The sequence below is a fragment of the Catenovulum agarivorans YM01 genome (assembly GCF_000281085.1).
GTDB lineage: Bacteria > Pseudomonadota > Gammaproteobacteria > Enterobacterales > Alteromonadaceae > Catenovulum > Catenovulum agarivorans.
The window spans coordinates 1-90,432 of record NZ_JH767532.1; the positions used below are offsets into that span (position 1 = coordinate 1).

At 39.6% G+C, this 90,432-nt stretch carries 84 protein-coding genes, 7 tRNA genes and 1 riboswitch; of the genes, 84 read left to right on the plus strand and 7 right to left on the minus strand.

Features of this window, described 5'->3' with window-relative positions:
- The first annotated feature begins 183 nt into the window (after positions 1-183).
- From WSC_RS0114810 to uvrY, 14 genes are all read left to right on the plus strand, one after another.
- Positions 184-663, plus strand: a complete 480-nt coding sequence (locus WSC_RS0114810) for a VC2046/SO_2500 family protein (RefSeq protein ID WP_016956728.1) — start codon at positions 184-186, stop codon at positions 661-663.
- A 63-nt stretch (positions 664-726) separates the two neighbouring features.
- Complete coding sequence (flhA, locus tag WSC_RS0114815) at positions 727-2,880, plus strand: flagellar biosynthesis protein FlhA (RefSeq protein ID WP_016956729.1); 2,154 nt, start codon at positions 727-729, stop codon at positions 2,878-2,880.
- A gap of 66 nt (positions 2,881-2,946) precedes the next feature.
- Positions 2,947-4,350 carry a flagellar biosynthesis GTPase FlhF gene (gene flhF / locus WSC_RS0114820; RefSeq protein WP_016956730.1) on the plus strand — a complete coding sequence of 468 codons (1,404 nt, stop codon included), beginning with the start codon at positions 2,947-2,949 and terminating at the stop codon, positions 4,348-4,350.
- A gap of 15 nt (positions 4,351-4,365) precedes the next feature.
- Positions 4,366-5,220, plus strand: coding sequence for a MinD/ParA family protein (locus tag WSC_RS0114825; RefSeq protein WP_016956731.1), 855 nt, complete (start codon positions 4,366-4,368; stop codon positions 5,218-5,220).
- Between the two features lie 6 nt (positions 5,221-5,226).
- The gene (locus WSC_RS0114830; RefSeq protein ID WP_016956732.1) at positions 5,227-5,949 is read left to right on the plus strand and encodes an RNA polymerase sigma factor FliA; all 723 of its coding nucleotides are present in this window, start codon (positions 5,227-5,229) and stop codon (positions 5,947-5,949) included.
- Positions 5,950-5,987: 38 nt separating this feature from the next.
- Positions 5,988-6,371 carry a chemotaxis response regulator CheY gene (gene cheY / locus WSC_RS0114835; protein ID WP_026016871.1) on the plus strand — a complete coding sequence of 128 codons (384 nt, stop codon included), beginning with the start codon at positions 5,988-5,990 and terminating at the stop codon, positions 6,369-6,371.
- Between the two features lie 19 nt (positions 6,372-6,390).
- On the plus strand, positions 6,391-7,122 hold the full coding sequence (locus WSC_RS0114840) for a protein phosphatase CheZ (protein WP_016956734.1): 732 nt from the start codon (positions 6,391-6,393) through the stop codon (positions 7,120-7,122).
- Between the two features lie 16 nt (positions 7,123-7,138).
- On the plus strand, positions 7,139-9,409 hold the full coding sequence (locus WSC_RS0114845; protein ID WP_016956735.1) for a chemotaxis protein CheA: 2,271 nt from the start codon (positions 7,139-7,141) through the stop codon (positions 9,407-9,409).
- A 40-nt stretch (positions 9,410-9,449) separates the two neighbouring features.
- Positions 9,450-10,604 carry a protein-glutamate methylesterase/protein-glutamine glutaminase gene (locus WSC_RS0114850; RefSeq protein WP_016956736.1) on the plus strand — a complete coding sequence of 385 codons (1,155 nt, stop codon included), beginning with the start codon at positions 9,450-9,452 and terminating at the stop codon, positions 10,602-10,604.
- Between the two features lie 13 nt (positions 10,605-10,617).
- Positions 10,618-11,391 (plus strand): ParA family protein, encoded by a 774-nt coding sequence (locus WSC_RS0114855; protein WP_016956737.1) that lies wholly within the window; start codon positions 10,618-10,620, stop codon positions 11,389-11,391.
- A gap of 4 nt (positions 11,392-11,395) precedes the next feature.
- A complete protein-coding gene (locus WSC_RS0114860; RefSeq protein WP_026016872.1) occupies positions 11,396-12,169 on the plus strand; it encodes a chemotaxis protein CheW in 774 nt (257 codons plus the stop codon).
- 20 nt (positions 12,170-12,189) lie between these two features.
- On the plus strand, positions 12,190-12,681 hold the full coding sequence (locus WSC_RS0114865) for a chemotaxis protein CheW (protein ID WP_016956739.1): 492 nt from the start codon (positions 12,190-12,192) through the stop codon (positions 12,679-12,681).
- A 45-nt stretch (positions 12,682-12,726) separates the two neighbouring features.
- Complete coding sequence (locus WSC_RS0114870) at positions 12,727-13,098, plus strand: DUF2802 domain-containing protein (protein WP_157447311.1); 372 nt, start codon at positions 12,727-12,729, stop codon at positions 13,096-13,098.
- Positions 13,099-13,232: 134 nt separating this feature from the next.
- A complete protein-coding gene (gene uvrY, locus WSC_RS0114875; RefSeq protein WP_016956741.1) occupies positions 13,233-13,877 on the plus strand; it encodes a UvrY/SirA/GacA family response regulator transcription factor in 645 nt (214 codons plus the stop codon).
- A gap of 36 nt (positions 13,878-13,913) precedes the next feature.
- Here uvrY and WSC_RS0114880 read toward each other — a convergent pair whose 3' ends face one another.
- Positions 13,914-14,552, minus strand: coding sequence for a carbonic anhydrase (locus WSC_RS0114880; RefSeq protein ID WP_016956742.1), 639 nt, complete (start codon positions 14,550-14,552; stop codon positions 13,914-13,916).
- A gap of 326 nt (positions 14,553-14,878) precedes the next feature.
- Positions 14,879-16,549, minus strand: coding sequence for a SulP family inorganic anion transporter (locus WSC_RS0114885; protein WP_016956743.1), 1,671 nt, complete (start codon positions 16,547-16,549; stop codon positions 14,879-14,881).
- Positions 16,550-16,966: 417 nt separating this feature from the next.
- Between WSC_RS0114885 and WSC_RS0114890 the strand changes: the two genes are divergently transcribed.
- The 39 genes from WSC_RS0114890 to WSC_RS0115080 all read left to right on the plus strand — a co-directional run bounded on the left by WSC_RS0114890 (position 16,967) and on the right by WSC_RS0115080 (position 54,909).
- The gene (locus WSC_RS0114890; protein ID WP_016956744.1) at positions 16,967-17,791 is read left to right on the plus strand and encodes a flagellin N-terminal helical domain-containing protein; all 825 of its coding nucleotides are present in this window, start codon (positions 16,967-16,969) and stop codon (positions 17,789-17,791) included.
- A gap of 78 nt (positions 17,792-17,869) precedes the next feature.
- Positions 17,870-18,307, plus strand: a complete 438-nt coding sequence (locus tag WSC_RS24300) for a flagellar protein FlaG (protein ID WP_016956745.1) — start codon at positions 17,870-17,872, stop codon at positions 18,305-18,307.
- Positions 18,308-18,327: 20 nt separating this feature from the next.
- Positions 18,328-19,800, plus strand: coding sequence for a flagellar filament capping protein FliD (fliD, locus tag WSC_RS0114900; RefSeq protein WP_016956746.1), 1,473 nt, complete (start codon positions 18,328-18,330; stop codon positions 19,798-19,800).
- Between the two features lie 15 nt (positions 19,801-19,815).
- Positions 19,816-20,247 carry a flagellar export chaperone FliS gene (gene fliS / locus WSC_RS0114905; protein WP_016956747.1) on the plus strand — a complete coding sequence of 144 codons (432 nt, stop codon included), beginning with the start codon at positions 19,816-19,818 and terminating at the stop codon, positions 20,245-20,247.
- A gap of 2 nt (positions 20,248-20,249) precedes the next feature.
- Positions 20,250-20,621, plus strand: a complete 372-nt coding sequence (locus WSC_RS0114910; RefSeq protein WP_016956748.1) for a hypothetical protein — start codon at positions 20,250-20,252, stop codon at positions 20,619-20,621.
- Between the two features lie 16 nt (positions 20,622-20,637).
- Positions 20,638-21,633 (plus strand): UDP-N-acetylglucosamine 4,6-dehydratase (inverting), encoded by a 996-nt coding sequence (gene pseB, locus WSC_RS0114915; protein ID WP_016956749.1) that lies wholly within the window; start codon positions 20,638-20,640, stop codon positions 21,631-21,633.
- Entirely contained in the window at positions 21,630-22,805 is a 1,176-nt protein-coding gene (gene pseC, locus WSC_RS0114920) for a UDP-4-amino-4,6-dideoxy-N-acetyl-beta-L-altrosamine transaminase (RefSeq protein WP_016956750.1), read from the plus strand. The genes pseB and pseC overlap by 4 nt, the downstream gene beginning before the upstream one ends.
- A complete protein-coding gene (gene pseF / locus WSC_RS0114925; protein WP_016956751.1) occupies positions 22,787-23,494 on the plus strand; it encodes a pseudaminic acid cytidylyltransferase in 708 nt (235 codons plus the stop codon). Before pseC ends, pseF begins: the two co-directional genes overlap by 19 nt.
- A gap of 10 nt (positions 23,495-23,504) precedes the next feature.
- Positions 23,505-24,542, plus strand: a complete 1,038-nt coding sequence (locus WSC_RS23015) for a hypothetical protein (protein ID WP_016956752.1) — start codon at positions 23,505-23,507, stop codon at positions 24,540-24,542.
- Between the two features lie 19 nt (positions 24,543-24,561).
- Positions 24,562-25,638, plus strand: a complete 1,077-nt coding sequence (gene pseI, locus WSC_RS0114935) for a pseudaminic acid synthase (RefSeq protein WP_016956753.1) — start codon at positions 24,562-24,564, stop codon at positions 25,636-25,638.
- Positions 25,635-26,717, plus strand: coding sequence for a UDP-2,4-diacetamido-2,4,6-trideoxy-beta-L-altropyranose hydrolase (pseG, locus tag WSC_RS0114940; RefSeq protein ID WP_016956754.1), 1,083 nt, complete (start codon positions 25,635-25,637; stop codon positions 26,715-26,717). The genes pseI and pseG overlap by 4 nt, the downstream gene beginning before the upstream one ends.
- Positions 26,718-27,371: 654 nt before the next feature.
- A complete protein-coding gene (locus WSC_RS0114945) occupies positions 27,372-27,932 on the plus strand; it encodes a GNAT family N-acetyltransferase (protein WP_016956755.1) in 561 nt (186 codons plus the stop codon).
- Between the two features lie 8 nt (positions 27,933-27,940).
- Complete coding sequence (locus WSC_RS0114950; protein ID WP_016956756.1) at positions 27,941-28,174, plus strand: acyl carrier protein; 234 nt, start codon at positions 27,941-27,943, stop codon at positions 28,172-28,174.
- Positions 28,175-28,379: 205 nt separating this feature from the next.
- Positions 28,380-29,135 (plus strand): SDR family NAD(P)-dependent oxidoreductase, encoded by a 756-nt coding sequence (locus WSC_RS0114955; RefSeq protein ID WP_016956757.1) that lies wholly within the window; start codon positions 28,380-28,382, stop codon positions 29,133-29,135.
- A 30-nt stretch (positions 29,136-29,165) separates the two neighbouring features.
- Positions 29,166-30,701 carry an AMP-binding protein gene (locus WSC_RS0114960; RefSeq protein WP_016956758.1) on the plus strand — a complete coding sequence of 512 codons (1,536 nt, stop codon included), beginning with the start codon at positions 29,166-29,168 and terminating at the stop codon, positions 30,699-30,701.
- Entirely contained in the window at positions 30,691-31,785 is a 1,095-nt protein-coding gene (locus WSC_RS0114965) for a LuxE/PaaK family acyltransferase (RefSeq protein WP_016956759.1), read from the plus strand. Before WSC_RS0114960 ends, WSC_RS0114965 begins: the two co-directional genes overlap by 11 nt.
- The gene (locus WSC_RS0114970; protein ID WP_016956760.1) at positions 31,769-32,971 is read left to right on the plus strand and encodes an acyl-CoA reductase; all 1,203 of its coding nucleotides are present in this window, start codon (positions 31,769-31,771) and stop codon (positions 32,969-32,971) included. Before WSC_RS0114965 ends, WSC_RS0114970 begins: the two co-directional genes overlap by 17 nt.
- Before the next feature lie 17 nt (positions 32,972-32,988).
- Entirely contained in the window at positions 32,989-36,576 is a 3,588-nt protein-coding gene (locus tag WSC_RS0114975; protein WP_016956761.1) for a motility associated factor glycosyltransferase family protein, read from the plus strand.
- Positions 36,577-36,585: 9 nt separating this feature from the next.
- Positions 36,586-38,493, plus strand: a complete 1,908-nt coding sequence (locus WSC_RS0114980) for a sulfatase-like hydrolase/transferase (RefSeq protein WP_016956762.1) — start codon at positions 36,586-36,588, stop codon at positions 38,491-38,493.
- 1 nt (position 38,494) lies between these two features.
- Complete coding sequence (locus WSC_RS0114985; RefSeq protein ID WP_157447312.1) at positions 38,495-39,634, plus strand: glycosyltransferase family 8 protein; 1,140 nt, start codon at positions 38,495-38,497, stop codon at positions 39,632-39,634.
- A gap of 3 nt (positions 39,635-39,637) precedes the next feature.
- Positions 39,638-41,077: a methyltransferase domain-containing protein gene (locus tag WSC_RS0114990; RefSeq protein WP_016956764.1), complete on the plus strand. Its 1,440-nt coding sequence runs from the start codon at positions 39,638-39,640 to the stop codon at positions 41,075-41,077.
- 3 nt (positions 41,078-41,080) lie between these two features.
- Positions 41,081-42,211: a glycosyltransferase gene (locus WSC_RS0114995; protein ID WP_082196196.1), complete on the plus strand. Its 1,131-nt coding sequence runs from the start codon at positions 41,081-41,083 to the stop codon at positions 42,209-42,211.
- 10 nt (positions 42,212-42,221) lie between these two features.
- Positions 42,222-43,013, plus strand: coding sequence for a sulfotransferase (locus WSC_RS0115000; RefSeq protein WP_016956766.1), 792 nt, complete (start codon positions 42,222-42,224; stop codon positions 43,011-43,013).
- On the plus strand, positions 43,010-44,209 hold the full coding sequence (locus WSC_RS0115005; RefSeq protein WP_016956767.1) for a UDP-N-acetylglucosamine 4,6-dehydratase: 1,200 nt from the start codon (positions 43,010-43,012) through the stop codon (positions 44,207-44,209). The genes WSC_RS0115000 and WSC_RS0115005 overlap by 4 nt, the downstream gene beginning before the upstream one ends.
- A gap of 3 nt (positions 44,210-44,212) precedes the next feature.
- A complete protein-coding gene (locus WSC_RS0115010; RefSeq protein ID WP_016956768.1) occupies positions 44,213-45,364 on the plus strand; it encodes a LegC family aminotransferase in 1,152 nt (383 codons plus the stop codon).
- A complete protein-coding gene (locus WSC_RS0115015; RefSeq protein ID WP_016956769.1) occupies positions 45,361-45,945 on the plus strand; it encodes an acetyltransferase in 585 nt (194 codons plus the stop codon). Before WSC_RS0115010 ends, WSC_RS0115015 begins: the two co-directional genes overlap by 4 nt.
- Before the next feature lie 2 nt (positions 45,946-45,947).
- Positions 45,948-47,063: a nucleotidyltransferase family protein gene (locus WSC_RS0115020; RefSeq protein WP_016956770.1), complete on the plus strand. Its 1,116-nt coding sequence runs from the start codon at positions 45,948-45,950 to the stop codon at positions 47,061-47,063.
- Between the two features lie 46 nt (positions 47,064-47,109).
- On the plus strand, positions 47,110-48,270 hold the full coding sequence (locus tag WSC_RS0115025; protein WP_016956771.1) for a glycosyltransferase family protein: 1,161 nt from the start codon (positions 47,110-47,112) through the stop codon (positions 48,268-48,270).
- 62 nt (positions 48,271-48,332) lie between these two features.
- On the plus strand, positions 48,333-49,649 hold the full coding sequence (locus WSC_RS0115030) for a nucleotide sugar dehydrogenase (RefSeq protein ID WP_016956772.1): 1,317 nt from the start codon (positions 48,333-48,335) through the stop codon (positions 49,647-49,649).
- Positions 49,650-49,651: 2 nt separating this feature from the next.
- Positions 49,652-50,455, plus strand: coding sequence for a hypothetical protein (locus WSC_RS0115035; protein WP_040394777.1), 804 nt, complete (start codon positions 49,652-49,654; stop codon positions 50,453-50,455).
- A gap of 92 nt (positions 50,456-50,547) precedes the next feature.
- Positions 50,548-51,354 carry a flagellin N-terminal helical domain-containing protein gene (locus tag WSC_RS0115040; RefSeq protein WP_016956774.1) on the plus strand — a complete coding sequence of 269 codons (807 nt, stop codon included), beginning with the start codon at positions 50,548-50,550 and terminating at the stop codon, positions 51,352-51,354.
- Between the two features lie 341 nt (positions 51,355-51,695).
- The gene (gene uvrC / locus WSC_RS0115045) at positions 51,696-53,534 is read left to right on the plus strand and encodes an excinuclease ABC subunit UvrC (RefSeq protein ID WP_420170090.1); all 1,839 of its coding nucleotides are present in this window, start codon (positions 51,696-51,698) and stop codon (positions 53,532-53,534) included.
- 79 nt (positions 53,535-53,613) lie between these two features.
- Entirely contained in the window at positions 53,614-54,162 is a 549-nt protein-coding gene (gene pgsA / locus WSC_RS0115050) for a CDP-diacylglycerol--glycerol-3-phosphate 3-phosphatidyltransferase (RefSeq protein ID WP_016956776.1), read from the plus strand.
- Between the two features lie 137 nt (positions 54,163-54,299).
- Positions 54,300-54,375, plus strand: a tRNA-Gly gene (locus WSC_RS0115055).
- A 7-nt stretch (positions 54,376-54,382) separates the two neighbouring features.
- Positions 54,383-54,456, plus strand: a tRNA-Cys gene (locus tag WSC_RS0115060).
- 30 nt (positions 54,457-54,486) lie between these two features.
- Positions 54,487-54,573: transfer RNA gene (locus WSC_RS0115065), tRNA-Leu, on the plus strand.
- 25 nt (positions 54,574-54,598) lie between these two features.
- Positions 54,599-54,674 (plus strand) — tRNA-Gly (locus tag WSC_RS0115070).
- A 30-nt stretch (positions 54,675-54,704) separates the two neighbouring features.
- Positions 54,705-54,780, plus strand: a tRNA-Gly gene (locus WSC_RS0115075).
- A 42-nt stretch (positions 54,781-54,822) separates the two neighbouring features.
- Positions 54,823-54,909, plus strand: a tRNA-Leu gene (locus WSC_RS0115080).
- A gap of 367 nt (positions 54,910-55,276) precedes the next feature.
- Here WSC_RS0115080 and WSC_RS0115085 read toward each other — a convergent pair.
- Entirely contained in the window at positions 55,277-55,486 is a 210-nt protein-coding gene (locus tag WSC_RS0115085; protein ID WP_016956777.1) for a bacterioferritin-associated ferredoxin, read from the minus strand.
- A 206-nt stretch (positions 55,487-55,692) separates the two neighbouring features.
- Here WSC_RS0115085 and WSC_RS0115090 point away from each other — a divergent pair, with 206 nt between their 5' ends.
- Complete coding sequence (locus tag WSC_RS0115090; protein WP_016956778.1) at positions 55,693-56,298, plus strand: peroxiredoxin; 606 nt, start codon at positions 55,693-55,695, stop codon at positions 56,296-56,298.
- Between the two features lie 521 nt (positions 56,299-56,819).
- On the opposite strand, the gene rnt is transcribed toward WSC_RS0115090, so the two are convergent.
- On the minus strand, positions 56,820-57,461 hold the full coding sequence (gene rnt / locus WSC_RS0115095) for a ribonuclease T (RefSeq protein WP_016956779.1): 642 nt from the start codon (positions 57,459-57,461) through the stop codon (positions 56,820-56,822).
- A gap of 168 nt (positions 57,462-57,629) precedes the next feature.
- Between rnt and WSC_RS0115100 the strand changes: the two genes are divergently transcribed.
- The gene (locus tag WSC_RS0115100; protein ID WP_016956780.1) at positions 57,630-58,511 is read left to right on the plus strand and encodes a flagellar protein MotY; all 882 of its coding nucleotides are present in this window, start codon (positions 57,630-57,632) and stop codon (positions 58,509-58,511) included.
- Positions 58,512-58,570: 59 nt separating this feature from the next.
- Here WSC_RS0115100 and WSC_RS0115105 read toward each other — a convergent pair whose 3' ends face one another.
- Positions 58,571-59,014, minus strand: coding sequence for a DUF3010 family protein (locus WSC_RS0115105; protein ID WP_016956781.1), 444 nt, complete (start codon positions 59,012-59,014; stop codon positions 58,571-58,573).
- A gap of 217 nt (positions 59,015-59,231) precedes the next feature.
- Between WSC_RS0115105 and gshA the strand changes: the two genes are divergently transcribed.
- The 3 genes from gshA to WSC_RS0115120 all read left to right on the plus strand — a co-directional run bounded on the left by gshA (position 59,232) and on the right by WSC_RS0115120 (position 62,079).
- Positions 59,232-60,791 (plus strand): glutamate--cysteine ligase, encoded by a 1,560-nt coding sequence (gene gshA / locus WSC_RS0115110; protein WP_016956782.1) that lies wholly within the window; start codon positions 59,232-59,234, stop codon positions 60,789-60,791.
- 4 nt (positions 60,792-60,795) lie between these two features.
- Positions 60,796-61,416, plus strand: a complete 621-nt coding sequence (locus WSC_RS0115115; protein ID WP_040394798.1) for a transglycosylase SLT domain-containing protein — start codon at positions 60,796-60,798, stop codon at positions 61,414-61,416.
- 282 nt (positions 61,417-61,698) lie between these two features.
- Positions 61,699-62,079 carry a hypothetical protein gene (locus WSC_RS0115120; protein WP_016956784.1) on the plus strand — a complete coding sequence of 127 codons (381 nt, stop codon included), beginning with the start codon at positions 61,699-61,701 and terminating at the stop codon, positions 62,077-62,079.
- A gap of 16 nt (positions 62,080-62,095) precedes the next feature.
- On the opposite strand, the gene WSC_RS0115125 is transcribed toward WSC_RS0115120, so the two are convergent.
- Positions 62,096-63,739, minus strand: coding sequence for a response regulator (locus tag WSC_RS0115125; protein WP_016956785.1), 1,644 nt, complete (start codon positions 63,737-63,739; stop codon positions 62,096-62,098).
- 187 nt (positions 63,740-63,926) lie between these two features.
- A riboswitch (TPP riboswitch) is annotated at positions 63,927-64,025 on the plus strand.
- Between the two features lie 62 nt (positions 64,026-64,087).
- Here WSC_RS0115125 and thiC point away from each other — a divergent pair.
- From thiC to WSC_RS0115180, 11 genes are all read left to right on the plus strand, one after another.
- Entirely contained in the window at positions 64,088-66,013 is a 1,926-nt protein-coding gene (thiC, locus tag WSC_RS0115130) for a phosphomethylpyrimidine synthase ThiC (protein WP_026016876.1), read from the plus strand.
- 32 nt (positions 66,014-66,045) lie between these two features.
- Entirely contained in the window at positions 66,046-67,152 is a 1,107-nt protein-coding gene (thiO, locus tag WSC_RS23020; RefSeq protein ID WP_016956787.1) for a glycine oxidase ThiO, read from the plus strand.
- Positions 67,143-67,340, plus strand: coding sequence for a sulfur carrier protein ThiS (gene thiS, locus WSC_RS0115140; protein WP_016956788.1), 198 nt, complete (start codon positions 67,143-67,145; stop codon positions 67,338-67,340). The genes thiO and thiS overlap by 10 nt, the downstream gene beginning before the upstream one ends.
- A gap of 1 nt (position 67,341) precedes the next feature.
- Positions 67,342-68,145 carry a thiazole synthase gene (locus tag WSC_RS0115145; protein WP_016956789.1) on the plus strand — a complete coding sequence of 268 codons (804 nt, stop codon included), beginning with the start codon at positions 67,342-67,344 and terminating at the stop codon, positions 68,143-68,145.
- Positions 68,146-68,190: 45 nt separating this feature from the next.
- On the plus strand, positions 68,191-69,717 hold the full coding sequence (gene thiE, locus WSC_RS0115150; protein WP_016956790.1) for a thiamine phosphate synthase: 1,527 nt from the start codon (positions 68,191-68,193) through the stop codon (positions 69,715-69,717).
- A 93-nt stretch (positions 69,718-69,810) separates the two neighbouring features.
- Positions 69,811-70,581: a HesA/MoeB/ThiF family protein gene (locus tag WSC_RS0115155; protein WP_016956791.1), complete on the plus strand. Its 771-nt coding sequence runs from the start codon at positions 69,811-69,813 to the stop codon at positions 70,579-70,581.
- Between the two features lie 82 nt (positions 70,582-70,663).
- Complete coding sequence (locus tag WSC_RS0115160; RefSeq protein WP_016956792.1) at positions 70,664-71,509, plus strand: HDOD domain-containing protein; 846 nt, start codon at positions 70,664-70,666, stop codon at positions 71,507-71,509.
- A gap of 113 nt (positions 71,510-71,622) precedes the next feature.
- Positions 71,623-71,699, plus strand: a tRNA-Trp gene (locus WSC_RS0115165).
- A gap of 18 nt (positions 71,700-71,717) precedes the next feature.
- Positions 71,718-72,203, plus strand: a complete 486-nt coding sequence (locus tag WSC_RS0115170; RefSeq protein WP_016956793.1) for a hypothetical protein — start codon at positions 71,718-71,720, stop codon at positions 72,201-72,203.
- Positions 72,204-72,212: 9 nt separating this feature from the next.
- Positions 72,213-72,665 carry a ribosomal protein S18-alanine N-acetyltransferase gene (gene rimI / locus WSC_RS0115175; RefSeq protein WP_016956794.1) on the plus strand — a complete coding sequence of 151 codons (453 nt, stop codon included), beginning with the start codon at positions 72,213-72,215 and terminating at the stop codon, positions 72,663-72,665.
- Between the two features lie 100 nt (positions 72,666-72,765).
- Complete coding sequence (locus tag WSC_RS0115180) at positions 72,766-75,156, plus strand: PilZ domain-containing protein (RefSeq protein WP_016956795.1); 2,391 nt, start codon at positions 72,766-72,768, stop codon at positions 75,154-75,156.
- Positions 75,157-75,479: 323 nt separating this feature from the next.
- Here WSC_RS0115180 and WSC_RS0115185 read toward each other — a convergent pair whose 3' ends face one another.
- Entirely contained in the window at positions 75,480-76,487 is a 1,008-nt protein-coding gene (locus WSC_RS0115185) for a phospholipase A (protein WP_016956796.1), read from the minus strand.
- A 203-nt stretch (positions 76,488-76,690) separates the two neighbouring features.
- Here WSC_RS0115185 and prfC point away from each other — a divergent pair, with 203 nt between their 5' ends.
- The 15 genes from prfC to dnaX form a co-directional block, all read left to right on the plus strand.
- Positions 76,691-78,271 (plus strand): peptide chain release factor 3, encoded by a 1,581-nt coding sequence (gene prfC, locus WSC_RS0115190; protein ID WP_016956797.1) that lies wholly within the window; start codon positions 76,691-76,693, stop codon positions 78,269-78,271.
- Between the two features lie 9 nt (positions 78,272-78,280).
- On the plus strand, positions 78,281-80,020 hold the full coding sequence (gene argS / locus WSC_RS0115195) for an arginine--tRNA ligase (RefSeq protein ID WP_016956798.1): 1,740 nt from the start codon (positions 78,281-78,283) through the stop codon (positions 80,018-80,020).
- Positions 80,021-80,499: 479 nt separating this feature from the next.
- Entirely contained in the window at positions 80,500-81,261 is a 762-nt protein-coding gene (locus WSC_RS0115200; RefSeq protein WP_016956799.1) for a DUF3450 domain-containing protein, read from the plus strand.
- On the plus strand, positions 81,261-82,622 hold the full coding sequence (locus WSC_RS0115205; RefSeq protein ID WP_016956800.1) for a MotA/TolQ/ExbB proton channel family protein: 1,362 nt from the start codon (positions 81,261-81,263) through the stop codon (positions 82,620-82,622). The genes WSC_RS0115200 and WSC_RS0115205 overlap by 1 nt, the downstream gene beginning before the upstream one ends.
- Before the next feature lies 1 nt (position 82,623).
- Positions 82,624-83,148: a MotA/TolQ/ExbB proton channel family protein gene (locus tag WSC_RS0115210; RefSeq protein WP_016956801.1), complete on the plus strand. Its 525-nt coding sequence runs from the start codon at positions 82,624-82,626 to the stop codon at positions 83,146-83,148.
- 11 nt (positions 83,149-83,159) lie between these two features.
- The gene (locus WSC_RS0115215; protein WP_016956802.1) at positions 83,160-83,561 is read left to right on the plus strand and encodes an ExbD/TolR family protein; all 402 of its coding nucleotides are present in this window, start codon (positions 83,160-83,162) and stop codon (positions 83,559-83,561) included.
- A gap of 1 nt (position 83,562) precedes the next feature.
- Entirely contained in the window at positions 83,563-84,177 is a 615-nt protein-coding gene (locus WSC_RS0115220; RefSeq protein ID WP_026016878.1) for an energy transducer TonB, read from the plus strand.
- A gap of 65 nt (positions 84,178-84,242) precedes the next feature.
- Positions 84,243-85,517 (plus strand): tetratricopeptide repeat protein, encoded by a 1,275-nt coding sequence (locus WSC_RS0115225; RefSeq protein WP_016956804.1) that lies wholly within the window; start codon positions 84,243-84,245, stop codon positions 85,515-85,517.
- Positions 85,518-85,699: 182 nt separating this feature from the next.
- Entirely contained in the window at positions 85,700-86,197 is a 498-nt protein-coding gene (locus WSC_RS0115230; RefSeq protein ID WP_016956805.1) for an HvfA family oxazolone/thioamide-modified RiPP metallophore, read from the plus strand.
- Positions 86,184-87,047, plus strand: a complete 864-nt coding sequence (locus tag WSC_RS0115235; RefSeq protein ID WP_016956806.1) for an HvfB family MNIO-type RiPP peptide maturase — start codon at positions 86,184-86,186, stop codon at positions 87,045-87,047. The genes WSC_RS0115230 and WSC_RS0115235 overlap by 14 nt, the downstream gene beginning before the upstream one ends.
- Positions 87,034-87,777, plus strand: coding sequence for an HvfC family RiPP maturation protein (locus tag WSC_RS0115240; RefSeq protein WP_016956807.1), 744 nt, complete (start codon positions 87,034-87,036; stop codon positions 87,775-87,777). Before WSC_RS0115235 ends, WSC_RS0115240 begins: the two co-directional genes overlap by 14 nt.
- A gap of 61 nt (positions 87,778-87,838) precedes the next feature.
- Positions 87,839-87,964 (plus strand): hypothetical protein, encoded by a 126-nt coding sequence (locus tag WSC_RS25510; RefSeq protein WP_016956808.1) that lies wholly within the window; start codon positions 87,839-87,841, stop codon positions 87,962-87,964.
- Positions 87,965-88,115: 151 nt separating this feature from the next.
- A complete protein-coding gene (locus tag WSC_RS23025) occupies positions 88,116-88,484 on the plus strand; it encodes a response regulator (RefSeq protein WP_016956809.1) in 369 nt (122 codons plus the stop codon).
- 61 nt (positions 88,485-88,545) lie between these two features.
- Positions 88,546-89,094, plus strand: a complete 549-nt coding sequence (gene apt, locus WSC_RS0115255; RefSeq protein WP_016956810.1) for an adenine phosphoribosyltransferase — start codon at positions 88,546-88,548, stop codon at positions 89,092-89,094.
- 8 nt (positions 89,095-89,102) lie between these two features.
- The coding region (dnaX, locus tag WSC_RS25055; protein WP_016956811.1) for a DNA polymerase III subunit gamma/tau at positions 89,103-90,432 on the plus strand (1,330 nt) is incomplete at its 3' end.

A 90,432-nucleotide genomic window follows, 5' to 3' on the forward strand; every position in this document is an offset into this window, starting at 1 on the left:
GGCAGAGCCGTCAGATTTACAGTCTGATCCCTTTGGCCACTCGGGAACCCCTCCGGAAGACGCCGCGCATACTATCAAATTAAATTGTGCTGTAAAGCTTTTTTGTAAAAAAACTTAAGTTTTTTTTTCAAAGGCCGATGTAAAGAGTAACTTTTATTCATATTGATTAATTACTCAGCAAAAATGCAAATTATCAACGAAGGACATATTTCAAATTCGCTTAATCGCGCTTTGGAACAAAATCACCGCGGTGATTTTGCTTTGTTGTTAGCTATGCTGGATGAAAATGTTTGTGAAAACGCCCAATTTAAAATTGCTAAACAGCAACAACAAGCTTTTGAATCAGACGAAGCTTATTTAAAACAACAACTGGGTGTTGTTCATCAATATAAAGTGGCTGCAGACGATGCCGCTTTTGAATCAGCGCTTGACCAGAGTTATGCGTTAAATTTTGCAGGACTGGCAATGAATAAACTTGTTGCTTGTTTAAATCCGCCTGCGCTATCACAATTTAATGATAAAGCTAAAATCGACCAACATGTAATTGATAATTTATCATTACATGCGCGCAATCGTTTATTTGCATTACAGCAAGCAGCTGACGAACAGCAGCCAACTCAAACTGATCCCACTCTGTTATACGATATTCTTCAAGCGGTTTAAGCAGCCTGGCCTTATTTTTGCAGAGCTAGCCTCACTTATATGAGGGTGCTGGATTATTGACGTATGCAGTTAACGCAAACTTTGCAAAAATTTAATTTGAGTAAAGATAATTTCCAACAGATGACGGGCTTTGGTGTCGCATTTGTTGTTTTGGCCATACTTGCTATGGTTGTTTTACCTTTGCCGGCCATCCTATTAGACATTTTGTTTTCGTTTAATATCGCTTTGTCTATGGTGATATTGCTGGTGGTTATTTACACGTTAAAACCACTGGAATTTGGCGCTTTCCCGACGGTTATCTTAATTGCAACCGTTTTGCGTTTGGCATTAAACATTGCCTCTACCCGTATCGTTTTGCTTGAAGGCCACAATGGTGGTGATGCCGCCGGACAAGTTATCGCCTCTTTTGGTGAGGTGGTGATAGGTGGCAACTACGCAGTTGGTTTAGTTGTTTTTGCCATTTTAATGATTATTAACTTTAAAGTTGTGACTGCGGGTGCAGGTCGTATTTCTGAAGTAAGTGCTCGTTTTACCCTAGACAGTATGCCAGGTAAACAAATGGCGATAGATGCCGACTTAAACGCAGGTTTTATTAGCCAAGAAGAAGCGGTTGTACGCCGCAAAGAAATTACTGATGAAGCGGATTTTTATGGTTCTATGGACGGTGCGAGTAAATTCGTAAAAGGTGATGCGATAGCTGGTTTGTTGATCATGTTAATCAATATTGCCGGTGGTTTGATTATTGGCATGGTTCAGCACGATCTTAACTTTTCTGATGCAATTGAAATTTATACCTTATTAACTATAGGTGATGGTTTGGTTGCACAAATTCCATCACTTTTAATGTCGGTTGGCACTGCAATCATAGTTACGCGTCAAAATACTTCGGTCGATTTGGGCGATCAATTAACTGATCAGTTAGGTAACTCCAAAGCTTTATATATAGCCGCCGCTATTTTATTTGTTATGGGCATAGTGCCGGGTATGCCGCATATTGCATTTCTTGGTTTGGCTGCTGTAGTTGCGGGCGCGGCATATTGGCTGAATAAACAACGTAGTGAAGCACCTAAGTCAAAATCAGGTGCATTAATCAAAGGGCGCGATGGTAATAAAGCTGGTTCAGCCAATACTGGCAGCAAAGCACTTCCAGGAAATGCAGCACCTGCGGCAGAGCCTCAAGAAATCAGCTGGGATGATGTTCAACCTATGGATGTAATTGGTTTAGAAGTTGGCTATAGACTCATTCCTCTAGTGGATAAATCGCAAGGTGGTGAACTGCTTTCGCGCATTAAGGGTGTTAGGAAAAAAATGTCGCAAGAAATGGGCTTTTTGGTGCCTGCAGTACACATTCGCGACAACTTAGATTTATCACCAAATGTTTATCGAATTTCTCTAATGGGTGTAGTGATAGGCCAAGCTGAAATTTATCACGACAAAGAAATGGCGATCAATCCAGGGCAAGTATTTGGTAATCTTAAAGGGGTTAAAACAACAGATCCTGCATTTGGCCTAGAAGCTGTGTGGATTAACCCAGACCAACGCGAACAAGCTCAAACCCTAGGTTATACAGTAGTAGACGCTTCTACTGTAGTCGCGACTCACTTAAGTCAGTTGCTAACCAATAACGCATGGCAATTAATTGGCCATGAAGAAGCACAAAACTTAATGGATATGTTGGCGAAATCTTATCCTAAGTTGGTTGAAGGTTTAGTGCCTGACATCTTAAGTTTGTCGTGTGTCGTTAAAGTTATGCAAAATTTATTGTTTGAAGGTGTGGCAATTCGTGACATGCGCACCATAGTTCAAACCTTAGTTGAGTATGCACCTAAGAGCCAAGACCCCGATGTCTTAACGGCTGCGATAAGAATTTCGCTACGAAAATTAATTGTTCAAGAAATATCCAATGGCTTAGAAGAACTGCCTGTCATAACTTTGGCGCCAGAGTTGGAGCAAATATTGCATCAGTCTATGCAAGCAGGTGGAGCAGAAGGTGGTGGTATAGAACCAGGGCTTGCAGAGCGCATACAAAATGCCTTGCAAGAATCATCTCAACAACAAGAGATGAATGGTGAGCCATCAGTGTTATTAACCTCCGGCATACTAAGAAACGTGCTGGCTAGGTTTACCAAACACACTGTACCCGGATTACATGTGCTGTCGTATCAAGAGATACCGGATGATAAACAAATTCGTATCGTTCACTCGATAGGACAGTAACGTCAAATATTTGTCTGAGCATTGCTTTGTCCGTGCATAAAAATGTAGCGTGGCTGAGGAGGATTGATGAAAATTAAAAGGTTTGTAGCAAAAGATATTCGTTCGGCATTAAATCAAGTTAAAGCGACTTTAGGGCCAGATGCTGTCATTATGTCAAATACTAAAGTACCAGAAGGTATAGAGATAGTTGCAGCGATTGATGCTGAACCAGCACAGCAGGCTTCACAGCCAGTAGCCGCGGCACCAACTGCGCCTGTTCGTGAAGAAGCTGAAGAAATAAAAATGTCTGACAGCTTACAGTCTTTATTGCAACGTCAAAGCCAACCAGCACCTGCATATAGCCGTGAACAAAACAAACGTCAAGAAAGTGACATGCAAAAAAACTTACGTGCCAACAAACAACGTATGATGCGTTCACTTGCTGCTGCAGTTGACCAAGACGAAATGGAAGATGATTGGCGCAATTCGCCATTGTTGCAAGCTTCACAACCACAAACTCACGCAAAACCTGTGCAAGCACAAGCTCAACCTGAATCAAATAATGAAGAGCTAACATCGATTAAAGCTGAGATGGCTGAACTTAGAAGTTTATTACAACATCAAGTTTCTGGATTGATGTGGCAAGAAATGGCGCGTAGTGAACCGATTCGCGCTTATATTGTTGACCGTATGGTTAAAATGGGTATTTCAAGTGACGTTGCCGATCAAATCGCTAGCTTTTTACCAAGTGACATAGATCAAAATGAAGCTTGGGAACATGCATTAGACTTATTAACCAATCAAATTAATGTAACTAACAATGACATTATGCGTCGTGGTGGTGTAGTGGCATTATTAGGGCCAACTGGTGTGGGTAAAACAACCACAGTGGCTAAGTTAGCTGCGCATTTTGCGAAAAAACATGGTGCAGACTCAGTTGCTTTAGTAACAACCGATACCTATCGCATCGGCGCACATGAACAATTGCAAACTTATGCGAAGATTATTGGTTGTCCGTGTAAGGTCGTATCTCATTCAGAAGAATTGGCTGATACACTTCATCAGTTACGTAATCGTAAACTAGTATTAATTGACACAGCGGGCGTTGGTCAACGTGATTTACGTTTAGCTGAACAATTAGATAGCCTGATGAAATCAACTAATGTTAAGATTCGAAGTTATTTAGTATTACAGGCTACAGCACAGCGTCGTGTTTTAATGGAAGCTGTACAACAATTTAAACGAATTTCGTTATCAGGTTGTATTTTCACCAAATTAGATGAAAGCATGAGTTTGGGAGAAATTATTAGTGTTGCCATTCAAAATGCCCTGCCAATCGGGTATCTTACTGATGGTCAGCGCGTGCCAGAGGATATAAAAGCAGCAAGTGCACAGTATTTAACCGATAAGGCAGCCGGATTAATGGACGAAAGAGATTTTTCTCATCCATACTGGTTTACAGATGGCGCAAGACAGCCTATATATAAATAAGAATTTATGAAGATAATGAACCAGTTAGGTGATCAGGCCAATGGCCTTCGAAATATGAAGCAAAAAAGAGTAAAAGTAATTGCAGTCACAGGCGGCAAAGGTGGCGTTGGTAAAAGCAATGTATCGCTGAATATGGCTGTTGCAATGGCACAGCAAGGCAAGCGTGTACTCGTTTTTGATGCTGACTTAGGTTTAGCTAATGTTGACGTAATGTTGGGATTGCGTGTAGAGAAGAATTTATCTCATTTATTAGCGGGAGAATGTGGCTTAGATGACATATTGTTAACAGGTCCACATGGTATTCAAATTGTCCCCGCTACTTCTGGTACACGTAATATGGTTGAGCTAACGCCACAGGAGCACGCTGGCTTAATCCGAGCATTTAGTGAATTGCAAAAAGATTTTGATGTATTAATTGTTGATACCGCAGCAGGTATTTCTGACATGGTGCTGAGTTTTTCCCGTGCAGCACAAGATGTTATGGTTGTGGTATGTGATGAACCCACCTCAATTACAGATGCTTACGCATTAATGAAAGTATTGAATCGCGACTTTGGCGTATTTCGTTTCAAAATAGTTGCCAACATGGTTCGTTCAATGCGTGAAGGTCAAGAATTATTTGCTAAACTATCCAAAGTGACAGATAGATTTTTAGATGTAGCCATTGAATTGGTTGCAATAATCCCGTTTGACGAAAACATTAGAAAATCGGTCAGACGACAGAAAACAATCGTAGATGCGTTTCCGAAATCACCTGCCGCTATTGCGTTTAAAACCTTAGCCGCAAAAGCGGGACGTTGGCCCATACCAGATAATGCTACTGGGCATCTAGAATTTTTCATTGAACAATTGGTTGCACCAGGAGCTTAGTCTGTTGTGAATAAAGTGGCGGCTTACCAAACTGTAGATCAAAAACAGGCATTGGTGGAAATGCATGCTGGTTTAGTTAAACGCATTGCTCATCATATGATGGCTCGTTTACCCGCCAGCGTTCAGGTTGATGACCTGATTCAAGCTGGCATGATAGGTTTGCTTGAAGCTTCGAAAAATTTTGATGGTAGTAAAGGCGCAAGTTTTGAAACTTTCGCTGGTATTCGAATTCGAGGTGCAATGTTAGACGAGATCCGTCGTGGTGATTGGGCGCCTCGTTCTGTTCACAAAAATAGCCGCATGATTTCACAGGCTATTGCCGAAGTAGAAAAAGAAACTGGCCGGGATGCTAGAGACGCAGAAGTTGCTGAAAAACTTGATATTTCGTTAGATGAGTACCATCATATTTTAAATGATGTAAATTGTGGCAAAATAATTGGCATCGAAGATTTAGGCGTCACCGAAGACGTTATCGGCAGCCCTGACAGCAAAAATGCTGATGAGCCGTTTGAAGATATGGCTCATGGCGCTTTCCAAGGCGCCTTAGTCAAGGCAATTGAAACTTTACCTGAAAGGGAAGCTTTAGTTTTATCCTTGTACTATGATGAAGAATTAAACTTAAAAGAAATCGGTGCAGTGTTGGATGTAAGTGAGTCGCGCGTCAGTCAGATTCACAGCCAAGCTATGCACAGGTTAAAAGCCAGGCTAAAAAGCTGGCAACAGATATAAATTGATTTGCTACATAATAATCGCGAGCGGAGGAAGCTTTGGACAAGAATATGAAAGTGCTAGTTGTAGACGATTTCTCAACTATGCGACGCATTATTAAAAACTTACTGCGAGACCTAGGTTTTACGAATGTGTCAGAAGCAGATGACGGCGCTACCGCCTTGCCTATGTTGCAAAATGGTGATTTTGAATTTGTTGTAACAGATTGGAATATGCCAGGCATGCAAGGTATTGACTTACTAAGAGCCATTCGTGCTGATGCTAAGTTAAAACATATCCCTGTTTTAATGGTAACGGCCGAAGCGAAAAAAGAACAGATTATTGCAGCAGCTCAAGCTGGTGTGAATGGGTATATAGTTAAACCATTTACCGCAGCAACCTTAAAAGAGAAGCTCGATAAGATATTTGAACGTTTAGGTTAAGTGGTTTAGGAGAATTCTATTGTTGCCAAATGCTCCTAAAATCAGTTTGGAAGATGCTAGACGGTTAGTTGCAAGCCTTGAACAAGGTGATAACGACACCGCCAATCAAATTATTGACTCCGCTACGCAAGCAGCGTCTGTAGAGCTTTTTGAAGAAGTAGGCAAGCTGACGCGACAGTTACACAACTCAATTGGCGATTTTCAATTAGATGTGAGAATTGCCGACTTAGCGACAGAAGATATTCCGGATGCTAAAAACCGTTTAAGTTATGTGATGGAAATGACCGAAAAAGCAGCCAATAAAACTATGGATGCTGTTGAGGATTGTTTGCCTATTGCAGAAGGTTTAGACGATAACATTAAAGATATAATTCCAACTTGGGATAAATTAATGAACCGCCAAATTGAGCTGAGTGAATTTAAAACACTTTGCCACGATGTCGATAGTTTATTAAAGAAATCCCAAGGTGATGCCGAAAGCTTAAAGACGCGATTAAACGATGTATTAATGGCTCAAGACTTTCAAGATTTAACAGGCCAGGTCATTCGTCGAGTAATTGAATTAGTAAAAGAAGTAGAAGATAACTTAATTCATTTACTTACAGTATTTGGTGAACCACAACCAACCGAAAAAACAGACAAAGCCGTTAATGAAGGTCCTGAAGGGCCGATAATTGACGCGGAAGAAAGGGTGGATGCGGTTTCCAATCAAGATGAAGTAGATGATCTTTTGTCGAGTTTAGGTTTTTAATTAGGGGACAGGTTCCATGGGCTTTGATGTAGATGAAGATATATTGCAGGATTTTTTGGTCGAAGCGGCTGAAATTCTGGAACAGTTATCTGAGCAGCTGGTGGAGCTAGAGAATAATCCAGAAGATTCTGATTTATTAAATGCTATCTTCCGTGGCTTTCATACAGTTAAAGGTGGTGCTGGGTTTTTAGCCATGACAGCTTTAGTTGATGCTTGTCATGGTGCTGAGAACGTTTTTGATATTTTACGCAAAGGCCAGCGTGAAGTTACCCCAGAATTAATGGATGTTATTTTACAAGCGTTGGACACAATCAACGTGATGTTTGCACAGATTCAAAATAGAGAAACGCCAGAGCCTGCCGATCCTCAATTATTAGATACTTTGCACAAACTCAGCGAACCAGCGTCCGCGGATGACGCGACTTTTTCTGCACCAGCACCGACCTTAGACCAAGCTATTGGTGACGACTCGATTGAATTTTTTGACTCAGCTTTAGAAGAGCCCGAGACTGTGCAAACGTCGACAGGTGATTCTTCAGCGCCATTAGATGAAATAACCGACGATGAATTTGAGAAGTTGCTGGATCAATTACATGGTGCCAATAAAGGGCCAACAAGTACTGGCTCGCCAGCGCCTGCACCAGCACCTGCTGTCGCCGCAGTTTCAGCTTCATCTAGTGATGAAATAACTGATGATGAATTTGAAGCTCTGTTGGATGAATTACATGGTAAAGGCCAGTTTACTTCCAATGACGCTGCTCCAGCGCCGTCAACAGCACCATCACCTACAGTTTCAAGTTCAGGTGATGATATTTCAGATGACGAATTTGAAGCTTTATTAGATCAATTACATGGTAAACGGAAAGGACCTTCTGCTGAATCAGCTCCTGCGCCTGCTGCACCTGCACCTGCACCTAGCCCAGCAGCCAAAGCGCCTGCTCCGACTCCTGCTGCAAAAATGCCAGCTCCAAGCCCTGCACCTAAAGCCGCACCAGCTCCGAGCCCAGCAGCAGCTAAAGCGCCCGCTGCTAGCCCAGCTCCTGCAGCAAAAACTCCTGCACCAGCAGCTGCTGTAGCTGAAAAGAAAAAAGCGCCTGCCCCAGCGCCTGCAGCTGAAACAACAGTGCGGGTTGACACTAAACGTCTAGACCAAATTATGAATATGGTTGGTGAACTCGTATTAGTACGTAATCGTTTGGTTAGTTTAGGCATAAATGTAAACGACGAAGATATGTCCAAAGCAATTGCGAATTTGGATGTCGTCACTGGGGATTTGCAAGGTGCGGTAATGAAAACGCGCATGCAGCCAATCAAAAAAGTATTTGGTCGTTTTCCGCGTGTGGTACGTGACTTAGCTCGTTCATTAAACAAAGAAATAACTTTGTTGTTAGAAGGTGAAGAAACCGATTTAGATAAAAACTTGGTTGAAGCTTTGGCTGATCCATTGGTCCATTTAGTGCGCAACTCAGTTGATCACGGTATTGAAATGCCAGATGTTAGGGCCGCAAATGGTAAAGTTCGTTGTGGTACGGTTAAATTGTCCGCATCGCAAGAAGGGGATCATATTTTGTTAACCATCGCGGACGATGGTGCAGGTATGGATCCAGAAAAACTCAAAGAAAAAGCAGTCAAGAACGGTATTTTAGATGCGGATGCGGCAACTCGCATGTCAGATTCTGAGGCATACAATTTAATTTTCGCGCCAGGTTTTTCTACTAAAGAGCAGATCTCAGATATTTCTGGTCGTGGTGTGGGCATGGACGTTGTTAAAACGAAAATTACTCAGCTTAACGGCTCTGTTGTTATTAAATCTGAAAAAGGCGTAGGTACTCAATTAGATATTAAAGTGCCGTTAACCTTGGCTATTCTGCCAACCTTGATGGTGATAGTTTCAGGGCAAACTTTTGCATTGCCACTTGCTGGAGTCAGCGAAATTATCAATCTAGACTTGAAAAAAACCAATACGGTTGACGGTCAGTTAACTATGATAGTGCGTAAAAAAGCAATTCCGCTGTTTTATTTGCAAGATTGGTTAACCCGTAATGACAAAAAGCAGAAACGCGGCAATCGCAAAGTGGGTCACGTAGTTGTGGTTCAAGTTGGCGCGGGTAAACAGGTTGGTTTTGTTGTTGATTCTTTAATCGGCCAAGAGGAAGTGGTGATCAAGCCACTTGATGCATTGCTGCAAGGCACGCCGGGTATGGCAGGTGCTACCATTACTAGTGATGGTGGAATAGCACTTATTTTAGATGTGCCTGGCATGTTAAAAAAGTACGCTAAACGCTGATTTAGTTTAGTTAGCTCTGGATAAATTTAAGGCGGAGTTCATGCCGATTCGTGTTTTGGTAGTAGACGACTCAAGTTTTTTTAGAAGGCGAGTGTCGGAAATAATAGATCAAGATCCAGACTTGACTGTTGTGGATACTGCATTAAACGGTAAAGACGCTTTAGAAAAAACTATAAAGCTTAAACCTGACGTTATTACTATGGATGTTGAGATGCCTGTAATGGATGGTATCTCTTCGGTGCGTGAGATAATGAAAAAGTATCCCACGCCAATTTTAATGTTTTCGTCGTTGACGCATGATGGCGCACAAGCAACGCTTGATGCACTTGAAGCTGGCGCTTTAGATTTTTTACCGAAAAAATTTGAAGATATCGCGCGCAATAAAGACGAAGCTGTCAATTTGTTGCAGACTCGAATAAAGCAAATTTCTAAACGACGCATAAGTATGCGTATGGCTGCACTTAAGTCTGCTGGTACAAACAGATTTGCGACTCGAAGCCAGATAGCGTCTAGAGTAGAAAAGAAAGAGTCTATCGCCAGCGAGCAATCCAATCGAGCTCAATTAGAAGCAATTCAATCTAAGCGCAGAGCTGCTAGCCCAAGTAAAAATGCTGGTAATTATAAAGTTGTTGCGATCGGTACATCGACAGGTGGTCCTGTTGCGTTACAAACCATTTTAACTAAATTACCAAAAAGCTTTCCTACACCCATTTTGTTGATTCAACATATGCCTGCTGCATTTACTGCCGCATTTGCTGCAAGGTTAGATAGCATGTGTGAAATATCAGTTAAAGAAGCGCAGAATGGTGAAGTGTTGAAAGCTGGTTGTGCTTATTTAGCACCCGGCGGCAAACAAATGATAGTAGATGGCGTCGGCTCTGGGGCGAAGATTTTAATTAAGGAAGATAACTCAGATAGATTAACCTATAAACCGAGTGTTGATGTTACCTTTGCTTCTGTTGGTAAAGCTTATAAAGGCCAAGTTCTTGCACTGATTTTGACCGGTATGGGCGCAGATGGCAGAGATGGAGCTAAATTTTTGCAGCAGCAAGGAGCGACGATATGGGCGCAAGATGAAGATTCTTGTGTTGTGTATGGAATGCCACAAGCTGTTGCTAGTGCAGGAATTTCTTCAGAGTCTATTGCATTAAACCAAATGGCTGACAGAATAAAGAACGAATTTAGTTTGCAATGATTAAGGGTCACTTTTGATAGTTTGGACGATTGCCAATCAAAAAGGAGGCGTTGGCAAAACAACGACAACGGTCACGTTAGGTGGGATCCTTGCTGAACGTGGCAAGCGGGTATTATTAATAGATACTGATCCACATGCATCTTTGACCTATTATTTTGGTATTGATTCCGAAGAGTTAGACAACAGTGTTTTTGATTTGTTTGTTAAACGCAATTCAATGAACAAAGAGCAGCTGTTGCAAATGTTGTGTCCAACGTCTATTGCAAACATGGACATTTTACCTGCCACTATGGCACTTGCGACTTTAGACAGACGCATGGGTAATCAAGGGGGCATGGGACTGGTCCTTAAAAAAGCAATTAAACTTTTGCAAGACGAATATGACTACGCGCTAATTGATTGTCCACCAGTGTTAGGTGTACTCATGGTTAATGCGCTAGCTGCGTGTGAACGTATATTGGTGCCAGTGCAGACTGAATTTTTGGCATTAAAAGGTTTAGAAAGAATGATGAGAACCTTGTTTTTAATGGCAAAATCTCAAAAAAAGCATTATAAGTACACTATAGTACCAACTATGTTTGATAAGCGTACTCGAGCATCGTTAGAAGCTTACAAAGAATTGAAGAAAGTATACGGTGATGACGTTTGGTCCAGCGTAATACCGGTCGATACCAAATTTCGTGATGCTAGTTTAGAGCAGTTGGTACCTTCAATGTATGCGCCTAAATCACGAGGTGTATTCGCATACAACTCGTTATTAACATTTGTATCGGAGTTAGATGATTAGGGCCATGAGTAAAGGTGTATTTGCAAATGAAGAGGTGATGGAGGAGTATCTCAACGCTTTGTTAACCGAAGACGTTGATATTTCTGTAACACCTGCACCAAAAGCTCAAGAAAAAGTGGTAGCGAAAGAAATCGTTCGACCCTATGCACCTGCAGCAGAACGTGTAAAACCAGTTGAAGAACTGCTAAAACAAGTTGAAATACCTGTTGAGCCAATTGTTCCGCCTGCACCTGTTGTAGAAGAACCAAAAGTTATTGAACAAACAGTTGTCGTTGAAGAGTTGGAATTAACCCCTCCGCCACCAACAACACCTGAAAAATCGATTCCAGTCGAAGATTTTCAAGCGCTGTATTTTGAGGTTGCAGGTTTAGTGTTAGCTGTACCATTAACCGAGTTAGGTGGTATACATAACCTCGCTGACGTTTCACCTTTGTTTGGTAAACCTAAGTGGTTTAAAGGTTTGATGATCCACAGAGAACAAAAAATTAATGTAGTGGATAGTGCACTGTGGGTGATGCCAGAAAAATATAATGACGAGTTAGCGGATTCATTAGACTATAAATATTTAATTATGTTAGGTGACAGTAATTGGGGACTAGCCTGTGAAGGATTAGTTAATACAGTGACAATGGCACCTGAGGATATTAAGTGGCGCACTTCTGATAGCAAACGCCCTTGGTTAGCGGGTTTGGTCAAAGAGAAAATGTGTGCTTTACTGGATGTTAAACAGTTGATTCAATTATTAGAGCAAGGCTTAAATAGCCTTGATAAAAAATGACACTAGTCGGAGCTTAGAATATGAATAGTGCAAGCAGAAATACTGTGGCAGATGCGGCCGATAATGAGATATTGCAGTGGGTTACTTTTAAGTTAGACGATGAAACCTATGGTATCAATGTAATGCAAGTACAAGAAGTACTACGTTACTCTGAAATCGCTCCAGTTCCAGGCGCACCTGATTATGTTCTTGGGATCATTAACTTACGTGGTAATGTTGTCACTGTAATAGATACGCGCTCGCGTTTTGGATTAAATCCATCTGAAGTAACCGACAACTCCCGCATTGTGATTATTGAAGCAGAAAAACAAGTTATCGGCATCCTAGTGGATAGTGTTGCTGAAGTGGTTTATTTAAAATCATCTGAAATCGACAGTGCACCAAACGTTGGCACTGAAGAAAGTGCCAGATTCATCCAAGGTGTATCTAACCGAGGTAGCGAATTATTGATTCTTGTTGACTTAAATAAACTATTAAGTGACGAAGAGTGGGATGAACTTAGTACTTTCTAAGCGCATATGGAAATTATGATTTTATCGGGCTGCATTGGTGTTCTAATGCTGGCCCTTATGGTTGCTTTTTATTTAATAAAACAGCTCAAGCGTCAATTAGTTGATGCCAACGCTTCGTTATCTGAGCAACTGAGCCAATTTGAGCGAGATGTCAAAATAATTAAGCTTGAACTTGAAGAGGCGCGGCAATCAAGTGTTGGTGTAGGGAAAACAGTGAAAACTTTAGGCCAATACTTTGCGCAACTTGAACAAAAATTTAACGAAGTTGAGTTATTTGAGCCTGAATCTAAGTTGTATAGTCGCGCAGCTAAGTTGGCAGAGAAGGGCGCTTCGGTCGACGAAATTATGGCTGAATGCGAAATACCAAGAGCAGAAGCTGAGTTAGTCCTGTCATTGCGCAACAAAGTTACGCGATAAATCGCTAATCTGTTATCTAATTCTTTACTTTTGTTGACGTTTCTATAACAATCTTTTTAGTACCTAGGGTAAATTAGGTGAGATATGACTAGCTGGGAAGCTAACCTGAATACAATAATTAATCGGAGTCTGAGTTGATAAACATACTATTGGTCGACGACCATGAATTAGTACGTACAGGGATTAATCGGATTTTAAGCGAAGTCCGCGGTATTAAAGTTGTTGGCGAGGCACAGACTGGCGAAGAAGCGGTGCAGTTTTGCCGGAAAAATAATCCGGATATTGTGTTGATGGATATGAATATGCCCGGTATTGGAGGGATGGAAGCGACTAAAAAGATAGTGCGCTATTGTCCAGACACCAAAGTTATCTTTCTGACCATACACACTGAAAATCCGATTCCTGCTAAGGTCATGCAAATAGGCGCAGCTGGTTATTTAACAAAAAGTGCGGCACCAGATGAAATGATCAAAGCAATTCGTCTTGTCCAGTCTGGTCAAAGGTACATAGCACCTGATATTGCACAGCAAATTGCCTTGTCTCAATTTGGTGGGCAAGATGAAAACCCATTTGATGTATTATCAGAGCGTGAATTGCAAATCATGATGATGATTACCCGTGGTGAAAAGGTACAAGACATCTCAGAGCAACTCAATTTGAGTTCAAAAACAGTAAATAGCTATCGCTATCGAATGTTTGAAAAATTGAAAATTAGTGGTGATGTTGAATTAACCCATTTAGCGATTAAATATCGTATGTTAGATACTAACGATTTATAGAGGGTAATCTCATTACGAGACTATCCTCTTTGAGGGTTATTTATCTAAGAATTCTGGATAAGCCTGTTCTAACGACACAAATATATCGTCTAGCTCGTTGTAAACCTTCACCTTGCCATTTTTAATGTCGTACACCCAGCCGTGAATACTGACTGTTTTTTGTGCTAACTGCACTGCCACAGCAGGATGGGTTTTTAAATGTAGCATTTGCATTACTACATTTGCTTCTATCACGTCGTTCATGTGCGCTGGCTCCAATTTTCCATATTTAGCTTTGACGATTTCGCCAGCGGCACGGCAATGACCAAGCCAGTTTTTGACATGTGGTACGGCATCCAATCCTGCTGGATCAATTACACCTCTCATCGCGCCACAGTCGGTATGGCCGCATATAACAATATGTTTAACACCTAGTATGGTTACAGCAAACTCAATGGATGCTGTCATGCCACCAGTTGCATTGCTATGTGGAGGCACCACGTTGCCGGCATTGCGGCAGATAAATAGGTCACCAGGCTCGGCATTAGTTAATAGGTTTGGGTCAATGCGCGAGTCGGCGCAGGTGATAAATAGCACTTCAGGGCTTTGACCATTGGCTAACTCTTTAAACAAAGCTTTGCGCTCTGGGTAGCCATGTTGCTGGAACTTTTTTACACCACGAACTATCTCTTCCATTTTAACCTCATTTTATTGGCTCTGAGCTTTAGTGCCTGTTGTAGCATATATTAACCTCAGTTGCGCATAATCAAAATTGCCCAATATGTCTATTTTTCCATCTCTCTGCGTTATTTTTACTACTAATAACCAGCTATTAGATACATAAAAATGCCTTGATAGATGAAAAACTATCCGCATTGGATCGTAAAGATAAACGAGTTACTGTTAAAACGCATAAATTTACTTCAACTCTGCTTACGCGCAGCTGAGGTTATATTAATAATGTCTCTGCAGCCTTATTTGCAAATATAAAAAAAGCGCCGTGAAATGGCGCTTTTTAAAATTTAAGCTTGAAGGCTTGCTTCTGAGACATTGCCGTGTCGAAGCAGGTATTCATTGGCTCTAAGTAAAGCTTGTTCTCGAGAACGGACAAACATCTCTTCGGATAGCTGTCCGTCACTCATTCCGCATAGCTTGCTTTTGTTTGCTTCCAATTGATAAATCACACAAACTTGTTTGTTGGCGTCGAGCGATTCCAAAATCATATTTTCAATCGACAGTGATATCGTATCGTCAATTAATGACACATCACTTAAATCAATAATAATGGAGTCGTGATTCTCAATCGATGAACGTTCACGTGCAAGCGCTTTAGATACACCAAAAATCATAGGGCCACTTAAGTAAAAATATAATATTTTGCCTTTACCTTGATTAAGTAGTTCGCGCTCAGCTTTGTTTAACGGTAACTCATCATCCATATCAGAAATCGCTTTAATTTGTTGTGATTGGCTGCGACTCAATTTCTCAATAATAATGATATTCGCCACAAATAAACCAATACCAACGGCAACCATAAGATCAACTAGTACGGTTAGGGTTAACACAGAGTACATAATTAGCGTTGATTGCCACGATACTCTATGAGCACGTTTGATAAAGCTCCAGTCTAGTATATCGACACCCACTTTAACGGCTATACCGGCTAACACAGCTAATGGGATAACACTAATTAAAGATGCTGCACCAAAGATCGCAACCGCCAATACGACTACTCGCGTGACGCCAGACCATGCTGTGCGTGCACCCGCTTGAATGTTAACTACAGTGCCCATAGTTGCACCTGCGCCCGGTAAACCGCCGAATAAACCTGAAATTAGGTTACCTAAACCTTGACCTATAAGTTCTTTGTTTGACTTATGTTCAGTTCTGGTGAGGTTGTCGGCAATAACGGAAGTTAGCATTGAATCAATACAACCCAACATGCCTAACACGGCCGCTTCAACAACCATTCTTTGCCATTGGCTCGCGGTGAAAGTTGGTAAAACTAACTCGGGTAAACTAACTGAAACTTCACCTATGCGGCGGATGTCTGCGCCGTCAATAAAATAAATTGAAGCTAGGGTAATAAAGACTAAAGCAATTAATTGCGCTGGGATAATACGGGTAATTTTACTAGGGGTTAAAAATAGTAGCGCGAGTGTAGCTACAAATAGAGAAAATTCTGCAATGCTGATATTCGCGAAAATGTCTGGTAAATTGCCTAATGTACCTATCACACCGCCACTCGGTGATGATTGGCCGAGAGCTGGCGCCAACTGCATAATTATCAGAATACACCCTATACCTGACATAAAGCCAGAAACAACGCTGTAGGGCATTAAGGTAATATATTTACCGAGTTTGAGCGCGCCAAAGAGTATTTGAAATACGCCCGCCATCATTACAACGGTAAATGCCATGGCAACACCATTTTCGGGATCTGCCGCGATGAAAGAAGCTATGACAGCAGTCATAAGTACTGTCATTGGGCCTGTAGGCTCTGAAATTAGAGTGGGTGTTCCGCCAAAAATTGCAGCGAACAAACCAACAAGTAATGCACCATATAAACCTGCCTCTGGCCCTAAACCTGAAGCAACGCCAAATGTTAGTGCAAGTGGAAGCGACACTATTGCAGCAGTAATACCACCCAATATATCGCCGCGTATATTTTGCTTGTTGAACAGATTAAACATATAAAAGCGACCTCCTCTGCGAGCGCCATTCTATATAAATTGAGCTGAATGTAAATTCAATGGTTAATCATTCTTGCTGGTTTGAAGATGTGGCTATCGCAAAAAATATCCAAATAAACCTGACAATTTTCGATTTTACCGGATAAATAATTTAGTTTATTTGCAGGATATGATTTGATTTTTATTCCACTTCATTGATTTTTAAAAAGAAAATTAATTTAAAAAAAATAGAAAAAAAAGCTAAAGGATATTCAGAAAGTGCCGATAACTTTTAATGAGGGGAAATATAAATTTTGAAATGAGGTTGAGGGGCCGACTTTCAAAGCTTTAGAGGTGACTCGAAAGAGTTAAATTTTTGGCGAACTGACTTTGCACAGGTTTGAGGGAACCTAAAGCAGTTCTCAGGAGGTAACTACTATGGGTATGTTCGTAAATACTAATGTTTCATCGTTGAACGCACAGCGTCAATTGATGGACTCTTCAGATCGTTTAAATACTTCATTTGAACGTTTGTCTTCGGGTTTCCGTATTAACCGTGCCGCTGATGACGCTGCTGGTATGCAAATTGCGGCTCGTATGACCAGCCAAATTGAAGGTTTGAATCAAGCGGTACGTAACGCAAATGACGGTATTTCAGTAGTGCAAACTGCTGAAGGTGCAATGCAAGAAATTACGTCTTCTTTGCAACGTATTCGTCAATTAGCGGTTCAATCGCAAAACGGTATCAACAGCTCTGCTGACCGTACTGCGTTACAGAAAGAAGTTTCAGCTCTTAAAACTGAAATTAGCCGTATTGGTGCAAATACACAGTTCGCAGGTGTGGATTTGTTAACAGGTACTTATTCAGCTGCATTCTTAGTGGGTGCAAACGGTGGTCAAACTATTTCTGTAAACTTATCTCGTTCAGGTGGTTATGGTGCATCTGGTTTAAGTTTAGCGAGTTTGTCCGTTGCAACTACAGGCGATGCTTCTGCTGCGTTAACATCAATCGATGCAGCTATCTCTACAATCGGTGGAGCACGAGCGGACCTAGGTGCGTTGCAGAACCGTTTTCAATCTACTATCCGTAACTTAAGTAACGTTATTGAAAATGTATCGTCAGCACGTTCACAAATTCGTGATACTGACTTTGCGACAGAAACAGCTGAATTAACACGTAATCAAATTGTGCAACAAGCAAGTTTGTCAGTTTTAAGTCAAGCGAACCAACGTCCACAAAGTGCATTATCTTTATTAGGTTAATGTAAGTTTGTTTTAGTAAGGCTTTTAAACCCTTTGTTTATTAGCCTTGCCAATAAACTGAGTTAACGGAGGTGATTTATGGATGTGCAATTAGAAAAAAGTGGCAGTCTATTTGCTTACGCAAGTAATGATCTGAATTCAGGTCGTTATACTGCGGAAAATCGCCAAAATTCCGACGATTCGGTTGCATCAACTGCTAACGATCCTACAATAAAAGTAACAGAATCGACTAAAGTTGCTGAGACTGAAGCCGATAACCTTATTGAGGGTAGTGAAAGCATTTTAGATAATGCTGTTGCTGAAGTATCTGAATTTATTAACGCGCAGAATCGTCAGTTAAATTTTGATTATGATGATTCAAGCAATAGATCAGTTATAAAAGTAACAGATTCCGAATCGGGTGAAATTATTCGCCAAATACCATCGGAAGAAATGTTGAAGTTAGCACAACGTATTAGTGAACTGCGATCTGATGCAGGCGAAGCAATAGGGGTGCTGATTAACCGCGAAGTCTAATCTTTTTTTGTGAGGTAAGTATGTCAGTTTCATCAATTGGTGTTGGTTCAGGCCTAGATTTAAGTGGCCTTGTTCAGCAGCTATTAGAAGCTGAACGTAAACCAAAACAAGATAGATTTGATGCTCGTGAAGAGAACCTGGAAACAGTTATATCAGCTATTGGTACGCTCAAATCAAAAATGGATGAATTTAAGTCATCTGTTGATGATTTAAGAAGTAGCTATGAATTGCAAGGACGTAAAGCATTAGCCAGCCATCCAGATGTGTCAAGCGATAGCGACGCATCTGGTCCTTTCACCGCAGAAGCATCAAATAGCGCAACTGCCGGTTCTTATGCCATTACCATTGAGCAACTTGCGGCTGGTAGCCGGATTCAAACCGCTGATGGTCAATATACCAGCTCTTCTAGCACAGTCTCTTCAACTGCTGGCACTTTAACTTTCAAAATCGATTCGACGGGCGATAGTTTTACCATAAACGTAACTGCAGGCATGACCTTGTCTGGTTTGCGTAATGCGGTAAACAATGCGTCGGGCAATGATTTTGGCATAACCGCGAGCATTATTGATACAGGTACGGCTGCAGGGGCAAAACTGGTTTTTACTTCTGATACCACAGGTGATGGTAATGATCTAAGCATAGTGAATAATGGTGATATTGCTGATTTAGAGCAAATAGCGACAGTTGATTCAACTGAAACAACCACTTATGGTAATGTGAGTATTACCAGCGCACAAAATGCTAAAGCAAATATTGACGGTATAGACGTTGAGAGTGAATCAAATACTTTCGAAAATGTTATAGAAAACGTTAGCTTTGAAGCTCTGGAGTTAAGCAGCGTTGACAGTTTAGGCAATTTTGAAGCTTCGACTTTAGAAATAGGTTACGACAAAGACGGTTTAAAAAATAAAATTACCGATTTTGTTGATAACTACAACTCGCTTATTTCTGAAATACAAACACTGACTAAATACGGTAGCTCTGAACTAGAAGATGATGGCGCGCTTGCTGGTGACTATATGGCACGTAGCATTCAATCAGGTTTAGATTCCATTATTACCTCAAGTGTTAGCGCTTCTTCTTTGAGTACTCTTTTCCAAATAGGCATTTCATTTGATGATGACGGCAAATTGCAAATTTCCGAAACCGATGAATTTGGCTTAGGCAGTGGTCAAGAAATGCTCGATGATGCATTAGAAGACTACTATGATGAAATTGCAGCATTATTTGCCGATGACGATGACGGTATCGCCAACAAACTGTATGATTTTGTCTATGAATACACGACTTTTGGTGGTTTATTACGCACTCGTGAACAATCATTTAAAGACGAAAAAGAATTATTAAGTGATGACAGAGCACGTTTTGAGGTGCAAATGGCAGACTATGAGCAATTGCTCAGAAATAAGTATATTAATTTAGATTTAACCGTAGCTAAGTTACAGCGTACGGGTAGTGCATTAAGTGCGTCATTGTCGACGGCATTTTTCTAACAATAGGTGAGTATCATGTTTAAACGCGGTATTAATGCATACCAAAAAGGTAATATTAAACAGCAGATTGCACAGGCTGATCCACACCAAATAACATTAATGTTAATGCAAGGTGCTATTGATAAAATGGCTTATGCGAAAGGGTGTATGGAGCGCAAAGACTTTGAAGGTAAGTCAGTGCATTTATCTAAAGCTTCAGCCATCATAGTTAATTTACGCGATACATTAGATTTTGACGTTGAAAGTGAAGTAACGGATAACTTGTTTGCTTTGTATGATTTTATGGTTAACCGCCTAACTGATGCGCATGTGCAAAACAGCCAAAGCATTATTGATGAAGTAATTGGTTTGATGTTGCCTATTAAATCGGCTTGGGCTTCTATACCAGAAGAAGCAAAACAAGAAGCTTATGAGATGCAGCGTCAAAAACAACAAAGTGCTGTTTAAACATGAATGAAAAAAGCAAAGTTAGCATGGATGCTAAAGTCGCTACTGTGCCAACGCGTTTGTTAGAAACAGATTTAAACCACACCCATACACCTGAAGATCTTCTCTCCATTAACAAATTAATTATCGAACAATTATCTGCTGACAATGTTGACGATACAGAGCTTTTGTCTCTGATAGAACAAAGAGACGATTGTGTGCAAAGTACACTCGAACAGCTAGGTGCAGCGCCTGAACAGCAAAAAGAATTTGCTTTAGCTGAAACTGAGGTCAATAATAAGCTAATTCGTGTTTGTAATCAGCTAGTTAAACAAGCACAAAACGACTTAACCAAATTGGTAAAAGGGCGAAAGGCAATTCGGCAATACCGATAACTCGGAGATTTTTGTAGTGTTTAATGGTAAATCAATTTTAGTCACAGGCGGAACAGGTTCTTTCGGCCACTGTTTTATAAAACACGTGTTGGCAAACTACTCGCCTAAAAAACTAATTGTTTTTTCCAGAGATGAACTCAAACAGTACGAAATGCAGGAAACCTTTGATAGCCCTGCAATGCGTTATTTTATCGGTAACGTGCGTGATAAAGACAGGCTTATCACAGCAATGCGCGATGTTGATTATGTAGTGCACGCAGCAGCATTAAAACAAGTGCCTGCTGCTGAATACAATCCTATGGAGTGTATTAAAACCAATATCATGGGCGCACAAAATGTCATTGAAGCCGCTATTGAAGCAGGGGTTAATCGTGTTATTGCTTTATCAACAGATAAAGCGGCCAATCCAGTTAACTTATATGGCGCGACCAAACTAGCTTCAGATAAACTTTTTGTTGCAGCGAATAATATTTCAGGTGCTGATGGCACTCGTTTTGCCGTAGTGCGTTATGGCAATGTAGTTGGTTCTCGCGGTTCAGTTGTACCCTTTTTCAAAAAACGAGTGGCAGAAGGAAAATTGCCTTTACCGGTAACTCATACTGAAATGACACGCTTTTGGTTGCGGTTAGAGCAAGGTGTCGAGTTTGTGGTTAAAAACTTTCAGCGTATGCGCGGTGGTGAAATTTTTGTACCGAAAATACCTTCAGTTAATATTCTTGATTTAGTTGAAGCTATATCTGGCAGTCGGGAGTATGAAGTTATCGGTATACGCCCAGGTGAAAAACTGCATGAAGTTATGGTGCCAGAAGAAGTAGCCCATCAAACTTTAGAGTTTCACGATCATTATGTGATTATTCCAGCAATTAAGTTTTTTGAGCGTAATGTAGATTACTCAGAAAACAAACTTGGTGAAAAGGGTAAAGAGGTTAGCAGTAAATTTGAATACCATTCAGGCACCAATCCACATTTCCTTTCAGTGGATGAGCTAATTGAGCTGAACAAAGATTTATGATCCCATACGGCAAACATCATATAGATCAAACGGATATAGACGCAGTTGTCGATGTTCTGCAAAACCAGTATTTAACCCAAGGGCAACAAGTACCAGCTTTTGAAAAAGCACTCACTGAATACACAGGCGCAAACTATGCACTTGCTGTGAATAGTGCTACGTCAGCCTTACACCTAGCCTGTTTAGCATTAGGGGTAACAAAAGGCGATGTCGTTTGGACAACGCCAATAACTTTTGTTGCTACTGCTAACTGCATTCGTTTTTGCCAAGCTGATGTCGATTTTGTTGATATCAACCCAAGCAGCCGCAATATTTGCCCGCAAGCGCTAAAAGAAAAACTCCAACAAGCACAAGAGCTACATAAATTACCGAAAGCGCTTATTTTGGTTCATTTTGCTGGTTTTAGTTGCGATATGCAGGCAATTTATCAGTTATGTCAGCAATACAAGGTCAAAATTATTGAAGATGCTTGTCATGCTTTAGGTGGTTTATATTTGACTGACAAATCTAAAATAGGTCATTGCCAGTATGCTGACTTTGTTATTTTTAGTTTTCATCCGGTTAAATCAATCACTACAGCAGAAGGTGGTGCGTTATTAACCAATGATAAATACTTGCTCAAACAAGCAACTTTATTTGCTAAACATGGTGTAACCCGTGATGCTGATTTAATGCAAGGAGAGGTGGAAGGGCCGTGGTACTATCAACAACTCACCCTTGGCTACAACTACCGCATGAGCGACGTGCAAGCTGCATTGGGTATCAGTCAGTTAAACCGGCTTGATTCATTTATTCAACAAAGGCGTTTATTGGCGCAGCGATATTTTGATGCGCTTGCCCAATTAGAAATTCAATCACTGGTTAAGTTACCCAGCATAGAGCAAGTTAATTTTAGTGCTTGGCACTTATTCGCCATTGAGCTTAATGGGCAAAATAGATTAGAAGTTTATAACACTTTGCTCGCGCGCAAAATTCAGGCAAATGTCCATTATTCAGCGGTACATTTGCAACCTTATTATCAGCAGCTTGGCTTTAAATCGGGTGATTTTCCAAACGCAGAAGCCTATGCAAAAAACACCTTAACTTTGCCTTTGTATCAAACTATGACAATTGCTGAGCAAGACTATGTAATTGAGCAGCTCAAGGATGTGTTATGTCACAATCCGCAATAGCTATAATTCCAGCACGCGGTGGCAGCAAACGTATACCTAAAAAAAACATCAAACTGTTTGAAGGTAAACCTTTAATCTCCTACAGCATTACCGCAGCCAAACAGTCTGGTTTATTCGATAAAATAATCGTTTCAACCGATAGTGAAGAAATAGCTGAAGTAGCCCAAGCATATGGAGCGGAAATTCCTTTTATTCGCCCAAAAGAATTGGCGGATGATTTCACAGGTACAACACCTGTGGTGAATCACGCGATTAACTACATGCGTGAGCAAGGACATAACTATCAATATGCTTGCTGTATTTATGCAACCGCGCCGTTACTCACGGCGGAATACTTGTTCGCAGGTTTTAACGAGTTGCAAAAGCAGCCCGAAAAATCTTTTGCGTTTTCAGTTTGCACCTTTCCGTTTCCAGTACAAAGAGCGTTACAAGCACATAGTGAAGATGCCACAGGGGTTGAGCCCATGTATAAAGAACATATCGGCAAACGTTCACAAGATTTAGTTGAAGCATTTCACGATGCTGGGCAATTTTATTGGGGACGTAGCCAAGATTTCCTAGATAAAAAAGGCATGTTTGCTAAACACAGCATTCCAATTTTTATGCCTAGATCACGTGTACAAGATATTGATACTTCAGAAGATTGGCAAACTGCCGAATTAATGTATAGAGCAATAAATTTTAAATAGCAGGTAAATTATGACATCAGCACAACCAATCAAAATTTTAATCATGCGATTACTCAATGTTGCAGATGTAGCAGCAATCGCAGTGCCTGCCATTCGTTATTATCAGGCACAATATCCTAATGCGGAAATTACTTTTTTAAGTTTTGCTCAAGGTAAAGATATCGTTGAGTTGGCAGAGCCGAATGTAAAACATATTAATTTAGGTCGCCAAGACTGGCCTGATGCATTTATCCCAGCTATGGAGTCATTTTTGGGCTTAGCCGAAACTATAGTGGGTGAAGCGTATGATCAAATTATCAATTTAGACACTAGCTTTATGCCGTGTTTTTTAGCGCGTTTCTTAAAAGATGCGGGCGAGCGTGTAATGGGCAACTATATGAGTTTGTCGGTGCAAGAGTTAATTGATCAATTTCAGTCGCAGCAATTAAAACCTGAATATGTAAACGACCCAATGGCGTTTATGTTAAGCACATTTCCAAAAATGGATAGTTTATATGGTGCTTGGTGGCAGACTGGTGATTTACCTCAAGACGGCTTTCCACAACACTTTTTGCAAACCTGCTGTGGCTTTACCACGCTTAAATTTGATATGAAAATAGCAGTTGAGCCAGACGCAGAGCTGCTAACACAAGCTGCTGGTAAATACAAAGTGGCACTAGCAACCAATGCTGTGCCGAATTATCCGCACTTAAATCAACTTAAACAACAGCTACAAGACAAAGGCATATTTGTTTGGTCAGAACCTTTTACTGATATGCCAATGCGACAAAAATTGGCAAAGTTAGCAGCGTGTGATTTAGTCATCACGCCACCGAGTGAATTTTTATGGTTAGGCAAAGCTGCAGGGACACAAACTTTATTGATATCCGGCGCGACCGAACCACAAATATTGATGCCAGATTTTGCAACTGATCCAACCGGTGAGTGCCCTGCATGTTTTCAACAGCTTGCCGCAAATGACGCACCAGCGAGCCAGTTATTATGTAACTGTGTTAAACCGGCAACAGTGATTGAATGTGTTGATGAAATAGTTGCAGCTAAAGTATAAAACGGACGCAAGTTAAAAAATGGCAGAATCGATTTCTATTGCAGGCCGATTAGTTGGCAAAGGACATAAACCTTTTGTGATTGCTGAGTTATCCGGCAACCACAATCAAGATTTAGCGTTAGCGAAAAAAATGATAGCCGCTGCCGCTGAATCAGGTGTAGATGCAATTAAATTGCAAACGTACACCGCTGATTCAATGACGTTGGCGGTAGACTCAGATAACTTTCGCATTCAAGAAAAAGACTCATTATGGTATGGTGCGCATTTACACGAGCTGTATCAGCAAGCTTGCACACCTTATGAATGGCATGCTGAGTTATTTGAGTATGCAAACAGCTTAGGTTTAATTGCATTTAGCTCTCCGTTCGATGAAGAGGCGGTCGATTTTTTAGAAAGTTTAAATGTACCTTGTTATAAAATAGCTTCGTTTGAATTAACAGATTTGCCGCTAATCAAAAAAGCGGCTTTAACCGGCAAACCCATCATAATGTCGACAGGTATGGCGAGTATTGAGGAAATAGAGCAAGCATTAGCAACAGTTTACGCGACCGGCAATAAACAAGTTGTTTTACTAAAATGCACCAGCACCTATCCAGCCAGCCCAGAAAATACTCATTTATCTACCATAGTCGACATGCAGCAAAGATTTGGCTGTGACATAGGTTTGTCTGATCATACCCGCGGTATAGGTGTTGCAGTGGCTTCGGTTGCTTTAGGTGCGTGTGTGATTGAAAAACACTTTGTGCTGGATAGAAATGCAGGTGGCGTTGATGCTGCATTTTCATTAGAGCCACAAGAATTTGCCGATTTAGTTGAAAACAGTCAGCAAGCATTTGCGGCTTTGGGGCAAGTTACTTATGGCGGCAGTGCGGCTGAAGAAAAATCTAAATACTATCGCCGTTCTATTTTTGTTACCCAAGATGTAAAAGCGGGTGACGTTATCGACAAAAGCAACGTCAAAATAGTTCGCCCAGCAATAGGTTTAGCACCTAAATATTTACCATTAGTGCTAGGGCAAAGCTTTAGTCAAGATTTGGCTGCGGGCTCTGCCTTGTTGGCCGAACATATTGTTGATTTTCAAGCTGAAAGCGTGTGATTGTTTTTGTAGTAGATATTAACCCAAAAATTGGCGCTGGCCACTTTATGCGTTGTTTGGCTTTGGCGCAGGCTGCAAAAAATCAGCAAATCGATTGCGTGTTTATTTGTGCTGAAAACAATGTTCAGTACGCTGAAAAAATACTGCAAGCAGACTTTTTGTTAGCAGGTTATCCTTCACAAAAAACAGAGCAACAGCCTCAACAAGGTTTGGGAGAGTTGCTTGCTAAACATCTAGTTAAATCTGAGCACAACTTCGTTTTTTTAGATGGCTATCATTATTCGACAGATTTTAAACAGCAGCTGCAACAAAGCTGCCAGCAGTTAGCTGCCACTTTAGTGCAAATAGACGACAATGCAGATTGCCCACCATATTTAGCTGATTACATAATTAACCCATCGGTTAACTTGCAAACTGTGCCAGATTATTCAAACTGGTTGGCTATGGATAAAGTAATCGCTGGTGATGAATTTAGATTGTTAAGGCAAGAATTTTCTGAGCAGGCTTTGGTTGCAGCAGATGGACGTCAAGGTATAGTGATCACTATGGGTGGCACAGACCCACTCGAATTAACTTGGCCTGTTATACAAGCTTGTGAAAAACCTCTCCTTCAGCCGCAGCGAATCACTGTGGTGATAGGGCAAAATTATCCGCATGCTGAACAATTAAAAGCACAAATTAACCAGTTACCTGAACATATCAATTACGTATATGCACCAGAGAATATGGCTGCTTTACTTGCCTCTGCTAAATTTGTTGTATCTGCCGCAGGCTCTGCACAATTTGAATTATTCTCGATGCAAACGCCTGCAATTTTGCTGGTTGTTGCAGATAATCAAGTTCGTAATTCTTTGGTTGCTAAGCAGCAAGGCTGGGTTGAGTTGTTAGATTGTCGGGATGGATTGCCGGACGATGAGTTGGTTTGCTTAATTAACAATATGTGCAATGGTGATTGGTTAGTTAAATATCAGCGTATTTTGGAACTTCAGCAGGGGTTGTCTAAACCTATTGCTAAAGGGGCTGAGAATGTGTTGATTCGGTTGTTGTCAAAAGTTGATAAAAGCTTAGTCGAATGCTGATTTTCTAAAACTTCTTTATCAGGGATGATAAAGCAGAGCGCCCAGGGATTGGGTTTACAGCGTTTTTAGAAAATTATGCTTCGACTCAGCTTGTTTGCACTTACTCACGGTGCAACAAGAAGATGAATAGGGTATTAGGTTCAAAACCGCTGCAAGCCATCCATGGCCCGCTCTCAAACGGTATCCCTACCGATTGGAAGTTTTGAACCTAACACTCCTATTCACCTTCTTTAAATTGGCTGCACAGTTGTATTGAAGTGTTTGGTTGTGTAAACCGAAGGTAACTGTGCAACAAGAAGATGAATAGGGTATTAGGTTCAAAACCGCTGCAAGGCCATCCATGGCCCGCTCTCAAACGGTATCCCTACCGATTGGACGTTTTGAACCTAACACGCCTATCCATCTTCATTAAATTAGCTGCATTGGCATCGAAAACTAGTATTGCGATCGTATTTCTAACAGCGCTAAAGAAGTTAGATAAAAGCGTACTTGAATGCTGATTTTCTAAAACTTCTTTATCAGGGACGATAAAGCAGAGCGCCCAGGGATTGGGTTTACAGCGTTTTTAGAAAATTATGCTTCAAGGGGGCTTGATTACACCGTTCTGACCGCGGTTACCTTGTGCGGTACAAATTAGGTATTAAATTCAAAACTATGAGAAAAGTATTAACAGGCTATGCAATAGAGTTGATTCCAGTCAGCCGAGAAAATTTTCAACTATTACGCGAATGGCGCAATCAAGATGATATTCGCACGCAAATGGGTGATACCGCACTGATCTCTGCAGAGCAGCACCAAAATTGGTTTGATAAAATAGAACGCAGTCAGCAACAGTTGCATTACATCATTCAATATAAACAACAGCTTATTGGCTCAATAAACGTGCGTAGTTCAGACGGATTAGATCTAACTGACTGCAAATTAGCCGAAGTTGGTTTATATATCGCCACACCAGAATACCGCAACAACATGTTAGCGTTCGCACCGTCGTTATTACTCAATGATTATCTGTTTGAACAATTGCAAATTATTGAATTGAAAAGTAAAGTGCGTAGCAGCAATGCGGCAGCGTTAAAATATAATCAAGCTTTGGGGTACCAACTCTCCCCAATAGCTGATGATAATGAATTTATAGAAATTAGTTTGACTGCCGATAACTATAAAAAAGCGACTCAAATGGTTAAGCGTTTATTAAGTCGCAACCGTTCAAATTAGGTTTTGTTATGACAGAAATTAACACAGATAAACTAGCCGAAGCTTTTGTTAGTGCATTAGCAATAGATGCCGCAGAAGTTAATGATGAGCTGGCATACAGCCAACACCCAAAGTGGGATTCGACCGCGCATATGGTGCTGGTGGCTGAGATAGAAGCGGCTTTTGGTATTATGTTGGATACCGACGATATCATTGATATGAGTTCTTTTGCCAAGGCAAAAGAGATTGTGGCTAAGTACTAAGATTGCTCGTCGACCGAATATAGCACAATGGTTAAAAGTGGTGGTGGGGTATTAATTGGGAGCAAAACCTCTTTTTCAGGGATGAAAAAGCAGAGCGTACAAGGATGTATTTACAGCGTTTTTGCGATAATTAAAACCCCACCTCCACGTAAACCCCCAAGTAGGTACACATCCTCTGCTAATATCACTAAACCCAAGAGCCAGCATGCAAACTTTAAATAGTAATAAAACAATTTTAATAACAGGCGCATCAGGCGGTATAGGATTCGCGAGTGCTAAGCTGTTGGCTCGCGCTGGTTATAGTCTTATTTTACACGGCCGTAATGCCGACAAGTTGGCAGAGGTAAAAGCTCAGCTGCTAACAACTAATTCAGCTATCCGCATCGAATATTTAACGGCAGATCTAGCCGAAACTGACGTTGTCGCCAGTTTATTTAAACAAGTGCAGCAATTTAAATTGCCACTTTATGGTTTAGTACACTGTGCTGGTAGTTTGTACGAAGCACCCTTGATGATGTTAAAACCAGTGGAGATTCACCAACAATTACAACTGCATGTAACCAGTGCAATTGAGCTTGCTCAATATGCGAGCCGATTTATGCTAAGACAAAAACAAGGCTCTATTGTATTTGTCTCGTCAGTAGTCGCAAACCAAGGTGCTGCAGGGCAGAGCGTGTATGCTGCGGCAAAATCAGCGCTATCTGGTTTAACTAAAAGTTTAGCGAAAGAGCTAGGCGCTCAAGGTATTCGGGTAAATTGCGTCTCACCAGGTTTTATTCAAACCGAGTTAGTTGCACACTATAACGAGCAGCAGCAACAATCATTGCAACAACAAACTATGCTCAAACGATTAGGTCAAGCTGATGATGTAGCTGAGTTAATTGAATTTTTATTATCAGACAAAGCAAGCTACATTACCGCACAAGAGATTGCGGTGGATGGTGGTTTAACTCTGCCATAGCTATATAAAAATAAAATACTGAAAAACAATATGCATTTTTACAGCTCTCAATATATTCAACAAATTGCACAAAACACGACGAGTCACATTATAGATGGCAAAACCGGTGTGCAGTTGAACTATGCAGAGTTTGATAAAACCGTTAGCCAAGTCGAAACTGTATTTCAGTTGTTATTTGAGCAACAAGGTAAATGCTTAGTCGCTATTGAAAGTGACAACAGCCTCAATTGTCTAGTGGTGTATTTTGCGCTTTTACGCAGCCAACATTGTTTGCTGTTGCTAGAAAGTGGCCAAGACAAGCTTAAACAGCAACAAATTATCCAAAATTATCAAATAAACTTATTGTTAGATAAAAGCCTGATTAACTCGTTGCTAGCGGCATCAGCCGAGGCTCACAGCACTAAACAGAGTCTAATCCAACAATTACCACTAAAGTTTTTACCAACACAAACTATTCATCCAGATATCAAATTATTGCTAACAACCAGCGGCTCTACTGGCAGTTGCAAATACGTCAAATTAACTGCGGATAACCTGCAAGCGAATTGCCAATCTATCTGTCAATATTTACAACTAACAGCGAATGATTCTGTAGTGACGACCTTGCCCATGTTTTACAGTTTTGGTTTGTCGGTTATTCATACTCATATCGCAAGCGGTAGTCAGTTGGTGCTGAGCAATTCAACACCTATGGATAAAAACTTATGGGCGTTGCTCAAACAATATCAGCCAACGTGTTTATATGGCGTGCCGTTTTTTTATCAAATGTTATTGCGTTTAGGTTTAAAACGTTTGCCGCTACAGTCGTTAAGATTATTCGCGCAAGCGGGTGGGAGGTTAGATAACTCGTTAATTTTGCAATTGCATGAATATATCCAGCAACAAAATGATGGCTCATGCCACAAACAGCTATTTATCATGTATGGGCAAACCGAAGCGACTGCACGTATGGCTTATCTGCAACCGGATAAACTACCAGAAAAAGTCGGCTATATTGGCCAAGCTATTCCGGGTGGTGAATTTAAACTGGTTAATGATCTAGCTGATCACGCCGATAACCAAGGTAGCAGCATTCAATCAACCCAAGCAGGTGAGTTGTACTATCGTGGAGGCAATGTGAGTTTAGGTTTAGCACAAAACAGACAAATGCTCGAACAGGTAGAGAAAACCGAATGGTTAGCGACAGGTGATTTAGCCGAGCTTGATGCCGAAGGCGACTATAAAATAATTGGTCGACTCAAACGTTTTATCAAAATAGTTGGCAAACGGATAAATTTAGACGAAGTAGAAGCTTGGTTAAGCCAGTCAAATTTAGCTAGAAACTTAACCGAACAAGCTCAAATACTCGCATCAGGTGAAGATGATAAGTTAGTGTTAGTTATGGCAGGCAAATTAGCAGCAAATCACTTAGAGCAAATTCAGCATCCATTAATTCAATATGCAACTGAATTGTTGTCAGTGCATGCAAGCTACTTACGGGTAGTTCACATAGAGCAACTGCCACTTACTGCCAACCACAAAGTTGATTACAACAAATTAAAACAGCAGGTGTTATATGCAAATTGATGACTATAACAATGCTGCTGTATTTAGCCAGTTTCCAGTATACGGCTTAAATAGTGTGCAAAAGCAGGCGTTTTTACAACAAAGGTTAAATTGGTTGACCCACCATCATGCAGCACATTGCCCCGAATATGCACGGCTATTAACTTGTATTGGTGAAGCTAATTCGCCAATGTGTAATATCGAACACATAGAGCAAGTGCCACCAGTCGCAGCTAGGTTATTTAAAGACTACGGCCTAAAAAGCATTAAAGATGATGAAGTGTTTCGTTTAATGCGCTCATCTGGTACAAGTGGCCGTCAATCACAAATTTATTTAGACGCTGATTCAGCTAAATTACAAAGCCAAATTCTGGTGAAAACGCTGCAACATTGGTTAGGCAAACAGCGCAGACCCATGCTGATTATTGATGCGAAAGAAACCATGCAAAATAAAAACGGCATGAGCGCCCGCGCGGCTGGTTTACAAGGCATGTCTTTTTTTGGTCGCAACCATTGTTACGCGCTTGATGAAAACATGCAGTTGCGTATTGATGAGGTTAAAAGTTTTATTGAGCGATATCACAACCAACAAATATTTATTTTTGGTTTTACTTTTATTGTTTGGCAGCAATTTATTCAAGCTTTACAAAGCTTAGGATTAAAGTTTAACTTGCAGCAGGCGATATTAATTCACGGTGGAGGATGGAAAAAAATGCAGCAGCAAGCCGTGGATGATAAAACTTTTAAACAACAAATAAATGCACAACTAGGTGATGTTAGCGTGCATGACTACTATGGCATGGTTGAACAAACCGGCACTATTTATATGCAATGCGAGCATGGTCATTTACATTGCCCTGTATGGTCAGATGTAGTAGTGCGTGATATTAACAGCTTGGCACAATTAAAAAATGGCCAACAAGGATTGCTGCAAGTGAACTCAGCGCTACCGACCAGTTACCCAGGCCACAGTATCTTAACCGAAGATTTAGCAGTTATTCATGGTGAAGACGACTGCCCATGTGGTCGTTTAGGCAAATATTTTACTTTGCATGGCCGAGTGCCAAATTCGCAAGTGAGGGGGTGTAGTGACACATTCTCTTAAATTTATCGAAGCGGTTAAATGGCCACTGAAAACTGAGAACTTCGCCAACCCTCAAAACAACCTAGCTTGGCAAAACAAGCTGGTTGAGGCAGTTGCAGGCTTTTCGACTTTTATATTAAAACAAGCCGAGCTAAAACAGTTTCCAGAAATTATCGCGTTAGCTTATTGGTTTAGGCCGGCACATTTAAAACAATTGCAAGCAGAGCAAGTTGCATCCGACAAGGTGCGCCCCCTAGTTGGTAAAACTGCAGGTAAGGTTTTTCATATAGCACCGGCTAATGTCGATACAGTTTTTTTGTACTCAGCTTTACTGTCGGTTTTATGTGGCAACCAAAATATAGTGCGCATCAGTGAGCGTAGTGGTGATATTACCCGCATGCTGGTGGAGCTCTTAAAATTATATTGCCAAAGCCCAACAGGTAAACTGCTCGCTAACTACCTAGCCGTGGCTGAATATTCAGCGCAACTCGAAAACGTAACCGCGCAACTAAGCCGATGGTGTGATTTAAGGGTAATTTGGGGGGGCGACCAAAGCATAGCCGCAATTAGCCAAATAGAGCCAAATACCAAACAAATAGAGTTTCCTGACAGATATTCAGTAGCGCTACTGAGCTTAAATAAAGATATTAAACAAACCGCGCAACAGTTTTTAACCGATGTATTGCCATTTAATCAGCAAGCTTGCTCGTCACCTAAAGCTATTTATTGGTTAAATGTGCCAGAAGAAAAACAACAAGACTTTTGGTCAAACATAGAAAACTTGCTGCCGAATAGCCGCAACCAACTGACCATGAGCAACAAAGTTGAACAGCATATTCTGCTGCAAAAACTCGCGGTAGAACATGGAATTGAATTAGCCAACCATACTGGCAAGTCATTTGCTAAGATAAAAAGCATAGGACCACTAGGCCAATGTAAAGTCAAAAAATTGACAAGTGAAATGTTAGCTGCCCATTCAGGCAATGGTTTAGTGTTGCAAACTGATATTGATGATGTTGCTGCAATTACTAGTAATGAAAAATTGCAGTCCGTGATTATTGACGACCAAACCTTGAGTGAGACTTTGTATGTGGGTAAACGCAGCGTGCAAATAGGCCAAGCATTGGCATTTGATACAGTTTGGGATGGGCAGAACTTGCTTGAATGTTTTATCAACACTACAAGTATTAATAGCCCCAATAGCTAGGAATTAGAGTTTAGATAATGTTAAAAGATATTCGCTTACATATAGAACAAGACGAAGAAAAACAAAGCGAAATAGAAGCGACTTTAGCGGCCGACATAAAACGCATTCATGCACGTAATATCCAAGCCTTTAGTTATCATATTCCTAGTTTATTAGAGCTAGTGCAACATGTGCAAACATCGAACGCAGCTTTAATCTGTAACAAATTTGGTGAAAAGAACATTGTTGATTATGGCAATGGCCGCACCTTGTATGGACTGAACCCACTACAAGAAATTGACAAGCAGTATCAAGAATTTTGCCGTTTTCCACAAAACGTTCAACTTGTAGCGGACAGTATAGCCGAACAAGATGAAGATTCAGAACAAGACGAAAGCAGTAAAAATAACAAGTTAGGCCTATCAAAATTAGCCAACTACCAAGAATATTTATCTCGAACCGCTTTACCAAAAGATATTGAGGTTTTAGTTGTACTTGGCATAGGTTTAGGTAGACATATCCAGTCTCTCATTGCAAATCACAATATTCGCCATTTAGTGGTTTACGAGCCAGAAGTGCAGTATTTTCAGTGTTCAGTGATGGCGACTGATTGGGAAAGTATTCTTGACCAAGCCAAAGCTAAAAGAACTTCGATTTATTTACAAGTAAACAAAGATGGCCGTGACATTACCGCAGACTTGTCAGAGCTAAATCAGCATTTTCCGTTTGAACAGTTTTATTTGTATCAGCATTACCATCATCCAATTTTTGATTCAGTAGCGGCAAGTTTACGTGATCATACTTGGCACTATTGTGTAACCAACGGCATACGAGTTAAACAGCAAAGCGCAGCTAACTATATCCCTATTTGGACACAATCCATTGAGTTAGACACAGTTGAAGATGTAGAAAAGAGCGATTCAAGCTTCTTTGAAAATAATATAGCGGCATTCAAAAAATATTACCCAGCGATAGCGAAAGAGTTCGAGCAGTATCAAAGTAAAACTTGGAATACAGTTTTACATGCCGATAAACAAATAAACCTAATTGAAAATAACACATTAGCTTGTTGGCATGGAGATCATCCTAAAATTGAAGGTGAACAGAACTTTGCTAATTTTAGCCGTTACCCAAATAAAGACGGTTTAGTTTTAGGTTACAAAGGCACTAAGCTTAAACATTATTTACACTATCAATTTGTTGCTGAAACCGAAAAAATTTTAGAAGAGTTAGAAGAGGAAGCAGGCCAACTGCCAGAAGATATAAAATCTTTGATCGTATTTGGTATAGGCACTGGTTACCAACTAGATAGTTTGTTTGCCAATCACAGTGTTGAAAATTTATTTATTTGTGAGCCGAATCGAGACTTCTTTTATGCTTCATTACATGCGATTGATTGGGCAAAATATTTAAAACAAATTGACGATTCGGGCGCGCGTTTATACTTAAATATTGGTGACGATGGCACACATTTATTCCGCGACTTATTAAACCAGTTTTATTCAATTGGCCCGTATATTTTAGCCAATACCTATTTTTACCAAAGTTATTACAATTCAAACTTAGTTGCCGCCGTAGCCCAACTGCGTGAACAGCTCCAGGTTGTAATCTCGATGGGGGAATACTACGACCACGCAAGGTATGGTATAGCCCACACCACAGAAACTATTTCGCGTGGCTACCCATTTTTAATTAAAGATGCAGCGAAAAAGCTCAGTTACCAAGATAAAGAAGTGCCTATATTTTTGGTTGGTAACGGACCTTCGTTAGATAAAAGCATAGAAACTATTAAAGAGTGGAAAGAGCAGGCTATCGTTATTTCCTGCGGTACAGCACTTATGCCACTATACAAAAACGGCATAGTGCCTGATTTTCATGCGGAGATAGAGCAGAACCGTTCAACCTTCGACTGGATATGTCGTATCGGCGATTTTGACTACCTTAAACAAATTAGTTTAATTAGCTGTAATGGTATTCACCCTGATACCTGTGATTTGTTTAAAGATGTATATTTAGCATTTAAAGAGGGTGAGTCATCTACGATTTCAGCCTTAACTATACTAGGCAGAGAAAACTACGAAGAGCTTAAATTTGCTTTTCCAACTGTGTCGAACTTTGCATTAAACTTATTTACAAATGTAGGGTTTAATCAGGTATATTTGTTTGGAGTTGATTTAGGTTTTGTCGATCCAGTTAACCATCACTCCCAGCAATCAGGATATTACTTAGAAGAAGGTAAAGAGCTTTATAACTACCAAGATAAAAATAATACTTCATTAGTCATTCCTGGAAATTTTCGGCCAACCGTTTTCACCAAGCACGAATATAAAGTTTCTAAAACAATAATCGAACAAACCTTATCCTCAAGAAAAATTGAGTGTTTCAATGCATCAGATGGCGCTAGTATTCGCGGTGCGAGTCCTTTAATTTTGGACAGCGTATTGTTGGTTTCTTCACGCGACAATAAAGCAACATGCGTGGCAAATTTCAAACGCGATGTATTTTATACAGGAGATAATTCTTCTTCATATCTCGAGCAACTTTTGCAAAAATTTAAACAAGAAAATTTGGTATTTGAATTAAAAGCATTAAAAGATTTGGTTGACAGTACTTCTGGTTCAGAAAAAGATATTGAGTACTTAGTTCAAAGACAAAAGGAAATGTTGTTTGCATCCTACTCTCACAGTAAATCATTGTTGTTTTTCTTGCTCTACGGAACGGTAAATTATGCTAATGCTTTTTTTAGCAAATTGCTTTTATGCTCTAAAAAAGATGGGGCACTTTCAGATTCTATTGAGAAAGTTAAATTTGCTTGGAGTAATGCTCTTGATTGCGTCATAAGTGATGTAAGCGAGATTATTAAACTAGACCATTCTATTTCTTTGTCAGCAGCTAGAGAGTTGATTTTTTGTCGGCATAACACTAAGTTTACTCATTTTAATTTTCTGAATTCAGAACCATATGCCAACAAATTTTTTGAAGGAATTAACAAGGCTACACAAGTTTTAGATGGGACAGTTCAAGATGAGCCATCTAATAGGTTGCTTTACGTCGATGCAAACGTTTGGGATTCTGATGAGTGCTTTGAAAAGCTAGACTGTAATGGTTCTACGATTTTGGTAAATGGGTGGGGTGAGAATTTATCCGAAGTATTGTCTTTGTTCTCTAAGCAATTTTCTGAGGGAGATCTAAAAGTAGTCATTCAACCTAAATTTATTGAAAATAAATCAGAGTTGTCGCTTTTTAGGGATGGCTCGAATGTTTTTAATTTGGATTACACTTCTGCATTAAAAGCCTATAAAGCGTTATTAGGTTCACTTGATGCTGCGTTTTTTATACCTAAATTCCAAATTCTTGATTCATTCACTTCTCAAATAGATGCTCTGATTAAACAATTGAACGGTATGCTAGATTCGAAACTCGTTTGGGTTGAGTATTCTAGCTATATTGCCGGTTTTAAACGAGAAAGTTTTTTAGCAAGTATTCATTTAAAAGACGGCTCAGGTAATAGAGGTCGAGTTATTCAACTCCCACTATCGTTGGATGATGTTTGTGCGAGAAAATTCTCGTTAGACGAAGTTGAGCGTATGTATAAAAAGTTCTCAAATGTTTTTGAGAACTTTTAGGTCATTAGTATGTGGAGTGCTAACTTTTCCAATTTCGTCACTATCTGGATGCAAACGTTTTTAGTTTGTCTTCCTTTGGTTCAAATTAGTAAAAATATACGTTCTAAGAGAGGTGCATTGTTCTTTGATCTTTGCATTGGAGACGTCATATTTGTTGCACTGTTCTCGTTAGTTGGGAGTATATTTTCAAGCATATTTGCAATTCAATTTCTTTCTCTCGCACTTGTCCAAGTCTGGTGTATTTTTCTCTTTATTGATGCACTATTGTTTGTTCAATATCGTATCGAGCTTACACCACAGAGTATCCAGTGGTTTTTTTCAGGTAGTAAAGGGATTCAAAAGGGCAGCTCATTTGCGCTAAATCTAGTCAAACAAAACCTTTGGATGACTGTTCTGCTTTGGGGCCCTTTATTACTTTTGATTGCAGCGCCTAATAGCCACCTTCTATCAGCAGCTATTTTAACAAGTATAGTTTTGATTGGGGGGTTTACATTAAAGTACAAACTGTCATTAAAAACGCCATATTCAGCTGTAGTACTAGCAATACTGTGCATGTTTTTTCAGCCTTTTATTCCATTTGGCTCCGATCAAACTACCGAGATAGTTGTAAGTTTATTGCCTATACTGCCACTCGTTATTCATTTTTATTTGTTACGCGGTACAGCTTTTTATTCAGCCCCAAGTACATTGGCTAGTATGTTTTTTGGTTCATTAAAGGATTCCGATTTAGCTGATGTTGACACCTCTCAAATTGCCAGAGAATTTGAAGGTAAAGGAAAAAGCAACAAAAGCAAAAACAAAAGTGATTTATTTGGCCTATGCAAAAACGCCAATGTCATTCTGATTACCGTTGAATCTCTGGGAGCCTATGTTAAACCATACAAAAATGCTTCTGTAGATATGAAAACATTACAGAATCATTTTCGTGACGCTATGTTTTCTGAGCATCATTATTGCTTATGTCCGAACACAACGGTAGCAACGAATCAAATTTATACTGGTCACTACTCTAACAACCCATACAACAAAAGTGACTCTGTATTCTACGGAAAAGAGCCGCTTTATTTACAAGAGCTTAATTCAAATAACTATTTCAGCATGTTTTTAGATCTGGCTGATATTAAATTGTACGATTATTGGAAACTGCTAAAGCGAATAGGGTTTGACAAAATTTGGGGAACAAATGATTTGCCAAGCAAGGGGTTAAAGGCAGATTATCGTTTGTTAAATATGGTTGATGAAGTTGCTGGGATAGTTAACTCAAAGGAAAGACCTTTTTTTCTACATATTATTAATGACCAAACACATATGCCATATGAAGTTGTTAACTCTGAAAAGTTTAACCGTCACAAAGACGGGAGTGAAAAGTCGAAATACCTCAACGCAGTCGAAGAGTTTGATTTTATTTTGGATGAATTTCTGACAAAACTTAAAACCAAAGTCGATTTGAGCAACACTATATTTGTGTTGACGGGCGATCATGGTGAGTCTTTTGGGGAGTTTGGATATTATTTTCATAGTAACTCTTCAATTATTCCCCAACTTCAAGTTCCATTCTTTTTACAGCACCCCAAATTAGCAAATCGTCCTAAAAATAAATTTGAGTCGTCATGTCACTTTGATATTTTTCCAACTCTTATGGATCTTTTGGGGATTGAGAACAAAGTTGAAGGTTTGGGGGAAAGCTTATTTTGCTCAACCGAAATAAGACCCTACTTTTTTCATTCAGCAACATTAAAAGGAAACGCCCCTGCTAACTATAGTGTGCTGTATAACAATCAGCACTACTGGAACGATAGGTTGTTTGGCAAACTTTATCAATTTGATAATGGGGAATTAGTAAAAAAAACCAATGAGGTTTATCAGAAAAGCATTTTAGTTCATTTTTTGAAAAAATATGGTTTGGTGGGCAATTAAAATGGCTGAGTTTAATTTCGTATTCTGTATTGACGAACGATTTGTCGAGCCTTTGGGAGTTTTACTAACAAGTATAGAAGCAAATAGAGCGCGATCTTTTGTTCCTCATTATCACGTGATTCATCAAGGCCTTTCAGGCGAAAATAAATTACTACTTAAAAAAAGCCTACCTTCTGATGCCTTAATATCCTTTTATTCGTACACATCAAGTCACATTGGTAGCTTAAACGTCAGTGATGAATTTAAGAATCGCTTATCTGTTGCGACCTATTTTAGGTTTGAATTGGCGAGTATACTTCCAGAGCATATTGATAAAATATTATACCTAGATGCAGATATGCTTGTGCTCACTGACCTGGCGGAAATATTTTCATTAGACTTTACTGATGGAGAGATTGCTGCTGTTGTTGAAGATGCTTTGGTTTCTAATAGCATGTACGCCAAAAACCTTGTAGATGGTGCCCGCTACTTTAATGCTGGGATGATGATGATTGACATGGTCAGATGGCGAGCATCCAATATAACTCAGCGCTTGTGGGCAGCTTATGAGCAACACCCGAATGTTAAGTTCAATGATCAAGACATACTAAATGTAGTTTTAAAGAACAGAGTTAAGATAATTGCTAACGGATGGAACTTACAAACTCAGTATTTAGTCAACAGTGCCCCAAATGCGATTGGCTCAACGCAAGATGTTGAGCACAAGATAATCCACTATACAGGAGCGGAGAAGCCTTGGCACTTTACTTGTGACCACCCCTATACTAAGCATTACCTAAAATATCGAGCGTTATCTGAATTCAGTTTTCAGCCATTGCAACTCTATCTTGATGAGCATGATAAAAAATTACTAAGTCGGCTTACTAAGCTTCCTTCAAATTGCGGAGTTGTTATATATGCTTGCGGAGTTAAAGGTCGAAGAATTTCCAGCTATATATCTCAATATTTACCCTATTTAGAAATCTCACAAATGGTCGATAAAAAGGTATCAGGGTCAAATTGGCTTGGTAAAACAATTGAAGCAACATTAAAAAATGATCGAGATTGGATTATTGTTTGTTCTGAGAAGTTTGCGAGAGAGATATATAACGAACTTGTTGAACAAGGAATAAAACCAGACTCTATTATTTATCAGGAATAATTCATGTCCGAACAAAGAACTTTAGTGGTGGCAGCTGCTTCTCAATCTGTCGTAGAAAAATGCATTGCGTCTGTTGCATTGTCTGGGAAAGTCACGTTATTAACAACCAAAAAGTATAGTTTGCCTATTGAGAGTTCAACCTTATATTTAGACGCAGCTATGTTTGATGAAGCACTAGAAATAGACTTTCCAGAGTATGATTCAATAGTATTAGTCCAGCCGAACGATAGAGTTGTATCATATTTGAATGTTTACAGGTTTCTCCAAAAATACAATGTTGAACAGGTCAATATATTAACGCCAGATAAGCCAGTAATTTCTACTTCTGTATCTAAATTGCTTAGTTATTTTAGTTTAAGTGACGTTGAGTCCAGTCAAGTTATCCATATTGATCCGCAACTTATTCATGATTGTGTTTCTTTACCACAAATTTGTCACGGACAAATACTCAGTGGGGATTGGGATCTAGACTGTGTTCCGTTTGATTCGCACATAAGTTTTTATGAATCTCTCAAACAGAGAGTCGAACAAAACGTACCATGGGAAGATACGCACTATTTTGCTGAAGTTTTGAGCGATATTCGAAGTGGACAATCAAGATTTGGTTGCAGTAGTGAAAGCGATTTAATTCGACACTGTGCAGCCATGGACAGTTTGTTTCAATCAATTTCCGAAGAAGGTTGGATTCAAAGTAAAGCTGTTGATTATGTGACGATCCATATTTCTAGAGATGGCAAAATGCTTTTTGCAGATGGAAGGCATAGGTTGTCAATTGCCAAGCAACTAAAATTAAAGTCTATACCTGTAAAGGTTTCTGTTCGTCACGCACAGTGGGTAAATTTCAAAGCTGAAGTTAAATCGTACGCCAATGCTTTTTGCCATGGAAGACTATATGCCCCGGTTGAACATCCAGACTTTGTAGAGTTTGAGCAAACTCAAGATTCTAGCCGATACACATTGATTCAAAGGAATATTTTACCAACGAGTACAACTGTTTTAGATATTGGCAGTCACTGGGGGTATTTATGTGGATTTCTTGAAAAATTTGGCTATGACTGTACAGCAGTTGAAGGTGACGTAAAAAACTTCTATTTTCTAGATAAACTTAGAACGGCAAATCAGAAACAATTTAAAGCGGTCAGAACCAGTATATTTGATTTTGAGCAGAGTAAATTTGACGCAGTTTTGGCTTTAAATATCTTTCACCACTTTATTAAAACGCCTGAGCTCCACAAAATGTTCGTCACATTTTTGGGCAAGCTAGATATTAATGAGATGTTTTTGCAAACACATTCAACCGATGAACCGCAAATGATTGGTGCGTATAAAAACTATAAAGATGAAGAGTTTGCTCGCTTTGTAATCGAACATTCATGCTTGAACCGATTCGAACTTATTTCAGACATGGAACACGGGAGAAAACTATTTCATTTAGTTAAATAAATTATGAAGATATTGTACTGCTGTAGAATTAACGAACACTCAACCAAAATGGCTGGAGTGTTTAAGAAAGTACTTGGGCAAGTGAGAGCGTTAGCTCATGCTCACCAAACTTTCTTTATGTATATGAGTTACGACTCGTTTAAAATTGCAGAGTACAATGTAAAGCGTGATACTTTGAGCATAGTTTTTGAACAAAAGGGTGTATCAAAGCTTGGCGAGAGAGAATATTTTTGGGAATTAGCCAACCAATATTATTGTAAAGTAAAACCCGACTTTGTTTATGCTAGGTATGACCAAATGTACGACGGTCAAAATTTGGCTAAATTTTTTAAAAGTTTGTGCGGTAACAACATTGTTACATCAATTGAGTTCCCCACTTATCCGTACGAATTTGAAATAAAAGATAAAACACAACTTGAACGTGATGTTGAAAATAGGTCGACACTGCTACCGTTTGTATCATTTATCTCGTCAACTAATCCTGCAACGGAACTATTGGGTAAATTAAACTTTTACTTTGATAATAAGGTTTCTGACGCTTGGTCCCAGCCTGAGCTAGATAACATTCAATGGCCTAAGCATCGCATCGATTTATTGGCTGTAGCCAATATTAGTGATTGGCATGCGTTTGATAGAGTGATTCGAGGTCTAGATCGATATTATCAATCTGAACATGAAGTTGATGTTCATTTCAATTTGGTTGGCGATGGCAGTGACTTGGATAAGCTGCAGAGCATAACTAACAACTTAAATTTATCGGACAAGGTTCATTTTTGGGGATTTAAACTTGCGGACGAATTACTGCCGTTTTATTTAAGCTCCGATATAGGGATCGATACTTTAGGTTGTCATCGAAAGCATGTATCCACGATTAGTTCACTTAAAGGAAGGGAATATTTGTATTTTGGTTTACCAACTGTCACGACAAACATAGATAAAGAGCTTTCGAAAAACCCGTACTGTATTATTTATGACTCAGATGAAAGTGCTTTGGATATTCATGATTTATTAGAACAATATAAAAAATTTAGTACTACTGGCGTGACCAATAAAGAGATTCAGGAATATGCGAAAGCAAATTTAACTTGGTCAAGTTGGTCAGATAGTCTAATCCGATTTATTAGAAAAATATAAGGTAGGCGTAGTGGTAAATTATCTGAATTCGGTAAATTTTACGATTATTGTGAGTACAGGTAGAACCGGGACTGAATTTCTGGCTCATGCTCTTCCTCAAATCTACCCTTGTATTCACGCTGAACATGAACCTTATCCAGATGGTTTTGTTTTAGGTACTCAATACCATAGAGAAAACTATTCTAATGAAAGAGTGATTGAGCAATATTTGAAAATGCGAAAGCCCGTGCTGGAGAGGCTCGAACAAAGTAATAAAACAATATACGTTGAATCGAACAACAACTTGGTAATGTTTTTACCAGCGTTAATTGAGTTTTTTCCTAGACTTAAAGTTATACATGTTGAACGGTCTCCTTTGAGTTATATTCGCTCAGCAATTAGCAATGTTCAACAGTCTAGGTATACCTTATTTTCGGACACTGATCCTAGAGCTAGGTTAAACGCTAAAGATTTTCCGGATGATCCTGAATTCCACACATGGGAAGAGTTTAGTCAGTTTGAGAAACTTTGTTGGCATTGGAAAAAATACAATCAGTTAATAGAATCAAGTATTAAACAACCGTTGAATTATCTAAAAATATCACATCAGAAATTGTTTGAAAGTGATACCTTAAATGAATTCAACAAATTCTCGAAGTTTATTGATCCAACACTTGCGACTTCTAGCGATAAGATTCTAAGTTGTTTTTCAAATCCTAGAAATCAAGTTAAGGAGTATTCGATTGGTTCGTTTGAAGACTGGGGAACAACTAAAATTCGAGCATTCGAGCGGATAATTGGACCTATTAAGGATTACCTATGAATACATCTTTACTTTCGTTAATAGGTCGAAACACGGGCCTTTTTGAATTCGATCTAGAGAAAAATTCTAATAAATTACTTGAGATTGTTTCTGAAAGTTCATTCTTGGTTTTAGGTGGGGCAGGGACTATTGGTCAAGCCGTGACTAAAGAGATTTTTAAAAGATCACCCAAAAAATTACATGTTGTTGATATTAGCGAAAATAACATGGTTGAGCTCGTTCGAGATATAAGAAGCTCATTCGGCTATATTGAAGGTGAATTTAGGACACTTATTTTAGATATTGGTTCACTTGAATTTGATCGGTTCATCGAATTTGACGGTCAATATGATTATGTCTTGAATCTATCTGCAATGAAACATGTTCGAAGTGAACGAGACCCATATACATTGATGAGAATGCTAAATACCAACGTTCTCAATACACAAACGTCGTTGTTAAAACTTAAAGATAGGGGCACAAAAAAATACTTTTGTGTCTCAACTGATAAAGCTGCTAATCCAGTAAACTTGATGGGTGCAACAAAGCGCTTAATGGAGAAAGTTGTTGGGAGTTATAGCAAAGAAATTGATATATCCATGGCTCGATTTGCAAATGTTGCCTTTTCAGATGGTTCTCTCTTATATGGATTTGAGAAACGTCTTTCCAAGAGGCAACCTATAGCAGCGCCTAGAGACATCAAACGATATTTTATGACCTCAGAAGAGTCTGGCGTACTATGCCTAATGTCCTGTCTATTAGGTTATAGCGGAGACATTTTTTTTCCAAAATTAGATGAAAAAACCAATCTTATTACCTTCGCTGATATTGCTAAAAAATATTTGAAGTCTATGGGGTTAGAACCTTTCGAGTGTGAAAATGAGTTAGAAGCGAGAGCTTTCTTTCTAAAGACACCCAGAGCTGATTCTTCGAAATGGCCCTGCGTATTTTCCGATTCAGACACTACAGGTGAAAAACCATTCGAGGAATTTTTTGTAGACGGGGAAAGTGTTGACTTGGAGAGATATTTAGAAATTGGTGTGGTTGTAAATTCGCTAAGGAGCGATGAATTTTCTGTCACAGAGTTTGAACTAGACTACCATGAACTACGAAAGCAGAAGCGTTGGTCAAAACGATCAATTGTGGAGTTTGTTTGTAAGCATGTTCCAGAGTTTAGCCATTTAGAACTCGATAAATATTTAGATCAAAAAATGTAATATATGAAAACACTAGATGTGGTCAAATTTATACAAGATTATTACCAAACAAATTCGGTAATACCTTTGCATGCTCCATATTTTAATCAAACAGATAAAGATCTTATAAGCGACACAATTGACTCGACTTTTGTCTCTACAGTTGGTCGTTATGTTGATTTGTTCGAGCAAAAATTGGAGTCATTTACAGGCAGTAACAGGTGTATTGCTACCGTGAATGGCACATCTGCGTTACATGTTGCGTTAAGCTTATCTGGTGTAGGAAACGGTGACTTTGTAATAACACAAGCTCTCAGTTTTGTAGCGACAGCAAATGCTATTAAATACTGCGGTGCTAGCCCTATATTTATTGATGTTGATACTGAAACGCTTGGTCTTTCGCCGTCGTCACTCGAAACATATTTGTCTGAAAATGCACAATTGACAGAAGATGGAGCCTGTATTCATGTTAAAACTAAACGCAGAATCAGTGCTATTGTACCTATGCATACGCTTGGACACCCTTGCGATATGGATGAACTATGTAGGGTTGCGAATGACTGGAATTTACCCGTTGTGGAGGATGCTGCTGAATCATTAGGTTCTACCTATAAAAGTAAGCATTGTGGAACAATAGCATCTTTGGGAGCGACCAGTTTTAATGGTAATAAAATTATTACAACTGGTGGCGGTGGGGCAATATTCGCTCAAGATTCGACATTAGCTGATAGGGCAAAGCACTTAACTACAACTGCCAAAGTGGCACATGCCTTTGAAATGTATCATGATGAGTTGGGTTACAATTATAGGATGCCCAATTTAAACGCGGCTTTAGGATGTGCTCAGATTGATAGGTTGCCAGAATATCTAAATGATAAGAGAAGGTTAGCAAACTTATATCGAAATTTATTTGAAGATAGTGAATATCAATTTATTGTGGAACCGCAAAATTGCAAGTCAAACTACTGGTTAAATGCTATACGTTGTCCTGATGTTGACAGCAAACAAAACCTAATAGAACAATGTATTAAAGCCCAAATTTTAGTCAGACCTCTATGGCAATTATTACATACACTTCCACATTTAAGAGATTGTGAAATAGGTAATTTGAGCAATTCAGTTGAAGCCTATAACACAATAGTTTGTCTACCTAGCTCGATTAAGTCAGCGCTATGATTAAACTCGTATTACTTGGAGGCGGAGGACATTGCCATTCTGTTATAGATGTTATTCAGCTTACAAGGCAATATGAAATTCTGGGTATATTGGATTCTAGATTGCCTAAAGGGCACTCAGTGTTTGGGCATGAAGTGCTGGGTGGAGATGAACTAATCAAACACTACCTCAACAAGGATGTCCTCTTTGTAAACGCTATTGGCCAAATTGGTGTTACTGAAAGCCGAATTAAGCTTTTTCGAGTTGTTAAACAAAGTGGTGGGACATTTGCAACGATTGTTTCCCCTAGAGCTTATGTGGGCATTAACGTCAGAGTTGGAGAGGGGACTATTGTTATGCATGATAGTTTAATCAATGCAAATTCCATTGTGGGAACAAACTGTATAATAAATTCAAAATCTCTTATAGAACATGATTGTTTAGTGGGTGACAATTGTCATATTTCAACTGGCGCCATTTTAAATGGAGGTGTTGAAGTTGGTGACAACTGTTTTATTGGAAGCGGAAGCGTGTGTGTGCAGAGCGCTAAAATACCAAAAAACTCTTTTATTAAAGCACAATCCTTATATAAAGGGGCTTAGTTATGAGTTCAAAAATTATCTTAGACCATGAGCTATTTATCAGTGAAAAACAAACGTTATTGTTTGCACTTAAGCTTATGGACAAATTGGGCAGAAAGTTATTAATTGTCGTTGATCAGAATGCTAAATATCTAACTTTGCTTTCAATTGGTGACGTGCAACGAGCAATTATCAGTGATGTCGATTTAAATTCATCAATTGAAAGTACAGTTTTAGAGAGTAAGTTAGTAGCAAGTCACGTAGATTCCATTCAGAAAATCAAGAAAATGATGGTTAAAATTCGTTGTGAATTTATGCCAGTAATTGATTCTGAAGCTAATGTTGTAAAAATTTATTTCTGGACAGACTTGTTTGGTAAATTACAGCTCCCTGTAACAAATAGCCGTGTTGATGCCCCTGTAGTTTTAATGGCTGGAGGTCAGGGTACTAGACTTAAACCAATCTCTAATGTTTTACCCAAGCCACTTATACCAGTGGGTGACAAAACTATCATTGAATCTATTATGTCTCAATTTAGTGATATCGGGTGCAAGCATTTTTATGTATCGGTTAATTATAAAAAAGATCTAATAGAGCATTTTTTGAACCAGTTGGTTACACCATCCATTAATATTAGATATGTTTATGAAGAAAAGCCATTAGGAACAGCTGGTGCATTGGCATTTCTAAAAGACGAAATTAACCAAACTTTCTTTTTGTCAAATTGTGATATTTTACTTCAGCAAGATTTAAGTCAACTATATGATTTTCATAAAAGCAATAATAACGAGATTACTTTAGTATCAGCTTTAAAACATCATAGGTTGTCTTATGGCACAATCACAACTAAAGAAGATGGGTTGTTAGATTCACTTAATGAAAAGCCTGAACTCACGTTTAAAATTAACGCCGGTGTATACGTATTAGAACCTCACTTGTTGAAAGAGATCCCTAATAATACCTTTTATCATATTACAGACCTGATCAATACCGTTAAGGAGCGTGGAGGGAGAGTTGGCGTATTCCCTGTTAGTGAAAAGTCATGGTTTGATATTGGCGAGTGGCCTGAATATATTAAAACCGTCAGACATTTTAATGGAGACGAAAATTTTTTAGGTCTAGAACTTCCACATGACTAGCACAACCACAAAATAAAGTTAGATGTTATTGCTATGATTAATAATTATGTCCAATTGTAAAAAGCTACTTATTGTTGGTAACCCCAACGCAGAACTCACAAAGGAATTAGTCAAAGCATACCGAAAGAAGCTCCCTAGTCTTCAAATTGACTGTTTTGCTTTACGTCCTCTTGAATCGAACCAAGAGAATGTTTTTGATAAAATTTATAACAATAGTATGTTCGAATGGTGGACTCGCAATTTTAAGACTAGAGCGAGAATTGGCTGGCTACTGGGTGTTTTATTAAACTTAATTCCTAACATTATTCAGCATACTCGTTTCAGCCGCTACGACGTTGTTCAAGTTCAATATGTTTCTCTTTTACACCAATATGCAATGCGTTTTTATCGGATGATTGGTAAAAAAATTTGGATTGTTTTTTGGGGGACAGATTTATTCAGGTGCAACCGATTCGACATACTAGGCACAATAGTTAAAGGTGCAGATCAAATTAATTGCCACACTCCTGAGTTAAAACAAACATTGTTGGAAAATTTACCAAACGCCAGTTTAAGTAAAAAAAATTGGACTCAATGTTTTTTTGGTTTAACACCACTAGAGTTAATTTCTGAATTTAAAGAGAAGCAATATTCAAAACTCGAGTTGTTTAATGTTTTACATATCGCACCAACAGATAAAAAGATTATTGCGCTAGGATATAATGCCTCTTCTGCTCAACAACACTTAAAAGTCATAGAGAATTTGTCAGATGACGTTTTTAGCAACGCTCAAATATGGTTACCGATGACTTATGGCAATTCAAGTGAATACATACGGAAAGTAGAAAAAGCGCTAATTGATAAAAATGCAGACTATGTAATTATTCAAGAGTTCATGACCAATGAGCAAGTTGCTGCACTGCGAATGTTGACGGATATATTAATTCAAGTCCAAGTTTCAGACTCATTTTCAGGTTCAATGCAAGAACACTTGTATTGCGGCTGTTTAGTGATCACGGGGTCATGGCTTCCATATTCTACCTTGATAGAACGAGGTATTTTAATGTTAAAGGTCGACCAAATTTCTGAGATCGGTGGTGTGATAACGAGAGCGATGAGCAATTTTGATGAACTTTATGAAAATTTACAGATAAATCCAGACATAATCGAGTCCATTAGTAAATGGGACAACGTTATTGATAATTGGGTACAAGCAACGATTAAGTAATTAGCTATAAAGGATAAATTTATTTATCCGATATCAAATTAAGTCCTGTAATTGGAAATGGTATGAATAAAACTCCCGGCACATTAGGCAAGTTGGCAAATAAGCAAGCGACCATAGGTATTATTGGACTTGGCTATGTAGGTTTACCCTTAGCTATGCAGTTTTCAAGGGTAGGTTTCAAAGTAGTTGGTTTTGATATAGATAAAACCAAAGTGGAGAAGCTATCTGTTGGAGAATGTTACATTCAAACAGTATCGAAAGCAGACATATTGGCTGGACTTGCAAACGGTTTTATTGCAACTTCAGATATGTCGATAGTAAGTGAATGTGATGCGATTGTTTTATGCTTACCAACACCACTAAACAAATATAAAGAACCAGACCTTAAATATGTAACGGATACTTTGGATCAGATTGTTCAGTATTTTGTTCCTGGGCAAGTTTTATCCTTTGAAAGTACTACTTACCCAGGCACAACTGATGAAGTTATCGTACCAAGAATTGAATCTGCTGGATTGATCGTTGGTGAAAATTTTTATGTGGTTTATTCTCCTGAACGAGAAGACCCAGGTAATCAAAAATATAGCACACATAGCATACCAAAAGTCATAGCTGGTGTTACCGAGGAGTGCTTACAAGTTGGATTAGCTCTTTATAAGCACCCAATAGAAACTCTCGTACCAGTTACGTCTGTCAAAGTAGCTGAAATGACCAAGTTATTAGAAAATATTCACAGAGCTGTGAACATCGGACTCGTTAATGAAATGAAGATCGTTTGCGACAAGATGGGAATTAATATTTTTGAGGTCATCCGTGCCGCAGCGACTAAACCATTTGGCTTTACACCGTATTATCCTGGACCAGGGATCGGTGGACATTGTATACCGGTCGACCCTTTCTATCTCACATGGAAAGCCAAAGAGTTTGATATTGAAACTCGCTTTATTGAACTTTCTGGTATGGTTAATTCAGGTATGCCTGCATGGGTCGTAACTAAAATAACTGACGCATTAAACAACAATAAGAAAGCAGTCAATGGTAGCTCAATTCTAGTTTTAGGTGTTGCGTATAAGAAGAATGTTGACGACACCCGAGAATCACCATCGCTTAAAATTATAGAGTTATTGCAAAATAAAGGTGCTTACGTGGATTATTCAGATCCTCACGTTCCAACTATGCCTAAACTCCGAAAATATTCATTTGATATGAATTCAACAAACCTTACCGCCGATGTTATTTCCACATACGATGCAGTGGTGCTGGTGACGGAGCATGATGGTTTCGACTATGAGATGATTTTATCGCATGCTCAACTTATCGTGGACACAAGAGGCCACTTCCTTCATCGAGAAACAAATAACAAAGTGGTATGGGCCTAACTATGTTGGAGTGGTCTCAAGTAGATGCAACCTTTATTATTTCGACAGGGCGAACTGGGACCCGTTTTTTAGCAGATAAACTATCTAAATATGCTAACCATGCATTAGTCCATCATGAACCTCAACCTAATTTGCAAAAAGAGGCATTTGAGTATTATTCTCAGGGGAAAGTTGATTCCGATTATTGCGCATTATTTAAGATGAACCGGCTTAATGTGTTAGATGAGCTTCGTTCATTAGGGCGAAGTACTTATATTGAATCTAATGGTGGCATTACATTTATGTTGCCGCATATTTGTTCATTGTTTAAGAGTTGCAATGTCGTACACATTGTTCGTGACCCGAGAACTTGGATACCATCAGCATATAGCCGTACGCAAATCCGAGATGGGAAATCTGAGTTGAAATATTTGCGTGATAGCTCTTGGGTTGTGTCACCACAAAATTTAGAAAACGATCCTTATCGCGATAGATGGCAAAATATGAATTTGATAGAACGCTTGAGTTGGATTTGGGAATTTAAAAACCGTTACGTATTGGACAAGGTAGCCTCAAATTGCGAGACGTTGATGCTGAGGTACGAAGACGTATTTGAAGCACTGGACTGTGACAGTAAGAAAAAAATTTTAGAGGTCTGTCAGGTAGATTTACAAGTACTGTCTAATGAGAAAATACTCGAAGATTTTAACGATAAAATCAATCAAACCTCAAAATTCGAATTAGATAACTATTTGAACTGGGCGAAAGAAGATGTTTTAAAGTGTGATGCAATCGTAACACAACTTAGAAATAGATTTTATTCATAGCTAGTTGTTTATTAATCTTGCCCTTCCCACCAATATGCTATACTGTACAAATATTATCCACTTGATGTTTAAGTTGTACAAAGGATACGGTCATGGCGATTAACAATGTCTCTTCAGGTTCAAACAGTTTCTTTTTGGATCAAATCCAGCGTAAGCAAGATGATAATTTAGAGAAACTAGCCTCGGGTAAAAAAGTAAATAAAGCGGCTGATGCAGCTGCGGCTCAACAGATTATTGAGCGTTTATCTTCTGAATCAAATGCTTATCAGCAGTCTATTCGTAATGCTTACGATGGTATTTCGTTGTCACAAGTTGCAGATGGTGCATTACAGGGCATTAATGATGATGCGCAGCGCATTCGTGAATTAACTCAGCAGGCGGGTAGTGGCATTTTAACTGACGCTGATCGCAAAGCCATTCAGTCTGAAATTTCCGGTTTACAGCAAAATATTCAAGACACTATTAACAACACCGAGTTTAACGGTAAGTCTTTGTTCACTGAAGACAGTGAATTTTCATTCCAAGTAGGCTCTGGTGCAGGGCAATCGCGCTCGGTAAATACCACAGATTTATCATCACAGTTGAATGATGTATTTAATATTGATGTGACTGTTGCTGGTGGAGTCGATTCAGCGTTGCAAACACTGGATGATGCAATTGGCACTATTGGTGAGCAGCGTGGTGACTTAGGTGCTACCCAAAATGCCTTTCAATCGTCTATCAATAACTTATCGACGACTAACGAGAATGTCCAAGCTGCGCGTAGCCGTTTGCAAGATACGGATTTTGCGCAAGCAACAGCTGATAAAGCAGCCAACGATATTTTATCGCAAAGCACTAGCGCAGTTGCAGTGCAAGCTCGTCAAAGCCAGCAGTCGGTTTTAAGTCTGTTAAGTTAGCTCAGTTTAGAGAGCTAGGTTTAGCGAGTTAGTTTTTTAGCTACTACTGATAGTCTAAAGTTTTTGTTAAGATGGCGGTGTACTTAAATTAAGTACACCGCCATTTTGTTTGTATTTAACCTGAACTCTGGATAACAAATTAGCTAATATTTTGTAATTCATAACAAAGTTTATTTATAAGTATTCTAGGGAGATAGTTATTCTTAGAGCAAGGCGAATTTGCGTACGTAATAGCTGGCTATTACTAGCGAATTCAACGCAGCTGTAAGGATAAATAGCCCCTAGAAAGCAAGTTGTTATCCAGAGTTCAGGTTATTTAAAGTTCAGGTTTAGTTGTAACTATTTGCATGACTTCTTTATTTGATTCCACCGCATTTTTAAAAAATTTAACTAATCAGCCTGGGGTTTATCGTATGTATAACGATAATCAGCAGGTTATTTATGTTGGTAAAGCTAAAGATTTAAAAAAACGCGTTAGTTCGTATTTTCGTGCTAATCAAACTAGCCAAAAAACCATAGCCTTGGTTAGGCAAATTGCCAATATTGAAGTCACTGTTACACATACTGAAACTGAAGCGCTGATTTTAGAAAATAATCTAATTAAGCAGTATTTGCCCAAATACAATATTTTACTGCGTGATGATAAAAGTTATCCGTATATCTTTTTATCTGGGCATAAACATCCGCGTTTGGCTTTTCATCGTGGGCCAAAAAAAGAAAAGGGCCAATATTTTGGGCCTTATCCATCCGGTGGGGCAGTGCGTGAGAGTTTGCGTATTATGCAAAAAGTTTTTCCGGTGCGCCAATGTGAAGATACTTATTACCAAGCGCGCAGTCGTCCTTGTTTGCAGCACCAGTTAAAGCGGTGTTTAGCACCTTGTGTTGAAGGTTATGTTGAAGATATTGATTACACCCAGCAAGTTAATTTAGTTAAGTTGTTTTTGCAGGGGCGGAATCAAGAGGTGGTGACTCAGCTAGTGGAAAAAATGGATGTCGCCAGCCAAAATTTAGCCTTTGAGCAAGCAGCTATGTATCGAGACCAATTAACTGCGCTTAAAAAGGTTAGAGAAACTCAATCTGTTAGTGGTGACCATGATTCATTAGATATTTTAGGTTTTGCTAGTCAACATGGAGTTGTATGTATTCACTTACTGGTTGTGCGCGACGGCAAAGTACTTGGCAGTAAAAGTTATTATCCTAAAACGCCAAAAAACTCTGAAAATGAAGAGATTTTAACCTCGTTTGTTGCTCAGTATTATTTAAATCAAACATCTGAACGAACGCCAGCTAAAGAGTTGTTGATCCCATTTAAGTTAACTGAGCAAGTGGGTTTACAGCACGCCATCGAACAATTACATGAAACTAAAGTTGAATTAAAAGTGCCAACGCGCGGCGAACGTTTACGTTATTTAAAGCTTGCGCAAACCAATGCTGAAAATGCGGTTTCAACTAAGTTGAGTGAGTCTTTATCTATGCAGCGTAGGTTTGAAGCTTTGGATATGTTATTGGAATTACCTGAGCCCATTCAGCGTATGGAATGTTTTGATATCAGCCATACTATGGGGCAGCAAACGGTTGCTTCCTGCGTGGTGTTTAACCGCAGTGGGCCGATGAAAACGGATTATCGCAAATACAATATCACGGGTATTACCCCTGGGGATGATTATGCCGCTATGGCGCAGGTGCTGTCGCGTAGGTACAAATCACCTCAACCTGAAGATAAAATACCGGACATTATTTTTATTGACGGTGGTAAAGGCCAGCTTGCACAAGCAGAAAATTATTTTGTCGATTGGCCACAAAAAATGCCCTTGTTAATTGGTGTTGCTAAAGGCACAAGCAGAAAACCCGGGCTAGAAACGTTAATTTTGGCTGGTAGTCATCAAATACTGAATGTTGAATCGCATTCACCAGCGCTGCATTTGATTCAGCATATTCGCGATGAATCGCATAGGTTTGCAATTACTGGTCACAGAGCAAGGCGGCAAAAAGTTAAAACAACCTCGTCTTTGGAAGGAATCGCTGGTGTAGGGCCGAAAAAACGTCAGAATTTACTTAAATATCTGGGTGGTATGCAAGAGGTTAAAAACGCTAGTATTGACGATATCGCAAAAGTACCGGGTTTCAGCTTGCAGCTAGCTGAAACGGTTTTTTACCATTTGCATGAGAAAAGCGACTAACAAAAGCCTACAATTAATGCGACAATAACTAAAACGTTTAAATATTAACTTTAATTAACTTTGCGTGAAGTATTAACGAATGTGGAACATACCCAATATTCTGACTGTTTTTAGAATAGTTTTAATTCCTTTTTTTGTACTGTGTTTTTATTTACCTGTGGCTTGGGGTCATTTATTGGCTGCGTTTTTATTTGCAGTTGCAGGATTCACAGATTGGTTGGACGGATATTTAGCTCGGCGTTGGCAACAAAGTACCCCTTTTGGCGCTTTTTTAGATCCAGTAGCTGACAAGTTAATGGTTGCCACTGCGTTAGGCTTAATTGTAGAGCATTACAGCGTGTTTTGGATAACTTTACCTGCAGTAGTTATGGTTGGTAGAGAAATCTTGATATCGGCGCTGAGAGAGTGGATGGCAGAAGTTGGCAAACGTGCGCACGTACAAGTGTCGAATATCGGTAAATTTAAAACTTTTGCGCAAATGGCGGCAATTGTTGGTTTATTAATTTTTCAAACTGGCTCTTTGTTTTACGTTTCGGTCGCACTTTTATATATAGCTGTCATCTTAACTTTCTGGTCTATGATGGTGTATTTACGTGCCGCTTGGCCAAGTTTAACGCAAATCCATTAAAAATTGACCACATTCGCTTGTTTATTGAGCGGTTAGAAAAAAGATTTAAATAAACAGTTGACTCGTTCCTAATACTTTGTAAAATGCGCCTCGTTTTCGGGAGTTATGAAAGAAACATGACATAACTTCAGTGAGACGCGGCTGTAGCTCAGTTGGTAGAGCACAACCTTGCCAAGGTTGGGGTCACGAGTTCGAGTCTCGTTAGCCGCTCCAAAAGTGCGGCGGGTTGGCAGAGTGGCCATGCAGCGGATTGCAAATCCGTCTACCTCGGTTCGACTCCGGGACCCGCCTCCATTAAACGAAAACATGTTAGATAAAGTGTCTGCCCGGGTGGTGGAATTGGTAGACACAAGGGATTTAAAATCCCTCGCTGGTAACAGCGTGCCGGTTCAAGTCCGGCCCCGGGCACCAATTTTATTTGCACTTTATTATGAGTGCGGCTGTAGCTCAGTTGGTAGAGCACAACCTTGCCAAGGTTGGGGTCACGAGTTCGAGTCTCGTTAGCCGCTCCAAAATTTGTTAGTTTTACATTGTTTTATTATGCGGCTGTAGCTCAGTTGGTAGAGCACAACCTTGCCAAGGTTGGGGTCACGAGTTCGAGTCTCGTTAGCCGCTCCAAAATCTTGATTATATAAACTTTAGTTTATGTAATTCGTGTCTGCCCGGGTGGTGGAATTGGTAGACACAAGGGATTTAAAATCCCTCGCTGGTAACAGCGTGCCGGTTCAAGTCCGGCCCCGGGCACCATTCTTCTTGTTAAGAATGCTTCAAAATATACTTCTTATTACCTTTTAATACGACTGACTTCTTAAGTCATCCTATCTATCTCAAAAATGATTTTACTATTTATCCCGAGTTCAGGTTATTTATCTCTAGATCGCTGACTCGTTTGTCATTACTGCCGCATGCGGATAGTTATTCATCTATTAAGGTGTTTTTATCCATCTTTATGTCTGGCTATTAGTAGCAAAAATAATACAGAGGGATGGGTGTGCTGAGCAATTTTTATTACGCGCAGTTGAGGTTGTTTAAACCGTAAAACAGAATAACCTGTTTATTTTGTGGGGGAGGGTAGGGAATAGTGTGTGTAAGTGGTTGTTATTTTTGGCTGAGGTTATGCAAAAGCAGCAATCAATAAATCGTTGTCTTCAATTTTGTGTTTTGGTTGTGCTTCACGCAAAATGTTGATCGCTTGTTTACGACATTTGCCACAATCATTTGCGATATCCATTTGTTTGCGTAGTTCAACTAAACTGCTACAGCCTTTTTCTGCTGCTGCAATTATGTCTTTATCAGTGATGCCATTACATAAACAAACGAACATATAGAATATCCTCTACAAAATATAGCTATATTATAAATGAGAAATATTCGTATTAGCAACTATGTTTTTAGATCTTTTCATAAAAAATAGTTGAGTTCTGCCCTTGGTTTTTATTCATTCGCCTATATACTCATTTCCAGTTATCGAATAATCATATTTATTCGCGATGTATATTCACGTTCACAATAATATAAATGGAGAATGTTATGTCTGTATTAGTAGGCCGTCCGGCTCCTGATTTCACAGCTGCAGCAGTTTTAGGTAATGGCGAAATCGTTGATAGCTTTACTTTAAGCGAAGCAATCAAAGGTAAAAAAGCAGTTATCTTTTTTTATCCTTTAGACTTCACTTTCGTATGTCCTTCAGAGTTAATCGCTTTCGACAAGCGTTTCGCTGAATTCCAAAAACGTGGTGTTGAAGTTATCGGTGTTTCTATCGATTCTCAATTCTCTCACAACGCATGGCGTAACACTCCAGTTAACCAAGGTGGTATTGGTGAAGTTCAATACACTTTAGTTGCTGACGTTAAACATGAAATCTGTCAAGCATACGACGTTGAGCATCCAGAAGCTGGTGTTGCTTTCCGTGGTTCTTTCTTAATTGACGAAGAAGGTAACGTACGTCACCAAGTAGTTAATGACTTACCATTAGGTCGTAACGTTGACGAAATGTTACGTATGGTTGATGCTTTAGCATTCCACCAAGAGCACGGTGAAGTTTGTCCTGCTGGTTGGAATCAAGGTGACAAAGGTATGGACGCTAGCCCTTCAGGTGTTGCTTCTTACCTTTCTGAGAACGCTGACAAGCTATAATCGAATTTCAATAATTTGATTTATCAAAAGCCGGTTTATACCGGCTTTTTGCGTTTTTGGGGGAGTGCAACAAAGCCCATTCTCAGCATAATTTTCTAAAATCGCTGTAAACCCACTCCCTGGGCGCTCCCAAACGTCATCCAAGACGTTTGAAGTTTTAGAAAATTAGCATGTGAATAGGCTTTTATCTGGCACATTTATCGTAGACGAATATTCAGCGAAGGTGTTGTTATAAAGGCAAATTTACAACCATAAGAAAAAGCGTTAGAGCAATGACTTAGAGCAAAATTTCTTTTTCATGGGCGAATCAGAACCGAAGCACCGCTTCGCAGTCTGATGAGGTGGAGCCAAGGAGGGCGACAGGGCCAGCCCTTCATGGATGAATAGTCGGCTCAAGATTGGTTTGATTCCAGAACAGCGGTTTTGCGAAAGTTATGCTCTAGCGATTTTGAGCATGTTACACTGAAATTGCAGTAAACCTCGTAACACGTAACTCTCATGCAATTATACCGCGTGAATTTCTACTTCTCAGAAGCAGCTTCTTCAGGCTCTTGCCAGCCACCTAAACTTTTCCACTTATTCACCATATAACAAAAAAGCTCAGCGGTTTTTTGTGTATCGTACAAGGCAGAATGCGCTTCTTTATTATCAAACTCAATACCCGCAGCTTTACAGGCTTTCACCAACACAGTTTGCCCTAAAGTTAAACCGGCTAAACTTGTGGTATCAAAAGATACAAAAGGATGTAACGGGCTACGTTTAATATTCGCACGGGCAATTGCAGCATTGACAAAACCCATATCAAAAGCCGAATTATGTGCAACCATAACTGAACGTTGGCAATTGTAGTGTTTCTGACGTTTGCGAATTTGTTTAAAGATCTCTTGCAGCGCAGCTCTTTCATCCACAGCAGCTCTGAGTGGATTACTCGGGTCTATACCATTGAACTCTAAAGCTGACTGCTCAAGCACCGAACCTTCAAACGGCTCAATATTAAACTGAATGGTTTCACCGCAATAAAACTCACCATCCTCATTCATCTCGGTTAGAGTTGCAGCAATTTCTAATAAGGCGTTTTTCTGTGGATCAAAACCAGCAGTTTCAACGTCAATAACAACAGGGTAATACCCACGAAATCTATTTTTTAGCTGTGCATGTGGCATAAAATAAAAACAGGTGCCAATATGGAAAAATTGCTGAGCATTATGCCAGAATTAACTTAGTTGCTCACCCGTTGTATAAAAGTAATTTGGTCTAAAACTTGCTAAATCATAAATAATTGTCTGTTTGTCTATGATCAAGTCAAAGTTTTGTCGCTGGAGAAAGGTTAAATGTTAGGTAAAATTGCTCAATTAGCCGCTATTGTGAGCCTTGGATATGCCGGGCAGGTTTTAGCCGATGTACGGCATTATCAAGCCTCAATTGCCGATTCTAAATGGGTAAACCAACAAAATGCACGACTCAGTTGCAGTTTAGAGCACCCAATTCCGCGTTATGGCAAAGTGGTCTTTTCTAGCGTTGCAAGCCGCGCCACGAATATGACAGTTAATTTAGACATGTTAAAAACACCACATGGTTACGACATGGCCAAAGTATTGTCAGTACCACCCACACATAGAGCCGGTGTACCGAGCCGTGAAATTATTGATATGCAGCTGTTGCAACAATTTGATGGTGAGTTAATTGATAAACCAGCTTGGACTATGTTATCTGAACTAGAAAAAGGCATGTCACCAACCTTTTATTACAAAGACTGGTATAGCGATTTTGATCATATAACTGTTGCTATTAGCTCAGCCAATTTCCACAACGCCTATGAAAGTTTTTTAACCTGTATGGATAACTTACTGCCATTTAACTTCGATGATATCAGTTTAACTGTATTAACTTATCAAAGTAATAAAGCTGAATTGACCAAAAATTCGAAAAAACGTTTAGCCATGATAGCTGAATATTTAAAGCAGGATGCTCAGCTAGATTTAGTTTTACTCGATGGTTTTAGTGATAGTTATGGTGGCCGTTGGCACAACGAACAACTTGCCAAACAAAGAGCTGAAAATATTCGTAACTTTTTTACTGAAGCTGGGGTAGATGCAAAACGAATAGAAGTTGATAGTTACGGCGAGCGACGCCACATTGCAACCAATCAGAATGTATTGGGCCGGGCAAAAAACCGTCGTGTGGTTATTCGTATGGAACGTGAAATTCAGTAATACTTCAATGAGCATTAGCCATCATTTAATCGCTAATGCTCCTAGATATACCCTAGAGGTTACTCTTCAATTTTGAAGTGCTTTTTCATTGAAAAGCTATAGGCTGTAACAAAAGCACTTTGTTGGAAACCTTTTAAGCCTGTTTCTTTAAAGTCTACTGGAATAGGGTTGCGTTTAATCACAGCTTTTTCTGTTTGTGGGCTTTGAATTTCAACCGTTACATTTTCCAATAGTTGAATCGCGGCTTCTAGTTTAAAACCTAATGCACTGCCAGCAAACTTGCCTTTCATTGGTCTTTCTTTAATCACTACATGTTCTACTTTGTAGTCATGCATTAATTTGCCAAAAGTAAATTGGAAATCAGCTAAACCTTCAGCTGAACTGGCATCAGTTAAAACTACTTTTTGCGCTCGGCAGTTTGGAATATCAAATACATCACCATCCATAGTTAACAAACAAATAATGGCTTCGTTTGACTTAATTTCTACACCACAAACTTTCACTTAGCTACTCCAACACTTGTAAATATACACAAAAGATAAACAGACCCTAGTTTACTGTAATTTTGTCCTCATATATACGGTCTAACTAGCAACAAGACTAAACTTAAATCAATTTTGTTGCTGAGTAGCAAAACTATTGGGTTTATACTCAAGTCGCTTGGGTATAACTAACTTTTCGGGTATTTTGTTTACCATCTTTTTTATTGAGGAAAATTGCGTGAATTTAGCTGATTCGATTGAACTATTTTTTCAACAACATGGTGTGCAGTATGCCAATAGTTTAAATAGAGGTATCGAAAAAGAAGCATTACGCATTACGCCCACAGGACGCTTGTCGACACAACCTCATCCAGCGCCTTTAGGCGCAGCTTTAACTAACCCGTACATAACAACTGACTATGCAGAAAGTTTGTTAGAATTTATCACGCCTGTTGAGAACAATGCGCAAACCAGCATAGATCAATTAATCGATTTGCATAAATTTGCTTACAGCCACCAAGGTGATGAACTGTTATGGCCTATGAGCATGCCGTGTTTTGTTGGTTGTGAAGCAGATATTCAAATTGCCCAATACGGCAGCTCGAATATAGGTAAAATGAAAACCCTCTATCGTGAAGGTCTAAAACATAGATATGGCAGTTATATGCAGGTGATATCTGGTGTGCATTTTAACTTTTCATTTCCTGATAGTTTTTGGCAAGAGTTGGCTCAGTCGGAAGGGCAAAATTTAACGCAAGATTATATTTCGGCTAAATATCTGGCTGTGCTGAGAAATATCAAACGTCATTTGTGGATTTTAGCTTATTTATTTGGTGCTTCTCCTGCATTATGTGGTTCATTCTTAAAAGGTAAAAAGTCTAATTATCCGTTTAAAACAGTTGGCAAAGGCACCTCGTATTTACCCTATGCGACGGCTTTACGTTTAAGTGATTTGGGATATACCAATAAAGCGCAAGCGGCTTTAAGTATTCGCTACAATAATTTGGCTGAGTATATTCACGGACTTAAACAAGCGATAAAAATGCCATCAGCGGATTTTGCCCACATCAAAGCAGGTGAACAGGGTGAATATCAGCAGTTGAACAAAAACGTTTTGCAAATCGAAAATGAATATTACTCACCTGTTCGTCCAAAACGTGTCGCCAACAGTGGTGAAAAACCAACGGATGCTTTGTTACGCGGTGGGGTTCAGTATATTGAGCTGCGAGCTTTGGATATTGACCCTTTTTCTCCTGCCGGTGTTAATATTGAACAAATCAGATTCTTAGATCTATTTTTAACTTGGTGTGTGCTCAGTGAATCGCCAGAAATTCACAGCTGTAGTGAATTTTTAAATGCAGCTAATTTGCAGCAAACATTATTATATGGACGTAAGCCTGGGGTATTGTTAGATAAATCAGGCGAAAAAATTGCGTTAACTGATTGGGCCGAGCAAATAATGATAGAGCTTAGCCAACTGGCGAGCTACTTTGATGGTGCTGACTCGAATGATTATCAAAATGCGTTAAATACTCAAAGAGAAAAACTATTAAACCCTGAGTTAACCCCTTCCGGAAAAATTGTTGCTGCGTTAACAGGCAATGGTTGGGATAATGCGACTTTAGGGTTAAATATTGCTGCTGAGTTTAAACAAGCAGCGCTTGAGCGTGATTATGTGCAGTTTAGCCAAGAATATTTGCAGCAAACCAGTCAACAAAGTGTGGTTAAACAACAAGCTATAGAGCAAACACCACAAGCTGAGTTTGCCGATTTTTTAAATGATTATTTTGCAAAATAGTAATATGCTGAAATTCAAATTATATATGGGACTGTTGATTGCTAGCGCAACGCTTGCGGGCTGTGCAACGTCACCGCCACAGAAGCCAGATGATTTATGTGAAATCTTTTATGAGCATAGAGACTGGTACGATGCGGCAGCTGATGCTAGAGATAAGTGGGGTGTGCCAATTCATATTCCAATGGCAATGATGTACCAAGAAAGTTCTTTTAAATCAGATGCTCAGCCACCAATGGAGTATTTTTTAGGTTTTATTCCGATTGGTCGTGCCAGTAGCGCCTATGGTTATTCACAAGCTAAAACAATGACTTGGGATGACTATAAACGTGAAACAGGCAATGGTTGGGCCGACAGAGACGACTTTGAAGATGCGATAGATTTTATGGGTTGGTTTATTTATAAAACGCATAAAATTAACGGCGTTTCAAAATGGGATGCGAACAAACAATATTTGAACTACCACGAAGGTTGGGGTGGTTATCGCAAAAAAACTTATAGTAAAAAGAAATGGTTACAAAATGTAGCACTTAAAGTACAGCGTCGTGCAGAAACTTATGGTGCGCAATTAAAACGCTGTGAAGAAGACTTACAAAGTGGCTGGTTGTGGCGACTGTTTTTTGGCTAGAACACCCGTCTTATGGTCAGTTGTTCCGATTTTGTGTGAATAAGTAATTTTTTAATTAATAAATTGTTATATGTTATTTCTTTTTGTTAGCAAAGCAACTTAGGCTTGTTTTGCTAACTGCATGATTCTACTTTAAACCTGTAATTACTTAAATAACAAGACTTTTGGTCAGTTACTCCTCGCAAATATTTCATTTCTGCAATCTATTTTCATTCAACTAGGCTTAAGTCAAAAGGGCATGGCCCTTTTACTTTTTTTGATAAAAGCAGTTGAGGGTTTTGTATGCAAGTTACGCAGCAAGCAGCGACTAAACCGTACACTTCAAGGAATTGGCAAATTAAAACGATAGATGGATTGTGTTTAATCGCGGAGCAAGGTCAGTTGAAGCTGACTGGACAAACCAATGCGGCAAATGCAATGTGGAAGTTTAGAGCTGGCCATGACATAGGTTTGTATCAAATTTATAATGCAGTGAGTGGTGAAGTACTGATAGACAGTATTAACGGTGGTCATGATGAATGGGCTGTTGAACCTTGTTATCAAGGCTATTGTCATTTAGTTAGCCCAGGCGGTTTATTCAGACATTTTGAACGCTGTAATGACAGTGTGCAAGGTGTTGCAACTTTCAAATTTATTGAATACGAAAAATGGTATTTAACCTGAATTCAGGTTACCAAACCTAATCTTTCATGTGTGCCTCTTGTGCTTGGGCACTACGCTCAAGCAATTTTTCATAACGAGTTTGTTGTTCATTCGGCAGTTGCTGTGCAGAAATAATGCTAATTGCATTGTTATACAAAGCTAATTGCGCTTCAGTGAGTTGTGTTCGAAACTTTTGATCAACCAAAGCTTGTAACATATTTAATGCAATACGGACATTTTTTGGCATCAGCCTAAGTGCATCAGCAAAAGCTTGGATAGCCGCTGGATACTGTTTTTTTCCATATAGTTGCACTGCAATATTATTCAGCTGCCTTGGCGTAAATGGAATATCGGTTTTTTCACTTTTTTCTTGGTTTAAATAAGTGGTTAATACTTTGTCACTAATTGAGTTGTCCGGTGTATGGTGCTGATGAATATGCTCCAAAATATTCAAAGCTTGGTCTTGAAAACCGAGTTCGTGAAAAGCTTTGGCTTTATCAATATAATCTTCTAAGTTACCACTGTCTTCGTGTTCTAATACGCCTGCGACCAATTGTTTTGCTTTGCTTTCTTCATCTTTTAAATAATGGATACGCGCTTGCACAATAGATATTTTGTCTTTGTTTTCAACCGAAGAAGGGAATTGATCTTTCATTGCTTCTAGACATTTTTCCGACTGACGTACAATTACAGCTGACTCTTGTTCAGGTAGGGTTAGCGCATAATCAATGCCCGCACGTGCAACGGTTAGATATAAATCAGGTGTTTCATGAAACGAACGTTTAGCATATTTGAGCATGGCTTTAGCTGCATCGTATTGGCCTGAATGGTCGTGTACTAATCGAGCAAGCTGTACAACGTTTTTATGTCTGTCTATGTTGCGTGGTGACAATTCGCTGGCGTTTTGCAATTTTTGGTACGCAAGCTCAAACTCATCATGTTTTATGTAGTACTGGCCGAGCAAATCTAATGCGGCTAAACGCGTAGAAGGTTTAGCAACTAATTTTTCCAAAATGTTAATCGCTGCATCTTCTTTGTTTAAACCTAAATAAGCTTTGGCCAAACCGACCATAGCCCAAGTAAATTTTTGTAAGGTGATTATTTCGTAGTAAAACTGTGCTGCTTGCTGATATTTTTCTGAAGCAAGCAATGCGTCACCTTTCATACGCATCAATAACGGATACAGATTGGCCGCTTTAGGGTCCATTAATAACGACTCAACTTGCTCCAATACTTCAATGTAATCTTGTTTATCAATTGCCCAATAAACTTTAGCCAGTTTATGTTTACGGGTTAATACACGGCGTAGGCGGTCACTTAATTCTTTAGCAGTAAAAGGTTTTGCAAGAAAGTCATCCGGTTGCAGTTCAACCACACTATTAACCAAGGCTGCATCTGTTTCAGCACTGGTAAAAATAAAGGCTGTGGTAAGTTTAATTGCGCCTTTGGCTTTTAATTCTTCAAATAGCTGATAACCGTCTTTGTCACGGCTTAAATTAAATGAACATATAATTAGGTTAAACTGGCTTTCGTCCGCTAAACGCAAAGCATGTTTAGCGCTTTCCGCAACCATAATTTTGTCGAAGCCGAGTTTTTCTAACGACTGTTTTAAGAAAACTTGCGCTAAAGCTTGATCGTCAATAATCAGAACATTGGCGTTTTTAATCAGTTCAGGGTTCATTTTTTTCCGTGTGTTATCGATATGCCTGCTGACAAAAGCTTTGGCTCGATGAATGAATTGATTATTGATTTAATGCATAAAAATTACAAGTGATTAGCCATATTACTGGTCTGCTATGTTGATTATATAAAAATATTCTGTTGATTAAGCTTTTAAATTATTCCGTAAACTATATACTTTGTCGTGATTTTACTTGTCGGAGTGCCTTAGGGCTGAGATCGCAATAGCGGGATCCGTCGAACCTGATCTGGTTTATACCAGCGTAGGGAACAAGATACGTTTCAGTATAATGTCTTGTCGATAGCCACACTCCGTCTTTAATTTACTTTAATGATTAAAGGCAAATATATGTCACAACCAAACCGCAGAGAAAAACGCGCACAAGCGCAAGCGTTTATCAGTAGCTTATCTGGTCAACCATTCCCTAATTCACAAAAGATTTATGTTGAAGGTAGCGATCCTTCTATCCGTGTACCTATGCGTCAAATCAGTGTTTCTGACACTTTTGCTGGCGGTACTAAGGAAGATCCTATTTTTGAAAAAAATGAGCCGGTTAATGTTTATGATACTTCTGGTCCATATACAGATCCTGAAGTTGTTATTGATGTTCACAAAGGTTTGCCGCGTATTCGTGAGCAGTGGATTGATGCGCGTAACGATACCGAAGCATTAGACTCGGTAACTTCTCACTATAGCCAAAAACGTTTAGCTGATGATGGTTTAGATCACATTCGTTTTGACCATTTACCAAAAGTTCGCCGCGCTAAAGCCGGTAAAAATGTTTCGCAAATGCATTATGCTCGCCAAGGTATTATTACTCCTGAAATGGAATATATTGCCATTCGTGAGAATATGAAACGTGCGGAAGTTAAAGAGCAAATTTTATTGCAACAGCACAAAGGCCAAGCTTGGGGCGCTAAATTACCAGACGAAATAACGCCTGAGTTTGTTCGCAAAGAAGTTGCTGAAGGTCGTGCAATTATTCCGGCAAACATTAATCACCCAGAAATCGAACCTATGATCATTGGTCGCAACTTCTTGGTTAAAGTAAATGCTAACATTGGTAACTCTGCTGTTACTTCGTCAATTGAAGAAGAAGTAGAAAAACTAGTATGGTCAACGCGTTGGGGCGGCGATACAGTAATGGATTTATCAACTGGTCGTTATATTCACGAAACGCGTGAATGGATTATCCGTAACTCGCCAGTACCAATTGGCACAGTACCAATTTACCAAGCTTTAGAAAAAGTAAATGGTGTTGCTGAAGATTTAACTTGGGAAGTTTTCCGCGATACTCTAATCGAGCAAGCAGAGCAGGGGGTTGACTATTTCACTATCCATGCGGGTGTATTGTTGCGTTATGTACCTATGACAGCCAAACGTTTGACCGGTATTGTTTCGCGTGGTGGTTCTATCATGGCGAAATGGTGTTTAGCACATCACCAAGAAAACTTCTTGTACACGCATTTTGAAGAGATTTGTGAAATTATGAAACAGTACGATGTTTCATTCTCTTTAGGTGATGGTTTACGCCCAGGTTCAATTGCGGATGCCAATGACGAAGCACAATTTAGTGAATTACGCACTTTAGGTGAGTTAACTAAAATTGCTTGGAAACACGATGTACAGGTTATGATTGAAGGCCCTGGCCATGTTCCTATGCATATGATCCACGAAAACATGACTGAGCAATTAAAACACTGTCATGAGGCTCCTTTCTATACCTTAGGCCCATTAACCACAGATATCGCACCTGGTTACGACCACTTTACTTCTGGTATAGGTGCGGCACAAATTGGTTGGTATGGCTGTGCTATGTTGTGTTATGTAACACCAAAAGAGCATTTAGGTTTACCAAACAAAGAAGACGTTAAAGAAGGTTTAATTACCTACAAAATCGCCGCGCATGCAGCAGACTTAGCTAAAGGTCATCCAGGTGCACAAATTCGCGATAATGCATTATCAAAAGCGCGTTTTGAATTCCGTTGGATTGATCAATTTAACCTTGGTTTAGATCCTGAGCGTGCTCGTGAATTCCACGATGAGACCTTGCCACAAGAATCAGGTAAAGTTGCGCACTTTTGCTCTATGTGTGGTCCTAAATTCTGTTCAATGAAAATTACTCAAGAAGTACGTGACTACGCTGCAGGTTTAGAAGCGCAAGAAGCTGAAGCTCAGGCGATTGAAATTCAGCCAGCTGACGTTAATTCAGGTATGGCTGAAAAGTCGAAAGAGTTCCGTGAAAAAGGCTCTGAGATTTATCATAAAGCTTAATTTATTGCTTCTAAATTTAGGTAGTTAGCAGGATGAATATAGCCGTTGTAGGCGGTGGTTTACTTGGGCGTTTATTGGCTTGGCAATTGAGTTTGCCAAGCCGAACTAACGGTCAGTTAAATCAAGTCAGCTTGTTTGAAAAGGGTGATGAATCCGGTAAAAGCAGCGCGGGTTACATAGCTGCGGCTATGGTTGCACCTGTTGCAGAGTCGGTCATTTCTGGTGCTTTAGTTAGCAGTTTAGGCGAGCGCTCGTTGCAGTTGTGGCCGCAGTTATTAAAGCAGTTACCGCAAGCTGTTTTTTATCAACAAAATGGCAGCCTGATTGTTGCGCACGCGCAAGACAAAGGGGATTTGCTCAGTTTTAACCAAAGGTTAAAGTTGTATGATCAACCTACTACTGATTCTGATGTTAATAACGGCAAAGTGCAGTGGTTATCTGGCGAGCAAATTGCTGAAGTAGAACCGCAGTTAGCAGGACGGTTTCATCAAGGGGTGTATTTACCCACAGAAGCGCAAATTGATAACCGTGGTTTATATCAAGCGCTGAATCAGGCGCTGAGAGACAATAAAGTCGCTTTGCACTGGCTCAATCAAGTTGAAGTGGCACCAAATCAAGTTGTGTTGGCAGACAAAAAACTAAATTTCGATTTAGTTATTGATTGCCGAGGTATGGGGGCAAACGTAGACATTAAAACTTTACGTGGTGTACGCGGTGAAGTTGCACGGGTATATGCGCCTGAAGTTAAATTGCAAAGACCCGTACGCTTAATGCACCCAAGATACCCTATTTACATTGTGCCTAAACCGAATAGCCAGTATGTAATTGGCGCAACTGAAATTGAGTCGCAGTCAGATAAACCACCAACTGTGCGCTCTGCACTGGAATTATTGTCTGCCGCATACAGTGTACATCCGGGATTTGCCGAAGCAGAAATTTTAGAAATTGAAAGTGGTTTGCGACCAACCCTGTTTGATAATGAGCCAAAAATCTTTAATCAAGCAGGTTTAATGCGAATTAATGGTTTATATCGTCACGGCTTTTTATTGGCTCCAGCTATTATGGAACAAGCTTTGGCTGTGTTAGATGAAAATTCGCATACTCAGATAAACCCACAGGTATTGTCACTATGCAATTAAAAATAAATGGCCAAACGGTCGAAGTTACCGAAACAAAATCTTTGTTAGATGTAGTTAAAGAGTTTGGTGCATCAGCCCCTTTTGCATTGGCTGTAAATGGCCAATTTGTGCCAAAAAGCCAGCACGAAAGCTGGAATTTAGCTGAGCAAGATTCAATTGAAATTTTGTCACCAGTGCAAGGTGGTTAATATGGCTATTGATGTAAACACAGATTTGTTAGACATATACGGGCAAAAATTTAGCAGCCGATTATTAATTGGCTCTGCTTTATATCCGTCACCCAAAGTGATGCAAGATTCAATTGCTGCTTCACAAGCGCAAATTGTTACTGTGTCGCTTCGCCGCCAGTCACCGGAATCTGGTGGTGGTAATATGTTTTGGCAACAAATCAAAGATTTGGGTTTAACCATATTACCCAATACAGCTGGTTGTCATTCTATTCAAGAAGCTGTGACTTTGGCGCAAATGTCGCGAGAAATTTTTGAGACCGATTGGGTGAAATTAGAGTTAGTAGGGGATGAGTATAATCTTCAGCCCGACCCAATTGATTTAGTTAAAGCGACTGAAATTTTAATTAACGATGGCTTTAAAGTTTTACCTTATTGCACTGACGATTTAGTGATTTGTCGCCATTTGGTTGAATTGGGCTGTGAAGTATTAATGCCTTGGGGCGCGCCAATTGGTACGGGCAAAGGTTTATTAAATCCGTATGCTTTGTCGGCTATCCGCAATCGTTTTCCACAAACTACGCTAGTGGTTGATGCAGGTATTGGTAAACCGTCAGATGCGGTACAAGCATTTGAATTGGGCTATGATGCAATTTTATTAAACTCAGCAGTTGCGCAAGCGCAAGATCCAATTGTCATGGCACAAGCCTTTAAAGCTGCTTGTGAAGCTGGGCGTTTTGGTTATTTAGCCGGTAAAATGCCGGAAAAAGATACAGCGCAGCCAAGTACCCCAACTTTAGGCATGCCATTTTGGCATCAGTCCTAACAGTTATAGACAAAAAATAATATAGATAAAAATAGTTAAGTTAACATGCAAAATTTTCCGATAGTTTGGAGCATAGCCGGATCAGACTGTTCTGGTGGTGCCGGTGTTCAAGCCGATTTAAAAACCATGCACAATTTAGGTTGTGACGTCAGTACAGTTATAACGGCGAATACCGCACAGAATTCTTTTGGTGTACAAGAAATCAATGCTGTTTCGGTTGATGTATTGCTGTCTCAATTAGATGCATTAGCAATTGACCGCCCACCACAAGTTATCAAAATTGGTATGTTAGCCAATGTGCAGCAAATTGATGCTATCTCACTATGGTTAGTTGATTATGCTGCACGTATGCCAATGCCAAAAGTTATTTACGACCCAGTTGCTATTGCATCCGCTGGTGGCAATTTAGCAGAAGAAGATATTTTACCTGCGATTAAACAAAAGTTATTGCCTTTGGTCGATGTGTTAACGCCAAATGCTAATGAAGCGCAAAGATTATCTGGTGTATATATTATTAACTGGCAAAGCATGTTAGATGCAACTCAGGCGTTGATGGCATTAGGTGTTGGTGCTGTAGCCCTAAAAGGTGGCCACATTGATATCGACAAAGAATATTGTGTTGATATGGCAGATAATGGTCAGCAACAGTTTTGGTTAGCGTCAAAACGCATTGATACTGAGCATACCCATGGTACAGGCTGCACCTATGCCTCTGCTATTGCCGCATTGTTTGCGCAAGGTTATTTATTGCGTGATGCAGTCACTGTCGCCAAAGCATACATTAACCAAGGTTTGCGTTTAGCTAAAGATTATCAAGGCGCATATGGGCCTATTCGCCAAGGTAACTGGCCAAATAAACTGGCAGATTATCCAAGTATATTACAAACAGATTCTAAGTTAGCGGATGAATTAGATTGGCAGCAAGGCACTGAAGGCAAATTTAACTACGCCGATAATTTTGCTGATTGTGGTTCATTATCTTTAGGTTTGTACCCAGTCGTCGGTGATATTGAGTGGATTGAAAGATTAGCGCCACTCGGGGTTAAAACCATTCAACTGCGTTTAAAAAACTTGGCTGTAGCAGAAATAGAGCAACAAATTCAGCGAGCTGTGACTTTAAGTCAGCAATATGGTTTTAGATTATTTATCAATGACTATTGGCAACTGGCGATTAAACACCAAGCTTATGGCGTACATTTAGGTCAAGAAGATTTAGCCGATGCTGATTTACAGGCAATTAAACAAGCAGGTTTACGTTTGGGCATTAGTACCCATGGTGAATATGAATTACTTGCGGCTAAACAACTTAAACCAAGTTATCTTGCGGTTGGGGCAATTTATCCAACCAAAACCAAAGATATGACAGGGCAAATTCAAGGTGTTGTCCGTCTTGAACGTTATTTAGACTTAGTCAAAGATTTGCCTGTTGTCGCTATTGGCGGTATTAATTTGCAGCGTGTACACCAAGTAAAACAGACGGGGGTCGGGTCTATTGCTTTGGTTACAGCAATTACTGAAGCTGAGTCGCCGGAAGATGCGTTTAAAACTTTACAGCAAATTGTCGAGGCTTAAGTTTAAGAGTGATTTGCAATAGATCAATTATTCAAGCTTGCTTTTGACATATACTAGAGCTGAATTCGTGTTTAATTTAAACGGAGCTAAATAGTGCAGGACAAATTATCCGACCAAGAAGCCACAAGATACAGCCGTCACTTATTATTAAGTCAAATTGGCGAAGGTGGGCAAATTAAATTAAAAAATGCGCATGCTGTCGTGGTTGGCGCTGGTGGTTTAGGTAGTCCTGTCTGTTTATATTTAGCTGCTGCTGGTGTTGGTAAAATTACTATTATCGACCCAGATACAATTGAAGTTACCAATTTGCAAAGGCAAATTTTATATAAAACCAATCATGTTGGCCGTGAAAAAGCCCAAATGGCGGCAAATCAAATGCAGGCGTTAAATCCACTTATTCAAGTACAAGCAATTGGCAAAAAGGTCGAAAATTGTAACTTTGAGCAAGTTATTAAAGATGCGACCGCTGTATTAGATTGCACCGACAATGTTTCAAGCCGCTATTTCATCAATCAAATTTGTGTGCAAGCTCAAGTGCCGCTCATTAGTGCTGCGGCCATTCGTGGCGAAGGCCAATTTATGATGTTTAATTTTAAACAACAAACATCACCTTGTTACCATTGTGTTTTCCCAGATCTTGATGGTGACGAAGCTGGTTTAAATTGCAGCAACGCAGGAGTGGTAGGGCCATTGTTGGGTTTAATGGGCAGTAAACAAGCGCTTGAGTTTGTAAAATACGTGGTTAAACCTGAATCCTGTTCATTCGCCAAATTAACTGTTATTGATATCTGGTCAGAACAAAATCGTCAATTTAACTTAGCCGCAGACCCTGCATGTCCTGTTTGTACTGCACCCGAGCTTTAATCCTTCTAAATACTTGCTCCAATCGTTAACAGAGTTTAACCTTAGGTGAATGCAACACGCGTGACTTAAGGTATTCAATTTCATGGCAATTAAAATTACTGCAGCTGAAAAACAGATGTTACAAAACGTCACGATCCCACCTCGTCCAGAAGCGTTGTTAAAAGTGAGTGAAGAGGCTAAAAAGCCAGAGCCGGATGTGGCTGTGATCGCTAAAGCAATTTCGAGTGATATAGCAATCTCAGCTTCGGTATTGCAGGTGGTTAATTCAGCGGCATTTCGCCGAGCTAAAGAAATTAAATCTATCGACCAAGCTGTAATGGTTTTAGGGTTAAAACGAGTATTCCCTATCGTTAAAGCCGTAGCATTAAAAAGTGCTATGGCAGCTAGAGATGAACTTGCAACTTTTTGGCAAGATTCAACCGATGTTGCTAATGTCTGTGCTATGGTTTGTAATCAATTAGAAAAACCTCAGCTAGCAGATAATGCTTACATGTTGGGCTTGTTTCACGATGCAGGTATTCCGGTAATGGTGATTAATTATCCAGAATTTGCGGCGATTATGCACAAAGCTGAAGATGTAGGTTGGGGCAGTGAACTACTCGCACTGGAGCGTGAGCGGTTTAAGACTAATCATACAACAATTGGTGCTTTGTTAGCGCAACGCTGGAAGCTGGCTAAAGACTTAGTTGAAGTGATTTATTATCAGCATGATAGTGACGGTATTTTTGCTACATCTGAATTAACTCGTGTTGGCTTATGGTTATTGGCTATTTTAAAAATTTCTCGCCATATTGTGTTAGATCTACAAAAAGGCAAGGAAGTAAGTGAAGAATGGTTAGTGGTCAAAGAACAATTATTAGAGTTTTTTGATTTTGAAGAAGAAGACTTAAATGATGTGATTGAAGCCGTTATGTCTAAACAAGCATAAGGTATCTAACATAATAAACTTGGCCGTCGCCTATAAAATAAGCAAACGCACAGAATATGAAATTAATTGCTTTACACATCAAAAAGCCTATGTATAATCGGCACCAACTCGATAGGGGTGTAGTTCCAATTGGTAGAACAGCGGTCTCCAAAACCGATGGTTGGGGGTTCGAGTCCCTCCGCCCCTGCCAGTCTTTCGAAGATTTGTTATGTCGCAGTTAAACACTTATCAAATGGCAGTCCTTGCCGAATTAAACATAGATACTTTTAAACCAAAAAGTATTATTGAATCTGAAAAAGTTTCAGAAATCTCCACCGATAAAAATACTCAAACTGCAGAAAAAATAGATCATTTAGCGCAAATAAAATCAGCTATTGGTTTGACTCGGCCCGCGACTTCATCGGAGCCGGTAATTGACTCACAAACTCAGCCTGAAATTAGCAAAGTGACATCACAGCCAACATCCACACAAGTGGAACTCGTGAATATTCATGCCGATGATCTTGCCGCGCTAACCACTTGGCTGCAACAGACTAAATTAAACTATCGACATAGCCAGCAAACTAACCAAAGAATCACAATTGAAAAATTGCTTTTCAACCAAGCTATCGACAACACTTTTTTCAAATTTGATCTAACTAAAGCTGAAGATAAAAAAGCATTTTGGCAGCTTGTTAGTCAGTTGCTGATGTGATTCCGTCAAATGATTGAAATCGTCTCGTTGGCTGCTGAACATTTAGCACAAGTTCATCAAATAGAAGTTGTCAGCCAGCCAGATCCTTGGTCGTTATCTTTATTTGAATCTTGCCTATCTGCTCGTTACATTAATTTTGTCGCAATAGAAAACAACCAAGTTTTGGGCTTTTTAATTGCCGATTGGATTGCTGGTGAAGCGTGTTTAATGAATATTTGTGTTGCGCCCGAGCAAAGGAAAAATGGTATAGCTAAAGCACTACATCATTATTTTGTTGGTCAGCTGTTAATTCGTGGTACAGACAAGTTATGGCTTGAGGTTCGTCAGTCTAATTCAGCTGCACTCGCTCTATATACTCAGTTGGGCTATCGGCAGATTGCCGTGCGTAAAAGCTATTACGCTGCTACAGCACAACTCCCAGCCGAAGACGCGATAATTATGCAAGTTGAATTAACCAGTTGATAATTAAATCAACGTAACTGCTAAATTGGTTTATTATTTAAGGTATTGGTCATTATGTTGACGGCAACAAACAAGCTAGCTAGTTATAAGGAAGGCTAAGGTGGATTTTCCTGCGCACTTACAAAATATTGTTGATAAGTTATCGCCCGCTAAAACCTCGGCCACTTTTGAGCAATTGTTTAAAGCGCAGACAAAAAAATTAACTAATTCAGAGCGCTTCTTGGTTAAAATGGAAATTAATCGGCTAAATAAAGCGTGCCAGCGGCCAATCGATTTACGTGGTAGACACGGTTCAGCTTGCCAACCCTATCAGGTTAATGGTGTTCAGCATTATCTCCCTGAACCTGCTATAGAGAGGTTAAATCAGTTACTCGCAATATATAAACAAATCTACTGCTTTGCCATTTATGAGCAAATATTGTTTGAATATAAACAAAAACCTCAAGCACAAACTTATGACTCAAAAACGCAGCGCAGTGAAATAGAACGTACACTGATGAGCCCAATTGAATTTGGTCAAAGAGTAATCCGCAATGAAGAGCGTATGCACTACACCACGCAAGTAACGCTCAATATTAACAAACTGAAATTGGACGCGATAACCTGCGATATTTCGCCTTCCGGATTGAGAATAAAAATTAAAGCTGAACATCGCTTTGAATCAGAGCAGTTGCTGCAAGTTAGTTTTGTAAAGTGGCAAAGCAAATTTTCTGAACAAACCTGTCGAGCAACTTATAAACTCTGTTGGCAAAAGCTTGATGGGCATAACACTTTGCTGGGACTGGCAATCTTACCTGAATTAGATCAATTTAATTTTAGTGTTTTTATTGATAAGTATGTAAAAAGTTATCGCCGTAAATATAAATTAGACGCTTGCAATACATTGCAGTCTGCCCGCAATATTTTGTTCGAACAATGTTATTTTTATACACATAGCGCATTACCTTTGTTACTAACACGCGACAGCCAAGGGGTACATATTCCATATGTTTGTAAACAGTCTAGTAATGCTTATGTACTTGATTATTGGCAAGATGAACATGGTGTATGCCAATTAAGACAGCTATTTTCTGGCGCAAGATTACTTAATTTATTAAATCAAATTACCCCTGTTAAGAACGAATATCTATTTTGTTTCACTCATGTGCAGCAGGGTAAAACACATCATTTTAGTGCAACCTATGATGAGTTGGTTGAAGCGGATTTATTAAGTTTATATCTTGGCTTTGCAGCGCAAAAGTCGAGTTGGCGGGTATTAAAAATACAATTGCAAGAGATTGATTTAAAAAATGCGCAACGCGCAGTAGCCATTCCAGAAAGTGCCGGAGAAGAAATAGCACAACAAAACCAACCTGTTACACCCGACGTGATAGCACAATTAGCTAATTTAACTCATTTTGCCTTATTAATTGACGTAACCAATCAATATGCCAAAGCGAGTTATGCTGATCATCAAGTTGATACTCAGCAGCTTGAAAGTTTAATGCGTTTTAAACAAGAAAAACTGGCGACTACCCAAACTCAAGCTTTGCACTTTCAATTTTTGGGTAAACGAAAAGAGCCAAGGGTCAGATATTCTAGTGCAATACAATTAGAGTTAACGGATAGCAAAGTTGCTGGGCAAACCATGAATATTTCAACCAATGGGATGCAGTTAAAACTTAAAACTTGGCCACAATTAGAGCGGGGTCAGTATGTATTGGTTGGATTTCCTGAACTCGCTAAAAAATTGAAGCTCAAAGGTGAACTAATCAAGTATCAAGTAATGGGCACAAACGCAGACAATTGTCTAGTTGGCTTACGTTTAGTGAGTGGTTCAAGTACACTGGTGCAGGCCTTGGGCAAAATATTTGATTCTCGGATGGAGCAAGCGCAGTCTCCTGCCAGCGCAGCATTAGAGAATGCCATCCGTAATATTATTGTGATGTCTACCTCACAATGTTGTGGCTTCATTTATCGCTCTGAACAAAAACACCTGAACATGTTGGCACAACCAAGTACTTCAAATCGGCTCAGTGCTCTGATCGATAAATGCCAAAATTACCAACAAAAAGCCCTAGAAAGTTTTATTTTAAAGCGATTTGAGCAGAGCAACTTTGCGATAAATAACAGTGTGTTTGAGTTGGTAATTAGCGTAGTTAATCAGCATGATATTTTCGCCGATATCTGGTTAGATAAAGTGGTAGATGAAAATAGCCGTAAATTAATCATTCAACAACAGCTGGCGCTCGGTCAAGTTTGGGTTGTACGGTTAGAGTGCCACGATGCCATTGAAGCAGATTGGCATGCGATTGAACTTGAACTAAGTTACCTGAGTGCCTTTCAACCTGCCGGTGCTCAACAGCTGCAAAAATACTTCTCGCATATTAAACATGCATACACCTTAACCGATGTAACGCGTGAAGTTTTGGTTAGGTACGAATTCACCGCTGAGCAAATCTCTCACAATCATACTCACCAAAATGAGTTTATTTTCGATATTTTTGATTAACAAGCACAGGCAGCAACCTACTAGTTTGTTTTCATATAATGATCATTTAGCAGTTTAATTTCTAATTTGGAGTTTAAAAGACCACAATGGTCTCAATCAAACTTGCGTTGTGCTTTATTTTGGTGCTAAATTTCATTGCTGTTGGTTAGTAAATAGCCTGATTTTGGGTTTTCTAAATTCTAGTTAATTATTAGCTTATGTGATGTTTGTATTGAACTAAATTGGTGCGTTGAGGCTGGTTGGAATTCTATAATAATAATATTTTTAAAGTTCTCCTAAGTGTTTATACCCGGGACTGTGCACCCCGGGTTTTCTTTTTCTTCCTATAATAAATCTGTTAATGCAATGCCCAAGCTTAATCTTTGCTGTGAATGGTTGTAGTCGATCAAACTTTCACCATAACCACTATAGGCTTGAACGTATCCTCTAAGGCGTCCCCAAATCGGGAAAGTTACACCCGCTTCAATTGAACCCCGGCCACTATTGAAGTTATAGCGCATTAAAAATTGGCTTTGCAGATTTTTATCAATTCTACAGGCACCAGATAATTCCCAGTGTCCCATGTATTTGTCTATGTCCGGGTTGTCATCGCCTTTTGGGTCATCAATCGATTTTTTGGCATTTTCTGGTAATCGCCACCAAGGGCGAAAGTTTAAAACCCAGTCTTGATGTTCAACTAATACGGCAAGATAAAATCGATTCCAACTACGTGACAAAGGAAGCTCACGGCCATTCGATTGATGCTCCAACCCTATGGCTAAATTGGTTGTGGTGTTAAATAGTTGCCATTTGGTTGGCAGAAAATAAAACACTTCTGGTTGATAGTTAGTTTCGCGGAAGGGTTTGCTGTATAAGCTGCTATATACTTGCCACCACGACTGCATTGTCATGCCAAAAAATAAACCATCACCATATTTAAATATAGGTGCGTAGTTAAGTGGCACTTTAAAACTCAGCTGCATTTTAGCTTCAAGTTGTTGCTTTGGGTCAATTAATGTTGAACCTTCGTAAGCCTGTTCATTATAACCTGTGGTGTAGCTTGCAGCTAAGATATAGTTCATCCTATGTGGGGTAATTACGTAGGGGCTGAATGCGGTTTTTCGCTCTTGTTCTAGGCGTTCAGATAATGCGCCATTGCTAGACGCTTTTTCGAGTGCTTCTATTTGCGCACATATTTGATTTATTTGTGCCACGTCTAAGTTGTCATTTACCCGCTTCATTTGACGTAATTGACATTGTTCAAATTTATTTAGCTCAGCATAGCTTAGAGTCGAATAGCTAACTAAACTAACCAACCAGATATAAATAATGTACTTAAATTTAACTAGCATACAAAGATAGCCTACAGAGAATTTTTACGTGTTTGTTTTACCATAGTGGTTGTTCGTTAGCATTGTAAACATAAGCGGGTGGTAAAAGTATCACTGACGTGCTTTTTATTGGCAGATAAACTGTCCAAAATCATGCATATTTAACTGAATTCGGTATAATGCCCGCGATTTATACTTGCCATTATCTAGTAGAGAGTTTGTTGATGTCATTTTTAGAAGAAGTTCAACGCCGCCGCACGTTCGCGATTATTTCGCATCCCGATGCAGGTAAAACCACAATTACCGAAAAAGTTTTGTTATTCGGAAAAGCCTTGCAAACGGCTGGTACGGTAAAAGGCCGTGGCTCTAACCAACATGCTAAATCTGACTGGATGGAAATGGAAAAAGAGCGTGGTATCTCAGTTACAACCTCGGTCATGCAATTCCCATATAATGACAAGCTAGTTAATTTACTCGACACCCCTGGGCATGAAGATTTCTCGGAAGATACTTATAGAACACTGACGGCAGTGGATTCTTGTTTGATGGTTATTGATGCAGCCAAAGGTGTTGAAGATAGAACTCGAAAACTCATGGAAGTAACGCGCCTACGTGATACGCCTATTGTTACTTTTATGAACAAACTCGACCGTGACATTCGTGATCCTATGGAGTTATTGGACGAAGTTGAAACTGAACTAAATATTGCCTGTGCACCAGTAAGTTGGCCAATAGGTTGTGGTAAAGAGTTGAAAGGTGTTTACCATATTCATCGTGACGAATGTATTTTGTATCAAACAGGCCAAGGCCATACCATTCAAGAAAAACGTATTATTAAAGGTTTGGACAATCCGGATTTAGATAAAGCGGTTGGTGAAGATTTAGCTGCCACGTTAAGAGACGAGTTAGAATTAGTTATAGGTGCATCACATGAATTTGACCAAGAGTTATTTTTAAAAGGCGAGTTAACACCTGTCTTTTTTGGTACTGCATTAGGTAACTTTGGTGTTGATCATATGCTCGATGGCTTAACTGAATGGGCGCCAGCACCTATGCCACGTGCAACCGAAGAGCGTAACGTTGAAGCAAAAGAAGAAAATTTCACAGGTTTTGTGTTTAAAATTCAAGCGAATATGGACCCTAAACACAGAGATAGAATTGCTTTTGTCCGGATTGTTTCTGGAACCTATCAGCAGGGCATGAAGTTAAACCATGTGCGCATTGGCAAAACGGTTAATATCTCGGATGCGGTTACTTTTATGGCGGGCGATCGTGAACGCGCAGCCTATGCATATGCTGGCGACATTATTGGTTTGCATAATCACGGCACAATTCAAATTGGTGACACCTTTACTCAAGGTGAAAAACTTAAATTTAGTGGTATACCAAACTTTGCCCCAGAATTGTTCCGCCGTATTCGCTTAAAAGATCCACTTAAACAAAAACAATTGCTCAAAGGTTTAGTTCAATTATCCGAAGAAGGCGCGGTACAAGTATTTCGACCTTTAGCTTCTAACGATCTAATTGTTGGTGCGGTGGGTGTGCTCCAGTTTGACGTTGTCGTGCAAAGATTGAAGTCTGAATATAATGTTGATGCGATATATGAATCTATCAATGTTGCAACCGCTCGTTGGGTAATAGGTAAAGACAGCAAGAAATTTGATGAGTTTAAACGCAAAGCTGAAGCTAACTTAGCATTAGACGGTGGCGACAACCTGACTTATGTTGCACCAACTATGGTTAATTTAAGTTTAGCGCAAGAAAGATACCCAGATATTGAATTCCACCAAACGCGTGAACACTAAGGTAGATAAATGAAAGTAAAACAGTTATTAACAAACAAAGTTCATGCAGCTATGCAAGCTGCCGGAATTCCAGCTGAACATGGGCCACATATTGCTTTGTCAAAACAAGCTCAATTTGGTGACTATCAAGCAAATGGAATCTTAGGTGCGGCTAAACAATTAAAAACCAATCCAAGAGCATTAGCGCAACAAGTTGTTGAACAATTAGATTTATCTGACATTGCTAGTAAAGTGGAAATTGCTGGACCTGGTTTTATTAACATCTTTTTGGCACAAACTTGGTTATCTGACACTTTAAACCAAAACCTTGCTGACGAGCGCTGCGGTGTTACTGCAACGGAACAACCGTTAACTTGTGTGGTTGATTATTCATCGCCTAACCTTGCAAAAGAAATGCATGTTGGTCATTTGCGTTCGACCATAATTGGTGATGCGGTTGTACGTGCACTTGAATTCCAAGGACATAAAGTTATTCGTCAAAACCACATGGGCGACTGGGGAACTCAGTTCGGTATGTTAATTGCCCATTTAGAAACGATTTTGGCCGATAACTCAGTTGCAGAAGTGGCATTGTCTGATCTTGAAACATTTTATCGTGAAGCGAAAAAACGTTTTGATGATGATGAAGATTTCGCCAACACAGCACGTGAATACGTGGTTAAGTTACAAGGTGGGGATGCTAAATGTATCGAGCTATGGCAGCAGTTTATTGATATTTCGGTATCGCATAGCGAAGAGGTGTACAACAAACTCAATGTCACCCTAAGTCGTGATGATATTCGACCAGAGAGTGCATACAATGACATGTTGCAGGATATAGTCAAAGATCTGCAACAACAAGGTCTTGCTGTTGAAGACCAAGGTGCTCAAGTGGTCTTTTTGGAAGAATTAGCGGATAAAGAAGGCAATCCGTCACCTGTTATTATCCAAAAATCGGGTGGTGGTTTCTTGTATGCAACAACCGATTTAGCTGCGTTAAAATATCGCGGTCAAACACTTAAAGCTGATCGTAACCTGTATTTTATTGATGCGCGCCAGTCACTGCATATGCAACAAGTGTTTACCCTAGCGAAAAAAGCCGGTTTTGTTGCACAAGAGATGAGCCTTGAACATCATGCTTTTGGCACTATGATGGGCAGTGATGGCAAGCCATTCAAAACTCGTTCAGGTGGGACAGTTAAACTTGTTGAATTGTTAGATGAGTCGGTAGCGCGTGCACAAGAGCTTATCGCTCAACGCTCAACTGATTTAACCGAGCAGGAACAACAAGAAATTGCGCGAGTTGTTGGTATTGGTGCGGTTAAATTTGCCGATTTATCAAAACATAGAACCAGTGACTATATCTTTAACTGGGATAGCATGCTGAGCTTTGATGGAGCTACAGCGCCTTACCTTCAGTACGCATATACCCGAGTTAAATCTATTTTTGCTAAGGCTGGCACTGATGTTGCGGATATCACAGGGCCGATTAACATCGAAGCAGAGCAGGAACGTAGCTTAGCGATTAAATTACTTCAGTTCGAAGATACTTTGGAGCTGGTAACCGCTGAAGCGCATCCGCATGTGTTGTGTCAATATTTGTTTGAGTTAGCCAGTGCCTTTATGAGCTTTTATGAGGCTTGCCCAATATTAAAATCAGACGTTGAACTACAAGTTCAACAAAGTCGCTTGGCAATCAGTCGCTGGACTGCAAGTGTTATCAAACAAGGTTTAACCTTACTCGGTATTGCAACCACTGAAAAAATGTAAATACCCAGCTAAATGTTAACAAACGTTGTTGTGCTGCAGCGCGTTTGTTGACCCTTTCTTTAATTAAACCTACTTAAACGCTATTCACTCAACAAGCATATAAACAATTCTAATATTTTCGTTTACAACTTAATCGAATAAGACTTTCTAAAGCAGAAATTGCTGAAAAGAAATGTATAAAAAATAACCTTTAGACTTCTTGCTTTGGCTATTTTTAATACAAATTAATCACTTTTGTTAATCAGAGTGAAGAAAATAGCCAAAATATTACGTATTTATATAAAATTCTTTGCATTCTACTGCACATTTTAGCTAAGATTTACCTGCGTCTATATAAAGAGAATCTGATGATCGAGTTTTTAGTGCGAGACTTCGAGTAACCAGACTCCAACAAGTAAGCGGCTCGGTACAAGATATTAGACTTGTACCCAAGCTAAGTATGTTCCAAACAATTTTAATTATTGGGAATCGTGTCAAAGATGATAAAGAGCAAAAAACTCGCTTCTGCTATTGCTGTTGCATGTGCAATGTCACTGCCTACAGTAGTTTCAGCAGACCAGGTTGAAAACCTGCATAAAGAAGAGCGTGCTATTCATGATGCAGCAGTCAAATCTCAAAAACGTGTAGATTCGTATTTTGAGCAATCAATTGACTTACTAAGTGAATACCGCCAGGTTGTCGATGAAACTGATAACTTGCGTTTATACAATGATCATGTTCAAAAATTGGTAAACAACCAAGAGAAATTGATCGGTTCCTTACAAAATCAGATTGATAGCATTGAAGATACTAAAAAAGGTGTTGTGCCTTTAATGTACAAAATGCTTGATTCTTTAGAAAAGTTCATTCAATTAGACATTCCAATTGAAGTTGAAGCTCGTACAGAGCGTGTAGAGCGTATCCGTGAATTAATGGGTGAGCCAAACATCACAACTTCAGAGCGTTACCGTCAAGTACTTGAAGCTTACCAAATCGAAAATGATTATGGTTCAGCTATGTCAGCTTACCAAGGTAAGTTAAACGACATTACAGTTGATATGGTTCATATCGGCCGTGTTGCTTTATTAGCACAATCATTAGACCTTAAAAAATCTTGGGTGTGGGACAACACAGCAAGAGATTGGGTTAAATTAGGTGAAGAGTACAACAAGCCAGTAACTAAGGTTATTCGTATGGCTAAGAAGCAAATTGCACCTGATCTATTAGAAGTGCCAGTATTTGCCGCGGAGAGTGCAGAATAATGAAACAATTAAAAACAATTCTAACTGCTTCAGCTATTGCATTGTCAACAATGACTTTTGGTGCATACGCCAATACAGCAGCATTAGATAAGCTATTACAAGATGTTAAAGCTGACCGTGTATCTGAAGCTAAAATCAATTCAGCGCGTGAGTCTGAGTTCCGTGCAGCACGTGATCAGAAACAAGCTTTATTAAACAAAGCTAAAAAAGAATTAGCCGATGAGCAAGCTCGTCAAAAGCAATTACAACAAACTTTTGCTGACAACGAAACTCGCATCACTGACAAAACTAAAGAGTTAGATGATGCTAAAGGTACGTTAGGTGAAATGTTTGGTGTGGTACGTCAAGCTTCTGGTGAAACAGTTGGTCGTGTAGCTACGTCAATTATCAGTGCTCAACCAGCTTATGCTAATCGTACTGAGCTATTAGCTAAACTAGCTGAAGCAAAAGAATTACCAAAACTTGCTGAGTTAGAAGAGTTATGGTTTGCATTACAAACTGAAATGACTGAGTCAGCAAAAGTTGTTAAGTTTGACGCTAACGTTGTTGCTTTAGATGGTACTGAGTCTGTGCAAACAGTAACTCGTATCGGCGCATTCAACTTATTGAGCAACGATGCTTACTTGAAGTTCAACTCTGAAAGTAAACAAATTGAGCCTTTAGGTCGTCAACCAGAAGGTCACATGGTTGCTGAGGTTGCAAGCTTCAACGCTACTACTAGCGGCTATGCAAGTTTGTTCTTAGACCCTTCACGTGGTGCAATTCTTGATATCTTCAAGCAAAAAGCAACACTGGAAGAGCGTTTCCACCAAGGTGGTTTACCAGGTTACGTAATCACTGCGGTATTAATCTTCGGTATGTTAATTTCTCTTGAGCGTTTCATTACTTTAACTGTTGTTGGTGCGAAAATCCGCAGCCAGTTGAAAGATTTAGCGAACCCAAGCGAAAAGAACCCATTGGGCCGAATCTTAGGTGTTTATGGTGCTAACAAAAATGTTGATACCGAAACATTAGAACTTAAATTAGATGAAGCTATCTTACGTGAAACGCCAAGAATTGAACGTGGTGTAAACGTAATTAAGATTTTGGCTGCAATCGCACCTTTATTAGGTCTACTAGGTACGGTAACAGGTATGATTGGTACCTTCCAATCAATTACATTGTTCGGTACGGGTGACCCTAAAATCATGGCGGGTGATATCTCTATGGCGTTGGTAACAACAGCTCAAGGTCTTATCGCAGCTTTACCATTGATTTTCTTACACAGTATTACAGCAGCTAAGAGCAAATCTATCGTTCACGTATTAGAAGAGCAAAGTGCTGGTATTGTAGCTTCTCACGCGGAGAAGGAGCGAGCATAAGATGTTATACCTGATAGATATTTGGGAAACTGTCAGGGGATTTATATCAACCGGGGGCGACGTATTATGGATCGTCTTCGGGGTGCTAGCTATCATGTGGATTCTGATGATTGAACGCTACTGGTTTATGTTGATTGAATTTCCTTCAATTCGCAAAAACATTATTGAGCGTTGGGATTCACGAGAAGATACGACCTCCTGGTATGCGCATCGTGTGCGTGATGCCTGGATTTCGGAAGCATCAGAATTGCTGAACGCCAGAATTCTTTTGATTAAAACCCTAGTTGCAGTATGTCCTTTAATCGGATTGTTCGGTACGGTAACAGGCATGATTTCAGTATTCGAAGTAATGGCTGTTTCTGGTACAGGTAACCCACGCTTAATGGCATCGGGTATTTCCATGGCAACAATTCCAACAATGGCTGGAATGGTTGCGGCGCTTTCTGGGGTATTTTTCAGCTCTAGAATTGAAACACGCGTTCGAGTGGAAGTGGAAAAGTTAGTGGATAGTTTGCCACATCATTAGAGAGAATTATTATGGCACGTAGACATCGCCGAGAAGAAGAAGATGCAGCGATCGACATGACGCCGATGCTAGACATCGTATTTATCATGTTGATCTTCTTTATCGTAACGACCTCGTTTGTTAAAGAGGCTGGTATTCAAGTTGATAAACCTGAAGCCAACAACTCAACGACGCCACCTAAAAATTCAAACATTTTCATTGCTATCAGTGAAAATGGTGATATTTGGATGGATAAGCGTATGGTTGACGTTGAACGCGTTCAAGCTAACTTAGAAAAAATGCTAGCTGAACAACCTACTGAAGCGGTTATTGTACAGGCGGATAAAGAAGCGAAACATGGCAAGGTAATGAAAGTCATGGATCAAATCAAAGCGGCCGGTATTGATAAAATAGTAGTAGCGGGGAAGAAGTAATATGATCCGCCTACTGTTATCTATACCAATAGGCATCGCGATAACATTCGGCCTGTTTGTACTGATGGCAGAGTTGATTGCAAACAATCAGAGCGGCCCTGAAAAGGGTGAAGAAGCTCCGCGAATTGAAATCGTGATGAATAAACCGTCGGACTCTGTACAACAACGTACTAGGACGCCGCCTCCGCCGCCGCCGCCACCACAGACTCCGCCTCCGCCTCAACAGGCTGAGCCAGAGACGACTAAAGCAGATGCTGGTGGTGTTAACCTTGATGTTCCAAATGTGAACACAGGTAATGTGGATGTTGGAATCGGCGACATTAGTGGTGCGTTGATGAAAGATGGTGACGCAACACCAATAGTCCGGATTGAACCTCGTTACCCTGCGCAAGCAGCGCGAGATGGAATTGAAGGCTGGGTTGAATTAAGTTTCACAATCGATGAAGTCGGTGGCGTAATCGATGTAGATGTAATCAACTCAGAGCCAAGACGTATTTTTGACCGTGAAGCGAAAAAAGCCTTGGCTAAATGGAAATACAAACCAAAAATTGTTGATGGTAAACCTGTTAAGCAGCCTGGTCTAACCGTGCGTCTTGACTTTACCTTAGCTAAATAAGTTTGTCTTTCGTTCAATTGAAGAAGGTTAGCTTACCCAGTAAGTAAGCTAACCCCGGAGAAAGTATGAAACTCTCACGATTGATTTTGACCGCAGTTTTAGTGGGTACTTCTGTGACTGGTACTGTGATGCCAACTCAGGTTTCTGCTAAAACTTTGGAAGAAAAGAAAAAAGAAAGACCTGTAGAGGTTATGTCGGAGCGTGTTGGTAAGAAAGTTGCTGAGGCAATTGACCTATTGACAGCAGATGAGAAGACAGGCAGAGAAGCCGATCCTAAAGGTGCTATTAAGTTACTAGAAGAGATTGAACCTAAGAAAGAGTTTGATAAAGCTTTCTTAGCTCAGTTAACTGGTAAATTATATGCGCAGGAAGGTGACTACAAAAAAGCGATTGAGAAAATCAAATTCGCTGCTGACCTTGATGTATTAAGCTGGGATGACCAAGCGGGTGTTTTAAAAGTTCTTGCGGTGTTAAGTCTGCAAGAAGAAAAGTACCAAGATGCGATCGATTACTATGGTAAATGGTTTACCTTTACTGAAGAGCATGATCCTTCTATATACACGCACTTGTCTTTAAGTTATTACCAGCTAAAAAATTACAAGAAAACAGTTGAACAAGCTGATCTTGCGATTAAGTATGCAAAAGAGCCAAAAGCTGACCCTTATCAGTTAAAAATGTCTGCTTACGTAGATACTAAAAACTATAAGGAAGCGATTAAAGTTTGTGTTGCGGCAATTAAATACTTCCCTGAAGATAAAAAATGGTGGGTGCCTCTCGCGCAGTTTTATCTGATGGAAGAAGATTATGCCCGTGCATTGTCTACATTTGAATTGTCAGACAAACAAGGCTTCCTAAACAAAGCTGCTCATTACACAACTTTGGCTCAACTATACTCTATGTATGGTATTCCATATAAAGCTGCAACAACTATGCAGCAGCATATGAAATCAGGCTTGATTGAGAAAGACGCTAAAAACTTAAGTGTTGCGGCTAACTATTTTCACCAAGCATCAGAGTATAAAAAAGCGGCAGAGCAATATTTAGCTGCAGCTAAGCTGAGCAAAGATCCTGAGCACTATCGCAAAGTAGGTGATTTGTTGGCAATTGCTGAAGAGTATAAATCTGCAGTAGATGCTTATGAGCAGGCGCTTGAGTTAGGTTCAGTAAAAGAAGGTAGTATTAAAGTTGCGCTAATTGAAGCTCACTTTTATTTAGGTAATTACAAAAAGGCGTATAGCTATGCACGTGAAAGTTTGCAAAACAAACAATACAAGCGTATGGCACAAGGCTGGATTGGTTACATAAAAGATACTGCTGAACGCAAAAACGTTGATATCTAACTTAGCGAACTTTCGCGAGTTTAAAAAAGGAGCCGCTGGCTCCTTTTTTTATATCTGTAGATAACGGAACTATTGCTCAATTCATCTCAATTTAACCAATTGAATAAATTTTTTTGAAAGGATATGTTAGCGCAACAGGTCTTATTCAGTGACTTTGTTATTTATATTCTCAAGGAACAATTATGAAATCACTTAAACATACTTCAGTTGCTGCTACGTTAGGTGCAGTTGTAGTCGGTTCGTTGACAGCGACTGGTGGTGCAAATGCGAACCCTTTTGTAATGTCGCAATTGAGCTCAGGTTATGAACTCTCGCAGACTTTAGAAGCCAAATGCGGTGAAGGCAAGTGTGGTGGCAAAGCCGACAAAGAAGCTAAATGCGGTGAAGGCAAATGTGGTGGCAAAGCCGATAAAGAAGCCAAATGCGGTGAAGGCAAATGTGGTGGTAAAGCCGATAAAGAAGCTAAATGCGGTGAAGGCAAATGTGGTGGTAAAGCCGATAAAGAAGCTAAATGCGGTGAAGGCAAATGTGGTGGCAAAGCCGATAAAGAAGCTAAATGCGGTGAAGGCAAATGTGGTGGTAAAGCCGATAAAGAAGCTAAATGCGGTGAAGGCAAATGTGGTGGTAAAGCCGATAAAGAAGCTAAATGCGGTGAAGGTAAGTGTGGTGGCAATAAATAAGCCTTTTCCACTTAAGTTATCTGGTGCAGGTCTCGGTTTACGCCGAGACTTTGCTGATTTAGTTTTAGATGGTTTAAATGAGCCGATTGATTTTTTCGAAGTTGCACCAGAAAACTGGATGAAAATGGGCGGCCGTTTTGAATGGTTATTTGCGCAGATAGCTGAACGGCACACTATAACTACCCATGGACTATCTTTGTCTATTGGCAGCCCAGATCCGCTAGACATTCATTTTATTAAAGAGGTTAAAACCTTTTTAGACAGATACAAGATAGAGTTATATTCCGAACATTTAAGCTTCTGCTCTGCCAATGGCCACATGTATGACCTAATGCCGATTCCTTTTACCGAAGACGCAGCCAGTTATGTAGCCGAGCGGGTTAAGTTGGTACAAGATATTCTGGAAAGGCCGCTTGTGCTAGAAAACGTATCTTATTACACAGCCTTAACTACTGAAATTTCTGAAATTGAGTTTATTAACTCAGTGTTAGCTGAATCGGGGGCTTTGTTGTTACTGGATGTTAATAATGTTTATGTCAATTCAATCAATCATAGATACGACGCTAGAGCATTTATTGATGCTATGCCAACAGAAAAAATAGTCTATGGGCATATAGCTGGTCACTATAACGAAGCCGAAGACTTGATTGTCGATACACATGGAGCCGACGTGATAGCGGAAGTGTGGCAATTATTAGCTTATGCATACCAACAACATGGCATATTCCCCACGCTACTTGAACGTGATTTTAATATTCCATCTTTGCCGGATTTATGTCAGGAAGTTCACCAGATAAAACAGGCTCAGGTAACAGCAGAACAATCAGAGCAAATCAATGTCATCATTTAAACACCTGCAATTTGAATTTGCTGATGCTATCCGCCAAGGAAAGGCAGCAATAAATAATATAGAGCAGCGACGTTTAACTATTTACCAAGAGCTGTTTTTTAACAACATCTTAGACTTCGTCAGCAACGCATTTCCAGTTTTAAAAAGTTTGTATAGCCAGCAAGCTTGGTCGCAATTAATCCGGCAGTTTTTTATTGAGCATACTTGTACCTCAGCTCATTTTGTTGATATTCCGGCTGAATTTTTACAATTTCTAACTGAGCAATATCAAGTTAAACAATCTGATCCCGTATTTATCAAAGAACTGGCGCATTATGAATGGATAGAGTTGGCGGTGACAGTTCAAGTACAAACACAAGATAAACTATCTCTGTTATCTGCCAATGAAATAACTAGCGAAAAATTTAACTTATCGCCATTGGCCAGAGTTATCAGTTATCCATACCCAGTGCACAAAATTAGCAAAAAATTTCAGCCAGTATCATCATCTGAACCCATTTATTTAATTATTTACCGCGATGCTGACTTCAAGGTGAAATTTATCGAAATAAATGCCGCTATTGCTTTCATGTTAGATTTACTTGCGAAGCAGGTTGAAAATAGTTTTGAAGGTTTAGTTACACAATTGCAATTGGCATTACCCCATGTCGAGAAAACCTTGTTACGCGAGTCGCTACATAGCAATTTAGTTGAATTTTCGCAGCTTACACTACTGGTGAAAAGTGAATAAATGATGGCTTTTTTCACTCTTTTTGACTAACATACGCGGCAAAATTTCTCGGAGATAATTTATGGGTCATCATAACGAACAAGGCGAAACTGCCAATGTTGGTCATTTATTAGTGGCTGTTGCAGTAACTATTGCATTACCTTTGTTACCGGCAATTTTAGGTTGGTACGTTATTTTAGCTAAATAATTGAGCTTAAGGCTGTTTAGCTGCTGAAACCACAGCTGCATGGATAGTTAAGTGGTTAACTTATGGAGTCGTGCTGATTAGCATGAACTAAATTGCAGATTGGCTATCTAAAGCTTATCTGCGAGCTTTCAGGGCAGAAAAGAGGGGATATATGAAGATTTTATTAGTTGATGATAATGCAAATGTGCGTGACACACTTGCCCAAGCTTTAGAAAATGAAGGGTATGAAGTTGAGTTAGGTGAAAATGGTCTAGCTGGATTTAATGCTGCAAAACAACAAAACTACGACTTTATCATTACCGATTATAAAATGCCGATTATCGACGGTGTTAAACTTATTGAAAATCTGACCCTTGATTTAGCTTATCCAAAGTCAAAAATCCTGTTGTTAACGACAGATGTAAGTAACAAAGCAAAATTTATTTTTGAAAAGTTACAAATTAGCTGGCTAGCAAAACCGGTTGAGATCCCTGAGGTCTTACAAAATTTACCGGATATTCAAACTTCGCAAATCGCTTAATTGGTAAAACTAGGTTTTTGTTGGGTATAATGCTGCCAGAGCAAATGTACGGATCGTAAAAATGACATCAAGCGCAGTTCTGGCAGAAATAAAATCTAGTATCAAAACCATTCCAAATTATCCCAAAGCCGGGATTATGTTTCGAGATGTGACCAGTCTAGTTGAAAATGGTCGAGCTTTTGCCTTATCCGTGCAAGCTTTAGCTGAGCCGTTTAAGAATCAGGGGATCACCAAAGTGGTTGGTGCTGAAGCCCGAGGTTTTATTTTCGGCGCTGCGGTCGCAAATGCACTAGGTGCAGGATTCGTTCTTGCTCGTAAACCGAATAAATTACCACGCGAAACTATTTCGCAAGATTATGAACTAGAGTATGGCTCGGACGAACTGCACATTCACAAAGATTCATTAAATTCTTCTGACAAAGTTTTATTAGTGGATGATTTAATTGCAACTGGCGGCACAATCGAAGCGGTTGCCAAGATGGTTCGCCAATTAGGTGCGACTGTTGAAACTGCTGCGTTTGTGATTAATTTACCCGATTTAGGCGGCGCAGATAAACTGCGAGCATTAAACATTGCGCCCTATTGCCTTGTTGAGTTTGAAGGGGAATAACTGATTTTATGAGTTATCAAGCACTCGCACGTAAATGGCGTCCACAAAATTTTGGCCAATTAATGGGCCAGGAGCACGTTGTAGCCGCATTAAGCAACGCACTAACCAATGACAGACTGCACCATGCCTATTTGTTTACCGGCACTCGCGGTGTTGGTAAAACCACTATTGCACGTATTTTCGCCAAAAGCTTAAATTGTGCTGACGGTATAACAGCTGAACCTTGTGGCCAATGTCAAAATTGTCGAGCAATTGAAGAAGGGCGTTTTGTTGATTTAGTTGAGGTGGATGCAGCGTCGCGGACTAAAGTTGAAGATACCCGTGAGATCCTAGATAACGTGCAATATCGCCCAACTCAAGGTCGCTATAAAGTATATTTAATTGATGAAGTACACATGCTGTCACGTCATTCATTTAATGCATTATTAAAAACCTTGGAAGAGCCACCCCCGCACATCAAATTTTTGTTAGCGACAACTGATCCTCAAAAACTACCAGTGACCATTTTGTCACGGTGTTTGCAATTCAGTTTAAAAGCGATGAATGTCGCGCAAATAGAAGCTCAGTTAAATAAAATTTTAACCGCGGAAAGTTTATCGTCTGAACAAGCTGCAATTAATCGACTGGCTGTTGCTGCAAACGGCAGTATGCGTGATGCACTCTCTTTAACTGACCAAGCCATTGCTCAGGGCAATGGTGCTGTTATCGAACAAGTTGTGAAAAACATGCTTGGTTTATTGGATGAGCAGCATGTTGATGCGTTAATCCGAGCTTTAATCAACCAAGATTTTGCTGCGGCAATGCAGACAGTTGAAAGTTTATTTTTGGCATCCGCCGACCCAACGCAGATTTTGGTGGAGTTGATGGACTGTCTACACCAAGTAGCTTTATTACAAAGTTTGCCAGAATACAAAATAATCGACAGCCGCAACTTTGAGCTACTTAGTCAAGCGGCGGCATTGTGGCCAGCTGAGCAAGTACATTTGTATTATCAAATTTGTTTGCGTGGGCGGAAAGATTTACCTTTTGCGGCGTCACCTCGCGCAGGGTTAGAAATGACGCTGATGCGTTTATTTGCGTTTTCACCTGTAGATACTCAGCGCAAAGAAATTTTTACTGCAGTGAAGCAAGTCGCTGTAGCGCAAAAAGTTGAAAATGTGGAAGTCGCAAGCGCGCCAGTAACGGAAAAAACTCAAGAGCAAGCAGCAGACGCGGAAAAAAAAACTGAATTAGTTAGTGACGCTGTCACTGTTGCTCCAACTGAAATAATTGAAAATACTACTGCAGAGCCAGAGCCAGAGCCAGAGCCAGAGCCAGAGCCAGAGCCAGAGCCAGAGC

Bases quoted from the DNA above. Each gene is read 5' to 3' on its own strand.
- WSC_RS0114955 (WP_016956757.1), top strand. From the start codon at position 28,380: ATGCAAACTTTAAATAGTAATAAAACAATTTTAATAACAGGCGCATCA.
- WSC_RS0115085 (WP_016956777.1), bottom strand. From the start codon at position 55,486: ATGTTCGTTTGTTTATGTAATGGCATCACTGATAAAGACATAATTGCA.
- WSC_RS0115220 (WP_026016878.1), top strand. From the start codon at position 83,563: ATGATCCGCCTACTGTTATCTATACCAATAGGCATCGCGATAACATTC.
- WSC_RS0114995 (WP_082196196.1), top strand. From the start codon at position 41,081: ATGAAGATATTGTACTGCTGTAGAATTAACGAACACTCAACCAAAATG.
- WSC_RS0115145 (WP_016956789.1), top strand. From the start codon at position 67,342: ATGGCTATTGATGTAAACACAGATTTGTTAGACATATACGGGCAAAAA.
- WSC_RS0115010 (WP_016956768.1), top strand. From the start codon at position 44,213: ATGAAAACACTAGATGTGGTCAAATTTATACAAGATTATTACCAAACA.
- WSC_RS0115090 (WP_016956778.1), top strand. From the start codon at position 55,693: ATGTCTGTATTAGTAGGCCGTCCGGCTCCTGATTTCACAGCTGCAGCA.
- WSC_RS0114980 (WP_016956762.1), top strand. From the start codon at position 36,586: ATGTGGAGTGCTAACTTTTCCAATTTCGTCACTATCTGGATGCAAACG.
- rimI (WP_016956794.1), top strand. From the start codon at position 72,213: ATGATTGAAATCGTCTCGTTGGCTGCTGAACATTTAGCACAAGTTCAT.
- WSC_RS0114810 (WP_016956728.1), top strand. From the start codon at position 184: ATGCAAATTATCAACGAAGGACATATTTCAAATTCGCTTAATCGCGCT.
- WSC_RS0114945 (WP_016956755.1), top strand. From the start codon at position 27,372: ATGAGAAAAGTATTAACAGGCTATGCAATAGAGTTGATTCCAGTCAGC.
- WSC_RS0114965 (WP_016956759.1), top strand. From the start codon at position 30,691: ATGCAAATTGATGACTATAACAATGCTGCTGTATTTAGCCAGTTTCCA.
- rnt (WP_016956779.1), bottom strand. From the start codon at position 57,461: ATGCCACATGCACAGCTAAAAAATAGATTTCGTGGGTATTACCCTGTT.
- WSC_RS0114885 (WP_016956743.1), bottom strand. From the start codon at position 16,549: ATGTTTAATCTGTTCAACAAGCAAAATATACGCGGCGATATATTGGGT.
- WSC_RS23025 (WP_016956809.1), top strand. From the start codon at position 88,116: ATGAAGATTTTATTAGTTGATGATAATGCAAATGTGCGTGACACACTT.
- WSC_RS0114845 (WP_016956735.1), top strand. From the start codon at position 7,139: ATGGGCTTTGATGTAGATGAAGATATATTGCAGGATTTTTTGGTCGAA.
- WSC_RS0114825 (WP_016956731.1), top strand. From the start codon at position 4,366: ATGAACCAGTTAGGTGATCAGGCCAATGGCCTTCGAAATATGAAGCAA.
- WSC_RS0115100 (WP_016956780.1), top strand. From the start codon at position 57,630: ATGTTAGGTAAAATTGCTCAATTAGCCGCTATTGTGAGCCTTGGATAT.
- WSC_RS0115185 (WP_016956796.1), bottom strand. From the start codon at position 76,487: ATGCTAGTTAAATTTAAGTACATTATTTATATCTGGTTGGTTAGTTTA.
- thiC (WP_026016876.1), top strand. From the start codon at position 64,088: ATGTCACAACCAAACCGCAGAGAAAAACGCGCACAAGCGCAAGCGTTT.
- pseC (WP_016956750.1), top strand. From the start codon at position 21,630: ATGATCCCATACGGCAAACATCATATAGATCAAACGGATATAGACGCA.
- thiE (WP_016956790.1), top strand. From the start codon at position 68,191: ATGCAAAATTTTCCGATAGTTTGGAGCATAGCCGGATCAGACTGTTCT.
- WSC_RS0115160 (WP_016956792.1), top strand. From the start codon at position 70,664: ATGGCAATTAAAATTACTGCAGCTGAAAAACAGATGTTACAAAACGTC.
- WSC_RS0115200 (WP_016956799.1), top strand. From the start codon at position 80,500: ATGATAAAGAGCAAAAAACTCGCTTCTGCTATTGCTGTTGCATGTGCA.
- WSC_RS0115040 (WP_016956774.1), top strand. From the start codon at position 50,548: ATGGCGATTAACAATGTCTCTTCAGGTTCAAACAGTTTCTTTTTGGAT.
- WSC_RS0114990 (WP_016956764.1), top strand. From the start codon at position 39,638: ATGTCCGAACAAAGAACTTTAGTGGTGGCAGCTGCTTCTCAATCTGTC.
- WSC_RS0114910 (WP_016956748.1), top strand. From the start codon at position 20,250: ATGAATGAAAAAAGCAAAGTTAGCATGGATGCTAAAGTCGCTACTGTG.
- flhA (WP_016956729.1), top strand. From the start codon at position 727: ATGCAGTTAACGCAAACTTTGCAAAAATTTAATTTGAGTAAAGATAAT.
- WSC_RS0115020 (WP_016956770.1), top strand. From the start codon at position 45,948: ATGAGTTCAAAAATTATCTTAGACCATGAGCTATTTATCAGTGAAAAA.
- argS (WP_016956798.1), top strand. From the start codon at position 78,281: ATGAAAGTAAAACAGTTATTAACAAACAAAGTTCATGCAGCTATGCAA.
- WSC_RS0115210 (WP_016956801.1), top strand. From the start codon at position 82,624: ATGTTATACCTGATAGATATTTGGGAAACTGTCAGGGGATTTATATCA.
- WSC_RS25510 (WP_016956808.1), top strand. From the start codon at position 87,839: ATGGGTCATCATAACGAACAAGGCGAAACTGCCAATGTTGGTCATTTA.
- WSC_RS0115025 (WP_016956771.1), top strand. From the start codon at position 47,110: ATGTCCAATTGTAAAAAGCTACTTATTGTTGGTAACCCCAACGCAGAA.
- apt (WP_016956810.1), top strand. From the start codon at position 88,546: ATGACATCAAGCGCAGTTCTGGCAGAAATAAAATCTAGTATCAAAACC.
- WSC_RS0114860 (WP_026016872.1), top strand. From the start codon at position 11,396: ATGAGTAAAGGTGTATTTGCAAATGAAGAGGTGATGGAGGAGTATCTC.
- WSC_RS0115005 (WP_016956767.1), top strand. From the start codon at position 43,010: ATGAATACATCTTTACTTTCGTTAATAGGTCGAAACACGGGCCTTTTT.
- fliD (WP_016956746.1), top strand. From the start codon at position 18,328: ATGTCAGTTTCATCAATTGGTGTTGGTTCAGGCCTAGATTTAAGTGGC.
- WSC_RS0114975 (WP_016956761.1), top strand. From the start codon at position 32,989: ATGTTAAAAGATATTCGCTTACATATAGAACAAGACGAAGAAAAACAA.
- WSC_RS0115230 (WP_016956805.1), top strand. From the start codon at position 85,700: ATGAAATCACTTAAACATACTTCAGTTGCTGCTACGTTAGGTGCAGTT.
- pseI (WP_016956753.1), top strand. From the start codon at position 24,562: ATGGCAGAATCGATTTCTATTGCAGGCCGATTAGTTGGCAAAGGACAT.
- WSC_RS23015 (WP_016956752.1), top strand. From the start codon at position 23,505: ATGACATCAGCACAACCAATCAAAATTTTAATCATGCGATTACTCAAT.
- WSC_RS0115240 (WP_016956807.1), top strand. From the start codon at position 87,034: ATGTCATCATTTAAACACCTGCAATTTGAATTTGCTGATGCTATCCGC.
- WSC_RS24300 (WP_016956745.1), top strand. From the start codon at position 17,870: ATGGATGTGCAATTAGAAAAAAGTGGCAGTCTATTTGCTTACGCAAGT.
- fliS (WP_016956747.1), top strand. From the start codon at position 19,816: ATGTTTAAACGCGGTATTAATGCATACCAAAAAGGTAATATTAAACAG.
- WSC_RS0115215 (WP_016956802.1), top strand. From the start codon at position 83,160: ATGGCACGTAGACATCGCCGAGAAGAAGAAGATGCAGCGATCGACATG.
- pseF (WP_016956751.1), top strand. From the start codon at position 22,787: ATGTCACAATCCGCAATAGCTATAATTCCAGCACGCGGTGGCAGCAAA.
- WSC_RS0115205 (WP_016956800.1), top strand. From the start codon at position 81,261: ATGAAACAATTAAAAACAATTCTAACTGCTTCAGCTATTGCATTGTCA.
- WSC_RS0114985 (WP_157447312.1), top strand. From the start codon at position 38,495: ATGGCTGAGTTTAATTTCGTATTCTGTATTGACGAACGATTTGTCGAG.
- prfC (WP_016956797.1), top strand. From the start codon at position 76,691: ATGTCATTTTTAGAAGAAGTTCAACGCCGCCGCACGTTCGCGATTATT.
- WSC_RS0114950 (WP_016956756.1), top strand. From the start codon at position 27,941: ATGACAGAAATTAACACAGATAAACTAGCCGAAGCTTTTGTTAGTGCA.
- WSC_RS0114890 (WP_016956744.1), top strand. From the start codon at position 16,967: ATGGGTATGTTCGTAAATACTAATGTTTCATCGTTGAACGCACAGCGT.
- WSC_RS0115120 (WP_016956784.1), top strand. From the start codon at position 61,699: ATGCAAGTTACGCAGCAAGCAGCGACTAAACCGTACACTTCAAGGAAT.
- WSC_RS0114870 (WP_157447311.1), top strand. From the start codon at position 12,727: ATGCTGGCCCTTATGGTTGCTTTTTATTTAATAAAACAGCTCAAGCGT.
- WSC_RS0114865 (WP_016956739.1), top strand. From the start codon at position 12,190: ATGAATAGTGCAAGCAGAAATACTGTGGCAGATGCGGCCGATAATGAG.
- flhF (WP_016956730.1), top strand. From the start codon at position 2,947: ATGAAAATTAAAAGGTTTGTAGCAAAAGATATTCGTTCGGCATTAAAT.
- WSC_RS0114960 (WP_016956758.1), top strand. From the start codon at position 29,166: ATGCATTTTTACAGCTCTCAATATATTCAACAAATTGCACAAAACACG.
- thiS (WP_016956788.1), top strand. From the start codon at position 67,143: ATGCAATTAAAAATAAATGGCCAAACGGTCGAAGTTACCGAAACAAAA.
- WSC_RS0115015 (WP_016956769.1), top strand. From the start codon at position 45,361: ATGATTAAACTCGTATTACTTGGAGGCGGAGGACATTGCCATTCTGTT.
- WSC_RS0115115 (WP_040394798.1), top strand. From the start codon at position 60,796: ATGCTGAAATTCAAATTATATATGGGACTGTTGATTGCTAGCGCAACG.
- WSC_RS0114850 (WP_016956736.1), top strand. From the start codon at position 9,450: ATGCCGATTCGTGTTTTGGTAGTAGACGACTCAAGTTTTTTTAGAAGG.
- WSC_RS0115225 (WP_016956804.1), top strand. From the start codon at position 84,243: ATGAAACTCTCACGATTGATTTTGACCGCAGTTTTAGTGGGTACTTCT.
- WSC_RS0115035 (WP_040394777.1), top strand. From the start codon at position 49,652: ATGTTGGAGTGGTCTCAAGTAGATGCAACCTTTATTATTTCGACAGGG.
- WSC_RS0115030 (WP_016956772.1), top strand. From the start codon at position 48,333: ATGAATAAAACTCCCGGCACATTAGGCAAGTTGGCAAATAAGCAAGCG.
- pgsA (WP_016956776.1), top strand. From the start codon at position 53,614: ATGTGGAACATACCCAATATTCTGACTGTTTTTAGAATAGTTTTAATT.
- WSC_RS0114880 (WP_016956742.1), bottom strand. From the start codon at position 14,552: ATGGAAGAGATAGTTCGTGGTGTAAAAAAGTTCCAGCAACATGGCTAC.
- WSC_RS0115125 (WP_016956785.1), bottom strand. From the start codon at position 63,739: ATGAACCCTGAACTGATTAAAAACGCCAATGTTCTGATTATTGACGAT.
- WSC_RS0115170 (WP_016956793.1), top strand. From the start codon at position 71,718: ATGTCGCAGTTAAACACTTATCAAATGGCAGTCCTTGCCGAATTAAAC.
- thiO (WP_016956787.1), top strand. From the start codon at position 66,046: ATGAATATAGCCGTTGTAGGCGGTGGTTTACTTGGGCGTTTATTGGCT.